The 115,343-nt window shown below is 57.8% G+C and carries 97 protein-coding genes, 5 tRNA genes, 3 rRNA genes and 2 pseudogenes (2 of these 107 cut by a window edge); 47 read left to right on the top strand and 60 right to left on the bottom strand.

Features of this window, described 5'->3' with window-relative positions; translation table 11 throughout:
* Window positions 1–486, top strand: a pseudogene (locus OGM67_00810) (acetate kinase); it begins 722 nt to the left of the window's first position.
* A 169-nt stretch (window positions 487–655) separates the two neighbouring features.
* Window positions 656–835, top strand: a complete 180-nt coding sequence (locus tag OGM67_00805) for a hypothetical protein (protein UYJ34920.1) — start codon at window positions 656–658, stop codon at window positions 833–835.
* 204 nt (window positions 836–1,039) lie between these two features.
* Here OGM67_00805 and OGM67_00800 read toward each other — a convergent pair.
* From OGM67_00800 to OGM67_00720, 17 genes and pseudogenes are all read right to left on the bottom strand, one after another.
* Window positions 1,040–3,198 (bottom strand): annotated as a pseudogene (locus OGM67_00800) (polyribonucleotide nucleotidyltransferase).
* 289 nt (window positions 3,199–3,487) lie between these two features.
* Window positions 3,488–3,760, bottom strand: coding sequence for a 30S ribosomal protein S15 (gene rpsO / locus OGM67_00795; protein ID UYJ34919.1), 273 nt, complete (start codon window positions 3,758–3,760; stop codon window positions 3,488–3,490).
* Between the two features lie 156 nt (window positions 3,761–3,916).
* Window positions 3,917–4,852 carry a riboflavin biosynthesis protein RibF gene (locus OGM67_00790; protein ID UYJ34918.1) on the bottom strand — a complete coding sequence of 312 codons (936 nt, stop codon included), beginning with the start codon at window positions 4,850–4,852 and terminating at the stop codon, window positions 3,917–3,919.
* 6 nt (window positions 4,853–4,858) lie between these two features.
* Complete coding sequence (locus OGM67_00785) at window positions 4,859–5,014, bottom strand: tRNA pseudouridine(55) synthase TruB (GenBank protein UYJ34917.1); 156 nt, start codon at window positions 5,012–5,014, stop codon at window positions 4,859–4,861.
* Window positions 4,971–5,726 carry a tRNA pseudouridine(55) synthase TruB gene (gene truB / locus OGM67_00780; GenBank protein ID UYJ34916.1) on the bottom strand — a complete coding sequence of 252 codons (756 nt, stop codon included), beginning with the start codon at window positions 5,724–5,726 and terminating at the stop codon, window positions 4,971–4,973. Before truB ends, OGM67_00785 begins: the two co-directional genes overlap by 44 nt.
* 202 nt (window positions 5,727–5,928) lie before the next feature.
* Window positions 5,929–6,915, bottom strand: a complete 987-nt coding sequence (locus OGM67_00775) for a bifunctional oligoribonuclease/PAP phosphatase NrnA (protein ID UYJ34915.1) — start codon at window positions 6,913–6,915, stop codon at window positions 5,929–5,931.
* Between the two features lie 30 nt (window positions 6,916–6,945).
* On the bottom strand, window positions 6,946–7,311 hold the full coding sequence (gene rbfA, locus OGM67_00770; GenBank protein ID UYJ34914.1) for a 30S ribosome-binding factor RbfA: 366 nt from the start codon (window positions 7,309–7,311) through the stop codon (window positions 6,946–6,948).
* 17 nt (window positions 7,312–7,328) lie between these two features.
* Window positions 7,329–9,782: a translation initiation factor IF-2 gene (gene infB, locus OGM67_00765; protein UYJ34913.1), complete on the bottom strand. Its 2,454-nt coding sequence runs from the start codon at window positions 9,780–9,782 to the stop codon at window positions 7,329–7,331.
* Window positions 9,783–9,801: 19 nt separating this feature from the next.
* Window positions 9,802–10,104, bottom strand: a complete 303-nt coding sequence (locus OGM67_00760) for a 50S ribosomal protein L7ae (protein UYJ34912.1) — start codon at window positions 10,102–10,104, stop codon at window positions 9,802–9,804.
* The gene (locus tag OGM67_00755) at window positions 10,097–10,405 is read right to left on the bottom strand and encodes a YlxR family protein (protein ID UYJ34911.1); all 309 of its coding nucleotides are present in this window, start codon (window positions 10,403–10,405) and stop codon (window positions 10,097–10,099) included. The genes OGM67_00760 and OGM67_00755 overlap by 8 nt, the downstream gene beginning before the upstream one ends.
* A 151-nt stretch (window positions 10,406–10,556) precedes the next feature.
* Window positions 10,557–11,630, bottom strand: coding sequence for a transcription termination factor NusA (nusA, locus tag OGM67_00750; protein UYJ34910.1), 1,074 nt, complete (start codon window positions 11,628–11,630; stop codon window positions 10,557–10,559).
* A 258-nt stretch (window positions 11,631–11,888) separates the two neighbouring features.
* The gene (locus OGM67_00745; GenBank protein UYJ34909.1) at window positions 11,889–12,386 is read right to left on the bottom strand and encodes a ribosome maturation factor RimP; all 498 of its coding nucleotides are present in this window, start codon (window positions 12,384–12,386) and stop codon (window positions 11,889–11,891) included.
* 126 nt (window positions 12,387–12,512) lie between these two features.
* Complete coding sequence (locus tag OGM67_00740; protein UYJ34908.1) at window positions 12,513–13,691, bottom strand: acyltransferase; 1,179 nt, start codon at window positions 13,689–13,691, stop codon at window positions 12,513–12,515.
* Complete coding sequence (locus tag OGM67_00735) at window positions 13,679–14,914, bottom strand: aminopeptidase (GenBank protein ID UYJ34907.1); 1,236 nt, start codon at window positions 14,912–14,914, stop codon at window positions 13,679–13,681. Before OGM67_00735 ends, OGM67_00740 begins: the two co-directional genes overlap by 13 nt.
* Before the next feature lie 275 nt (window positions 14,915–15,189).
* Window positions 15,190–16,563 (bottom strand): UDP-N-acetylmuramate--L-alanine ligase, encoded by a 1,374-nt coding sequence (gene murC / locus OGM67_00730; protein ID UYJ34906.1) that lies wholly within the window; start codon window positions 16,561–16,563, stop codon window positions 15,190–15,192.
* A gap of 262 nt (window positions 16,564–16,825) precedes the next feature.
* Window positions 16,826–17,812, bottom strand: a complete 987-nt coding sequence (locus OGM67_00725) for a hypothetical protein (protein ID UYJ34905.1) — start codon at window positions 17,810–17,812, stop codon at window positions 16,826–16,828.
* Between the two features lie 68 nt (window positions 17,813–17,880).
* Window positions 17,881–18,207 carry a hypothetical protein gene (locus tag OGM67_00720; GenBank protein ID UYJ34904.1) on the bottom strand — a complete coding sequence of 109 codons (327 nt, stop codon included), beginning with the start codon at window positions 18,205–18,207 and terminating at the stop codon, window positions 17,881–17,883.
* A 128-nt stretch (window positions 18,208–18,335) separates the two neighbouring features.
* Between OGM67_00720 and OGM67_00715 the strand changes: the two genes are divergently transcribed.
* Window positions 18,336–18,557 carry a hypothetical protein gene (locus OGM67_00715; protein UYJ34903.1) on the top strand — a complete coding sequence of 74 codons (222 nt, stop codon included), beginning with the start codon at window positions 18,336–18,338 and terminating at the stop codon, window positions 18,555–18,557.
* A gap of 196 nt (window positions 18,558–18,753) precedes the next feature.
* Window positions 18,754–20,175 carry a glycine--tRNA ligase gene (locus tag OGM67_00710; protein UYJ34902.1) on the top strand — a complete coding sequence of 474 codons (1,422 nt, stop codon included), beginning with the start codon at window positions 18,754–18,756 and terminating at the stop codon, window positions 20,173–20,175.
* A 55-nt stretch (window positions 20,176–20,230) separates the two neighbouring features.
* Here OGM67_00710 and OGM67_00705 read toward each other — a convergent pair whose 3' ends face one another.
* The 6 genes from OGM67_00705 to rlmB all read right to left on the bottom strand — a co-directional run bounded on the left by OGM67_00705 (window position 20,231) and on the right by rlmB (window position 29,245).
* Window positions 20,231–22,294, bottom strand: coding sequence for a DUF6311 domain-containing protein (locus tag OGM67_00705; protein ID UYJ34901.1), 2,064 nt, complete (start codon window positions 22,292–22,294; stop codon window positions 20,231–20,233).
* Window positions 22,295–23,176 carry an aldose 1-epimerase family protein gene (locus OGM67_00700; protein ID UYJ34900.1) on the bottom strand — a complete coding sequence of 294 codons (882 nt, stop codon included), beginning with the start codon at window positions 23,174–23,176 and terminating at the stop codon, window positions 22,295–22,297. It abuts the gene before it with no gap.
* A 172-nt stretch (window positions 23,177–23,348) separates the two neighbouring features.
* A complete protein-coding gene (locus OGM67_00695; GenBank protein UYJ34899.1) occupies window positions 23,349–24,215 on the bottom strand; it encodes an arsenic efflux protein in 867 nt (288 codons plus the stop codon).
* Window positions 24,216–24,244: 29 nt separating this feature from the next.
* Window positions 24,245–24,640: a transposase gene (locus tag OGM67_00690; GenBank protein UYJ34898.1), complete on the bottom strand. Its 396-nt coding sequence runs from the start codon at window positions 24,638–24,640 to the stop codon at window positions 24,245–24,247.
* A gap of 63 nt (window positions 24,641–24,703) precedes the next feature.
* Window positions 24,704–28,372, bottom strand: coding sequence for a hypothetical protein (locus OGM67_00685; protein UYJ34897.1), 3,669 nt, complete (start codon window positions 28,370–28,372; stop codon window positions 24,704–24,706).
* Between the two features lie 72 nt (window positions 28,373–28,444).
* The gene (rlmB, locus tag OGM67_00680; protein ID UYJ34896.1) at window positions 28,445–29,245 is read right to left on the bottom strand and encodes a 23S rRNA (guanosine(2251)-2'-O)-methyltransferase RlmB; all 801 of its coding nucleotides are present in this window, start codon (window positions 29,243–29,245) and stop codon (window positions 28,445–28,447) included.
* A gap of 585 nt (window positions 29,246–29,830) precedes the next feature.
* Here rlmB and fba point away from each other — a divergent pair.
* Entirely contained in the window at window positions 29,831–30,694 is an 864-nt protein-coding gene (fba, locus tag OGM67_00675; protein UYJ34895.1) for a class II fructose-1,6-bisphosphate aldolase, read from the top strand.
* A gap of 75 nt (window positions 30,695–30,769) precedes the next feature.
* On the opposite strand, the gene OGM67_00670 is transcribed toward fba, so the two are convergent.
* The 8 genes from OGM67_00670 to OGM67_00635 all read right to left on the bottom strand — a co-directional run bounded on the left by OGM67_00670 (window position 30,770) and on the right by OGM67_00635 (window position 39,961).
* A complete protein-coding gene (locus OGM67_00670; GenBank protein ID UYJ34894.1) occupies window positions 30,770–31,636 on the bottom strand; it encodes an AAA family ATPase in 867 nt (288 codons plus the stop codon).
* Between the two features lie 633 nt (window positions 31,637–32,269).
* On the bottom strand, window positions 32,270–33,535 hold the full coding sequence (locus OGM67_00665; protein ID UYJ34893.1) for a recombinase family protein: 1,266 nt from the start codon (window positions 33,533–33,535) through the stop codon (window positions 32,270–32,272).
* 87 nt (window positions 33,536–33,622) lie between these two features.
* Window positions 33,623–34,609, bottom strand: coding sequence for an alpha/beta hydrolase (locus OGM67_00660; GenBank protein UYJ34892.1), 987 nt, complete (start codon window positions 34,607–34,609; stop codon window positions 33,623–33,625).
* A gap of 244 nt (window positions 34,610–34,853) precedes the next feature.
* A 5S ribosomal RNA gene (gene rrf / locus OGM67_00655) occupies window positions 34,854–34,970 on the bottom strand.
* A 97-nt stretch (window positions 34,971–35,067) separates the two neighbouring features.
* Window positions 35,068–37,899, bottom strand: a 23S ribosomal RNA gene (locus OGM67_00650).
* A 245-nt stretch (window positions 37,900–38,144) separates the two neighbouring features.
* A tRNA-Ile gene (locus tag OGM67_00645) sits at window positions 38,145–38,221 on the bottom strand.
* Window positions 38,222–38,224: 3 nt separating this feature from the next.
* A tRNA-Ala gene (locus OGM67_00640) sits at window positions 38,225–38,300 on the bottom strand.
* A 147-nt stretch (window positions 38,301–38,447) separates the two neighbouring features.
* Window positions 38,448–39,961: ribosomal RNA gene (locus OGM67_00635) — 16S ribosomal RNA — on the bottom strand.
* Together the 16S, 23S and 5S rRNA genes with 2 tRNA genes alongside form the textbook arrangement of a ribosomal RNA operon.
* A 353-nt stretch (window positions 39,962–40,314) precedes the next feature.
* Here OGM67_00635 and OGM67_00630 point away from each other — a divergent pair.
* The 5 genes from OGM67_00630 (at window position 40,315) to OGM67_00610 (ending at window position 42,190) form a co-directional block, all read left to right on the top strand.
* Window positions 40,315–40,611, top strand: a complete 297-nt coding sequence (locus OGM67_00630; protein ID UYJ34891.1) for a hypothetical protein — start codon at window positions 40,315–40,317, stop codon at window positions 40,609–40,611.
* A gap of 136 nt (window positions 40,612–40,747) precedes the next feature.
* On the top strand, window positions 40,748–41,374 hold the full coding sequence (locus tag OGM67_00625) for a replication protein (GenBank protein ID UYJ34890.1): 627 nt from the start codon (window positions 40,748–40,750) through the stop codon (window positions 41,372–41,374).
* Between the two features lie 103 nt (window positions 41,375–41,477).
* A complete protein-coding gene (locus tag OGM67_00620; GenBank protein UYJ34889.1) occupies window positions 41,478–41,687 on the top strand; it encodes a hypothetical protein in 210 nt (69 codons plus the stop codon).
* Between the two features lie 8 nt (window positions 41,688–41,695).
* Entirely contained in the window at window positions 41,696–41,920 is a 225-nt protein-coding gene (locus OGM67_00615) for a hypothetical protein (GenBank protein ID UYJ34888.1), read from the top strand.
* Window positions 41,921–41,977: 57 nt separating this feature from the next.
* Window positions 41,978–42,190 (top strand): hypothetical protein, encoded by a 213-nt coding sequence (locus OGM67_00610; GenBank protein UYJ34887.1) that lies wholly within the window; start codon window positions 41,978–41,980, stop codon window positions 42,188–42,190.
* 198 nt (window positions 42,191–42,388) lie between these two features.
* Here the strand turns inward: OGM67_00610 and OGM67_00605 are convergent, their stop codons facing one another.
* Window positions 42,389–42,529 carry a hypothetical protein gene (locus tag OGM67_00605; GenBank protein UYJ34886.1) on the bottom strand — a complete coding sequence of 47 codons (141 nt, stop codon included), beginning with the start codon at window positions 42,527–42,529 and terminating at the stop codon, window positions 42,389–42,391.
* A 27-nt stretch (window positions 42,530–42,556) separates the two neighbouring features.
* Here OGM67_00605 and OGM67_00600 point away from each other — a divergent pair, with 27 nt between their 5' ends.
* The 6 genes from OGM67_00600 to OGM67_00575 all read left to right on the top strand — a co-directional run bounded on the left by OGM67_00600 (window position 42,557) and on the right by OGM67_00575 (window position 48,301).
* Complete coding sequence (locus tag OGM67_00600) at window positions 42,557–44,545, top strand: hypothetical protein (protein UYJ34885.1); 1,989 nt, start codon at window positions 42,557–42,559, stop codon at window positions 44,543–44,545.
* 4 nt (window positions 44,546–44,549) lie between these two features.
* Window positions 44,550–44,927, top strand: coding sequence for a hypothetical protein (locus OGM67_00595; protein ID UYJ34884.1), 378 nt, complete (start codon window positions 44,550–44,552; stop codon window positions 44,925–44,927).
* Between the two features lie 162 nt (window positions 44,928–45,089).
* The gene (locus OGM67_00590; GenBank protein ID UYJ34883.1) at window positions 45,090–45,602 is read left to right on the top strand and encodes a hypothetical protein; all 513 of its coding nucleotides are present in this window, start codon (window positions 45,090–45,092) and stop codon (window positions 45,600–45,602) included.
* 9 nt (window positions 45,603–45,611) lie between these two features.
* The gene (locus OGM67_00585) at window positions 45,612–45,788 is read left to right on the top strand and encodes a hypothetical protein (GenBank protein ID UYJ34882.1); all 177 of its coding nucleotides are present in this window, start codon (window positions 45,612–45,614) and stop codon (window positions 45,786–45,788) included.
* On the top strand, window positions 45,788–46,693 hold the full coding sequence (locus OGM67_00580; GenBank protein ID UYJ34881.1) for a hypothetical protein: 906 nt from the start codon (window positions 45,788–45,790) through the stop codon (window positions 46,691–46,693). The genes OGM67_00585 and OGM67_00580 overlap by 1 nt, the downstream gene beginning before the upstream one ends.
* A gap of 540 nt (window positions 46,694–47,233) precedes the next feature.
* On the top strand, window positions 47,234–48,301 hold the full coding sequence (locus OGM67_00575; GenBank protein UYJ34880.1) for an IS30 family transposase: 1,068 nt from the start codon (window positions 47,234–47,236) through the stop codon (window positions 48,299–48,301).
* 940 nt (window positions 48,302–49,241) lie between these two features.
* Here the strand turns inward: OGM67_00575 and OGM67_00570 are convergent.
* A complete protein-coding gene (locus OGM67_00570) occupies window positions 49,242–50,732 on the bottom strand; it encodes a DUF1846 domain-containing protein (GenBank protein UYJ34879.1) in 1,491 nt (496 codons plus the stop codon).
* Window positions 50,733–50,798: 66 nt separating this feature from the next.
* Window positions 50,799–50,942 (bottom strand): hypothetical protein, encoded by a 144-nt coding sequence (locus OGM67_00565; protein UYJ34878.1) that lies wholly within the window; start codon window positions 50,940–50,942, stop codon window positions 50,799–50,801.
* A gap of 58 nt (window positions 50,943–51,000) precedes the next feature.
* Here OGM67_00565 and OGM67_00560 point away from each other — a divergent pair, with 58 nt between their 5' ends.
* The 3 genes from OGM67_00560 to OGM67_00550 all read left to right on the top strand — a co-directional run bounded on the left by OGM67_00560 (window position 51,001) and on the right by OGM67_00550 (window position 54,253).
* On the top strand, window positions 51,001–52,896 hold the full coding sequence (locus tag OGM67_00560) for a peptidoglycan-binding protein (GenBank protein UYJ34877.1): 1,896 nt from the start codon (window positions 51,001–51,003) through the stop codon (window positions 52,894–52,896).
* Between the two features lie 3 nt (window positions 52,897–52,899).
* Entirely contained in the window at window positions 52,900–53,589 is a 690-nt protein-coding gene (locus tag OGM67_00555) for a peptidoglycan-binding protein (GenBank protein ID UYJ34876.1), read from the top strand.
* 88 nt (window positions 53,590–53,677) lie between these two features.
* Window positions 53,678–54,253: a nitroreductase family protein gene (locus OGM67_00550; GenBank protein UYJ34875.1), complete on the top strand. Its 576-nt coding sequence runs from the start codon at window positions 53,678–53,680 to the stop codon at window positions 54,251–54,253.
* A gap of 76 nt (window positions 54,254–54,329) precedes the next feature.
* On the opposite strand, the gene OGM67_00545 is transcribed toward OGM67_00550, so the two are convergent.
* A complete protein-coding gene (locus tag OGM67_00545; GenBank protein ID UYJ34874.1) occupies window positions 54,330–55,898 on the bottom strand; it encodes an alpha-amylase family glycosyl hydrolase in 1,569 nt (522 codons plus the stop codon).
* A gap of 379 nt (window positions 55,899–56,277) precedes the next feature.
* Between OGM67_00545 and OGM67_00540 the strand changes: the two genes are divergently transcribed.
* The 4 genes from OGM67_00540 to OGM67_00525 all read left to right on the top strand — a co-directional run bounded on the left by OGM67_00540 (window position 56,278) and on the right by OGM67_00525 (window position 60,736).
* Window positions 56,278–58,008, top strand: coding sequence for a carbon starvation protein A (locus tag OGM67_00540; GenBank protein ID UYJ34873.1), 1,731 nt, complete (start codon window positions 56,278–56,280; stop codon window positions 58,006–58,008).
* A gap of 184 nt (window positions 58,009–58,192) precedes the next feature.
* Window positions 58,193–59,098 carry a transporter substrate-binding domain-containing protein gene (locus OGM67_00535; protein ID UYJ34872.1) on the top strand — a complete coding sequence of 302 codons (906 nt, stop codon included), beginning with the start codon at window positions 58,193–58,195 and terminating at the stop codon, window positions 59,096–59,098.
* A gap of 80 nt (window positions 59,099–59,178) precedes the next feature.
* Window positions 59,179–60,003, top strand: a complete 825-nt coding sequence (locus tag OGM67_00530) for an amino acid ABC transporter permease (protein UYJ34871.1) — start codon at window positions 59,179–59,181, stop codon at window positions 60,001–60,003.
* A complete protein-coding gene (locus OGM67_00525) occupies window positions 59,996–60,736 on the top strand; it encodes an amino acid ABC transporter ATP-binding protein (protein UYJ34870.1) in 741 nt (246 codons plus the stop codon). Before OGM67_00530 ends, OGM67_00525 begins: the two co-directional genes overlap by 8 nt.
* Window positions 60,737–61,228: 492 nt before the next feature.
* Here the strand turns inward: OGM67_00525 and OGM67_00520 are convergent, their stop codons facing one another.
* The 10 genes from OGM67_00520 to rfbA all read right to left on the bottom strand — a co-directional run bounded on the left by OGM67_00520 (window position 61,229) and on the right by rfbA (window position 75,544).
* Complete coding sequence (locus OGM67_00520; GenBank protein UYJ34869.1) at window positions 61,229–64,717, bottom strand: UvrD-helicase domain-containing protein; 3,489 nt, start codon at window positions 64,715–64,717, stop codon at window positions 61,229–61,231.
* A gap of 52 nt (window positions 64,718–64,769) precedes the next feature.
* Window positions 64,770–68,102, bottom strand: coding sequence for a PD-(D/E)XK nuclease family protein (locus OGM67_00515; GenBank protein UYJ34868.1), 3,333 nt, complete (start codon window positions 68,100–68,102; stop codon window positions 64,770–64,772).
* A gap of 115 nt (window positions 68,103–68,217) precedes the next feature.
* Window positions 68,218–68,841, bottom strand: a complete 624-nt coding sequence (locus OGM67_00510; protein UYJ34867.1) for a stage II sporulation protein R — start codon at window positions 68,839–68,841, stop codon at window positions 68,218–68,220.
* Window positions 68,842–68,919: 78 nt separating this feature from the next.
* On the bottom strand, window positions 68,920–69,816 hold the full coding sequence (ispE, locus tag OGM67_00505; protein UYJ34866.1) for a 4-(cytidine 5'-diphospho)-2-C-methyl-D-erythritol kinase: 897 nt from the start codon (window positions 69,814–69,816) through the stop codon (window positions 68,920–68,922).
* Between the two features lie 40 nt (window positions 69,817–69,856).
* Complete coding sequence (locus OGM67_00500; protein ID UYJ34865.1) at window positions 69,857–71,032, bottom strand: aminotransferase class I/II-fold pyridoxal phosphate-dependent enzyme; 1,176 nt, start codon at window positions 71,030–71,032, stop codon at window positions 69,857–69,859.
* Window positions 71,032–71,511 carry an Lrp/AsnC family transcriptional regulator gene (locus tag OGM67_00495; GenBank protein UYJ34864.1) on the bottom strand — a complete coding sequence of 160 codons (480 nt, stop codon included), beginning with the start codon at window positions 71,509–71,511 and terminating at the stop codon, window positions 71,032–71,034. The genes OGM67_00500 and OGM67_00495 overlap by 1 nt, the downstream gene beginning before the upstream one ends.
* A 144-nt stretch (window positions 71,512–71,655) precedes the next feature.
* Window positions 71,656–72,537 (bottom strand): hypothetical protein, encoded by an 882-nt coding sequence (locus OGM67_00490; protein UYJ34863.1) that lies wholly within the window; start codon window positions 72,535–72,537, stop codon window positions 71,656–71,658.
* A gap of 127 nt (window positions 72,538–72,664) precedes the next feature.
* Window positions 72,665–73,729 carry a dTDP-glucose 4,6-dehydratase gene (gene rfbB / locus OGM67_00485; GenBank protein UYJ34862.1) on the bottom strand — a complete coding sequence of 355 codons (1,065 nt, stop codon included), beginning with the start codon at window positions 73,727–73,729 and terminating at the stop codon, window positions 72,665–72,667.
* Between the two features lie 3 nt (window positions 73,730–73,732).
* A complete protein-coding gene (gene rfbD, locus OGM67_00480) occupies window positions 73,733–74,638 on the bottom strand; it encodes a dTDP-4-dehydrorhamnose reductase (GenBank protein ID UYJ34861.1) in 906 nt (301 codons plus the stop codon).
* Between the two features lie 21 nt (window positions 74,639–74,659).
* A complete protein-coding gene (gene rfbA, locus OGM67_00475; GenBank protein ID UYJ34860.1) occupies window positions 74,660–75,544 on the bottom strand; it encodes a glucose-1-phosphate thymidylyltransferase RfbA in 885 nt (294 codons plus the stop codon).
* Window positions 75,545–75,921: 377 nt separating this feature from the next.
* Here rfbA and OGM67_00470 point away from each other — a divergent pair, with 377 nt between their 5' ends.
* From OGM67_00470 to OGM67_00455, 4 genes are all read left to right on the top strand, one after another.
* Window positions 75,922–76,257 carry a hypothetical protein gene (locus OGM67_00470; protein UYJ34859.1) on the top strand — a complete coding sequence of 112 codons (336 nt, stop codon included), beginning with the start codon at window positions 75,922–75,924 and terminating at the stop codon, window positions 76,255–76,257.
* A gap of 104 nt (window positions 76,258–76,361) precedes the next feature.
* A complete protein-coding gene (locus OGM67_00465; GenBank protein ID UYJ34858.1) occupies window positions 76,362–77,306 on the top strand; it encodes a sortase in 945 nt (314 codons plus the stop codon).
* Window positions 77,307–77,389: 83 nt separating this feature from the next.
* On the top strand, window positions 77,390–77,611 hold the full coding sequence (locus OGM67_00460; GenBank protein ID UYJ34857.1) for a PC4/YdbC family ssDNA-binding protein: 222 nt from the start codon (window positions 77,390–77,392) through the stop codon (window positions 77,609–77,611).
* A gap of 7 nt (window positions 77,612–77,618) precedes the next feature.
* Window positions 77,619–78,221 carry a hydrolase gene (locus OGM67_00455; GenBank protein UYJ34856.1) on the top strand — a complete coding sequence of 201 codons (603 nt, stop codon included), beginning with the start codon at window positions 77,619–77,621 and terminating at the stop codon, window positions 78,219–78,221.
* A gap of 55 nt (window positions 78,222–78,276) precedes the next feature.
* On the opposite strand, the gene OGM67_00450 is transcribed toward OGM67_00455, so the two are convergent.
* Window positions 78,277–78,360: transfer RNA gene (locus tag OGM67_00450), tRNA-Leu, on the bottom strand.
* Window positions 78,361–78,527: 167 nt separating this feature from the next.
* Between OGM67_00450 and OGM67_00445 the strand changes: the two genes are divergently transcribed.
* The 3 genes from OGM67_00445 (at window position 78,528) to OGM67_00435 (ending at window position 79,826) form a co-directional block, all read left to right on the top strand.
* A tRNA-Asn gene (locus tag OGM67_00445) sits at window positions 78,528–78,604 on the top strand.
* A 30-nt stretch (window positions 78,605–78,634) separates the two neighbouring features.
* A tRNA-Asn gene (locus OGM67_00440) sits at window positions 78,635–78,711 on the top strand.
* 467 nt (window positions 78,712–79,178) lie between these two features.
* Window positions 79,179–79,826 (top strand): SprT-like family protein, encoded by a 648-nt coding sequence (locus OGM67_00435; GenBank protein ID UYJ34855.1) that lies wholly within the window; start codon window positions 79,179–79,181, stop codon window positions 79,824–79,826.
* 341 nt (window positions 79,827–80,167) lie between these two features.
* Here the strand turns inward: OGM67_00435 and OGM67_00430 are convergent, their stop codons facing one another.
* Both OGM67_00430 and OGM67_00425 read right to left on the bottom strand, forming a co-directional pair.
* Window positions 80,168–81,364 carry a replication initiation protein gene (locus OGM67_00430; protein ID UYJ34854.1) on the bottom strand — a complete coding sequence of 399 codons (1,197 nt, stop codon included), beginning with the start codon at window positions 81,362–81,364 and terminating at the stop codon, window positions 80,168–80,170.
* Between the two features lie 1,289 nt (window positions 81,365–82,653).
* The gene (locus tag OGM67_00425; GenBank protein ID UYJ34853.1) at window positions 82,654–83,973 is read right to left on the bottom strand and encodes an Ig-like domain-containing protein; all 1,320 of its coding nucleotides are present in this window, start codon (window positions 83,971–83,973) and stop codon (window positions 82,654–82,656) included.
* A 259-nt stretch (window positions 83,974–84,232) separates the two neighbouring features.
* On the opposite strand from OGM67_00425, the gene OGM67_00420 reads away from it, so the two are divergent.
* On the top strand, window positions 84,233–84,484 hold the full coding sequence (locus OGM67_00420) for a helix-turn-helix domain-containing protein (GenBank protein UYJ34852.1): 252 nt from the start codon (window positions 84,233–84,235) through the stop codon (window positions 84,482–84,484).
* A gap of 568 nt (window positions 84,485–85,052) precedes the next feature.
* Here OGM67_00420 and OGM67_00415 read toward each other — a convergent pair.
* The 7 genes from OGM67_00415 to OGM67_00385 all read right to left on the bottom strand — a co-directional run bounded on the left by OGM67_00415 (window position 85,053) and on the right by OGM67_00385 (window position 92,610).
* Complete coding sequence (locus OGM67_00415) at window positions 85,053–85,835, bottom strand: hypothetical protein (protein ID UYJ34851.1); 783 nt, start codon at window positions 85,833–85,835, stop codon at window positions 85,053–85,055.
* On the bottom strand, window positions 85,832–86,575 hold the full coding sequence (locus tag OGM67_00410) for a transposase (GenBank protein UYJ36243.1): 744 nt from the start codon (window positions 86,573–86,575) through the stop codon (window positions 85,832–85,834). Before OGM67_00410 ends, OGM67_00415 begins: the two co-directional genes overlap by 4 nt.
* A 40-nt stretch (window positions 86,576–86,615) precedes the next feature.
* Window positions 86,616–88,232 (bottom strand): DEAD/DEAH box helicase, encoded by a 1,617-nt coding sequence (locus OGM67_00405; GenBank protein UYJ34850.1) that lies wholly within the window; start codon window positions 88,230–88,232, stop codon window positions 86,616–86,618.
* Window positions 88,233–88,251: 19 nt separating this feature from the next.
* A complete protein-coding gene (locus OGM67_00400; GenBank protein UYJ34849.1) occupies window positions 88,252–88,623 on the bottom strand; it encodes a hypothetical protein in 372 nt (123 codons plus the stop codon).
* Window positions 88,610–89,341 (bottom strand): hypothetical protein, encoded by a 732-nt coding sequence (locus OGM67_00395; GenBank protein UYJ34848.1) that lies wholly within the window; start codon window positions 89,339–89,341, stop codon window positions 88,610–88,612. Before OGM67_00395 ends, OGM67_00400 begins: the two co-directional genes overlap by 14 nt.
* 407 nt (window positions 89,342–89,748) lie before the next feature.
* Window positions 89,749–91,107, bottom strand: coding sequence for a site-specific integrase (locus tag OGM67_00390; protein UYJ34847.1), 1,359 nt, complete (start codon window positions 91,105–91,107; stop codon window positions 89,749–89,751).
* A 135-nt stretch (window positions 91,108–91,242) separates the two neighbouring features.
* Window positions 91,243–92,610, bottom strand: a complete 1,368-nt coding sequence (locus OGM67_00385) for a hypothetical protein (GenBank protein ID UYJ34846.1) — start codon at window positions 92,608–92,610, stop codon at window positions 91,243–91,245.
* A gap of 500 nt (window positions 92,611–93,110) precedes the next feature.
* Between OGM67_00385 and sufC the strand changes: the two genes are divergently transcribed.
* The 8 genes from sufC to OGM67_00345 all read left to right on the top strand — a co-directional run bounded on the left by sufC (window position 93,111) and on the right by OGM67_00345 (window position 103,469).
* Window positions 93,111–93,869 (top strand): Fe-S cluster assembly ATPase SufC, encoded by a 759-nt coding sequence (gene sufC / locus OGM67_00380; GenBank protein ID UYJ34845.1) that lies wholly within the window; start codon window positions 93,111–93,113, stop codon window positions 93,867–93,869.
* Window positions 93,866–95,284: a Fe-S cluster assembly protein SufB gene (gene sufB / locus OGM67_00375; GenBank protein UYJ34844.1), complete on the top strand. Its 1,419-nt coding sequence runs from the start codon at window positions 93,866–93,868 to the stop codon at window positions 95,282–95,284. Before sufC ends, sufB begins: the two co-directional genes overlap by 4 nt.
* Before the next feature lie 156 nt (window positions 95,285–95,440).
* Window positions 95,441–96,523: a SufD family Fe-S cluster assembly protein gene (locus tag OGM67_00370; GenBank protein UYJ34843.1), complete on the top strand. Its 1,083-nt coding sequence runs from the start codon at window positions 95,441–95,443 to the stop codon at window positions 96,521–96,523.
* On the top strand, window positions 96,507–97,718 hold the full coding sequence (locus OGM67_00365; GenBank protein UYJ34842.1) for a cysteine desulfurase: 1,212 nt from the start codon (window positions 96,507–96,509) through the stop codon (window positions 97,716–97,718). The genes OGM67_00370 and OGM67_00365 overlap by 17 nt, the downstream gene beginning before the upstream one ends.
* Window positions 97,715–98,176 (top strand): SUF system NifU family Fe-S cluster assembly protein, encoded by a 462-nt coding sequence (locus OGM67_00360; protein ID UYJ34841.1) that lies wholly within the window; start codon window positions 97,715–97,717, stop codon window positions 98,174–98,176. The genes OGM67_00365 and OGM67_00360 overlap by 4 nt, the downstream gene beginning before the upstream one ends.
* Window positions 98,177–98,519: 343 nt before the next feature.
* Window positions 98,520–100,370: an asparagine synthase (glutamine-hydrolyzing) gene (gene asnB, locus OGM67_00355; GenBank protein UYJ34840.1), complete on the top strand. Its 1,851-nt coding sequence runs from the start codon at window positions 98,520–98,522 to the stop codon at window positions 100,368–100,370.
* Window positions 100,371–100,605: 235 nt separating this feature from the next.
* Entirely contained in the window at window positions 100,606–101,832 is a 1,227-nt protein-coding gene (locus tag OGM67_00350; protein ID UYJ34839.1) for an ATP-grasp domain-containing protein, read from the top strand.
* Between the two features lie 176 nt (window positions 101,833–102,008).
* Complete coding sequence (locus OGM67_00345; GenBank protein UYJ34838.1) at window positions 102,009–103,469, top strand: UDP-N-acetylmuramoyl-L-alanyl-D-glutamate--2,6-diaminopimelate ligase; 1,461 nt, start codon at window positions 102,009–102,011, stop codon at window positions 103,467–103,469.
* Window positions 103,470–103,648: 179 nt separating this feature from the next.
* Here the strand turns inward: OGM67_00345 and OGM67_00340 are convergent, their stop codons facing one another.
* The 3 genes from OGM67_00340 to acpP all read right to left on the bottom strand — a co-directional run bounded on the left by OGM67_00340 (window position 103,649) and on the right by acpP (window position 106,580).
* Window positions 103,649–104,743 carry a hypothetical protein gene (locus tag OGM67_00340; GenBank protein UYJ34837.1) on the bottom strand — a complete coding sequence of 365 codons (1,095 nt, stop codon included), beginning with the start codon at window positions 104,741–104,743 and terminating at the stop codon, window positions 103,649–103,651.
* A 116-nt stretch (window positions 104,744–104,859) separates the two neighbouring features.
* On the bottom strand, window positions 104,860–106,299 hold the full coding sequence (gene proS, locus OGM67_00335; GenBank protein ID UYJ34836.1) for a proline--tRNA ligase: 1,440 nt from the start codon (window positions 106,297–106,299) through the stop codon (window positions 104,860–104,862).
* A gap of 44 nt (window positions 106,300–106,343) precedes the next feature.
* Complete coding sequence (acpP, locus tag OGM67_00330) at window positions 106,344–106,580, bottom strand: acyl carrier protein (GenBank protein UYJ34835.1); 237 nt, start codon at window positions 106,578–106,580, stop codon at window positions 106,344–106,346.
* Between the two features lie 121 nt (window positions 106,581–106,701).
* On the opposite strand from acpP, the gene dapF reads away from it, so the two are divergent.
* The 6 genes from dapF (at window position 106,702) to OGM67_00300 (ending at window position 112,366) form a co-directional block, all read left to right on the top strand.
* The gene (dapF, locus tag OGM67_00325) at window positions 106,702–107,580 is read left to right on the top strand and encodes a diaminopimelate epimerase (protein UYJ34834.1); all 879 of its coding nucleotides are present in this window, start codon (window positions 106,702–106,704) and stop codon (window positions 107,578–107,580) included.
* Window positions 107,581–107,619: 39 nt separating this feature from the next.
* On the top strand, window positions 107,620–107,997 hold the full coding sequence (locus OGM67_00320) for a metal-dependent transcriptional regulator (protein ID UYJ34833.1): 378 nt from the start codon (window positions 107,620–107,622) through the stop codon (window positions 107,995–107,997).
* 195 nt (window positions 107,998–108,192) lie between these two features.
* Window positions 108,193–108,882 (top strand): response regulator transcription factor, encoded by a 690-nt coding sequence (locus OGM67_00315; protein UYJ34832.1) that lies wholly within the window; start codon window positions 108,193–108,195, stop codon window positions 108,880–108,882.
* Window positions 108,879–110,315 (top strand): HAMP domain-containing histidine kinase, encoded by a 1,437-nt coding sequence (locus OGM67_00310; GenBank protein ID UYJ34831.1) that lies wholly within the window; start codon window positions 108,879–108,881, stop codon window positions 110,313–110,315. The genes OGM67_00315 and OGM67_00310 overlap by 4 nt, the downstream gene beginning before the upstream one ends.
* 334 nt (window positions 110,316–110,649) lie before the next feature.
* The gene (locus OGM67_00305) at window positions 110,650–111,204 is read left to right on the top strand and encodes a sigma-70 family RNA polymerase sigma factor (GenBank protein ID UYJ34830.1); all 555 of its coding nucleotides are present in this window, start codon (window positions 110,650–110,652) and stop codon (window positions 111,202–111,204) included.
* A complete protein-coding gene (locus OGM67_00300; protein UYJ34829.1) occupies window positions 111,197–112,366 on the top strand; it encodes a DUF4179 domain-containing protein in 1,170 nt (389 codons plus the stop codon). The genes OGM67_00305 and OGM67_00300 overlap by 8 nt, the downstream gene beginning before the upstream one ends.
* Before the next feature lie 37 nt (window positions 112,367–112,403).
* Here the strand turns inward: OGM67_00300 and OGM67_00295 are convergent, their stop codons facing one another.
* The gene (locus tag OGM67_00295; GenBank protein UYJ34828.1) at window positions 112,404–113,402 is read right to left on the bottom strand and encodes a SpoIID/LytB domain-containing protein; all 999 of its coding nucleotides are present in this window, start codon (window positions 113,400–113,402) and stop codon (window positions 112,404–112,406) included.
* Window positions 113,403–113,514: 112 nt separating this feature from the next.
* On the opposite strand from OGM67_00295, the gene OGM67_00290 reads away from it, so the two are divergent.
* A complete protein-coding gene (locus OGM67_00290; protein UYJ34827.1) occupies window positions 113,515–114,339 on the top strand; it encodes a hypothetical protein in 825 nt (274 codons plus the stop codon).
* 48 nt (window positions 114,340–114,387) lie between these two features.
* Here OGM67_00290 and OGM67_00285 read toward each other — a convergent pair whose 3' ends face one another.
* The gene (locus tag OGM67_00285) at window positions 114,388–114,966 is read right to left on the bottom strand and encodes a hypothetical protein (protein ID UYJ34826.1); all 579 of its coding nucleotides are present in this window, start codon (window positions 114,964–114,966) and stop codon (window positions 114,388–114,390) included.
* 231 nt (window positions 114,967–115,197) lie between these two features.
* Between OGM67_00285 and gap the strand changes: the two genes are divergently transcribed.
* On the top strand, window positions 115,198–115,343 hold the 5' end (the start) of the coding sequence (gene gap, locus OGM67_00280; GenBank protein ID UYJ34825.1) for a type I glyceraldehyde-3-phosphate dehydrogenase. Its footprint extends 883 nt past the window's final position; the window shows 146 of its 1,029 coding nt (coding positions 1–146); the start codon lies at window positions 115,198–115,200; the stop codon falls past the right edge of the window.

Below are 115,343 nucleotides of genomic sequence, written 5' to 3'. Positions count from 1 at the left end.
CTGCGGCGATCTGGATCCCTCTGTGGTCAACTACCTGAAGTACAACCTCGAGATCACCGGCCACGAGCTGGACGAGATCCTGAACAAGAAGTCCGGCTGCTGGGTGTTTCCGGCGTGTCCAGCGACAAGCGCGATGTCGAGGAAGCCGCCATGAACGGCAACAAACGCGCACAGCTGGCCAGCGACATGCTGAACTACCAGATCAAAAAGACCATCGGCAGCTACATTGCCGCTATGGGCGGCGTGGACGCCATCGTCTTTACCGGCGGCATCGGCGAGCATGACGCCGACTCCCGCGCCAAGATCTGCCACCACATGGATTGGCTGGGCATCCGCATCGACACTGACAAGAACCGCGATGCACACAAGCAGAAGGAAGATGTCGTTGAGGTTACTGCCTGGGGTGCCCGTGTCCGCACCCTGATCATCGAGACCAACGAGGAGCTTATGATCGCCCGCGACACGAAGGAAGTCATTGAGAAGTAAGTCTTACTTTTCTTGAAAGAAAAGTAAGCAAAAGAACTTCAATATTTGTTCCCGGGAACGGGTTATGGCGAGAGGCTGTGGCATGGGGTTTGACCTTGTGCGACAGCCTCTTTTGTGGTATAATCGGCTTAATGAGGTCGTATATTTGAATTTCAGGAGGGTTGTCCGTATGAGCAGCAAGGTTTCAAAAGGCATTGCACTGCTTCTCTTTGGCATCCTGCTCTGCGCAGGCAGTGAGGAAATCAACGCCACGATTCTGTACAATTTCGGTGATTTCCCGTTTGCCGCGATAGGCGTCATTGTAGGGGCCGTGGGGCTGTATATGGTGTTCTCTGATAAAGCGGAGTAAGCGGCGCGGGCGGCATGTATGCCGCCCCTACAATGCTTTGCCGGGCGTTTGCGGCTATGCTGCGGGCCGGGCATGCCCGGCCCCTACAGTGCAAGCAAATTAAAAAGGGAGCCTGCCGATTCACGGCAGACTCCCTTTTCTTGTTTTATTTGTTTGGAATTTCTTCGGTTCCTTCTTTGCAAAGAAGGAACAAAACCCCCGTAATCACTGCTGGGCGGCCTCGGCGCGCTTCTTGGCGATGGCGGCGATGGCGTCCTTGCGGGACAGGTTGATGCGGCCCTGCTGGTCGATGTCGGTCACCATGACAAAGATGGGATCGCCAACGGCAACGACATCCTCAACATGCTCAACGCGGTGATCGTCCAGCTTGGAGATGTGGACCAGACCCTCCTTGCCGGGGGCAATCTCAACAAAGGCACCGAAGTTCATCAGACGGGTCACGCGGCCTTTGTAGATAGCACCGATCTCGGGGTCCTCGACAATGGTCTTGATGGTCGCAATAGCGCGCTTGGCATCGTCCTGATCGACAGCGGAGATAAAGACATGGCCGTCCTCCTCAATGTCAATCTTGCAGTTGAAGTTCGCGCACATTTCCTGAATGACCTTGCCGCCCTTGCCGATGACATCCTTGATCTTGTCAACGGGGATCATCATGCTGAACATCTTGGGCGCATACTTGGACAGCTCGGCGCGCGGCTCGGCAATGACCGGCTTGATGATCTGGTCAAGGATGTACAGGCGGCCCTTGCGGCACTTCTCGAGGGCTTCCTCAACGATCTCATAGGTCAGACCGTCGACCTTAATATCCATCTGGATGGCCGTGATGCCGCGGCGGGTGCCGCCGACCTAAAGTCCATATCGCCGTGGAAGTCCTCCACACCCTGAATGTCGAGCATCGTCATCCAACGGCCGCCGTGCAGCGGGTCACCATCGGTGATAAGGCCGCAGGAGATACCGGCAACGGGTGCCTTGATGGGCACGCCGGCATCCATCAGTGCCAGCGTGGAGCCGCAGATGGAGGCCTGAGAGGTGGAGCCGTTGGAGGACAGAACCTCGGAGACGCAGCGGATCGTGTAGGGGAACTCGGCCTGATCGGGCAGTACGGGGATCAGGGCGCGCTCGGCAAGGTTGCCGTGGCCGATCTCGCGGCGGCCGGGGCTGCGGGGTGCGCGGGCCTCGCCGACAGAGTACGGCGGGAAGTTGTAGTGGTGGATATAGCGCTTGTACGGCGTGTCGGACAGGTCATCCATCAGCTGGGCGTCCTTGGTGGAGCCAAGGGTGCAGATGGTCAGCACCTGCGTCTGGCCGCGGGTGAACATGCCGGAGCCGTGGACGCGGGGCAGCAGGCCGACTTCAGCGGCCAGCGGGCGGATCTCATTGATGCCGCGGCCGTCCACGCGCTTGCCGTCCTCGAGCAGCCAAGTGCGGACGACCTTCTTCTGCAGCTTGTAGCTGATCAGGTCAAGGTCGGCGGCGGTCAGCTCGGGGTGCTCGGCAGCGATGGCGTCCATGATGGGCAGCATAGCGGCATCGCGGACATTCTTGTCATCGGTGTTTCATGCATTCTTGACTTCATCAAGGTGCTTGGCATAGACATCGGCCAGCAGGGCATGATCCAGCTCCACGGGGGTAAAGCTCTTCTTCGGCTTGCCGATCTCGGCCACAATGCCGTTGATGAAGGCGAGCATCTTCTTGATTTCCTCATGACCGGCACGGATGGCGCGCATCATGGTCTCCTCATCGACCTCGTTGGCACCGGCCTCGATCATGACGATCTTTTCCTCGCTGGCAGCAAGGGTCAGGGAGAGGTCGCTGTGCTCGCGCTGCTCCTTGGTGGGGTTCAGCACGATCTCACCGTCCACCAGACCGACAAAGACACCTGCAATGGGGCCGTTCCACGGAATGTCAGACATGGCGATGGCCAGAGAGGCGCCGTTCATGCCGGAGATCTCTGCGGAGCAGTCGGGGTCAAGGCTCATGACAGTCATCGTGACGCAGACATCGTTGCGCATGTCCTTCGGGAACAGCGGGCGGATCGGACGATCGACCACGCGGGAGGAGAGGATGGCATGCTCGCCGGGGCGGCCTTCGCGGCGCATAAAGCTGCCGGGGATGCGGCCTGCGGCGTAGAGCTTTTCCTCAAACTCAACGCTCAGTGGGAAGAAATCAACGCCGTCACGCGGCTTGTCACTCATCGTGACATTGCACAGCACGCAGGTCTCGCCGTAGCGGATCATCGCGCTGCCGTTGGACAGACCGCACATTTTGCCGGTCTCGACCACAAAGGGGCGGCCCGCAAAGGTCGTCTCGAACTTGCGGTACTTGGGGAAGGTTTCCAGTCTGGATGCGAATTCGTAAGCCATAGGGATTCTCCTTCTTTGGTAGATTTTTACTTTCAGCCTCTCCCCTGCCCCAATCTTGTACAATAAAGCCAGCAGCCAGACCGTATTGTCTGGGTGCTCGATTTACTGCACAAAATGGCGGCGGGGCGGCTGTAAAATACAGGTGCAGTGGGGTTTCAGGTGTGCATTGCCGGAAACAGGCACAGGCGGATATGGAATCCGCCCCTACAACCGTCCGCGAAATGGGCGGCTGCGCACTTATAAAAAAAGCAGGCAGAGTGCAAATGCACCCTGCCCGTTTTTGCGAAAATTACTTACGCAGACCCAGCTCAGCGATCAGGGCACGGTAACGGTTGATGTCCTTCTTCTGCAGATAGGCCAGCAGATTGCGGCGGCGGCCGACCATCTTGAACAGGCCGCGGCGGCTGTGGTTGTCATGCTTGTTGGTCTTCAGATGCTCGGTCAGGTGGTTGATACGAGCGGTCAGCAGAGCAACCTGGACCTCCGGAGAACCGGTGTCACCCTCATGGATGGCTGCCTTAGCGATGATGGGCTGCTTGTCGATAGCGGATTTCTGGCTCATTGGTAAATACCTCTTTCTGAAAAATATATCGGCCGTTGGCGCAGTAAGGGGTAGTTGGAACCGTTGAGGCATACGCCCCATACCGGGCCGCGGTAACATTGATTAGTATAGCACAGCTCCGGCAGAAATACAAGGGCTGTGCCGCTCATTTTGCAATTATTTTGTTGCTTTTTCCCCGGCAAAGTAGGCTTTGCTCTCGTCGGCGGCGCGGTGGATGAGGGCCGCCAGCTCCTCAAGGGAGTTGAACTTGCGGACCGGGCAGTAATACTTGTGAAATTCCAGCACCGGTGCCCGGCCGTAGATGTCCCCCGCATAATCCGGCACGAATGTCTCACAGGTCACAGCGGCGTCCGCGCTGCTGTCCACCGTGGGGCGCTTGCCGATGCCGGTTGCCGCAGGCCGCCACTGCCCGTCCAGAAAGATGCGGGTCAGATAGACGCCCGCGCAGGGCTGCAGCGCCGCAGCGGGGTAATTCTGGTTCAGCGTCGGCGTACCCAGCAGGCCGCCGCCGATGCCCTTGCCGTGAACAACAGGCCAGTCGATGGCATAGGGCTCGCCGAGCATCGCGTTGGCGTCCGCCAGACGGCCCTCCTCCAACGCGGCGCGGATACGGGTCGAGGATACTGTCTGACCGTTGTACTGCGCCATCGGTACAATGTGGACGCCGATGCCCAACGGCTTGCAGAGTTCCCGCAGCCGCTCGACATTGCCGGCCGCCCGCGCGCCGAAGGTAAAGTTATCGCCGCAGAAAAGCTCTCTCGCCGCAAAGCAGTCAACAAGCACCTTCTGCACAAAATCCTCCGGCGACAGGCTGCGGAACGCATCAAAGGGTGCCTCCTGATATTCCTCGATGCCCAGCCCCGCGATGCGGGCGTGCTTTTGCGCCAGCGAGAGGATGCGCCCGCCCTTCAGGGTGCTGCTGTCGGGCAGCTCAAAGGTAAACGCGGCGGCAGTCAGGCCCTTTTCTGCGGCACAGGCCGCAGCCGCGCCCAGCACGGCGCGGTGGCCGCAGTGGACGCCGTCAAAATAGCCGAGCGCCACGGCACTGCCCTGCGGGGCGTGGATGGGCGTCAGGCTCTGGTAGATCTGCATTGGCTGTCAGCCCCTTTCGCAAAATAGTTTTTCGACCTTCAGCACACCGCCTTCAACGCTGGCCAGCCCCAGAAAAGCGCCGCTTTCCTCATAGACGCGGTAGCGGCCGTCAGCAGCCTTATAGTGGCTGGTAGGGCAGCCGTTGAGCAGGTGTGCCTTCACGCCCTCGTTGACATGCAGCGCGGGCAGCGGCGCAAAGACGGTCTCGATCGGCAGTACCCAGCCGTTGGTTTCGAGTTCCCCGCTCTCGGCGGCGGCTAAAAATTTGCGGCAGCGTGTGGCACTGCTTCAGCGAAAACACACCCGCCTGTGTGCGGCGCAGCGCCGACAGGGTCGCAGGTACGCCGAGGGCGGCGCCGATCTCCTCAGCCAGCACACGGATGTAGGTGCCCTTGGAGCAGGCTACCCGGATCGTGTACTCATCCTGTGCGGGGCTGCCGAGATATTCAATGTCGTAAATCGTGATGGGGCGGGGCGTGCGCTCCACAGTCTGGCCCTTGCGGGCAGCCTTATACAGCGGCTGGCCGTTGATTTTCACCGCGCTGTACATCGGCGGCAGCTGCATCCGGTCCCCGCGGAACTGCGGCAGCACAGCGCACAGCTCCTGCGCGCCGACCGTGACAGGGGCTGTTTCCAGCGTTTCGCCGGTCACATCGCCGGTATCGGTGCGCAGTCCCAGACGCAGCGTTGCTTCGTAGGTTTTATCATGGTCAAGCTGGCGGTCGGCGGCCGCAGTCGCCTTGCCGATAAACACCGCGAGCACACCGGTGGCCATGGGGTCCAGTGTGCCCGAGTGTCCCAGCTTGCGTGTGCCCAGTGCGCCGCGCAGCTTGGCCAGCACATCAAAGCTGGTCCAGCCTGCGGGCTTATTCACGGGCAGAATGCCGTTTGGCGTTTGCATAGCAGGGTTCCTTTTCTGTTGTCAGGTTTTAAAAGGCTTCCCCTCAGGGATGGGGAGCCGTCACCAAAGGTGACTGGGGAGGGGCAAGTCTGCCGTTGCAGACCGTTTACGGGTTGTTGCGGGCAGGTTTGCCCCTCATCCGACCTTGCTTTTTCTCCCCCAATGTGGGAAGGCTTTATTGCGGTTCTTTTTCCGCGTCGGCGCGGTCCAGTTCCTTTTTAACTTCCTCGAGGATCGCGTGCTTGGCATTGTCCGGGTTGCCGCTGATCTCGCAGCCTGCAGCGCGGGGATGCCCGCCGCCGCCCAGACGGCGTGCGATGTTGCAGGCGTTGGTGTTATGGCCGGTGCGCACGCTGATCTTGAAGCTGCCGTCCTTCTGCTGGCGCAGGGTCAGGCCGACCTCGACACCCTCGATGGAGCGGGGCAGGCTGGTCATATCCTCCAGCTCGGCACCGGCCACGCCGGCCGCCTGGATCTGATCCCATGTCAGGCAGATCAGGGCGCAGCGGTCATCGTAGTAGAACTCCAGACTTTCCAGCGCCATGCGCTCCGCGATAACGCGGGCGTGGGAGCGGCTCTCGAACAGTCGTTCGTTGAGCATCTCCACATCGGCACCGGCCTCGATCAGGTCGGCCGCCGCGCGGTGGGTCGCCGCCGTTGTGTTGCTGAACCGGAAGCACCCGGTATCGGTCGCCACGCCCGTGTACAGGCAGGAGGCGATCTCCGGCGTGATCTTAGCGCCCATCTCGGGAATGAGCGTTGTAAGCAGTTCGGCCGCAGCCGCTGCGCCATCGTCCACCAGTGTCTCGTAGGCGTAGCCGCTGTTGGAGCCATGGTGGTCGATGCACAGATCGACATGCTCTGCATATTCCTGAATGTTGTTGCGTTCCCCGAAGAGCTGGATGCCGGCCACATCCACCGCCACCACAAAGGCAGGGCGGAAGCTGCCGTCAAACACCGTGATGGGCATGTAGCTGTACATGGCAGGGATCGGGTCGCTGCACAGCACAGCTGCATTTTTGCCCAACTGCTGCAGGGCAAGGCAGAGCGCCGTGCCCGAGCCGATAGTGTCACCGTCAGGGTTTTTGTGGCAAAGGATCAGGATGTCATCTGCAGCAAGCAGACGCGAAACCACGGTCCCGCGATCCACATTCTGAGTCATAGGTTCCTCTTTTCTAACCGGGTACAGGGTTTACTCTGCGTCAGAGTCGGACTCGATGTCCAGCTCACCCAGCAGTTGGTTGATGTGCGCGGCGTAGGCTGCGCCCTCATCTTTAACGAACACAAAGCGCGGTGCTTTGCGGATGTGCATCCGGCGGCTCACCTCGGTGCGGACATGGCCGGAGGCCTTGTTCAGCGCCTTGACGACCGGCTCCGGGCCGCCCTCACGGCCCATGACGCTGATGTAGACCTTGGCCTGATCGAGGTCAGGGGTCACATCCAGACGGGTCACGGTCAAAAGACCGCCCGTCACGCGGGGATCCTTCATCTCGCCGATGATGGCGATGATTTCACGCTTCATATCCTGGGCCATACGGCCGTGGTTTTTGGTTGGCATTTACTTTACCTCTGCAATCAATCGCGGTACTCTTCCATCTTGAAGCACTCAAAGACATCGCCTTCCTTGATGTCCTGGAACTTGGCCAGGGTGATGCCGCACTCAAAGCCCGCGGCAACCTCCTTGGCATCGTCCTTGAAGCGCTTCAGGCTGGCGATGGAATCCTCGCAGATGACGATGCCGTCACGCACCAGACGCAGCTGGGCATCGCGGGTGATCTTGCCATCGGTGACACGGCAGCCGGCAACGGTGCCGACGCTGGAGATCTTGTAGACCTGACGGACCTGTGCCTCGCCCAGTGCGACCTCACGGACCTTCGGGGCCAGCATACCCTTCATAGCGTCGGAGACATCGTTGATGGCATCGTAGATGACGCGGTACATACGCATCTCAACGCCGGTCTGCTCGGCCTCGGCCTTGGCGACGGCGTCGGGACGGACATTGAAGCCGATGATGATGGCGTTGGACGCATCGGCCAGAGAGACGTCAGACTTGGAGATGGCACCGACACCCGCATGGATGACGCGGACGCGGACCTCGTCGTTGGAGATCTTCTCGAGGCTCTGCTTGACAGCCTCGGCGGAGCCCTGCACATCAGCCTTGACGATGATGGGCAGCTCCTTCATATCGTTGGCGGCCATCTGGTCGAACAGGTTATCCAGCGTGACCTTGGTGTAGGCAGCAAACTGCTTCTCCTTGGCCTCGGTGGTACGCTTATCGGCCAGCTCGCGGGCCAGACGCTCGTCCTCGACAGCCTCGAACAGCTCGCCGGCCTCGGGGACCTCGGTCAGGCCGGTGATCTCCACGGGGGTGGAGGGGCCGGCCTCTGTGATTTCCTGACCCTTATCGTTGCGCATGGTACGCACGCGGCCGACAGCAGTGCCGGCGATCAGGCAGTCGCCCTTATGCAGGGTACCGTTCTGGACCAGCAGCGTTGCGATGGGGCCCTGTCCTTTGTCCAGACGGGCCTCGACAACAGCGCCCTTGCCGCGGCGGCTCGGGTTGGCCTTCAGCTCCATGACCTCGGCCTCGAGAGCGATACGCTCGAGCAGGTCGGAAATGCCCATGCCGGTGACGGCGGACACAGGGATGCAGGCGACGTCGCCGCCCCAGTCCTCGGGCACGATCTCGTACTTGGTCAGCTGCTCCTTGACGCGCTCGGGGTTGGCGGTGGGCTTATCCATCTTGTTGATGGCAACGATCAGCTTGACATTGGCAGCCTTGGCATGGTTGATGGACTCGATGGTCTGGGGCATGATGCCGTCATCAGCGGCAACGACCAGCACAGCAATGTCGGTCATGTTCGCGCCGCGGGCACGCATCGAGGTGAACGCCTCGTGGCCGGGGGTGTCGAGGAAGGTAATGACGCTGTCATTGCTCTTGACCTGATACGCACCGATGGCCTGCGTGATGCCGCCGGCCTCACCCTTGGTGACATTGGTCTTGCGGATGGCGTCCAGAATGGAGGTCTTGCCGTGGTCAACATGGCCCATGACAACGACAACGGGGGGACGCTCGACCAGATCGGCGGCGTTGTCCTCCTCCTGCACAAACAGGCGCTCCTCGATGGAGACATGGACCTCATGCTCGACCTTGGCGTGGAACTCCTCGGCAATCAGGGCGGCGGTGTCGAAGTCAACGACATCAGAGATGGCGTGCATCTCGCCCATCTGCATGAATTTGGCCACGACCTTGGCAGCGCTCTGCTTCAGGCGGGTAGCCAGCTCACCGACGGTGATCTCATCGGGGATGGAGATCTTGAGCTGGGCATTGCGGGCCTTCTCCAGCTGGATGCGCTGCAGGCGCTCGGCCTCGGTCTCACGGCGGCGGCCGAACTGCTGGCCGCGGCGGTTGTTGCGGTTGTTGAACTTTTCCTTCTTGCCGGTGGGCTGGTTCTTGCGCTTGCTGGGCATGTTGCGGCTGTCGGCCAGATCGTCATAGCGGGCGTTGAACTTATCCACATTGACATCCACGGTGCGGGTATCCACAGAGACCTGCGCGCGGTTGACCTGCACCTGCTCCGTCTTGACAGGCTCCTTGATGCCGGTATCGGCGGCCAGCTCCTGCAGGGTGACGCGCTTTTCATTGCGCTTCTCGGCCTGCTTTTCGGGCTTGCGGATTTCCTTCTTCGGCTCCTGCTTGGCTTCGGGCTTGGCAGCTGCCTTGGGCTGCTCCGCCTTAACGGCGGGCTTGTCGGCCTTCTTGGGCTCGGCCTTCTTGGGCTCAGGCTTCTTCTGCTCGGGCTTCGGGGCGGGCTTAGCCTCCTCCTTGCCGCTGGCAAGGTAGGCGTCCAAGCTTGCCTCGGCATTCTCGCGGGTCAGGGTCTCCAGCAGGACATTCAGCTCTTTTTCCTCAAAAGTGCCGCCGGTCTTATAGGCTTCGCCGGTCACGCCGGTCACGGTCTCGATGACCTTTTTGGCGGGCACGCCGAACTCCTTGGCAACATCAGCGATCTTATATTTAAAGTCCATATAGTGTGGTCCTCCTCTATCAAAGGTATTTTGCGCACAGCTGTGCAAGGTGTTCGTCAGTCACGCCGAACACGGCGGCGGGCTTGGGGGTAAGCATGGCCAGATCTGCGCTGGTCAGGGGCATCTGCTCGCAGGCAACAATGTCCTCGCAGGCGTCCTTCATGTGGCTGACGGTGCGTTCGCTGGCGTCTGAGGTCAGCAGCACAAGGGCCACCTTGCCGCGCAGTGCATTTTCCTGTACGCGGTCATACCCGTGCAGCAGCTTGCCGGCCTTGCGGCACAGCCCCAGCGCACCCAGCAGCGGGTGCTGATCGTTATTCATCGCTCGCCGCCTCCTTTGCGCTTTGCTCCGCACAGGCGATCTCCTCCGTCAGGCGCTCATAAATGCCGTCCGGGATGGGGACCTCAAATGTGCGTTCCAGCCGCTTTGCCTTGCGTGCTTTGGCAAGGCATGCGGCCGAGGGGCACAGATACGCACCGCGCCCCGGTGCTTTGCCGCGCAGATCAATGCTGATCTCGCCCTCCGGGCTGCGCACCACGCGCACCAGTTCACGCTTGGGGCGCTGGGCATTACAGCCCACACAACGGCGCACGGGGATTTTTTTCTGCTTTTGCTGCTGCAACTAGCCGACCTCATTTCTAGATAATAGATAAAAGATAAGAAATATGGTGTTCCGCGGCGCTGCGCACCGCTCAAAATTTTGTTTTTGCCCTGCGGGCAAAACCTCCACACTTTTTATTATCTATTATCTTTTATCTCTTATCTCTTTGTATTTATTCCTCATCCTCGCCGTAGTAGCCGGACTCGGGGCGGATATCAATATTGTAGCCGGTCAGGTGGGCGCACAGACGCACATTCTGACCCTTGTTGCCGATGGCAAGGCTCAGCTGCTGGTCGGGAACCGTAACACGGCAGCTCTTGGTCTCGCCGGGCAGCAGCTCGACCTTGACGACCTTGGCCGGGCTCAGGGCGGCGGAGATGAACTCGGCAATATCCTCGCTCCAGCGGATGACATCGATCTTCTCGCCGTTCAGCTCCTGCACGATCTTCTCCACGCGGACGCCGCGGGCACCGATGCAGGCGCCGACGGGATCGACATCGGGGTTCTTGCTCCAGACGGCCAGCTTGGTGCGGGCACCGGCCTCGCGGGCGATGGCCTTGACCTCAACGGTACCGTCATAGATCTCGGGGACCTCCAGCTCAAACATCCGCTTGACAAGGCCGGGATGGGTGCGGCTGATGGTGACGCGGGGGCCGCGGTCCGTTGCCAGAACATCCACGACATAGACCTGCACGGTCTGCCCCTCGGTGAAGGTCTCGCCGGGGACCTGCTCATTGCGGGGCAGCACGGCGGAGCCGCCCTTGCCCAGATCCAGCACAATGTTGCCGCGTTCGGGGTCAATGGAGACAACAGTGGCGGCGATCAGCTCATGTGCGCGGGACTGCATCTCGCTGCACTGCAGGTTGCGCTCGCCCTCGCGCAGACCCTGACGGATGACATGCTTTGCCGTCTGGGCGGCAATGCGGCCGAACTCCTTGGTCTTGAGGGGGGTGACCATGCGCTGGCCGACCTTGTAGCTCTTGCGGACCTTCTGGGCATCCTCCAGACTGACCTGCGTGTGGGGGTTCTCGACCTCCTCCACGATGTCGCGCAGCAGGCTTGCGCGGAAGGCGCCTACCTCGGGGTCAATGTCAACGACAACATTGTCATCCTCGACCTCATAGTCCTTCTTGACGGCGATGACGATGGCTGCCTTGATCTTGTCGATCAGGTAGTCCTCAGGCAGGCCGCGCTCCTTTTCCAGTGCGGAAAGAGCCTCAAAGAATTCGTTGTTCGCAGTAGCCATGTTTCTGGTTTCCTCCCAATTATATTTCAAGTACACACAATACAGTATTATTCTTGCCTTCCCCTGCGGGGCTGCGCCCGCAGGCGCGTGTCGGAGCGCAACCGCCGTAGGCGGCTCTTAGCGCGTAGACTGAAGGTGGCGCGCAGCGCCGGATGAGGGGCGATGCTACCGCTATTACCCGTTCATGGGTAGCTGCGGCAAGTCTGCCCCTCATCAGTCCGCTTCGCGGACAGCTTCCCCCTCAGGGGAAGCCTTTTATCAGTCGAACAGATCCTCGTCATCGCAGAGCTTGACATAGCCCGCGCTCTTGAGCGGGAAGGTAAAGCTTTCTTCCCCGTCCGTCAGGGTCACATTGCCATCGGCGTCCAGTCCCTGCAGCAGGCCCGCATAGTCGCGGCGGCCCTGCGCGTCAGGGCGGATCAGGCGGACAGCGCACTTCTGCCCCTTGAGCTGCTCATAATGCTCGGGGCGGGTCAGGCGGCGGCCCATGCCCGGGCTGCCGACCTCAAGGTAGTAGCTCTGGTCAATGGGGTCGGCCTCGTCCAGCAGCGGATCGATGGCGTGGGAGACCTCCGCGCAGGTGTCGGTATCCATCGGCTCATCGCGGTCGATCAGCACGCGCAGGAACCAGTCCGGGCCTTCCTTCTCAAAGCGGACATCCCACAGGCGCAGGCCCATAGCCTCGACCACGGGGCGGACCAGCGCCTCCACGACCTTGACCGCACTGCCCTGCTGCGGTTTACCGGGTTTTGCCATATAAATGCTCCTATCATAAAAAGAAAGCGGACCTTGCGGCCCACTTTCAGTAAAATCATCATCGAACAATATGACTATACCACATCCCCGCGCAAAAAGCAAGCCCCCGCCGGGCAGAATTACCTTTCAGCGGGCTTTTTCAGCGCGCATTTTTTGCGCAGTTTGGTGCAGTGCGCTCGCAGCGGGCTTTTCGAGCAGGAAATACGCCGCCGCGCCAACGGTCAGGGCGGCGGCCCAGTACAACATATCGGCACGGTGCATCCAGACCTTATCCCCCAGCTGGTTGGGCGGGGTCACACCCTGCCAGGCGGGCAGATGCAGGTCATACTTCAAAAATACCGCCAGCATCTGATGCCAGAGGTAAAAGCTGTAGGTCAGCGCCGCCAGCCCGCGCAGCAGCCGCCGTGCCGGGGCGGGCAGCGTCAGCCCCAAACCGAAACCGACCACGACCGCTGCAGCCGCAATGACCAGCGGCATACGGTTCACAAGCTGAAAGCGCTGATACTCTGCTGCCGCAGCCTGCGCGTGCATCAGGGCATTGAGCCGGACAAGCGCCGCCGCGCCCAGCACCGTGCAGCCCGCGCGCAGCAGAAAATGCTGTGTCCAGCCGCCGCGCGCCAGCCTTGCAAAGACGAGCGCCGCCGCCATGCCGACCGCCAGCACCCCGCAGAACGCCGGGAACTGGTTGAAAAGCCTTGGGTACGCATAGCCACCGTACTGGGGCAATGTCCAGAGCGAGTAGACGAGCTGTACGCCGCAGAGCGCCCCCAGCACCGGCAGCGGATGCCGTGCGCAGAGCGGTGCAAGCAGCGGGAACACCAGATAAAACAGTGCAAACACCGTCAGCGTCCAGCTGACCGCATTGAGCTGCGTACCAATGTAGCACGCCGGGAAAAGCTGCTGGGTCAGCGTCAGATGTGTGAATAGGTCAACTGCCAGTGCCCTGCTCCACCCGCTGCGATACACTGCCAGCGCCAGACTGAACAGCAGGCTGGCATAGTAGGCCGGCAGCAGCCGCGCGGCGCGGCGGCGGTAAAACTCCGCCGGGCGGGTCTGCGGCAGCGGTCTGCCCTGCGCTGCCGCGTTGGCCCACGGCAGGAACAGGCAGAACGCCGACAGCATAACGAGGAAGTCCACCCCAACGCTGCCCGCCCGCAGCCAATGCTCCGCAGCGGGGCGGCTGTACCAGCTTTGCTGCCATATGTGGAACGCCCCCACGGCCCACGCCGCCAGCACCCGCAAAAAATCGGCAGATGCCGGGCGGTCACAGTCGATCGGTGCCGGGGTGCGGCTTAGAACGCCCATTCGCCGTTTTCAAAAATCGTGATCTCCTCGCCGCTCTTGGTCACGCCAACGACATGGGTGTCGGGCGCGCCGACCATGACATCCTCATGGATGGCGGAGCTGTTCAGGCCCTTTGCCAGCAGCTCGTCCCGGCTCATGGCGGAGCCGCCCTTGATGTTGGTCGGGTAGCCATCGCCGAAGGCAATGTGGCAGGCGGCGTTTTCGTCGAACAGGGTGTTATAGAACAGAACACCGCTGCGGTTGATGGGGCTGGACGCGGGCACCAGTGCAATCTCGCCGATGCGGTTGGCGTTTTCATCGGTGGTAAGCAGCTCGGCCAGCAGCTCGGCGTTCTTCTCAGCGCCATGCTCCACGACCTTGCCGTTTTGGAAGGTGACATGCCAGCCCTCGATCAGCTGGCCGTTGTAAGCGTAGGGCTTGGTGCCGTAGACGCGGCCGTCAACGCGGTCGCGGTGGGGTGCGCAGAACACCTCCTCGGTGGGGACATTGGCGATGAACTCGATGCCGCCCTCCGTCTTGCTGGACGCGCCCTCCCAGATGGCGTTCTCGGCCAGACCCACGGTCAGATCTGTGCCGTTAGCGCTCGTCATGCGAATACGGTCGAGGTTCAGCTCATTCATCCGGTCGCGGCGAGCCTTGGTGCGGGCAACATGCTCCTTCCATGCGGTTACGGGGTCACCGGTCGATACGCGGCAGACATCAAAAATCAGCGCCCACAGCTTCTCAACAGCCTCCTCAAGCGGCAGGTCCGGGAACACCTTGGCAGCCCAGCCCGGGGCGGGCACGGCGGCCACACACCACTGCACGCGGTCATTCATCGTGTAGGCCTGCCAGGGCTTCATAAAGGTGCGGCGGGCGAGGTTGACGCGGTTCAGCTTGCCCGCATCCAGCCCGGCCAGTGCCTCGGGGTCTGCGGCATGGATGGCCAGCGTGCAGCAGCCGTCCGGGTCCTCGGCATAGTCGAGGTAGCTGCGCAGCTCGTAGGGCTTCATGGCGCACAGGTCGCTCTCAGCGGCCATTTCCATCTGCAGGCGGGTCAGCTTGTCGTCCTCCCAGCGGACCACAACGGTCTTGGCACCGGCCTCGTAGCCTGCGCGGACACAGGCGTGGGCAAAGTCCGGCATCGTGACCGGGCAGCGAACAATGAAATTCTGGCGCGGGCGCACATTGACGCCCACCTTGACGATAAAATCAGCGTAGAGCTGGAGATAGTGTTGGTTCATTGCGAGTGGCTCCTTTTATAATGTATTTGGTTGTATTGTACCATAAAGTGGGCGGTAATGGCAAGGCTGCGTGCCTTCCCCCGAGGGGGAAGGTGGCCGAGGCCCCGCCCGAGGTCGGATGAGGGGCGGCCCTCCGGGGGTTGCCCGTTCACTGACTGCCGCAGCGGACCTTGCCCTCATCAGTCAGCGAGCGGGGTCACTGACAGCTTCCCCCGAGGGGGGAAGCCACTCTACCAAAAAACAGGCTGCCCTGTCGGACAGCCTGTCATCAGATTTTATTTCTCTACCATCATGTCGGCAGCCTTGTACAGATCGCCGCAGCTCATGCAGATGACAAGGTCACCCTTCTTGGCGTTTTTCTTTACCCAGTCGGCGGCACCCTCCAGCCCGCTGACCACAACGCTGCCGGGCAGCTTGGCGGCAAGGTCCTCGCTCTTGACGCTGCCGTCATCCTTCTCGCGGCCGCCCATGATGGGCAGCAGCACGACCTGATCGGCGGCGCGCAGCACCTTGGCAAATTCGTCCATCAGCATCTTGGTGCGGCTGTAGGTAAACGGCTGATGCACCGCGATCACACGGTCATAGCCCATCTCCTTAGCCGTGGCCAGCGTGGCGGCCAGCTCGGTGGGATGGTGGGCGTAGTCATCCACAATGACCGCGCCGTTGCACTCGCCCTTGATCTCAAACCGGCGGCCGGTGCCGTGGAATTCTTCCGCTGCGCGGACGGCATCCTCGGGCTTGAGGCCCAGCGGACGCACGCAGCAGCACATGGCCAGCGCATTGTAAATGTTGTGGTAGCCGGGCACACCAAGCCTGATGTGGGCAAAGAACTCGCCCAGCTCAAGCACATCAAACTCAAAGAAGCCGGGCTTATACTCGCCGATGTTGACGGCGTGGAAGCGGGCCTCCTCCTCTTTGATGCCGAAACTCAGCACCGGGCGGTCGATGGAGTTGACGACATCCATCGTGTTTTTATCGTCCATGTTGAACACAACGGTGCGGGACAGCAGCGCAAACTTCTGGAACGCAAGCTTGAGCTGACCCATCGTGCCGTAATATTCCAGATGGTCATTGTCGATGTTCAGGATGACGCCCACCGTGCTGGTCAGCTGCAGGAAGGTCTCATGGTACTCGCAGGCCTCAATGACCACGCTCTGGCCGCTGCCGGCCTTGCCGTAGCCGCCGATGAGGGGCAGCTTGCCGCCGATGACGGCGGCGGGGTCCTTGCCGGCCAGCTCCAGCATGGTTGTGATCATGCCGGTCGTGGTCGTTTTACCGTGGGTACCAGCCACGCCGATGCTCTGGCTATGGGTGCGGCTGATATAGCCCAGCATGACGCTGCGCTCCACCGCCTTGATGCCGCGGGCGTGAGCCGCCTGCAGCTCAGGATTGTCATTATGGATGGCGGCGCTGTAGACGACCAGATCCGGATTGCCCAGATTGGCCGCATCATGTCCGATGGCCACACGGACGCCGAGCGCACGCTCCGCCTCGGTGTTTTTGGTTTCCTCGACATCGGAGCCGGTGATGGCGAAGCCGCGGCTGTGCAGGATCTGGATCAGCGGATAGGTGCCGGAGCCGCCGCAGCCGATAAAATGGATCGTGCGGACCCCCTCCAGCAGCTTGGGGTCATACATACTAAAAGCCATAACAGTGGTCACCTCAAAATTTATCCGCTGCCTTAGAGGATACGGCATACGGCATTTTTTTACTAATACTATGAAAGTATTATACTATTTTTCTGCAATAAAAGAAACACTTTTTTTGAAATCCCCGCCTGTACAGGTAATTTTTGGGCAAATGGCACAAATTTGGACCCGCAGTTTCTGGCAATACATCGAGGGTGCAGCCGCAGCCGCACCCTCGATGTGTGAAAAGATTTTTTATAGTACGATAAATGTGCCCTGTATTTCAGGTCGCTTGGGGCGTGACTTCCTGCGGCAGATAGTCTTGCGGCAAGCAATCCTGCGGCAGGCAATCCTGATAGAGGGCATCGAAGCCGCTTTCCCGCAGAATATCCTCCGCAGCCTCTCTGGGCTTGATGTTTTCTCGGGTATAGCTGGGGCAGCACAAAAGCGCTTCTTCAACAGCCTTCAAGCGTTCCGCCACACTCAGTATCATTTTTTCAAGCGCCGCCGTTGCCTTCTTGTCATTTTCCTTTGTCAGGAAAAGATAGCGGAACAGGTAACTCAACCGCTGCCCATAGCTGCGGCGCAGCGCCAGCAATTCCAGCTCGATCTGTGCAGCCAGCACAGCCGCTTTCTTTTTGTTCGGCGTCACCACAAACGAATAAACGCCAAACAATGCCCACAGCCCGCCAAAGTCGCAGAGTATCTCCGGCACATACTTTACATACGGGAAAACTGTGTTGAGCGTCAGCAGCACGGCAACCGCCGCAAAGCCCGCTGCAAAACTGCGTACATTGAGACCGCCTATCACGAAAAAAAGGAAAAAAACAGCCGTTACCAGCAATACAAACACCGCCTGCTCTATGTCGAAATAGCTTACCGCTGCGCCGCACGCGACAGAAATCAATGCCAGCAGAAACATACCGATCAGCCCGGCGACACGCGTAGAGCTTGCTTTTACACTTTTAGCGTCGTCATCCACCTTTTTCCACCTTTGGGCAAGCTCCGGGAACGCGGTATCCGCCTCACGGTCTGCGGGCAGCGCATCGTAAGCAAGTGCCGCCAACTGCACTTCATTTTTGTTCTGCACGCAGACGGACGGCAGGGTGGTAAGGACTTCAAGCGTCAGCTTTCCCAATTTGTCCGGTTTCGCAAAGCGTTCCGCCTCGCCGTTATCCTCTGCCCTGATGCAGTTTATGGTATCTTCCAGAATCGCCTGCCGCAGCTCATCCGAATAGTCCCAATAATCCTCTTCCGTTGCAGTAGGCACTTCGCTTACAGAGGTCGCCACTGCCGTGTACGCACTTGTTTCCGTAGAAATCTTATCCGGCCATTCCCTTATTTTTGAGTTAAATTCCAGTTCAACGGTGTATACTTTTTTTCCATCTTCATCCTTGTCAAAAAAAGCGTTTCTTCGCCTTTTTCCTCTCTTTCCCGGTCCATTTCTTCCGCCGTTTCCATGACGAAGTTATACACTCTGCGGAAGCGTTTTTCTGCCTTATCAATATACTCCCGCGCGGCGTTTTCCCCGTGCTTTCGGGCAACCTCCCGTGTTTTGATATAATCATCATATAAAGCCCAGTTCCAGACCGCGCGCTGCACCGCCAGTTCCTTGCTGATTGCGTCCTTTATTCTCAACCGTTTCAATTCGCGCAATGTAGTCATATCGCAACCTCTTTTCCTCTTTTGCTGCCTTTATCATAGCATATTTCTTTGACGAATCCAACGATTTTTGTGGCATTTTGTCTGCTTTTTTGATACAATAAGAAAAACGCTGTGGAGGTGCCGACCGTATGGCAAAGCTGATTTGGAGCCTAGACCCTTTGGCCGTGTCGCGGCTGGGGCGGGCGGCGAAAAAGCCGCCGTTCAGCAAAGAGGAATTGGCCCGCATCGGCATTCCGGCGCGCAAAATTCCCCGTGTGCAGGAGGAGCTGGCACGGCTGAGCGGGGATAAAACGCTGAAACGCGAGGAGCTGGGGATGCTGGCGTGGGAGATTGCGGACTTGCTTTTATAAGATAAAATCATGGTGCTGCGCGCTGCTTTAGTTTTTGTTTTTGCCCCGAAGAGCAAAAACTCCACATTTTTTATTATCTTTTATCTTTTATCTTTTATCTTTTTATGGTATACTGAATTTATCGTGCCAAATTTATCCGGGCGCGGTGGGAAAATCGCTTTGTGTGGCAGCCAGCCATGCGGAAGGAGTAACACAAATGAAGAACAGTGAAAAAACCCTTGACATGATCGTAAACCTGTGCAAAAACCGCGGGTTTATCTATCCGGGCAGCGAGATCTACGGCGGCCTGGCAAACAGCTGGGACTACGGTCCTCTGGGTGTTGAGTTCAAGAACAATGTCAAAAAGGCATGGATGAAGAAGTTCGTGCAGGAAAGCCCCTACAATGTCGGTCTGGACGCCGCCATCCTGATGAACCCGCAGACCTGGGTGACTACTGGCCATGTGTCCAGCTTCTCGGACCCACTGCTGGACTGCCGCGCCTGCAAGAGCCGCCACCGCGCCGACAAGCTGATTTCCGAGTGCGAGCAGGGCAAGGGCGTGGATGTCGATGCCATGACCTTTGATGAGATGGACGCTTTTATCGCCAGCCATGATGAAGTCGTCTGCCCCGTCTGCGGCAAGCATGACTTTACTCCCATCCGTAAGTTCAACCTGATGTTCAAGACCGCCATCGGCGTTACCGAGGATTCCTCCTCCACCTGCTATCTGCGCCCCGAGACCGCACAGGGCATCTTTGTCAACTTTGCGAACATCCAGCGCACGACCCGCCGCAAGCTGCCCTTCGGCGTCTGCCAGGTCGGCAAGGCGTTCCGCAACGAGATCACGCCGGGCAACTTCACCTTCCGCACCCGTGAGTTTGAGCAGATGGAGTGCGAGTTCTTCTGCAAGCCCGACACCGATCTGGAGTGGTTTGCCTACTGGAAGGACTACTGCAAGAACTGGCTGCTGAGCCTCGGCATTCAGGAGGAAAACCTGCGCCTGCGCGACCACGAGCCTGCCGAGCTTGCCTTCTACAGCCGCGCCACCACCGACATCGAGTACGCCTTCCCGTTCACCGACTGGGGCGAGCTGTGGGGCATTGCCGACCGCACCAACTATGACCTGAGCCGCCATCAGGAGGCCTCCGGCAAGAGCCTTGAGTACTTTGACCCCGAGACGAACGAGCATTACATCCCCTATGTTATCGAGCCGTCTCTGGGCTGTGACCGCGTGGCGCTGGCCTTCCTGTGCGAGGCCTACGATGAGCAGCACCTTGTCGATGCCAAGGGCAAGGAGGATGTGCGCACCGTGCTGCACCTGCACCCCTATCTGGCACCGTTCAAGTGCGCCGTGCTGCCCCTGTCCAAGAAGCTGGGCGATAAGGCGATGGAGATCCGCAACGAGCTGGCCAAGGACTTTATGGTCGACTATGACGATGCCGGCTCCATCGGCAAACGCTACCGCCGTCAGGACGAGATCGGCACCCCGCTGTGCATCACCGTGGACTTCCAGACTGTCGGCGACGACAAGGTCGAGGCCGATGGCTGCGTGACCGTCCGCGACCGCGACACGATGGAGCAGGTCCGCATGCCGATTTCCGAGCTGCGCGACTATGTTGCCAAAAAGGTTGCGTTCTAAGTAAATACCGTATAAAAAACTGCCTGCAAATGGAATCGCATTTGCAGGCAGTTTTTTATACGATTTTTTCTACCGTCACACTGTTGACAGTGACATTGGCATCGTCCAGAGTATGGACAGCAACACGCCAGTAGTGGAGCATCTCGGTGGCCGTGAACTCAAAGGTCATTTCGTTGGGGTCGATGCCGGTGAAGTCGATGTCCAGCTTGTAGGTTTCTTCGTTGATGAGGCCGTACCGCGCGTAGATGTAGCTGTGGTCAAAGCCGCTGCCGGTCAGCGTCACACGGTAGCGCCCGGGGAACAGCGTCCACTCCTCGGTCATCATCTCACCGTTCATGCCCAGAACAATGCCGTCCGCCGCCAGAAAGAGCGGGTCAACATCCGACTTCGTCAAATCCATCGTGTGGGCGGGCACTTCGGGCGCAGGCTCCTCCTCGATGCCGTCGATGGGCTCGACGCTGCCGATCAGGATGCCATCCAGCCGGTAATAGTGCAGGTCGTAACTGTTCCGCGTCAGCTCGTCCTCGTCGATGAAGGCATAGAGCGTGTCAGCGGAAAGCTCGTTCAGCTCGCCCGGCAGCGTGACCGCCGCAAGGTTGCCGTCCATATGCGCCATGTAGAAGCTATTGGAGGTCCAGCCGTGGTCGGCGGCAAAGTCGACCAGATCCCAGAACTCGTCATGCTCAAAGTCAAATGTGGCAAAGGCCAGATGGCTGTACCTGCCGCTGGCAGCGATCTGCTCCCACACGGGGTCGGTCAGCAGGGTCTTATTCTCGTAGCGGAAGCCGTAGTAGTGGTAGTCCGTCCAGCGGTTGAACAGCTCCGACCGCTGGCCCCAGCCCTGCGCCACGGCGCAGACAGCCAGCATCAGGGCGGGCGCGACACCGTTATCCCAAAAGCGCAGCACCAACCCGCAGCCAACAGCAGCCAGCAGCATACCTGCCAGCCACGCCAGCCGCGCGCAGGAGGAGAACATCGCCCAGAAGTTCATCAGAAACTGCGGGATGGGCACGGTGAACAGCGTTTTTCCGTTCACCGTGATGGCATTTCCGCCCGCGGCAATCAAATCCAGCACCAGCACCACAGAGCCGGCAATGAGCCAGTCGCGGTGGGCGGCAAAGAATTTTTCCGCCTTGCGGGCGTTGCAGACTATGCCGAACACCGCCAGCACCACGGCCAGCGATGTTCCGATGCCTGCATAAACATTCTGCTCCCAGCTTTGCGCCAGCCACGGCACAAACAGGCCGAGGTAGTCCGCCCCGCTGAGGTAGCCGTTGGAGTAGCCCGCAAAGTTGACAGCGAACGCCCCCAGCAGCACCAACTCCGCCAGCGCCGCAGCGCAGAACGCTGCTATCGGTGTCAGCACAGCCGCCGGGCCGCGTTTTTGCAGGGCGCGGCGCACCGCGTAGCCCACAAGCACAAGACCGACCATCGGCAGGTAGTACAGATGGATGCCCGCACAGAGCAGACCCATGCCCGCCCAGACAAGGCAGGCGCGGCGGGTCGTGGGCATAAGCTCGTCACTGCGCAGCCAAAGGTAGAGGGCCAGCAGCACCAGCCAGTTGGCGGCGAGTGCCGTGTGGGCAAACATGCGCATTGTCAGCGCCGGGAACAGCACAAGTAATCCTGCACCCGCCACGCTGCCCCACAGTTTCGCCGTCTGCTGTGGACTCATGATAACACCGATGGCCGTCTTACTACCGCTACGGTCAACCGTGGGCTGCACACCGGCAATGCGGGCAATGACCGCCTGCGCCAAGCCGCCCTGCAGCATGTAGCAGGCCAGACCCCACCAGCCGAAATACTGGAACCGCGCGGGCAGAACCCCGCCCAGCAGCTTGAAGAACAGCGCCGCCAGCGGCAGTGAATCCGTGAACAGCACACTGGTCCGGAACGGGTAGACCGCATTATAATTCGCGCCGATGTACGGCAGATGCACCGGGCTGCGGCGGAACAGCTCCCACCCCAGATAGTGCTGGGCTGGGTCGGGGCTGGGGTTATTCAGGATCCAGTCAACGCTGGTCGGGTCCAGCACACGAACGCCGTACACAGCCAGAAAGACCAGCGCCCCGAGCAGGGCGCCGGTCAGCGGCCAGCGATATTTTCTCAGCGCCTTCATTTAGCGCACAAAGGTTGTGGACAGAGTGGTGGACCAGCTCTCTCCGCGCTTGAGGGAGGCAGCGCAGGGGCGCTGCTCCCAGTCGATGGGGCCGTTTTCCTCACCGGGCAGGCTGTGCCACGGCTCAATGCAGATAAAGTGCAGCGGCTTTTTGGCGGCAGACCAGATCAGCGTGTAGGGGAAGTCCGACACATCACAGATGACGCTGCGGCCGGTATCCTTCTCAATGACAGAAACATGCTGGCTGCGCAGGTTGACCATGGCATGGCTGTCGCTGTCAAACAGGTCATCGGTCAAGGGGATGGCCTCGACATTGCGGGCGAGGTAGTAGCTCTGGCCGTTCAGCAGGCCGGTGGGCTGGGCACTGACACAGAGCGGGGACTCGATGCCGTCAAAGCGGATCTCGTAATCCTCGGTGACATGGCGGTCATCGAAGGGAAGCGCAAAGGCCGGGTGGTAGCCGATGCCGAAGCGCAGCTCCTCCTCAACGGGGTTCTCGACCGTCAGCGTGTGGTGGACGGTCTCCCCTTCCAGCGTAAAGGTCGAGCGCAGCACAAACGCATAGGGCCACTTGGGCAGCGTTTCGGCGTTGGCGTGCAGCTCAAATTCCAGCAGGTTGTCGGCGTGGCGGGTCATGGCATGCTCCACATCGCGGGCAAAGCCGTGCTGGCCGCCGGCGTACTCTACCCCCTTGGCGATCATCTTGCCGCCGGTCAGCTTGCCGGTGTAGGGAAAGAGGATCGGTGCGTGGCGGCCCCAGACTGCGGGATCACCCTGCCAGAGCAGCTCGGCCCCGGTCGGCTTGTGAAGAACGCTGACAGGCTCGGCACCGTGGGTATCCACCGTCAGGCGCAGGATCTCATTTTCAATACTGTATTGCATGGGGATTCCTCCTTCTAAGTAAAAGCCTTCCCCTGCGGGGGAAGGTGCTGAACGAAGTGAAGCGGATGAGGGCCGACCTTCCGCAATCGTCCGGAAACAGGTTTGACAGAAGCTCTGCCCTCATCAGCCGCCTGCGGGCGGCAGCTTCCCCCACGGGGAAAGCCAAGGTTTTTTACAGCGGCAGTATCTGCAGCAGCATGCCTGCCGCCGCACCGACCGCCCAGAGCAGGCCCGTCATAAAAAGGTTCTGCTTCCAGCTGGGGTTTACCCGCCACAGCACGGCCAGACCGACACCCGCACCGGCCGTAAGGCCCGCAAACAGGCTGCCGAAGGTGATGGCCCCCTGCACATAGAGCTGGGCCAGCAGTACGCTGACCGCGCAGTTGGGCACAAGGCCGACCAGCGCCGTCAGCATCGGCTGGAACACACCCATGCCGGACAGCGCCGCCGCGATGGGTTCCTCGCCGAAGGCTTCAAACACAAGGCCAATGATAAAGCTGAACAGCAGGATAAAGACGAAAATTTCCAGCGTGTGGCGCAGCGCGGCCAAAAAGATGCTGCTCGTCTCCTCATGCTCCTCATGGCAGTCCACCTCATCGGCGTGGCCTTCATAGCCGCCGTAGAGGGAATGCGGCAGGATATGGCGCAGCGGAATGTCGAGCAGCCAGCCGCCCACGATGGCAAACGCCACCTTGCAGGCCAGCAGCAGGACCAGCGTGACCCACTGGGACGGCTCGGCCGCCAGCAGCGGGATCGCCTCATCGCTGGTGGCGATAAAGACCGCCAGCACCGTGCCGGGTGTAATGACCCGGCTTGCATACAGGTTGGAGGCTACGGCGCTGAAGCCGCACTGCGGCACACAGCCCAGCAGCGCACCGGGGATGAACCCCCAGCGGCCGCCGCCGGCAAGCGCCTCCTCAATACTTTCCCCATGGTGGCGCTCCAGCCATTCGATCAGCAGGTAGGCCAGATATAAAAACGGCAGCATCTTCACGCCGTCAATCAAGGCGTCCAGCAGGGCGTCTAAAAACAATTCCATGAATACCTCTCTATATTATAAGCTAAAATTCATCGGTAGCTGCGCAGCAGGCGGACCGCCGGGCGCACAGCCTTATCCGGGATACGGGCGCGGAACCGCGCCACCGTGCGGGCTGAGAACGGAACGCTGTCGCTGAACTTCTCAAATCCCAAAAAATACTGCAGATAGGGGCTTTCCTGCACCAGCGACACCACCTCGCGGTCGATGACGCCGTAATGCAGCTGGATCACACGGCAGCCCAGCGCCACGCGGGCGGGCAGTGCCACCGCACCGCCGGGGGCAAACTGTTCACTGTAGGCCTTTTCAAAGGCGTCCCAGTCGATCTCGGCAGCCAGCCGCACCCAGCGGTTGGCGCCGCACAGCTCGCCATGGTAGGGCGGCAGATAATCGTAGATCGACATCTGTTTTTCGCGTGTGCGGTACACGGGTTTTTCCCCCTTCCTGTGGCAGCACCGTCCCTTTTCAGCGGGCGGCCCTGCCTTTTTTTATCAGTAGTAGTGCTGCATAAGCGGGAACACCAGCGCCAGCACGCACCACGCCGCCTGATACAGCACGATGCCGGCCAGCGGCAGGGTGACAAGGCCGCCCGTCAGGGTCAGCAGCACACCGACCGCACAGCTGAACAGCACAGAGACCGTCAGCACGATAGCAGCCTTATGCTCGCCCTCGGCAGCACCGGCTGCGGCCTGCAGACCGCCCACAAAGCTGGCAAAGCTGCCCAGATGGAGCATGTTGCCCTCGCTTTCGGGCAGCCACGCCACCGCCGGGGCAACGGCCTGATGCTCACCGCTCGTCAGCACCTTGACCGAACCGGCGGGCAGACTGTAGGCTGTCTCCAGCAAGCGGACATCGCAGTTGAAATCATCGCAGTCCACAACGAGGGAAAGCCCCGCATGGTGCAGCGTTTCCAGCACGGCCGCCGTGTCGGGGTCGCGCTGGTAGGCCACCTGAAACATAGCGAACAGCTTGCCGGACACCGCCAGATAGATGACCCGGCGCTGGTTCACGGTATGGTGCTGCTCATATTCCAAGCTGGGGATCTTGATGCCGTACTCCTGCATCAGGGCGCGGTTGCCCACCAGAACACGGCGCTTGTTGATCCAGCCGACATAGCCCTTGCCGTAGATCGTCTGGCGGTCATCGACCTTGGCCAGCAGGCTGCGGTTCTCACCCAGCATGTTCATAAAGACATCGCGCAGCGTGGGGCCTGCCTCCGACAGAATGGAGGCCGCGTAGACGATGGCGGTGTCGATATGCTCTGGCTTGACGGGCTTGATGCCGGCCAGCGAAACGCACCCGACCGGGAAGAGGTCACGCGCTGTGACCTGAATGACATTGATGCGCCCAAGCTGGCGAATGTCGCGCCAGCCGGGGATGACCGCGCCCACCTGCGCGGCACTGCGCTGCATCATGCGGGCAGGCAGAGCCGACAGCAGCGTACCGGCCAGCGGTGCGGCCAGACAGCCGACCCCCGCCATGACCGTGGCGGCCAAAACCGGGTCCTTGCTGCGGATGACGGTAAAGAGGAAGGCAGCCAGACAGCAGCCGCCCAGCAGCCACGCAAACTGCTGCTGGTTTTTGTCGCTGGTGCCGCGTGCGGCACTGTTGGCCAAAAAGCTGCGGAAGATCTGGGTCGGGCGGCTTACCAGCACGCTGGGGTGCGGCTCGGCCAGACCCTGAGACACAGCCCTGAGCGCCCCTGCGTCCTTGAGGCGGTAGGCAACGGCATGCTCGACCTTGGCGCTGACCAGCTGGAAGTTGTCACTGACGGTCGCAGCGTTCAAACGGCGGCCGGCGGCGTTCAGGCACAGTACCAGCGCCGCAGGGCCTGCCAGCATGGGGAGATTGGCCGTGTAGCCGCCGTTGGCCAGCATCAGGATGCACTGCAGCGCCGCGCCGATCGCTGGCAGAATGGACAGACTGTCCGGGGAGGGGGTCTTGACCAGCCCCCGGATGCCGCTGAGAAACGCCTCCCAATTGGCGGCGCAGGCTGCCAGCAGCAGCACAAGCATGACTGCCGGGTAGACCATGGCATCGCCCAGCGCAGCCGGGCGCACCGGCAGCACCGCCAGCACGATCATGACCGCAGCGGCCACGCCCGACACAAGGCAGGCCACCGTGGCCTGTGTCAGCTTTTTGGCCAACTCAGCGCGCACCGCAGGGGCATCCTCGGCGCGCTCATACTCACGGCTGTGGGGCACGGGGATCTCCGCCGTTTCAAACGGAGAGACCGCATTGTCCTCGCTCTCATCCTCGGCACGGCCGGCAAAGCGGGCGGCAGCCTGCCTGACCTCGGCGGCAGTCGGGATATGGGTGTGGGTGCGGGCAGCCGCAGCGTCCTCGGCCAGCGAGGCCGTCAGCCGGGCGGCGGCATCTTCATAGCGCAGGGTGTCCCCTGCCGGCTCACCGCTGTTGATGGCATTGGCAATGTCACTGACAAAGGCAGAGGTGTTCGGCTCCGCCGGGGCGGCACCGAGGTTCTGCGTGTAGCCGCTGTGGGCAGACTGTGCCGGGGCAGGCGCACCGCCCAGCTGCTGGGTAAAGCCCGTGCGGGCAGGTGCCGCAGCAACGCTGCTGAGATTCTGGGTAAAGCCGCTGTGCGCCGGTACCGGGGCGCTCAGGCTTTGGGTAAAGCCGGTATGGGCCGGGGCAGCAGGCGGCTGCGGCGTCAGGCTGATGCGGCCGGTCAGAGTATCGACCAGCTGATCCACATCATCGCGCTGGCGGTGGGGCAGCAGCCGTTCTCCGGTCTGGCGATTCTCCTCCTGCGTGGCATCCCCCACAACAACGGTGTTTTCGTAAGGGTCCTCCCCGGCAGCGTCCGGCTGGGGCGCAGGGTCCTGCGCGGCGGGCTGGGGCGTGGGGCCAAGTTGGGCTGCAGCCTGTCTGCGCCGGGGGCGCACGGCGTTGTAGGCGCTCATGAACTCCTGCGTGCTGTCCGTCGGGACAGTGTCCAGACCGCCGATCTGCATCGTAAAGCCGCTTGGGACCGGCTGGCTGCGGGGCACCTCGATCGGCTCACCTACAGGCTCTCCGCTGCGCTGCGGCACAGGCTGCGGCGGCGGGGCGGTCTGGGGCTTCTTGCCGGGGGTGAACTCGACCGTATTGCGCTTTTTGCGGTAGATCGTGCCGGTCATGCCGCCGGTCAGCGTATCGGACGGGTGCTTCTGGGCCTGATCGACCGTGCTGCGGATAAAGTCCATCGTCTGGCCGCCCTGCTCCTCCGCGCTACGGCGGGCCGGGCGGGTGTATTTGCTGCGCCAGACCTCCTGCGTCGGATCCTCGTGCTCGGTCTCCGGCTCAGCCGGGCGTACCGTCTGGGGGGCCGGGGCGGTGCGGGCAGGCTCTTCCGCCCGCTCCTCGGGGATCATCAGCTCCTCGGTCTCCTCCTCCGGGGCGAAAAAACCGCCCAGAAAGCCCTGTTTTCTGCGCGGCTCTGCACTGCGCTGGGGCGGCTGTTCCGGCTCCTGATCGGGATAATACTCCTGCTGCATGGCAGGGTCATCCTCATACTCCGCATTTTTACCGCTGAGCGAGACATTGATGGGCACAAACGCCCCCGTATCCTCGGCATGCTTGAGGCCGAGAAAGCCGCGCTTTTTCTTTTCGGGCTTCGGCATCCGGCCCTTTTCATCGGGCACGACCGCGACTGAGTTCTTGAAGAACTTCTGAAACTGGTTTTTGCCCTGATTCAGGGCATCGGTGTCCGCAGCGCTGCCGTCCGGCGCCATTTTAAGCAGAAAATCCTTGATGATGCCGGTGCGGGTCGTATCGCCGTCATAGCCCAGACTGCCGGTCGCGTTTTCCGCAGCTGCCGGGGTCGGCATTGTCTGCTGCGGCGGCCGGGTGCTCTGCACGGGCTGCGCAGACTGACGCGCGGGCGTGTAGGGGGCTGGTTGTGTCGGGCGCGCCGGGCGGGGTGCAGGCTGCACGGCCGCAGCGGGCTGCTGCAGCAGGGCGTCCAGCCCGCCATCCGCACCAGAGGCCGGGCTGCGGTCGGGCACAGGCTGTGCGGGCGCGGTGGTGATGCCTACACTGCGCAGGATCTCATCGACCTGACGGTCGGTGACACTGTCCCGCAGGCCGGCCTGCGCCTGCTGTATATTCAGGTCTTCCAGAATACGGTCAACCGAATCATTGGTACGTTTGCTTGGCATGGTGATTCCTCTTTGTAAAAGGATGAACTTCGTTTTTAGCGGGAGGCAGCCCTGCCTCCCCCTGTATTATGTTTACTTCTTCGCAATCCGTCTGCGCATCACATCATAGCAGAGGATGCCTGCTGCCACGCTGACATTGTAGCTGTCAACGCCGGTTGCCTGACCGGGCGCCATCTCCAGCGTGACCGCCGCATCGCAGAGCTTGCGGGTCAGCGCGCCGGGGCCGCCGCCCTCACTGCCCAGCACCAGCGCGACCGGGCCGGACAGGTCGGTTTTGGCCAACGGGGCACCGCCGAGGTCAGCACAGTAGACAAAGATATTATGCTCCTTGATCGTGCGGATCGCCTGCGCCAGATTGGGCACCCGGGCAATGGGCAGCCGTGCGGCCGCCCCGGCGCTGGCTTTCATGACCGTACCGGTCACGCCGACACCGCCGCGCTTGGGGATGACAACACCGTGGGCCCCGCACAGATACGCAGAGCGCACGATGGCCCCCAGATTGTGGGGATCCTCGACTCCATCGCAGAGGACGAGGAAGGGCGGCTCGCCCTTGGCCTGCGCCGCCTTGAACAGATCGTCCAGACTCGCATACGCCACCTCGGCCGCGCGGGCGGCCACGCCCTGATGATCCGGCGTGCCGCACATCTTCTGCAGCTTGTTGGCGGGCACACGCTTGACCACCGCGCCGCTCTCCTTGGACAGGGCCGTATAGTAACCCGCCACCGCCTGAGGCATTGCATCGGTCAGGTAGACCGTATCCACCGCGCCGCCGCTTTTCAGCAGCTCGGTCACGGCATTCTTGCCCCATACCAGGGTATCGGTACGCTCGGCACGGTCGGGCGTCTGTTCGCGTTCGCGGGCAAATTTTTCCATAGTGTCCTCCATTGTATCGTAAAAAGCCGACAGTAATCGACTATGCTTCATAATCAGTAAACAGTATACCACATTTCGGTGTGCTTTGTCACCTTTTTTTGCGCCGTCCGGGTCCGCGCAGCCGCTTTTTTACAACTTTGCCGGTCAAAATGCGTCAAAAATGCAAACGCTCTTATTGCCTTATCGCAGCATCGTTGTTTATACAGAGCGTAGACCACGGCGCACTTTTCCACCTGTTGAAAACTCTGTGGAAAGTGTTAAAAAGATGCTTTATAATGGGCTTTTCCACCGTTTCAACCAAGTTTTCAACAATCATGGTGGACAAATTTTCCACATAACAGCCCGGATAAACCCTTTTGTCAACCCGGAATAACGCCGATTTTCCCAGCGAATCCGTTCGGTTTCCCCACATTTTCACCAAATCGCGCCGCAAATCCGGGCCTTCTCGCTCTTGTGACAAAAGTACATCTGCCGCAATGAAAAAACCTGTTGATTTTTTGTCAAAGTCGGGTTATAATAAACTTAATGGTGCGCCGGGTGTCGGTGTACCACCTATTGTAACTGTTATATGTGGAGGTATGAACTATGCTGGTAAATGCTACCAATATGCTGCTGAAAGCGCGCGATGGCCACTACGCAGTCGGCCAGTTCAACATCAACAATCTGGAGTGGACCAAGAGCATCCTGCTCACCGCACAGGAGATGAACTCTCCTGTCATCCTCGGTGTCTCTGAGGGTGCCGGCAAATACATGACCGGCTTCAAGACCGTGGCCGCCATGGTCAAGGCGATGGACGAGAGCCTGGGCATCACCGTTCCCGTTGCGCTGCATCTGGATCACGGCACCTACGAGGGCGCTAAGGCCTGCGTCGCTGCCGGTTTCACCTCCATCATGTTCGATGGCAGCCACTACGCCATCGACGAGAACGTTGCCAAGACCACCGAGCTGGTCGCGCTGGCACATGACCACGGCCTGTCCATTGAGGCTGAGGTTGGCTCCATCGGCGGCGAGGAGGACGGCGTCATCGGCATGGGTGAGGTCGCCGACCCCGCCGAGTGCGCGAAGATCGCTTCTCTGGGCATCGACTTCCTAGCTGCCGGCATCGGCAACATCCATGGCAAGTACCCCGCCAACTGGAAGGGTCTGGACTTCGAGGCTCTGGACAAGATCCACAACGCCACCGACAACATTCCTCTGGTTCTGCACGGCGGCACGGGCATCCCTGACGAGATGATCAAGAAGGCCATCTCTCTGGGCGTCTCCAAGATCAATGTCAACACCGAGTGCCAGCTGAGCTTTGCCGATGCTACCCGCAAGTACATCGAGGCCGGCAAGGATCTCGAGGGCAAGGGCTTTGACCCCCGCAAGCTGCTCGCTCCCGGCGCCGAGGCCATCAAGGCCACCGTCCGTGAGAAGATCGAGCTGTTCGGCTCCGCCAACAAGGCTTGATTTTTCAGCTGCCTAAACAAAAATAAACATCGCCCGCAGACTGTGGCTGACTGCCACCGCCTGCGGGCGTTTGTTTTACTCAAATTCGTTCCTATGCCGCTGGAAAAACTCCCATGTCGCCCTTACATTCTCCAATTCCGTCCACTTCCGTGTTGTGACGGGCTCGGCATCCAGATCATACACCCGCGCCCCCGGCATGGCCAGCAAAAACGGCGAGTGTGTCGCTATGATAAATTGGCAGTTGTAAAACCGCGCAGAATCATGCAAAAATTGCGCCAGCTCCAGCTGCCGTTCGGGCGAAAGGCTGTTTTCAGGTTCATCCAGCAAATACAGTGCATCCTCACGGATGCGCTCGCTGAACACAGCCAATGCGCTCTCCCCGTTGGAGCGGGTGCGCACATTGGCAGGCAATGTGCGGCGCGCCATCTGGGACTGGCTGTATCGCCGCGCGGCGCTTACCTGCTTGAGCCGGTCGTAGTCCTTCATGCCGTGCATCTGGAATTTTTCCCGCCGAAGTTCGTTGTAATCCGCAAACATCTGCTCACGGCGCGTGTCCACGCCATCGTTCAGCGCCCGCAGATCGAGCATATAGTCAAACACATCATCACTTGTCAAGATCATGCTGCCCGTGGGTATGGGGCGCGCAGTCCGCGGCTCACACAAGCGCGCATAATCGTCAAAAAAAGGCGTCCGATTATACTCTGCGCGGCGGTAAAGCCGCAGGGCATCGGCCATTACATTTAATAACGTTGTTTTGCCGCTGCCATTGCCGCCGTACAGAATCGTGATTTCAAGAAAGTCCAGCTCGGGCAGCGTGCGGCCTTCGAACAATCCAAACGGATAGTACGAATCATAACAGGTCTGCCTCGCGCGCGGGCTGAACGCCATGTATTTCGCTTCCTGTGCCCGATCTGGGAACCGAAAACCGGAAAGATATATCATAATTGTCCCTCCTGCCCCCTATTGTAGCACAGTTGTGCGCGTTTGCATAGCGTGGGTCAGGAGGTGTTTTTATATGTCCAAAGGCAGTATACTGATCTATACCTCTGCCGCAGGGCAGGCCGCGCCCCTGGCAGGGGCAGCTCTGACCGTGCTGGATGAAAGCGGTACCGCCCTTGCCCACCTGACCGCCGATGCGGACGGCCGCGCAGAGGCTGCTGACCTGCCCGCACCCGATGCAGCCTACAGTCTGGACGCCGCCAACACGATGGTGCGCCCCTACGCACTCTACCGCATAGAGGCCGCACTGGAAGGTTGGCAGTCCCTTGTGCTGGACGGTGTGCAGGTCTTTGACGGGCAGCAGACGGTCGCACGGCTTGCGCTTTTACCGCGCGGTACAGTCCCTGACGCTGCACGCAGCAGCGAAGCGGAGGTCATTGCAATACCGCCCCATACGCTGTTTTCCGGGAACGGCGGCAGCGGCCCTGCACCGGAGGAGGTCCTGCCCGGCAGTGTACTGAGCCGGGTCGTTATCCCCAAAAAGATCACCGTGCATCTGGGCAAGCCCACAGCGAACACCGGCAATGTGACGGTGAGCTTTCAGTCCTACATTGCGAATGTCGCATCCAGTGAGGTCTACCCCACATGGGCGGGCGTTCCCTGCCCCACCACGCCGGGGCGCGCGTACACCCGGATCGCTCGCATACCGTTCTGCGGTGGGTCGACGACGAGCTTATTCACCGCCGCGCAGACCTCCGCGCGGGTCAGCGGCGCAGTATCGCTACACAACAGCTTCTGCATCAGCGCCTCGGCGTCGGCCATTGGCAGGTAGCGCTGACCGGGGCAGGCCGCGCGGCTTCGCTGCGCCGTGCGGCAGCGGAAATACCGCCGCGCCGCCGTACCGGTCAGCTCCATCTTCCCGCCGCAGATGCCGCAGTAGACAAGCCCTGCCAGCAGGTGTGTCTGTCCACACGCACAGGCGCGGCCGCGCGCGGCGAGCATCCGCTGCACAGCGTCGAAATCTGCGCGGTCGACGATGGCCTCCTGTGTTCCCGGCACGACGATCCAATCCTGCGGCGGCAGGCGCACCGTCTTCGTGGATTTGTAATTCAGCTTACGCACCCGTCCCTGCTCCATGTCGCCCGCGTAGGTACGGGTGGCAAGGATGCGCCGCACAGTCGCCTTGCTCCACAGCGCGCGGGACGGCACGGGGTGGCCAAGCTGCCGGGTGCGGTAGGCAGCGGGCGGCGGAATGCTTTCCTTATTTAAAAGCGCGGCAATTTTCGCCGTGCCGTGCCCTGCCAGATACAGCGCAAAAATTTTCCGCACGACCGCCGCCGCAGGCGGGTCAATGACGAGCCGGTTGTGATCGGCGGGGTGCTTGCGGTAGCCGTACAGTGCGAAGCTGGCAATGTAGCACCCGCTGTGCCGCTTGTGGTCGAGCACTGCCCGCACATTCGCGGACAGATCCTCCAGATACCACTCGTTGATCAGGCCGTTGATCTGACGCGCCTTTTTCCCGGCCGGGTCTTGCGTGTCGACATGATCCAGCACCGCGATGAACCGCACACCCCACTCCGGGAACAGCCCGTGCAGGTAGCGCTCGACCAGCTCCATATCGCGGGTGAAGCGCGACTGGGTTTTCGCCAGAATGACCTCGAATTTTCCAGCCTGCGCGTCGGCCAACATGGCGTTGAAGCCGGGGCGCCCCCGATCAATGCCGGAGTAATCCTCATCGATGTAGACGCGGTAGACCCGGTAGCCGTGCGCCTGCGCCCAGTTCAGCAGCAGCTCGCGCTGGTTGCGGATGCTCTCGGACTCGCGCGCGGTTTTGTCCTCGTCCTCGCGGCTCAGGCGGCAGTAGACCGCCGCCCAGCCCTTGCACGGCAAAATTTGTTCCATACTCTCCCATCCCCCCTGCTGCATCATACGCCGCGCGGCGGGCGGGCAGCACAAAAGCGGCGCAGGTTCCCCCGCGCCGCTCTGCGTTCAGTTCATATAAGGCTCGATGAAGTCAAACACCGTGTCCCAGTAGGTGTCCCCCAGCGCGTACATGGCCTCGCCGTGGCCTGCGCCGTCGGCGGTCAGCTCGGCCTTATTATCGCCGGGCTTCGCGTTATACAGTTCGTCCATCATCTCATAGGGGATAAAGTCATCCGCCGTGCCATGAATGAAAAGCATCGGTTTTTCGCAGTTTTCCACCTGCCGCAGGGCGCTGGCCTCGCCGAATGTGTAGCCAGCCCGCAGTTTAGCGACGCCGCTGGCCGTGTAAAGGATGGGGAATTCCGGCAGGCCGAACCGCAGCTGCAGCTCGCTGGAAAAGACGTCCCAGACGCTCGTGTAGCCGCAGTCCTCGATGAAGACTTTCACGTTTTCGGGCGTGTCCTCACCCGCTGTCATCATCGTGGTGGCCGCCCCCATCGAGATGCCATGGACGACAATCTCCGCCTGCGGGTCATCCGCGAGGATGAAATCGATCCAACGCAGAATATCCTCGCGGTCAAGCCAGCCCATGCCTACGTAATCTCCGTCGCTGTCGCCGCAGGCGCGCAGGTCGGGCGCGATCACCTGATAGCCGGCCTCGTAATAGGGCATCGCCAGATTCAGCACGCCGGTGTGGTCGCCGCGGTAGCCGTGCAGAACAATCGCCCAGCGGTGTGTGTCGGCGGTCTCGGCGTTGGCATAGCGGACGCCATGCAGGGTCAGGCCATCGGCGGCGGTGAGTGTCACGTTTTCTCCCGGATGGGCAGCTGCGAAGGCGTCGATGTCCGCGCTGTACTGTGCGCGGTTCGTCTCAATGATTGCCTCGACGCTGTCCGGCGAGGCTTCGACCTCCAGCGCGACTTCACGATCGCCGCCGTCTCCGCTGCGGCCGATGGCATAGTTTACAAGGTAGTTGCTGACAAACAGCAGCGCTGCCGTCAGCACCACGACCACCGCACCGACTGCGATGACGATTTTCTTTTTCGGACTCATTTTTGCTTTTGTTTTCAAGGTGTATTTCCTTTCTGTCCCTCTATGACTTATCAACAATAGTTGATAGTATACCGCAATGTTATTGATTTGTCAACATTTTCCTTTTGGAAATGCCCTTGTTCCCTTACCACTCCGTAGGGGCAGCTTCCATATCCGCCCGCGCAGCCTTGCCTATACTTCCCCGCTCCCCTTTACAAAACAAACAAAAAAGCCCTACCCCTTTCGGGATAGAGCTTGTAAGAGAAGCCGGCATCTACCTATTTTCACAGGCCGTTTCCAGCCAACTATCTTCGGCACAAGTGAGCTTAACTTCTGTGTTCGGAATGGGAACAGGTGGAACCTCACCGTCATCGACACCGGCCAACGCGTGACCTTCGTCATGCTTCTCTTTTTGTTGAGGATGTACCCTCAAAACTGAATATCGAACCGCTTTTGCAAATAGAGTATCTGATCAAGATGGGGTCAAGCCCTCGACCTATTAGTACACGCTAGCTGAACGGATCACTCCGCTTACACTGTGTGCCTATCAACCTTGTAGTCTTCAAGGGGTCTTACCTGATTGACTCAGTGGGATATCTTATCTTAAGGCCGGCTTCACGCTTAGATGCTTTCAGCGTTTATCCGATCCGAACATAGCTGCCCAGCTGTGCCACTGGCGTGACAACTGGTGCACCAGAGGTTCGTCCATCCCGGTCCTCTCGTACTAGGGACAGCGCCTTTCAAATATCCTGCGCCCACGACAGATAGGGACCGAACTGTCTCACGACGTTCTGAACCCAGCTCGCGTACCGCTTTAATTGGCGAACAGCCAAACCCTTGGGACCGAATTCAGCCCCAGGATGCGATGAGCCGACATCGAGGTGCCAAACCTCCCCGTCGATGTGGACTCTTGGGGGAGATCAGCCTGTTATCCCCAGGGTAACTTTTATCCGTTGAGCGATGGCATTTCCACTCACATACCACCGGATCACTAACTCCGACTTTCGTCTCTGCTCGACCCGTCAGTCTCGCAGTCAGGCTCGTTTATGCGTTTGCACTCATTCATCTGGTTTCCGTCCAGATCGAACGAACCTTTGAACGCCTCCGCTACTTTTTAGGAGGCGACCGCCCCAGTCAAACTGCCCACCTGACAATGTCCCCCGCCTCGATTCAGAGGCGCAGGTTAGAATTCCAATGTCGCAAGGATGGTATCCCAACGTCCGCTCCAGAAACGCCAAAGCGCTTCTTTCCCAGCGTCCCATCTATCCTGTGCATGCAACACCGAAACCCAATATCAGGCTACAGTAAAGCTCCATGGGGTCTTTCCGTCTTGTCGCGGGTAACCGGCATCTTCACCGGTACTACAATTTCGCCGGGCGGGCTGTTGAGACAGTGCCCAGATCATTACGCCTTTCATGCGGGTCAGAACTTACCTGACAAGGAATTTCGCTACCTTAGGACCGTTATAGTTACGGCCGCCGTTCACTGGGGCTTCAATTCAATGCTTGCACATCTCCTTTTAACCTTCCAGCACCGGGCAGGCGTCAGCTCGTATACGTCATCTTTCGATTTAGCACAAACCTGTGTTTTTGGTAAACAGTTGCCTGGGCCTATTCTCTGCGGCTCACTCTCGTGAGCACCCCTTATTCCGAAGTTACGGGGTCAACTTGCCGAGTTCCTTAACAACCCTTCTCCCGTTGGCCTTAGAATCTTCTTCCTACCTACCTGTGTCGGTTTGCGGTACGGGCACCTTAGATATACACACAGCTTTTCTCGCCTCTCATCCAGCCGGACTTCGGTACTATATTTCCCTCGATCACTACCAGAACCAACACCTGGCTCCGACCTTCTAAAAGTGTCCCTGTGCTTAAATCTTTCGGTGGGGACGGAATCTCTACCGTCTGTGCATCGGCTACGCCTTGCGGCCTGACCTTAGCTCCCGCCTAACTTGGAGCGGACGAACCTTCCTCCAAAAACCTGAGGTTTCCGGCCATGTGGATTCTCACCACATTCGCGCTACTCATTCCGGCATTCTCACTTCTGTAAACTCCACAGCCGCTTACGCTACTGTTTCTCCGCTTACACAACGCTCCCCTACCCCGCATCTTACGATGCAGCCTAAGCTTCGGTTTGTATCTTAGCCCCGTTAAATTTTCCGCGCAGAGACGCTCGACCAGTGAGCTATTACGCACTCTTTAAATGAGTGGCTGCTTCTGAGCCAACATCCTGGTTGTCTGCGTATTTCCACATCGTTTTCCACTTAGATACAATTTGGGACCTTAGCTGTAGATCTGGGCTGTTTCCCTTTTGACAATGAGATTTATCTCACACTGTCTGACTCCCATACATCAATACTCCGGCATTCTTAGTTTGATAGGCTTCGCTACCCTCTCGGGCGCTAGGCCATTCAGTGCTTTACCTCCGGGTATCTAATATGAGGCTAGCCCTAAAGCTATTTCGGGGAGAACCAGCTATCTCCGAGTTCGATTGGAATTTCTCCGCTACCCACAATTCATCCGCCGCCTTTTCAACGGAGGTCGGTTCGGCCCTCCATGAAATTTTACTTTCACTTCAGCCTGATCATGGGTAGGTCACCCGGTTTCGGGCCCATTGCATGCTACTGAACGCCCTATTCAGACTCGCTCTCGCTACGCCTCCAGTCCTTAAGACCTTAAGCTCGCAACATACAATCGCTCGCCGGACCGTTCTACAAAAAGTACCATATCACACGTTGATGTGCTCTATGTGCTTGTAGGCACAAGGTTTCAGGTTCTATTTCACTCCCCTCCCGGGGTCCTTTTCACCTTTCCTTCACAGTACTATACACTATCGGTCACTGGGTAGTATTTAGGGTTGGAGGGTGGTCCCCCCATCTTCCGACCAGGTTTCACGTGTCTGGCCGTACTCTGGAACTCGCGCAGCTCTCGTCGTTTTCACCTACGGGATTCTCACCCTCTTTGATTGGCCTTCCCATGCCATTCGGTTAACAACTCAAGTCCTAAAAGCGGTCCATACCCCGGAAGGATTTCTCCTCCCGGTTTGCCCTCTTCCGCGTTCGCTCGCCACTACTAACGGAATCTCGTTTGATGTCTCTTCCTCGCCCTACTTAGATGTTTCAGTTCAGGCGGTTCCCTTCCTGCACCTATGGATTCAGTACAGGATACCGGAGTATGAACTCCGGTGAGTTTCCTCATTCAGAAATCTCCGGATCAAAGGATGTTTGCTCCTCCCCGAAGCTTATCGCAGCTTACCACGTCTTTCATCGGCTCCCAGTGCCAAGGCATTCTCCTTGCGCCCTTTGTAGCTTGACCGTTGTTTATCTCTCGATAAACATATCTTATTTCAGATTCTCCATTTGCCAACGAGATTTTACCATTTACTGTCGAACTTACGTTCTTCAGTTCCGCTTGGTGAAATTATAGATTTTAATTTAAAATCAGGAATTTTACATAGCTAATAAAATCTCATTTCGCAGTTCTATATTCAGTTTTCAAGGTACATCAGCTACTTGCGTAGCTCCATAAGGGATTTGTGGGTTGCCCTCACAGGCAACCTGTGGTGGGCTGAAATGGACTCGAACCATCGACCTCTCGGTTATCAGCCGAGTGCTCTAACCAGCTGAGCTATCAGCCCAAATGGTGGAGATAAAGGGATTCGAACCCTTGACCCCCTGCTTGCAAAGCAGGTGCTCTCCCAACTGAGCTATACCCCCGCGTTATTCACGTTTCGGGTTTCGCTGTCCCTTATGCTTTTTGAAGATCTTGCTTTACGCAAGGCCTTCAAAATTGAACAATACTGAAACTTGCTTTCCTGTCCATTCAACCAAAGACCAGCTTTAGCTGAATGTCTGACTCCCTAGAAAGGAGGTGATCCAGCCGCACCTTCCGATACGGCTACCTTGTTACGACTTCACCCCAATCACCAGTTTTACCTTCGGCGGCGTCCTCCTTGCGGTTAGACTACCGACTTCGGGTCCCCCCGGCTCTCATGGTGTGACGGGCGGTGTGTACAAGGCCCGGGAACGTATTCACCGCGGCATGCTGATCCGCGATTACTAGCAATTCCGACTTCATGCAGGCGAGTTGCAGCCTGCAATCTGAACTGAGACGTTGTTTTTGAGTTTTGCTCCACCTCGCGGTCTTGCTTCTCTTTGTTAAACGCCATTGTAGTACGTGTGTAGCCCAGGTCATAAAGGGCATGATGATTTGACGTCATCCCCACCTTCCTCCGTTTTGTCAACGGCAGTCTCGCCAGAGTCCTCTTTCGTAGTAACTGGCAATAAGGGTTGCGCTCGTTGCGGGACTTAACCCAACATCTCACGACACGAGCTGACGACAACCATGCACCACCTGTCTCGATGTCCCGAAGGACTTCACGCATCTCTGCGCTATGCATCGGATGTCAAGACCTGGTAAGGTTCTTCGCGTTGCTTCGAATTAAACCACATACTCCACTGCTTGTGCGGGCCCCCGTCAATTCCTTTGAGTTTCAACCTTGCGGTCGTACTCCCCAGGTGGATTACTTATTGTGTTAACTGCGGCACTGAAGGGGTCAATCCTCCAACACCTAGTAATCATCGTTTACGGCATGGACTACCAGGGTATCTAATCCTGTTTGCTACCCATGCTTTCGAGCCTCAGCGTCAGTTGGTGCCCAGTAGGTCGCCTTCGCCACTGGTGTTCCTCCCGATATCTACGCATTCCACCGCTACACCGGGAATTCCACCTACCTCTGCACTACTCAAGGCCAGCAGTTTTGAAAGCAATTTATGGGTTGAGCCCATAGTTTTCACTTCCAACTTGCCGGTCCGCCTGCGCTCCCTTTACACCCAGTAATTCCGGACAACGCTTGCACCCTACGTTTTACCGCGGCTGCTGGCACGTAGTTAGCCGGTGCTTTCTTGTTAGGTACCGTCATTATCGTCCCTAACGACAGGAGTTTACAATCCGAAAACCTTCTTCCTCCACGCGGCGTCGCTGCATCAGGGTTTCCCCCATTGTGCAATATCCCCCACTGCTGCCTCCCGTAGGAGTCTGGGCCGTGTCTCAGTCCCAATGTGGCCGTTCAACCTCTCAGTCCGGCTACCAATCGTCGCCTTGGTGGGCCGTTACCTCACCAACTAGCTAATTGGACGCGAGTCCATCCTGAAGCGAATAAATCCTTTTCCCGCAGATCCATGCGGATCCGTGGGCTTATGCGGTATTAGCAGTCGTTTCCAACTGTTGTCCCCCACTCCAGGGCAGGTTACTCACGCGTTACTCACCCGTTCGCCACTAAGTCAAGAAAAGCAAGCTCCTCTTAACTCCGTTCGACTTGCATGTGTTAGGCGCGCCGCCAGCGTTCGTCCTGAGCCAGGATCAAACTCTTTATAAATGGTATTTAATCGCCATTTAAAAGCGTTAAATCTCTGTAATCACTCAGACACAATCGCTTGCGTCCTGTATGAATTACTTGTAAATTTGGAATTGATTAACGTGGGTTTCCAAACCCACGATCAAGGTTCCACAAGTTTCAGTTTTGTTCAATTTTCAAGGTCCTGCTGTGCTGTCGCGTCTCCGTGACAGCTTGTATATTATATATCAATTCCTCAAGATTGTCAAGAGGTTTTCTGAAAGTTTTTTGAAGAAGTTCCGTTGTAGACTAAACGCATCACCTAACCGAGGTGATTTAAATACACAGAGACATAAGAAAAGCAGTCTCTAAAGTAAAAAAGGGAGGTCTACAAAATGAAGTACACTGTATTGGCAACCGAACACCGCGAAGGTTCTTTTACCGCTAAGTCTGGCAAAGATGCCGGACAGGTCAAAAATTACAATTTTTTCCGTCTGCATTGCGTGAAGAAAAACCGTGAGAACGTCGGCGGCGTTGAGGTGTTGCAGGTTCGTGCCACTCCCGACATTTACGCCCAGCTGGTCGCCGAGTGCGGCGGCAAGGAAACTGACATTCTGAACCGCAAACTTGATTTTGAGGTTCTGAAAGTCTACGAGAATTACATCCTCAAGGATTTCGAGGTCGTGGAGTAACGAGGTACAGCCCTATGGAGATGCACCCGCCACCACCACGACCCCCACCATAACCGCCAAACTGTGAACGTCGGTTTGGCTCTCCACGGCGCTACGTCCGTGGAGAGCCAAAAGCCAAGCCAAAACGAAAACAGAGGTGGTTAAAGTGGCAGACTCCCCAAAAGCTTATCAATTCATTTTCACGCTATACCCCGAAAGCCAGCAATATGCAATCGACTATGTAAAAGAACACTGGTCGTGCGCATGGGCTTTGCACGATAAAGATACCTACGATGCCGATGACTTGAAAGAGTACGCAAAAGACCACGGCGGCGATTGCCCGCCGTGGAATGTGGGAGACCTCAAAAAGCCCCACGTTCATTTTGTGGTACGCTTCAAAAATCAACGCTATGCAAGCGGCGTTGCGAAGGAACTGCGAAACAAAGCCTTTTGTAGTGTGAGCAACACGGCAATTCGCAGATGCTTCAATCTCTATAAATCCTATGTGTATCTCTGGCATGAAAACGAAGATGATAAATACAAGTACGACCCCGACATAGTAGGCTTGCACGACTTCGACCCGCCCGCACAAAATGAGGGCGTGAGCGAGGAAGAGCAGGTTGCCACTATGTTCGATATGCCGAAGTGCCACTCCGTCAAGGAGTTGGCACGCTGGGCATATGATAACGGCTGTTGGTCTACATTCCGCAAAAACTACAACCTCTGGAAAGACATTTGGCAGGAAACCGTGAAAGGTCGTGCGGATTATGTCGATTTGGATTGACGCTTGCCATCAGCCTTTCGAGGTTATAGACGGCGTTACCCACGTCCGCCCTTGCCCCTGCTATTACTGCAACGACTGTCCGAACGCAACACTAGATTGCAAGATGGGCAAACAGTATTGTGTGTACGACAGCTACAAAAAGAAGAACATTCCTACACCGTTCCGCTTTGAACTGCTGGATATCGTACATTACCTACATATACCGCAGGTCTACACGCGCTGTGCAGGGTGCCTCTTTCGCCTAAAGCATGAATACTACAATATCTGCGAGGTTCGCCCCTTTAAAGAAGTTGTAGAAGATTTACCCTTTTGAGGTGCAATATGCGTATCACGCAAAAATCACTTATCGACTATAACCAGATTGACGGCTATATTCAAGTTCAAAAGTTTGTCGGAGAACGCAATACCGCTGCACAGCTTTTCAACATGAAGCAAGATATGAATATGCTGTTTGGCCGTCTCGCTGCCAACTATTCTTTGCTCGTTTCTGTTTTTGAGGACAAGTCAATTAAAGTCGAAATTGTTCCTCATGATTACAAGTTGTAACGCAAGCCCCTCAAGCTGCGATTACATATAATTTTTGAAGAAAGGAGTAGCAACTTTATGAACACTGTTCTTCTCGCTGGTGATGGTGTTGAGGTTGCAAAGACCGCTGTGGACGCTGTTATCACTGCTATGAGTGATGTGTTTACCCTGTCCGGTAACATCATCACCCAGATTACCGGTCAGCCCATCCTGCTGTTCTGTCTGGCGGCAAGTCTGGTGCCTGTTGGCATCGGCATTTTCCGTTCTCTCATGAATGTCGCTCGCGGCTAATGGCCCTGCGGGGGCGGGTTTTACCCGCTCCCGCATTTTTTTGTTTCTACCCTCCGAGGTTTTATATATGATTAAAAACTATCGTCTTATTGCAATTCGCCGTTTCTGTTCCCGGATTGCTTGCGGTAGACTTTCGCAACTGTACGCGCAAGCGTTCTACATTCCCAGAAAATAAAAAAGCCGCCAGCGGCGGCGGGTTTAGTGGAAGATTTTAAATAGTAGCCATGCAATCAGGCTTATGTTGGCGATAAGTCCAACAGGCCAGAAAATCATTGTTCCCAACATTCCCAAAACTACCCATATTACAATCTTTAGCCGTTCTCTGTTCTGTTCCGTCATTCACAACTTCTCCTTTCGGTGGTGTCTATGAAAAAGCGTCTTGTATCTATAATTTTAACTGTATTTTTGGTTTTGTCAATGATGCCTTTTGCGGCTTTCGCTGATAACGCCATCGTTTGCCCTGCCTGTGGTGGCTCTGTTACAAAACAGGAGCGCAGACTTCTTGCTGCACATTCGGATTTTTATAAATGCAGTAAATGCGGAAAATGGGCATATTTAAATGCTCCGGGTGGATTAAAACTCTTTTCGGTTGGTGACCAGCAAATTCTTGATGCAGCTGATGCAAACGCAATTCTGAATTTTTCGTTCAATAACGGTCACTTAATTCCAGCCGAAAAAGCCCCCTCCGGCATTGGCCGCAAAGACCTGCCGGGTTACGCCGATGATAACGGTACACCTTCAATAAACACATCTGGCGTTCTCCAAATGGTTGTAGAGCCTTACTGCATAACTAATCTTGCTAACTACAGTTCTGGTGGCTCTTCAGGAAGTTCCTTTGAATCCAATTTAGGGGAAATCGTATATGGCAAGTCCGTTCTTTTTGGCTCCACTGGCTCCGGAGATGAGCTAAAATCCACTGTATTAACCTATCAAGGGCTTGGCAAATATAATTGCCCGTTTTCTGTGTATAAGGCGGTTGCGCCTGTTGCTGGAAATTACTATCTTGCAGCAGGTACTTATTTGCATACATCTGTAAAAATTATTGAGACAGCTTGGAAAACATACGAGCAAACGGCCGAGCTTAGCAGCACACGTAACTATCAAATCGGTGCGAATACTAATCAAACATTTTATTTTTATTTCAAATTTATTAACCAATTTAGTGGCGGGCCGTACCGTTATCAGATGTATCCCATCACCGTTTATTGCGACCCTCTGGATGCTTCCAGCATTACCACCATTAATAATATCACCATCAATAATAACAATTACTCCCAGACATGGAACGGCAATATCTACGTAGACAACTCTAACAATCTAACCTACATCTACCCCCAGTACACCACCATCAACGAAAAGAACGAAACTGTAACCAATATCAGCACCAATCCCATTATCTACAATAACGAGACCAAGCAATACTATACCTACGACCAGACCACGAAGAATTACTACTACATAACCTATAACGCACCGTCACCCTCTCCCACTCCTGCACCTACATGGACACCGGGCGGCGGTGCTACTCGTGGCGGTGGCGTTGGTCGTCATCCGTCCGACACTGACGCGGCAGACTGGACGCTTCATTACTACGTTCTGAATAACCGCCGCTATGATGCCTACTACGCTCTCAAAAAGACCGAGGTAGACACCGATACTAAATTGCCGTGGGTAGACAACAAAAAGTACATTTCCACTACACAGATACCCATAGCCAACGGACAGTATACCGTATCTGTGCCGGATGGTGTATACTGGCGCGTATGGTCGTGGGATGAAGCAAGCCAAACCCTAACAGGTGTGAATAGTTCCAACTGGCACAGCACTATAAACAACTTCCTGTTTAACGCAACAGGTGAGTACATTTTCGAGTTCTGCAAGGCAGATGGTAGCGACTTCGATACCGCCAAGGATGTAACCTTAAAACTGAAAAACGACAAAATTACCAAGTACGAGGACGGCGGTACAATCGTTGAAGAACCTACACCCTCGCCCAGTCCTGAACCTACGGAAACACCCTCGCCTACAGAACCGCCCACGCATACCGCAACACCTAACCCCGGTGGTGGTACAGTACCTACGCCGGGCGGTGATTCTGGCGGCGGTAACTCTGGTAGTAGTGATTCCGGCTGGAATCCTTTTAAGTGGCTAACCGACCTTTTAAAAGATATTGTCGAAACCATCCTTAAAGGTCTGTGGAAACTTCTAACCAGCATTTTCGGCTTTATCCTCTGGCTGTTGTCCCTGCTGTTCAAGCTGTTCCCGTGGATGCCTAATAGCGGTATTCTCGCGCTGTGTGCTGGCGTGGTTGTCGTTACTGTTATTCGCATAATCAAATTTATTACAGGTAGGTGATACCATGAAAAAAGTAATAGTCCTGCTGGCTCTGCTCTGCTGTATGGTATGCTCTGCCGTGCCTGTGTTCGCGGATGCCGCCCCCGGTGGCGTTGGTCGTGACGATGTACTCAACGGAGATTTCAGCACCGCCGAAACTGCACAATCTGGCGATGATCTAAAAGACGCTTTTAACGAGTACGGCGGCAAACTGCCCAGCATTATAGACGAGGTAAAACAAGGATGGGAAGAAGTATTTTCTGGTTTGGCAGGCGTGTTAAAATTTCTCGCCGACACCATCGGCGGCATTTTCGCTATCTTGCCCGCAAGCTATTCCGTGTATATCGTGATGCTGTGTTTGTGTATCGCTGTTTCGGCTATTATTAAAGTTCTTACGGAGTGACGCCCTATGTTTATGGAATTTATGCAGAAAATTGGAGAATTGCTCTCCTTAAAAATCAACTTCTATGGTGCTTCGTTTAGCATCTTCGACTTTGCAATCTGGTATCTGTTCGCAACGCTGGTTATCTGGATTGTAAAACAACTGCTGTTTTGAGGTGCGCTCATGTTAAAGGATAATTTCAACAAATTCTGCTTGGCCGTTATCGCGCTGCTCGTGCTGCTCTCGCTGCTCTTTACCATCCGGGCCAGTGCAGAAGAATACACTGCTCCCGAGGATGCAGCAGGATCATCGCAAGATGTTCCTGCTGCGGAAGAACACCCGGTAACACAGGTGCAAGGCGTTCAGACCTACGATCCTACTCTTTATGACAAGCTGGATAAGCTGCAAGAATCTGTGGACGCTCTGACGGCGGCTGTCGCGCCCTCTGACGACTCCAATGGTGTAGACGATGAAGTACCTGCACAAGACCCTACTCCCGACTACACTACCCAGATTTCGGGCATTTCCAATCAGCTTGAAATACTTACACAACAGGCTACCGCTGAAACTGCCGGGCCTAGCGCATTTGAAAAGCCGTTTGAGGAGTATTCCACTATTGAAGCAATCGGCCTTTTAGCCTTTGTTGCCTTTAGTTTGGCGTTCTTTGTAGCGGCTATCAAAATCTTCATTTTTTGAGGTGAAAACATGGCATCTTTATTTTACGACCTGCTGACGTTCTTCGGCATCAGTACCACCGCCCCGCAAAACCTCGGTGAATTGTTTCCGTGGTTGCTTTCTATCCTTGTCGCTCTGACCTTATTTCTGTTCGTTTTCGGCATGATTAAGGATTTTGTACATACGTTTGGACGAGGTAAATTCTAATGGTGTACTTGCTCATTATCGCGTTCTGCTTCGCGCTGGCACTTTCCCGCATTGTGCGTTGCATCGTGTTCCACCCTGTTAAAAATATCTATTACTGCATTAAAGATTTGTACTGGTATATTCTGCATAAGGGCTGGAATAAGTGCCCTGTTGGTGCGCTCGATATTTACTGCGGTTACTTCGGCTCCGGTAAAACCTTGTCTCTCGTTCATAAGGTGATTGGCCTGTATAATCGGTATGATGATAAAATCGTATGGTGTGAACGCCGTAAAAAGTTTGTCACACAGAAAATTAAGGTGCTGTCAAATGTAGACCTGTCGATTCCCTACGAACACCTAGACAGTCTCGCGCAAGTAGTCAACGCGGCAAAAATCAATCGCAGTATTGACGATGCAAACGACACTCTCACAGTAACGATTGTCGCAATGGATGAACTGTCGGTGCAGATGAACAGCCGCAGTTTTAAAGATAACTTTAACGCCTATTTCCTCAACACCCTGCTAACGTGCCGGCATAGCTATATTAGCATTTACGGTTCAGCCCAACGTTTCCAGCACGTCGATAAACTTATGCGCGACGTTACCCACACTGTCATACAGTGCAAAAAAGTCTGGCGTTTCCAGCTTTGGTCTAGCTACGATGCGTGGGAAATGGAGAACGCAACCAACGCCGAAATGATTAAACCGCTTCGCCGTGGTCTGTGGTTCGTCCATGATGAAGATTACCACGCCTACGATACCCTCGCAATCGTGGACAATCTCAAGAAAAAATTTGAGGATGGCGACATTCTGACGGATGCCGAAATCATCAATAACCAAGCCCCTGCCGGTCCTCTCGGTCTGGAAGTGACTACTAATCCTACCGCAAAAGCTAAACGCCGTATGCAAACCGCGGTGAAAAAGTAAAAAGCGGCAAGCGCAAAAGCGGGGCGCGGGGCTATTGCCCCCGCCCTGCTTGCGCTTGCCCGTTTGCTTTATCTTATAGATTTGTAAAAACTGTGCAGACCTTGTATCTTGTGAGAACGACGGCCCCGACCGAGTTAATTGCAGCGCCTGCGCGGGTGCAACTTTTCCATAGTAGAAACTTTTATCGCGCAAAGGCAAGAGTAGAGCTTTACGGCAGCTGCTATTTTTCTCTCTATTTGCTTTAGCGCCGTCCGCACTACTTTGCCTTGTTACCAACATTGCATGGCAAGAGAGTGCGAGAAGTTCCCCTAGTTGCGGTTATCGCTATATCTTGTTTGCCCTTTAGTTGCATATCGTTCCTTGCGCCGTGCTAGCACGGCGCTTTTTTGGTGTAAAAGTCAAGGGTAGGGGTGGAGATTTTTTTGCGGATCAGGCGCAGCGGAGCAAGCCTGTTCCGCGAAAAAATACTACCCCGACCTTTACTTTTATACCAAAAAAAATAAAATTTTAGTAGAACCAACCGAGAGGAGAACAAAAAGGATGTATGTAGAACCACGACCAAAAGGACGACATTTTAGACCAGATGATAGAATAGCAATACAAGCCCTGTATAAAGCTGGACATTCTCAAAGAGAAATTGCAAAAGAAATAGGTTGTTCTCAATCTTCCATCAGTAGAGAATTGAAAAAGGGAAAAGTACAGCAATTAGACGGTGCAACATATATTTTCTATTATACCTACGATGCTAGCACCGCCCAAAGATATGCAGAATACCAGTATACTGCGCACAGTAACGGTCTGAAAATCGGCAATAACCACAACTATGTAAATGCAATAGCCGAGTGTATATCAATGGGATATAGCCCCTACGCCGCAATAGAAAAAGTCGGCAACACCTACGGTGTAAAGGTCACCAAGCAAACCATGTACCGCTACATTGCCGAGGGTCTTATCCCACATACAACCTATAAAAATCTTCCAGTAGGACACCGCAAAAAGCGCAAAAAACAAGTACAATCAACTATGCGTTCAAAGAGTTTAAACCATCGCAGCATTGACCGCCGCTCAAAAGTTATATTGACCCGCGACAGCTTTGGACATTGGGAAATAGATAGCATTATAGGAACATCCGAGGGTAGAAACGAATCTTGCCTAGTAATGACAGAACGCCAGACTAGAGAAGAAATAGTAATCAAGGTAGAAGATAAAACTGCCGATGCTACTACAAAAGCAATGCAACATCTAAAGCAAACATTCGGAGATGACTTTAACAAAATTTTCTTCACCATCACCCTAGACAACGGTTCAGAATTTGCAAATCAAAACGCCTTTGACGCGCTGGGCGTTCCCGCGTTCTACTGCCATCCCGGACACCCATACGAGCGCGGCAGTAACGAAAACAACAACAAACTCTTGCGCCGCCACTTTCCCAAGGGTCAGAGCATGAAACACAAAACACAGTACCACGCCACACAAGCGCAACACTTCGTAAACGGCTACCCGCGCGAAATGTTTGACGGAAGATGTAGTAACGACCTGTTCAGAGAACAGCTAGAACTAATAAACTTGAGCGACAAACAAAGAATTTATAATTTCTTTAATATTTAAAAAAGACAGCGGTTTACCGCTGTCCTCCTTAATCGTAAGTTCCGCGAACGCGGACGCATTGCGCATGGCATTAGGCGCGTTTAAATCCGTCGGAGACACCTTTATAGTTTTTCTGGTGGAGAGCAACCAAAAAGACAGAGTATCACCGCGCTGGCGCGGCGATACCCAAAAGACGCTCACCAACAGAAAAACAAACTTTGCCTAGTCGCAATGTGAGCGAAAGAGACTGATAGAACAGATGCCCAGTTTTTCAAGCGTCTGTTTTATCGGTCTATTCGCGTTGTGCAAGTTGCACAGTTTTCCCCGCCACTTTGCCCGATTTCCGCTACCGTCCTTGTGTACTTTGCTGAATTATCCGTTTGGGTATTGACTTTAGGAAAGTTTTTTGAAGAAGTTTTCTTCAAAAAACGCGTACAAGCTGTTGATAGAAGGGCTTGCCGCGGCTCCCGCCGCGGGACAGTTTGCTTATTATAGCAAGTGGTCATACTTTTGTCAATGGGGTTTTTCGGTTTTTTTGACAAATTTTGAGAGGGATTTTTGGGCAAGGTGCATGTTGGGGATTTGCTGTGCGATGGCCACAAGCTGTAGTATCGGGTAGGTTGCGGGCCGGGCATGCCCGGCCCCTACAGGGTGGCGGTGGGTTAGGTTGGTGGTATTGGCGTGGTGCGCGGGCGGCATGTATGCCGCCCCTACAGGTGAACCGTTGGGTGAGTGATGGCGTTGGGTGCGCGGGCGGCATGTATGCCGCCCCTACGGTTTTATGTTGAACGGGATGTAATGGCAAGCCTGCGGGCCGGGCATGCCCGGCCCCTACAGGGTGCTGGGTTAGGTTGGTGGTATGGGTGAGGTGGGCGGGTTGATTCCCTTATAACATGTAACAGCAAAGGGAGAGGTTTTCCCTCTCCCTTTGGCTTACTATATATGTATATAAAACTATCGCTTATCTTTTATGGTACATGCGGTCATCCTCTTCGTAGGTGGGGTCGCAGGTCAGATACATGCCCAACTTTTTCAGGGTATCGGCATCGACGCTGGAGAGGATGACGGTGGAATGGATATCGCAGCCCTTCAGATTGGGGATCTGCTCCATCGCCTTGGCGGCGTACTCGTTTTCCGAGGCAGAGCTGGAGAGTGCGATCAGGATCTCGTCAGTATGCAGGCGGGGGTTTTTGCTGCCGAGGTAGGTCGTTTTCAGCGTCTGGATCGGTTCGATCGCATGGGCAGACACTAGATCGATCTCCTGATCGATGCCCGCAAGCTTTTTCAGTGCGTTCAGCAGCGCGGAGGAGGCCGCACCAAGCAGCGGGCCGTTTTTGCCTACCACGATCGTGCCGTCCGCCAGCTCGATGGCGGCGGCAGGCTGGCCGCCGGTCGCATCGGAGCAGGCATGGGCGCGCTTCTCGACTGCGCGCTCCCCGAGCGCAATGCCGGCCTGATTCATCAGCAGTTCCAGCTTGAAGCGCTCCTGCTTCACCACACCGCTCGCCTTCTGGTCGCACAGGCACTTGAAATAGCGGCGGACAATCTCGTTCAGCGATGCCTCGCGGCAGACATCATCATCAATAATGCAGTTGCCCGCCATATTGACGCCCATATCCGTGGGTGAGCGATAAGGGCTTTTACCGGCGATCAGCTCAAACATGGCATTGACCACCGGGAAGATCTCGACATCGCGGTTATAATTAACGGTCGTTTTTCCGTAAGCCTCAAGATGGAACGGGTCGATCATATTGACATCGTTCAGATCGGCGGTGGCGGCCTCGTAGGCAAGGTTGACCGGGTGCTTGAGCGGCAGGTTCCAGATGGGGAAGGTCTCAAACTTGGCATATCCTGCCTTGACACCGCGCTTATACTCATGGTACAGCTGAGACAGACAGACCGCCATCTTACCGCTGCCGGGGCCGGGGGCCGTGATGACCACCAGCGGGCGTTCGGTCTCGATATAATCATTCTTGCCGTAGCCATCGTCACTGACAATGTGGTTCACATCGTTGGGGTAGCCGGGGATCTTATAGTGGCGGAAGGTGCGGATGCCCAGACCGTTGAGCTTCTGCTCAAAGGCCGTGACCTCGGGCGCATCGGTAAACTTTGTCACGCAGACGCTGCCCACAAACAGGCCGACCCCCTGAAAGGCATCAATCAGGCGCAGCACATCAACATCATAGGTAATGCCGTAGTCGCCGCGCATCTTGTTGGCCACGATATCCTCGGCGCTGATGACAATGACGACCTCCGCCTGATCCTTGAGCTGCAGCAGCATCTGCAGCTTGGAGTCGGGCTGGAAACCCGGCAGCACGCGGGACGCATGGTAGTCATCGAACAGCTTGCCGCCAAATTCCAGATAGAGCTTATTGTCAAACTGAGCGATACGCTCCCGGATATGGGCAGACTGCATCGCAAGATATTTATCGTTGTCAAATCCGATCCTCATCTATATTCCCCTTTTTCCTATGCTTTAACCAATGTCCTACATGGATTTAGTATAGCATTTTTTTCGTCAGCTTGCAACGGTCTTTTGCAGCAGGGGCACACCTTCCTGGCCGGAGGAGGCCCTGCGCGCCAACATACTGGCCCAGATCAGTCTGGCGCTGAACCGCATCTGGACTGAGTGGTACCCCAGCCGCGGGTACAGCTTCAACATAACAGGCTCGCCGGGGTACGATCAGGCCTATGTCAAGGGGCGCACCGTGTTCGCCGTCATGGAGCGCCTTACCGCCGAATTATTCAACACCTATGTGCAGCGCAGCGGTGATGCCGAACCCTACTACACCGAATACTGCGATGGGCGTACCGTCACCTGCCCCGGCATGAAGCAGTGGGGCACGGTCGAGCGGGCCAAGGAGGGCAAGAACGCCCTGCAGATCCTGCGGTATTACTACGGCAAGCGGGTACAGCTGGTCACAACGGACCACATTGCATCCATACCGTCCAGCTATCCGGGCAGTCCGCTGCGCCGCGGCAGCAGCGGGACCAATGTGCGCATCCTGCAAAAGCAGCTGTCCCGCATTGCGAAGGACTACCCCTCCTTCGGCAAGCCGGTGGTGAACGGCGTCTTTGACGAGGCCACCGAGCGCAGCGTCAAGCGCTTTCAGAAGCAGTTCGGTCTGACCGCCGATGGCGTGGTGGGCCGTGCCACCTGGTATAAAATCAGCTTTATCTATGTGAGCGTCAAGGATCTTGCCGAGCTGACCAGCGAGGGCGAGACCGCCGAGGGCACGCAGACCACCGGCGGTTGGCCGGGCACAGTCCTGCGGCGCGGGTCGAGCGGCAGCGCCGTGGAGCAGGTGCAGTTCTGGCTTTCCGATCTTGCACAGTTTGATTCCGCGCTGCCGCGCGTCACGGTGGACGGCCGCTACGGGGCAGCGACCGAGCGCGCCGTGCAGGCGTTCCAGAAAAAACAGGGCCTGACGGCGGACGGCGCAGTCGGGCAGCGCACCTGGAATGCACTTTACGCCGCTTGGGTGGACGCGCAGAGCGACCTTGGCGGCACCGCATGGCCCGGCACAGTGCTGCGGCGGGGCGACAAGGGCATGGAGGTGCGGCTGGTGCAGTTCTGGCTGCGGCTGGCTGCGGACAACTACCGCGCACTGCACACCATAGCGGTGGACGGCAGCTTCGGCGCCGCCACCGTCAGCGCTGTGCAGGCGTTTCAGAGTGTTTTCGGGCTGACGGCCGATGGCACAGTGGGCCGTGCGACATGGAACAAGCTGAAGGAGGTCGGCTTGGCGGTCGCAAACAGGCTCGTGGACGCAGACATTGCCCCGGGGCAGTTCACGGTCACCACGCGGGAGGGCAGCAGCGGGACCGCCGTGCGGGCTGTGCAGTATTATCTGCGCCGGCTCGCTGCCTACTACAGCGATATTCCAACCGTGACAGTGGATGGGCGCTTCGGCGCAGCAACAGCGCGGGCCGTCAGGGCATGGCAAGCGCGGGCCGGGCTGCCTGTGGACGGTGTGGTGGGGCGGCTGACATGGCAAAGCCTGTATGATGCCGCCGCAGCACTGGACAGCAGCGGCCCCGTGGTGCGCATGATCCGGCTGCCTGCCCCTGCCGCTGCGCTGCGCCCCGGTGACAGCGGCGCAGAGGTGCTGCGACTGAGCCGGATGCTGCTATTTCTGGGCCAGTGGATTCCCGAGATCAACCTGCCTGAGAGCGACACGCCGACCAGCACCTTTGACCCTGCGCTGGAGACCGCCGTGCGCAGTGCCCAACGGTATTTCGGGCTGACCGAGACAGGCATTGTGACCGCCGCGGACTGGACGGTGCTGCGCGAGGCCGCCGAGCGGCTGCTGGCTGCCAACCCCGCCGGAGCCAGCCCCAAGCCCGGTGGCGTATGGCCCGCCGGGGCGTTGGCGCTGGGCAGTGCTGCACCTGCCGTACTGCAGGTGCAGCGTTGGTTGAACATCATTGCCGCCGCCAACCAGACCGCCGATTTTGTACCCGAGACAGGCATCCTTGGGCCGGAAACTGCGTCCGCGCTGGAAAGCTACCAGCTGACCGCCGGGCTGCAGACGCTTGGCATCGTGGACGCCGACACATGGGAAAGCCTGCGTCTGGCTGCGCAGGGGCTTTGCCGCGAATGTAAGGAGGCATAAGCCATGGCAAGAGTTTACATCTATGATTCCTACGATAACAAGTTCTTCCGCTACAATTTGAGCGAAAACGACCCGATGCCCTACAGCACCGGCACGACCCTGCGGGTGCGGGAATTCCGCGGCTCAAGCAAATCCAATGTGCTGTGGACCACCACCGCTGCCATGGAGGCATGGAACCTGACACGCCGTACCTACGGCAGCGGCATTCCGGTGGGGTACGCCTTCAAGCGGATCTGGGAGGGCGGCCACGGCACCACCAGCCAGCACTACGCGGGTGTCGCCTTTGATGTCGGGCAGCGCAGCACCGCCGCCGAGCGCCGCAAGATCTACCGGGCCGCTGTTCGCAGCGGAGCGTGGGGCTATGTGGAGCCTACATCGATGACGCCGACCTGGGTACACTTTGACCGGCGGTACGGCAAGCCCGCCTGCGCGGGCACCACGGCCGGTTACCCCACTTTGCGGCGCGGAAGCCGCAGCACCTATGTACTGATCCTGCAGGATGCCCTGAACGCACTGGGCTATTCGACCAACACGCTGGACGGCATCTTCGGCCATGCGACAGAAAGCGCACTGAAGGCCTGCCAGCGGCGGTTCGGTCTGCGGGCGGACGGCATCTGCGGCTGTGCAACATGGAAAAAGATCGCCGGTGCCACGGTGGGTATCGGCCGCACGGCAACCGTCATTGACAAATAAGGCATTGCACTGCGGCAGCCGCGGTTGTATACTGTAGGCAGAACTCTGCCCGCTGCCGGGCCTTTATAAAGTAAGGAAGTGCTCTGAAATGGATATGATGGAATTTTTGCGCACCCGCCGCACCTACCGCCGCTTTGACCAACGCCCCATTGCACCGGAGATCCTGACCGAGGCCATTGATGCCGCCCGGCTGGCAAGCTGTGGTGCCAACCGCCAGACTGTGCGGTATATCCTTGTGCAGAGCGCCCGCGCCGTGTCCGCCGTGCAGCCGCTGGTCCATTGGGCCGCCTACCTGCCGCCCGAACAGGGCGTGCCGAAGCCCGATGAGCAGCCGACTGCCTTCATCGCCGTTTTGCAGGACACCCGCCTGCCGGGCTGCAGCGATGTGGATGTAGGGCTGGCACTGGGCAGCCTGACCGCCGCTGCCTGGGCCCACGGCGTGGGCAGCTGCATCATGGGGGCCATCGACCGCCCGGCGCTGACCGAGCTGCTGGCCCTGCCCGAGGGGCTGCGCCTGTGCTATATGGTGGCGCTGGGATACCCCGCCCACAAAAGCCGCGTGGTAACGATGCAGGACAGCAGCGTGAAATATTATCTGGACGAAAACCGTGACTACTGCGTGCCGAAGCGCAGCATGGCCGAGGTGCTGCTGAAAACGATGTAAAAGTAAAAATCGCAGTCCCGATGATGAAATCGGGGCTGCGATTTTTTGTATCCGTCAGAAGCGGCGTCTTTCAGCCTTATCCCAAAATAGCAAAGCTCTGTGCGCCCAGGGACAGCGTGTCGTTGACGATTTCCGCCTTGCCGATCGTGTACTGAATTTTCAGATCCTCGGCCAGCTCCAGCGGCAGCTCGATGGAGACACCCGCCGGGTTGACGGCGCAGATCAGATCGCCGCGCTGCCAGACGAACGGGCGGTAGTCGCCCTTCGCCTTGGGTGCGTACAGCACCTTGAACGGCGCGTCTGCGTTCAGGTCAGCGTGTGCATGACGGAAAGCCAGCAGCGACTTCACGCTGTTCAGCAGGCTGTCGGGGTCGTCCGCCTGAGCGGCCACGGTGGGCGCATCGGCGGCAGTGTCCACAGGCAGATAGATATCCTGTGCGTCGGCGGTGGAGAAGCCGTGGTTGGCCGTGTCGTCCCACTGCATCGGCGTGCGGGAGCCCGTGCGGAAGTAGCCGCCCTCCTTGGTGGGCAGCGGCAGATAGCGCATACCGATCTCGTCACCGTAGTAGACGAACGGCGCACCGGGCAGCGTGAAAATTGTCGCGTAGGCCAGCCGCAGCTCGTCAGTCGTCAGGCCCGCCGAGGGGCGGATCGTGTCATGGTTGCAGGTGATGAAGCACCACAGACCATCCTTGTGGGTGGCCTTGTAGGCCGGCAGATACTCGTCCAGGAATTTGTCAATGCCGGTGCCGGAGTTCTTGCAGAAGTACGCCTTGCCGATGTTGTGCGGGTTCGAGTCCATCGCACCGTCATAGTTGCGCATGAGCCAGTTGTAGCCGTTGCCCTGCCAATTGAGATAAAAGTCCATATCAAAGCCGTTTTTCAGCGACATGCGCGGGCCGTTCCACTCGGCGATGAGCGCGGCCTCGGGGTACTCGACATCCAGCATATCCCGGATATTGCGCCAGATTTTGCAGGTGTACTTTTTGTTCTTAGTGTCATTCTTTACAAGGCTCGACGCCATATCGACGCGGAAGCCGTCGCAGCCCATGTCCAGCCAGAATCGCATGACGTCCTTCATGGCCTCCACCGTTGCCACGCAGGCGGGGTCGTTGGTGGGCTTCTGCCACTTCTGGTTGATCTTTCCATAGCCGTAGTTCAGCGCGGGCTGGCACTTGAAGAAGTTCAGGATATACGTGCCGTTGCGTTCGGTCTCGCCGCCGATGAACGGCATACCGTCGCCGGAGGCAAAGCAGGAATCCGTCCAGATAAAGCGGTCCGAGTATTCGTTGTGCCCGGGCTTGCAGCTGGCCTTGAACCACGGGTGCTCTTCGCTCGTGTGGCCGGGCACCAGGTCGAACAGCACACGGATGCCCTTCTCATGCGCGGCCCTGAACAGCGCGGCGGCGTCCTCGTTCGTGCCGTAGCGCGGGGCGATCTTTTTGTAGTCGCGCACATCATAGCCCGCATCCTTGAACGGCGAATCAAAGCAGGGGTTGATCCAGAGGGCATTGCAGCCCAGGTCCCTGATATAGTCGAGCTTGGCAATAATGCCTTGCAAATCACCGATGCCATCGCCGTTGGTATCGTAGAAGCTCTGGGGGTAGATTTCATAGAACACTGCGTCTTTCAGCCACTGTTTCATGAGATGTCTCCTTTACTATAATAGACAGATAGAATATCCACGGCAGCCCGCAGGGCGCATTTCCTGTGCGCTCGGGAGGTTTTCCCCGCCGCGCACGGCCACGGGCGGATATGGAATCCGCCCCTACGGCGCTCCCTGTCAGTTTGCCGCTTCACGAGCATGGAAATGTTTCATCCGTTTCTACCCCTATACTATCCCCTCCTTCTCCCTTTGTCAACGCAGCAAAGCAGACAAAACAAACCACAAATTTTCTACATTTTGCACCGAAAATCAGCATATTGCTATTTTGTGAACAATGTGTTGACAAACAAAGAACATCGCAGTAAAGTAAAGTGCACAAGCGATTGTAAAATCTATTAGGAAAGAGGGATTCATTCAAATGAATACGCTTGTAATCGTTCTGATTGCCGCGGTCGTTCTGGTATGTGCGTACGCCGGATACGGTCGTTGGCTCGCCAAGACCTGGGGTGTTGACCCCGACGCCAAGACTCCTGCTGTGCGGCTGGAGGATGGCAAGGATTATGTTCCCACCAACGGCTGGACGGTGTTTGCACACCAGTTCTCCTCCATTGCCGGTGCCGGCCCTGTTACCGGTGCCATTCAGGCTGCGGCCTTCGGCTGGCTGCCTGTGCTGCTCTGGGTGCTGATCGGCGGCGTCTTCTTCGGCGCTGTCACTGACTTCGGCGCTCTGTATGCTTCCGTCAAGAACGACGGCAAATCCATGGGGCTGCTGATCGAGAAGTACATCGGCAAGACCGGCCGCAAGCTGTTCCTGCTGTTCTGCTGGCTGTTCTGCGGCATCGTCATTGCTGCCTTTGCAGACATGGTTGCCGGCACCTTCAACGCCTTTGACGCTGACGGCGCACAGGTCGAGGCCGCCTTCACCAACGGTGCGGCCGGCATGGTCTCCATCATGTTCATGGTGTTCGCCGTTGTGTTCGGTTTCATCCAGAAGAAGTTCAACTTCTCCGGCTGGCGCGAGGCCGTCATCGGCATCGTCTTTATCGTCCTGTCCTTTGCCATCGGCATGAACTGCCCGCTGGTGTTCGGCAAGGCCGCATGGAGCTATATCACCTTCGTTTACATCTTCTTTGCCGCGGTTCTGCCGATGTGGATGCTCAAGCAGCCCCGCGACTATATGACCACTTTTATGTTCGGCGCAATGATCGCCGGTGCTGTCATCGGCCTGCTGGTTGCCCACCCCACGATGAACCTGCCCGTCTTTACCGGCTTCAACAATGCCAAACTGGGCACCATGTTCCCCATCCTCTTTGTCACGGTTGCCTGCGGTGCTGTTTCCGGCTTCCACAGCCTGGTTTCCTCCGGCACCTCCTCCAAGACCGTTGAGAATGAGAAGGATATGCTCAAGGTCGGCTACGGCGCCATGGTTCTTGAGAGCCTGCTGGCTGTCCTCGCCCTGTGTGTTGCCGGTGCTGCCGCCGCTGCAGACGGCACCCCCGCCACCGGTACCCCGTTCCAGATCTTCAGCCGCGGCGTTGCCGGTTTCTTTGAGATGTTCGGCGTGCCCGTTTCGATTGCCACTGTCTTTATGACGATGTGCGTTTCCGCGCTGGCACTGACCAGTCTGGACGCCGTGGCCCGCATCGGCCGCATGAGCTTTCAGGAGCTGTTCAGTGTCGATGATATGGAGCATGCAGAGGGCTGGCGCAAGCTGTGCTGCAATGTCTACTTCTCCACCTTCATCACGCTGGTGTTCGGCTTTATCCTGACTCAGATCGGCTATGCCAACATCTGGCCGCTGTTCGGCTCCGCCAACCAGCTGCTCAGTGCGCTGGTTCTGGCTACCCTGTGCGTCTTCCTCAAGGTCACGGGCCGCAACAACAAGATGCTCTTCCCGCCGCTGGTCATCATGCTCTGCGTCACCTTCACCGCACTGGTGCAGCGCCTGATTGCGATGGTCAAGGCTATCTCCGCCGCTGCGTCCACCGCCATCCCTGCCGGTGAGACCACATGGGGCGCTGTCTTTATCGCCAACGGCCTGCAGCTGATCCTTGCGGTGCTGCTGATCGTGCTGGGCCTGAACATCGTGTTCCACAGCGTCAAGAGCTACACCACCTGCGATGCGCCCGAAGCAAAAGCCACTGTTTGAGTGTAATCGGCACTTGACAAACCGGCTCCTATAGAGTAATATTTATACATAGCCGCAAGGGCGCGGCCGCACGCTGCGCTATCCGGCAAAATCATGCTTCAAGCTCCGGTATCCGCAATCAGGACGCCGGGGCTTTTTGCATGAATATGAGGGAAACACTTATAAAGGTAAAGGAGAGTTCAAGATGAAGCTCAAGAAAATGCTTGCCCTGACCATGGCCGCTGTGCTGGCCGCCGGTCTGACCGCCTGCGGCTCCAGCGCCGACACCTCCGCCGCCCCTGCTGCTGAGAGCACTGCGGCCACTGCGGATGCTGCCGGTGCCCCGGACGGCGACGGCGACCCCACCACCCTGACCGTTGCGATGGAGTGCGCTTACGCCCCCTACAACTGGACCCAAAGCGACGATTCCAACGGTGCCGTTGCGATTCGCGGCTCCAGCGACTACGCCTACGGCTACGATGTCATGATGGCCAAGAAGATCGGCGAGGCACTGGGCCAGCAGGTCCAGATCGTCAAGCTGGACTGGGACAGCCTGATTCCCGCCGTCATGAGCGGCGATGTGGACTGCGTCATCGCTGGTCAGTCCATCACGGCTGAGCGCGCTGCACAGGTCGATTTCAGCAACCCTTACTACTACGCCTCGATCGTCACCCTGACGAAGAAGGACAGCGCCTACGCCAATGCGGCGAGCGTGGCCGATCTGGCCGGTGCGACCGCTACCAGCCAGCTGGGCACCATCTGGTATGACACCTGCCTGCCCCAGATCGAGAACGCCAACATCCTGCCCGCGCAGGAGACCGCGCCCGCCATGCTGGTGGCCCTGAACAGCGGTGCCTGCGACATCGTTGTCACCGACCGCCCCACCGCGCAGGCCGCGCTGGTCGCCTACCCCGACTTCACGCTGCTGGATTTCGGCGGCGGCGACAATGACTTCAAGGTCAGCGAGGAGGACATCAACATCGGCATCTCGATGAAGAAGGGCAACACCGCCCTGCAGAGTGCCATCAACGAGGTCCTGTCCACAATGACCGCTGATGATTACAACGCCATGATGGACGACGCCATCAGCGTTCAGCCCCTGAGCGAGTAATTTTGCCCGCCTGCCCCTGCCGTTTTGTGCGGCAGGGGCTTCGGTGTTGGTAAAGTGAAGAAATCACAAAGGAGAATTTCATGCAAGACTTTTTCACAAACTGTGCCACAGTGCTGCAGAAGTACGGCTTTTCGTATCTGCGCGGCGCGGGCACGACCCTGCTGCTGGCGCTGGTCGGCACATTTTTCGGCTGCCTGATCGGCTTTGCGGTCGGCGCACTGCAGACCATCCCCATCGACAAGCAGCGCGACCCGGCGTGGAAGCGTGTGCTGCTGAAAATCCTGCACATCTTCCTGCGCTGCTATGTGGAACTGTTCCGCGGTACGCCGATGATCGTGCAGGCCGTGTTCATCTACTACGGTCTTTTGCAGGTGTTCGGCATCAAGATGGGCATGTGGCAGGCAGGCTTCTTCATCGTTTCCATCAACACCGGTGCCTATATGGCGGAGACAGTCCGCGGCGGCATCGTGTCCATTGACCCGGGCCAGACCGAGGGTGCCAAGGCCATCGGCATGAACCACTGGCAGACGATGCTCCATGTCATTCTGCCGCAGGCGCTGCGCAACATCATCCCGCAGATCGGCAACAACTTCATCATCAACATCAAGGACACCTCGGTGCTGTCGGTCATCTCGATCACCGATTTGTTCTTTGTCCACAAGAGCGTGGTCGGCGCGCTGTACACCTACTTTGAGAGCGCTGCCATCGTCATGGTCATCTACCTGACGATGACCCTGTTCGCCAGCTACCTGCTGCGCCTGTGGGAGAAAGCGCTGGACGGCCCGCAGAACTATGACCTGAACACGACCGACTCGCTGGCCTACACCAGCGGCATGTACAACGCCCCGGACCCGAACCATGAGTCCCAGAATCTGGATATGAAGGGAGGCGCAGCCCATGTCTGAGCCTGTTATTGAGGTACGCCACCTTTCCAAGAGCTTCGGCACCCATGTCGTTCTGCGCGATGTGGATTTCACCGTCAACCCCGGCGATGTCACCTGCATCATCGGTGCGTCCGGCAGCGGCAAATCGACCCTGCTGCGCTGCATCAACCTGCTGGAGACCCCCACGAACGGCAAGGTGCTGTTCCACGGCAACGACATCACGGCCAAGGGCAGCGACCCGTGCGCCTACCGCGCCAAGGTGGGCATGGTGTTCCAGAGCTTCAACCTTTTCAACAATATGACGGTGCTGGACAACTGCACGGCGGGTCTGCGCTATGTGCTGCACATGGACAAGGAGGCCGCCGAGCGCACCGCACTGGACAATCTGGAGAAGGTCGGCATGGCGCCCTATATCCATGCCAAGCCGCGCCAGCTTTCCGGCGGGCAGAAGCAGCGTGTGGCGATTGCCCGCGCGCTGGCCATGCAGCCCGAGGTACTGCTGTTTGACGAGCCGACCTCCGCGCTGGACCCCCAGATGGTGGGCGAGGTGCTGGCCGTCATGCGCCAGCTGGCCAAGGAGGGGCTGACAATGCTTGTCGTCACCCATGAGATGGCCTTTGCCCGCGATGTATCTACCCATGTAGTCTACATGGCGGACGGCGTCATCTGTGAGGAGGGCACCCCCGCCGACATCTTTGAGCGCCCGCAGAACCCCAAGACCGTTGAGTTCCTGAGCCGGTTCCGGCAGGCGTAACAGCATAAAAAACGACCGATGGTGCAAAAGCCATCGGTCGTTTTTTTGTTATGGAGCAGTAAAAATATGGTTGCGGGGCGTCGAGGACGCCGCCCCTATAACTAAAGGATAAAGGAGTTCTAAAGGCACAGTGCGGCGGCCTGAGGACAGGCCGCCCTACAACTGTAGGCATACGGGGGCAAGGGAGGGCTGCAGCCTTCCCCTGACGGCGCGGGCGGAGCAGAGCCCCGCCCCTACGCACATCCCATTCCCACTGCGGGGGTTCGGGGGAACACCCGAATTTAAGGTGGAGGAAGGCTCGGCGGCGTTAAGAACGGACAGTAATACTGCGTCCGTTTAGCCGCCGAGACTTCCGACTTCCGCTTTGGGGTTCCTAGGGGCGTGCAGCCCCTAGGTCGCGGGTCCGCTCCGTCGAAAGAGCGGCAATTTTCTTTGGTTCTTTCTTTTGTTGGCAAAAGAAAGAACACCTCTCGGGAGGATGCCGTTCATCCTTTAGCCAAGCGGCACATCAATCTCATCTCCGATGGCAAAGCTGTAGATCGTCAGCTTCGTCACCGGCACGCTCAGCCGCTGGGCAAACGCCCGGCGGTAAAGCCGCAGCTGGGCGGCGTATTCGTCAATATAATACTGCGCATCGCGGCTGCGGTCGGTCTTATAGTCAAGGATCTCGGCATGCTCGTCAAACACCAGCACCAAGTCGGCAATGCCCTGCACCAGCACCTCGGCCCCGGCGGCGCTCCCCTGCCCTGCGGCGGGGGTGATGTCGGCGGCGGGCAGCGCCGTGATGAACGGCTCCTCGCGCAGGATGCGGCGGGCCAGCCGGATTCGCCGCCAGACCGCGCTGTCAAAGAAGGGGCGCACGGCGTCCAGATCCAGCTTGTCTGCCAGTGCAGCGTCCAGCAGCTGCAGCCTAGTCTGCCGCTGCACCTCGGCCGCAAGATCGGGGGCCGGGCCGTCAAAGGGCACACTCTGCATAAAGGCGTGGATGGCGGTGCCGCGCTCGGCGCCGGTCATGCCGCTTTTTTGCAGAAAGGCCGGGCGTTCCAGGGCAACCGGGCGGGCGGCGTGGGCCACCGCGCTGACGCTGACCTTGGCGGGGACCTTTTCGAGCGCGGCGCGGGGGCTTTGCCACGCAAAGCTGGCCTGCAGCTGCGCCACCAGCGCGGGATCTGCCGCAGCGGCGGGCGGCGCAGACGGCTGCTCCGTCTGCTCGGGCAGGGGCAGCAGCCGAATGTCCAGCGGCACACCGGTTTTGCGGTGGTGCGGCAGAAAGTTCGTGCGCGCCCAAAGCGCATCGCTGCCCGGGTGCAGCATTGCAGCGGTCAGCAGCCACCCGGCCCAGCTGCCCATGCCGCGCATCGACTCCGGGCCGGTGGCCTCGGCTGCGGCGCAGAGGGCGGGCAGCTTCAGCGCGCTGTCGGTTCGTTTGAGCGGCACCGTGATGATCAGCGCATCCTGCGCGCGGGTCAGCGCAACATACAGCACACGCATCTCCTCGCTCAAGGTCTCGGTGCGGATGGCCTGCGCCAGCGCCGCATAGGGCAGCGTTTTAAACCGCTTGGCCGCCCGCGGCGCACGCAGCATGACGCCCACGCCAAGGCGGCTGTGGGTCAGCACCGGCCGCACAGCGTCGCTCTGGTTGAACTGGTGGGCCGTGTCTGCCACAAAAACGACCGGAAATTCCAGCCCCTTGGAGCGGTGTACCGTCATGATGGAAACACAGCCGGGGCGGGTCTGTCCGCCTGCGCTCTGGTTCAGTCCGCCGTTGTGGGCGGCAGCGTCCATCGCGCGTATCAGCGCGGGCAGCCCCGCGCGCCCTGCCCCGGCAGCCCACGCTGTAAAGCTGAGCAGATCCTCGCGGCAGCGCAGGCCGTCAGGCAGCGCACCCACGGCGGCAAGATAGCCGGTGCGGGCCAGCAGCTCCCCGAGCAGTTCCTCCACCGGCAGAGTGCGGGCGAGACGGCGGTACTCGGCCAGCGCCTCGGTAAAGGGGGCAAACCGCGCCTGCTCCCCGCCAAGGACCGCCCCGTACAGACTGCCGTTGGGCCTTGCACGGCGCAGCGCAACAAGGTCGTCCGCCGTGTAGGGGAACATCGGACTCAGCAGCACAGCTGCCAGCGGAATATCCTGCGCCGGGTTGTCGATAACACGCAGCAGCGCCGCAAAGGGTCGGATATGCGGCTCATCAAGCAGATCGGCGGCGGAATCCGCAAAGACCGGGATGCCCGCCGTGCGCAGCGCACCCTCATAATCGGCAAAGCCCTTGCGGCCGCGCAGCAGGATGCAGAAGTCCTCATACCGGCAGGGGCGCACCCCCTCCTTGCCGCGCACGGCAAAGCCGGTTTTGACCATCTCGGCGATGCGCCCGGCAATGACAGCGGCATCGCCCGCGGTATCGGCCCCGTCAATGACATTGATCTCGCACAGGCCCTGATAGGCGGCGCTTTTATCCCCGCCCACGACAAGCCGCTGGCCGTCCCCATAGGGTACACCGCCCAGCCCCTGCGTGAAAAACACCTCAAACAGATAGTTGATGCCTGCGATCACGCCGGGTGCACTGCGGAAGTTCGCATCCAGCGCCAGCGTGGCAGGGCTTGGGGCCGGCTGCGGGTGGGGCTTCCACTGCTGCTGCTTGCCCACAAAGATACCGGGGTCCGCCAGACGGAACCGGTAGATGCTCTGCTTGATGTCGCCCACGAAGAAAAGGTTGTCCGCTTCGGGGCGGGCCAGCGCAAAGTAGATAGCGTCCTGCAGGGCGTTTGTATCCTGATACTCGTCCACCAGCACCGCCGTGTAGCGGCTGCTGACCGTGCGGCACAGCGGTGTGCGCTCGTTGCGCTCATTGACGAGCAGATCGAGCGTCAGATGCTCATAATCCGCGTAGTCCAGCACCTTTTCAGCACATTTCGCAGCAAAGCAGTTGTCGGCAAAGGTCTGCGTTACCCGCACAAGAGCTGCCACCAGCGGCGCAGCGCGGCGGCGGTCGGCGGCAAATTCCTCAGCCGTGCAGAGCAGTGCATCCCGGCGCAGGCTTTCAAGCTGCTTTTTTGCACGGTCGCGCAGCTCGGACGCAGCGGCAGCGGACTGGTTTGCGTCCTTGCCGCCCTTGATGCGCCCCGCCGCACGCCAGCCCGACAGAACCAGCTCAAGCGCCGACAGGCATTTGTCCCAATCGCCCTGCTCCAGATGGTAGCAGAGGTTCTCGACCCGGGCGGCATCATCAAGCATGACGGCCGTGTAGGCGGCATCGGCCTTTTCGTCCCGCGCTGCAATGGCTGCGCCGCTGTCCAGCAGCGCCTTGACGCCCTGCGCCCGGGCCAGCGCGATGCCCAACAGCTCACGGCCCCATTCGGTCTGCTGCGGCGGGGCCTCCTGCTGCCACATTTCGGCAAACGCAGTCAGCGATGCCGCCGGGTGGGGCAATGCCCGGGTAAAGTGATAGAGGTCGAGGACTGCATCCCCGGCCGTGCTGTCGGTACGGCCCCGGTCGTACAGGTCGGCAAAGGCGCGGAAGTCGGCGTCCTGATAGGCGGTCTCCAGCGTGGCGGCCAATGTTTCCTGCTCAATGCGGGCAAGGTCGGCCTCCTCGGCGGTCGTAAAGTCAGGGGGTACATCGAGCATGGCAAAATGCTGCTGCACAAAATGCAGGCAAAAGGCATCCACCGTGCCGATGGACGCGCGCTGCAAAAGCAGCTGCTGGCGGCGCAGGTTGGTATTGCCGGGGTGGGCGCGCACCTCCTGCGCAAGGCGGGCCGTGATGTCAGCCCGCAGCTTGGCCGCCGCCGCATTGGTGAAGGTCATGATCAGCAGCGAATCGGCATCCGCCGGGTGCTCAGGGTCTGTGATAAGCCCCACCACGCGCTCGACCAGCACACGGGTCTTGCCCGAGCCGGCAGCCGCCGACACCAGCAGGCTGCCGCCCCGTGCCCTGATGGCAGCCGCCTGCGCCGGGGTGAATTGTATCTTGGGTTGTTCTGGCATGGGGTGTCTCCTTTATGTAGAAAAGCTTCCCCTTTTTGGGGGGAAGGCGTTCTCATTCCGCAAACGGGTCGTCCTTGATCGAAATCGTCCGTTCGTGTTCCCCGTCGCGGTGGGTGCAGGCGCAGCGGAAGTCGCAGTAGGTGCAGGGGCTTTTGCCGCCGCCGGGGCAGAGCGGCTCGGCATCAATGCGGCCGCTGTACAGGTTTTCCGCCATATCGATGAGCAGGCCGTCCAGATGATCCCGGATGCGGCCCAGCTTCGCCTCATCGGCCAGCGTGCTTTTGCTGTTCAGCACCTTGCCGGTCTTGGTGCTGAAGCTCAGCGGCACAAACTCACCGGTGCCTTTGGTATCCATGGCACGGTAGATGCTCTCGTCATCAAGCAGCAGGCCGTTCATCGGGTAGGTCGGCGCGGGGTCGGCCTCCTCGGTCAGTTCGCGGCGGTCAACGCTCTCGGGTGCAGGGTCGGCCAGCAGGTACTCTACCCCCGCCGCCGTAGCACCGGGGAAGGCCGTCTGCGCGTTGCGCTCCAGCGTAAAGAGGTACAGCAGCATCTGGCAATCCAGACCGTAGTAGACCTCCTTCAGCTTGAACTCCTTGCCGCCGGTCTTGTAGTCCACGACCCGCAGATAGGTCTTGCCGCGTTTTTCCAGCGGCATCGCATCGACACGGTCCACCGTGCCGACAATGCGCACCGTATGCCCCGCCCCATCGGCAAGCTGCACCGGGTCGATGCGGGGGGCGTCCGGGTTTTCGGCATCGGGGCGGTCATCAATGCGCAGCTCAAACGCAACGGGGCGAAAGCCCGACTGCCGCAGATCGCGCTGGATAAAGCCCAGCAGCCCCACCAGATTGCGCCGGATCCGGCCGATCAGGTAGTCCATCCGCACCGTCATGCCGGGCAGGTTTTCGGCCACATATTCGTCCACCAGCGCATCGACAAGGGCCTCCACCTCCTCCGGCGTCAGCGTCTTGAACGCCTCGCCGCGGCGGCGCAGGGCGTTTTCCAGCACCCAGTGGGTCAGCGTGCCGCTTATATTGGGGGCAAGCTCGGCCTTTTTGCGGGGCGCGGCCTTGATGATGTACTGCAGAAAATAGCCAAAGGGGCAGCTCTGGTATTTTTCAAACCGGGTGGGGCTTATGCGCAGCCCCCGCCCAAGCAAGGCTTCAAGCGCGGCGGTGTCCGCGACCCGCTGCTCTGCCCCGGCGGTGTCCACCGCACGGCGCACAGCGGCGTAGGCGGGGGCCAGCGCAGGGTCAGCGTCCAGCACGGCGCGCACTGCCGCACCGGCACACTGCCGGTCCGGGTCCTGACTGAGCATACCCAGCACATCAAGCGCAGCGGCCGGGGCGGCAGCCAGCTGCACCGCCGTGGGGGTGCAGGGCGGCACCTGCAGATACTGCAAAATCGGTGCCAGCGCAGCGCTGGCGGGGGCGGCATCCTCGGCATGGGCCGCTGCGGGCCAGCTGAGCCACAGATAGCTGCGTGCCACAGTCAGCGCCTTGTAAAAGCAGATCCCCTCGCGCAGGACCTTGTTGGCAAAGCAGTCGGGCAGCTCGGCGCCCTGCTCCATCATAATGTCACGGTCGGCGTGGGTCAGCAGGCCCTGATCGCCGGGCGTCTGGGGGAACTCCCCCTCCAGCAGGCCGACCACAAAGACGGCATCGGTCTCGGGCAGGCGCATACGGCCCGCCGTTGTCACGATCACACTGTCAAGGCTCTGGGGGATATGCCCCATGTCTGTCGTGCGCAGCAGAAGCGTAAAAAGCTCGGCGTACTCAGCAGGGGGCAGCTTTTCACTGCCCAGCAGCCGGGCAAGCTGGTCAAGCAGCCCCATAACGACATTCCATTCGCGCAGGATCTCATCCGCCTCGGGCAGGCGGCCCTCTGCGCGCAGCTTCTCGGCAAGGCTCTCAAGCGCCTTCTCAGCCCCGAGGGACTGCAAAAACAGGAAGATCTGCTTGGTCAGTGCCGCTGCGGGGGCGCCGGCCGCCTTGGGTACAAAGTCCGCCAGCCGCTCCATAAGGAAGGCGCGGGCGCACTCGGCATCGGCCAGCACCTGCCGGTCCTGCTCGGAGTCATGGCCGTCATACCCCGCCGCACTGCGGGTAAAGGGCTCCCGCCAATCGGCGGCGGTCAGCTGCCATGTGTAAGCGTAGTTTTCAAGGGCACACTGCTGGCTTTCCGGCAGATCGACCAGCCCGGTCTTGAGCAGGCGCAGCACACTGCGGCTCGACACGCCGCGCAAAAGCTCCAGCGCGGCATGGACCGCCCGCGCCGGGGCAGTGTTTTCGGGGGTAGTGGCCTCATCGCAGAAAAGCGGTATGCCCTGCAGACGGAACTCATACCGCAGCGGGGCAAGGTACTGCTCCGCATTGCGGCATATGACCGCCATGCGGCTGTAGGGGGTGCCCTGCCGCGCGCGGGCCGCGATCTCGGCGGCCACCGCCTTGGCCTCGGCCTGACGGGACGCCGCCGCGTGGTAGGTAATGGCCGGATGCGCCGGATCGACCACGGCCTCCGGCGTATAGGCAGGGTCCGCCAGCAGCAGGCCCAGCTCGGCCAACGCCGGGGCATCGGCATGGCGGCGGTCCTCGGTCAGCAGCTCGGTATGGGTGGGCACACCAGCCTCTGCGGCCATCCGCTTGAGGGTATTGACCACATTTTTGGCACCGCTGAACAGCCCCATGCCGCCGTCCCGGTCCTGCTCGCCGTCACAGCAAAGGCAGACCGTTACATCGGCCACCGGCAGCATGGCCGCCAGCAGGGCGCGCTTCGGCGCATTAAAGGTATCAAACTCGTCAATGTACACGGCGCGCCCCGCAAAGAAGGCTGCGTCCAGCCGCTCCGCCGCGCGCTGCTGGCGGTCGCCGGGGTCCATGGCGCTCTGGGCCAGCAGCCCCTCATACGCGGCATAGATCAGGGCCAGTTCATCCAGCTTTTCGCGGTCGGCCCCGGGGGCCTTTGCATACTCTGCCAGCATTTCCGGCGTGACACCGGCGCTTTTCAGCTCGCTGACGGTCTGGGCCGCCTTCTCGCAGAAGGCGGCGCTGCGCCGCTGGCGGCTGTAGTACACGACCTTGTCCAGCAGCGAATCCGCCGCCCGGCGCAGCAGCAGGGCACGGCCCGCCTCGGTCAGGGTGGGCACGGCCGCCCCGCCGTAGCGGCGCAGCAGGGCCTCCGCCAGCGAGGTGAAGGAGTAGCTTTCGACATAGGCGGAAAGGCTGTCCCCCAGCGTGCGGTAGAGCTGCCCCTCGGTGGAGGAGGTAAACTGCTCCGGCACGATAAGGATGCTGCGCTCCCCCCGCGCCGCGCGTGCGCGCAGGGCGGCCAGCATGGTATGCGATTTGCCCGAGCCGGAGGGGCCCAAGATGAAGTTTAGCATGGTGGTGTCCTTTCTGATAGCCTTCTCCTTGGGAGAAGGTGGCCCAAAGGGCCGGATGAGGGGCGCGTGTGCGCAGCGACCCATTTGCGGGCGGCAGCGGCAAGGCCTCCCCTCATCAGTCAGCGGGCAAGCCGCTGACAGCTTCCCCCGCGGGGGAAGCCAATCTGCCTATAAAGTCCGCAACCGCCAGTCTTACCTCAAACCGGCCGAACACCAGCGCGTTTTCATCGGCGCCGGGGTAGGCGGCGGTGCTGCCGGAAATGCAGAGCGAGGGATAAAGCACGCAGAACCAGTTGCGGCCCTGCGCGGTGCCCAGCTCTATGCGCAGGGCGGTGTACTCCCCGCCGGGCAGAGAAAAGCTGCCGTAATCGCGGGCAGAAAAGTCGTGGCTCTCCAGCCGCAGGGCGGCCGTTTGCGGGCTGTGGGCGCGGTGCAGGGCGCTGTCGGCTGCAGCCTGCAAAGCGGGCAGCGCCGTCTGCAGCGCCCGGACAGCCTGCTGCGGGCTTTGCGCCTGCGTCACGGCGGGCGGCAGGGCAGCCAGCACGGCATCCCGCACCTGTAATTTCAACAACTGGTCATCCCATGTATCGCTGTTGGCCAGGATGTGCAGCCGCACGGTGTCGGCCCGCACCCGGGCGGCGGTGCGTTGGTGCCAATCGGCATAGGCGGTAAGTACAACAGTCAGTGCCAGCGCCAGACCGGCGCCCAGCTCCAGCACGCGGCGGGTATGCTTCGTCATAACAGTTCTCCCCTTTCCAACCGGAGTATGGGCAGAAAGGGGAGAAAATAATCATAAGATTGTCCGCACGGCGCGGGATCACTTTTTTGCGCCGAACAGGCGGCGGGCCGTCACGAAGGGGCCGCCGCGGGTCGGCTTGCAGAGATAGACCTGCCGGTAGCTGCTTTTGAGGGCGGCCACGGCCTTGCGGGCGGCGTCCTGCCTGTCAAAGATGCCAAAGACGGCCGCACCGCTGCCTGTCATCTGGGCTGTCACGGCACCATGCGCCCGCAGCGTTTTGCAGATGGCGGGTGTTTCGTCCGCACCGGAGCAATGCTCGAGCGCATTGCCGGCCGCCGCGCAGACGCCGGGCAGGTCGTTTTTGCGGATGGCTTGCTCCTGTGCCTCGCAGTCAGGGTGGACAGGGCTGCCCATCGTGTCATAGCGGGCAAAGGCTTCGGGGGTGGAAACGCCCACGCTGGGCATCGCCACCACAAACCAGCAGTCCGGGCAGGGCGGCAGGGCTTTCATCAGATCGCCCACGCCGCGCACACGGCAGGTGCCGCCCATCAGGGCAAACGGCACGTCCGCGCCGATGCCCGCGCCGATGGCGCAGAGTTCGCTCATCGAAAGCTTTGCGCCGTACAGCTCGTTCAGGCCGACCAGCACCCCGGCGGCATCGGCACTGCCGCCGGCCATGCCGGCCCGCACCGGTACCCGCTTGTAGATCGTCATATCCACGCCCGCCAGCAGGCCGGTATAGGCAAAGAAGGCCAGCGCGGCCTTGACAGCGGTGTTTTTATCGTTGGCCGGCACAAAGCTGCCGGGCAGATTCAGCGTCAGGTCATGGCTGCGGCGCAGCGTGATTTTTTCATACAGGTCAATGGTCTGCATGACCATATCCAGATCATGGTAGCCGTTGGGCAGCGTGCCCACGACATCCAGCGACAGATTCAGCTTGGCCGGGGCCAGCACCGTCACAGAACGGTATTGCATAGGGGTCACTCTCCTGTTATTTGCTCTGCGGATGGCAGGGTTACTTCGTCCAGCCGTTTTCGCTCAAAAATTCGCGGATGCGCTTCATTGCGATCTGCAGATGATCCACGCTGTAGGCATAGCTGATGCGGGCGTACCCCTCGCCGGAGGCACCGAACGCCGAGCCGGGGATAATGGCAACCTCTTTTTCACGCAGCAACCGCTCACAGAATTCACTGCTCGTCAGGCCGCTGATCTGGATCGAGGGGAACACATAGAACGCGCCGCGCGGCTCAAAGCAGGTCAGGCCCATGTCGTTGAGCGCCTTGACCACATAACGGCGGCGGCGGTTGTACTCGTCCCGCATCATCTCGATCTGGTCATCACACTGGCGCAGCGCCGTGACCGCCGCATACTGGCTGGTGGTCGGGGCCGACATGATGCAGCTCTGGTGGATCTTGGTCATGACCTTGATGAGCGGCGCGGGGCCTGCGGCATAGCCAAGACGCCAGCCGGTCATGGCGTAGGATTTGGAGAAGCCGTTGACGACAACGGTGCGCTCGGCCATGCCGGGCAGCGATGCAATGGACACATGGCGGTCGAGCCCGTAGGTCAGTTCGGAGTAAATCTCGTCCGACAGCACCAGCACGTTCGTCTCGCGCAGGACGGCGGCGATCTTCTCCATCTCGTCGGCGCTCATGACGGCACCGGTGGGGTTGTTGGGATACGGGAAGATCAGCAGCTTTGTCCGCGGCGTGATGGCCGCCCGCAGCTGGTCGGCAGTCAGGCGGAACTGATCCTCGGCGCGGGTGGCAATATGCACCGGCACGCCGCCGGTCAGCTGGGTGATCGGCTCATAGCAGACAAAGCAGGGCTCGGGAATGATGACCTCGTCCCCGGGCTGGACCACCGCGCGGATGATCAGGTCGATGGCCTCACTGCCGCCGACCGTGACAAGGACATTTTCCTCTTTATAGTGCAGGTCAAAGCGGCGGCCAAGGTAGCTGCAGATCTCATTGCGCAGCTCCTTCAGGCCGGCGTTGGCTGTGTACTTGGTGCGGCCCAGCTCAAGGCTGCGGATGCCTGCATCGCGGACGCTCCACGGCGTTTTAAAGTCCGGCTCCCCGACGCCCAGCGAGATGCAGTGGGGCATATCGGCTGCCAGATCAAAGAACTTGCGGATGCCGGACGGGCGCATCGCCTTGGCGGCAGGGGCAAGCAGTTCATCGTAGTTCATCACAGGACGGTACACTCTCTTTCATCGGGTTCTTCGGCCAGATACAGCCGGCCGCCGCGCTTGTAGGGGCGCAGCACAAAGCTGGTGGCGGTGGAGAGCACATCGTCCAGCGGGGAGAGGCGCTTGGCCACGAAGATCGCAATTTCCTGAAAGCTGCGGCCCTTGATGATGACCTGCAGGTCGTAGCTGCCGCTCATCAGCAGCACGGTATCCACCTCGTCAAACTGGGCGATGGTCATACCGATGTCGTCAAAGCCGCGGGCCTTGTGGGGGGTCACACGCAGCTCGATGACAGCCTCCACCAGATTGACGCCGGCCTGTTCCCAGTCCACCAGCGTTTCATACCCGCGGATGTAGCCCTTGGCGGCGGCCTCGTCCATCATGGCGGCGATCTCCTCGGGGGTCTTATCCAGCATCGCCGCGATGTCCTCAATCGGCATGCGGGCGTTCTTTTCCAGAATACGGAGCAATTCTTCCATAGTACCACACCTCACTCAAGTATATGCAGCTATTATAGCATATTCGCGGCAGGATTGCACCATTGTTTTTTGCGGCAAAACCCTGCAGCACACAAAAAAAGCAGCACCCCCGTGCCCTACACAGGGATGCTGCTCTGTTTTTTGTCAGCCCTCGGCAGGCTGTTCGTCTGTTGTCTGGGGCTCCTCCGGCTCTGCGGGCTGTTCCGGCTCTGCAGGTTCGGGCGCAGGCTCTTCAGCTGCGCTGGGCGCATCGGCTGTGCCCAGCTCCTCGTTCTGCAATTCCTCCACAAGGGCATCGGTCGGTGCAGGGGTGGGCGTGACCTCCACCTGCATCTCACTCTCCTGCAGGGCGGTCAGATACCACTGGCGGTTTTCCCCGCGGGTAAAGACATAATCCATATACTTCGTCGGCTCGGTGGGGGCCGTCAGCGAAAGCTCACCGGTGGCGTTGTTCGTGGCGGTGGGCACATAGCCGACCGTGACGATGCGCTTGCCGTCCCGGCGGCTGATCTTCTCGACTGTCGGCGTGTACTGCGCTACCGAGCTGGTGACAGGCACCAGATAGGCCTGCTTTTCCTCATCGTACTGGTAGACGAATTCCTCGGTGCTGAAGGTCCCCTCCGGCACCTTATACTCAGGGCCGAGAAGGTTGGCGATGTAGGTATCGACCTCCAGCGCGGGGATCATGGCCGAGCCGGTATCGGGGTCACGCTCATACTGGTCAAGGCTGCCGCCGCTGTTCTGCACCTGATAGACGGTGCCCCAGATGGCGGCCTGCTTGAATACGCCGGGGTCAACGCTGTTCACATCGTCAAACGCCACGGGATCCAGCATGACCATGCCGTACAGGCGGTCACGGTACGCCTTGCGCAGACCGCTGTCGTCCAGCGCCGAGCGCACAAGCCCAACGATCCAGCCCAGCACGGTAAACAGGCCGATGAGCGCAAGCAGCAGCGCCACACTGCCCACGACCTGCCGTGCCAGACGACGGTTATTGCGGATATGTTCTTCTCTGTAATTTGCCATTGTGGATGTGTTGCTCCTTTGGGGGGATTGAAAAGCGGTGCGGCGGGGTGAGGGCACCCCGCCCTACACGCCCATTGAACGGGAGATCGCAGAGCGGCATGCCCCCATGCCGCCGCAGGCAGACCTTTTACTTATTCTTGTACATCTGCTCGTAGTATTTCTGGTAATCGCCGCTGGTGACATGGGCCATCCAGTCGGGGTGGGCCAGATACCAGTCGATGGTCAGCACAATGCCCTTCTCAAACGGGGTCTCGGGGTACCAGCCCAGATCCTCCTTGATCTTGGTCGGGTCGATGCCGTAGCGGCGGTCATGGCCGAGGCGGTCGGCAACATGGGTAATCAGCTCCTCGCTGATACCCTCGTCCTTCAGGCGGTCATGCAGCTGGGCAATGACGGTCTTGACGATGAAGATGTTGGGGCGCTCGTTATGGCCGCCCACATTGTAGACCTCGCCGTCCTTGCCGCCATTGGCGACCATATCGATAGCCTTGCAGTGATCCATGACGTACAGCCAGTCGCGGATCTGCATACCATCGCCGTAGACGGGCAGCGTCTTATGCTGCTTGGCATTGTTGATGAGCAGCGGGATCAGCTTCTCGGGGAACTGATAGGGGCCGTAGTTGTTGGAGCAGCGGGTAATGTTCATCGGCATGCCGTAGGTGTCGTGGAACGCCTTGACGAACATGTCCGCGCTGGCCTTGGAGGCAGAGTAGGGGCTGTGGGGGCACAGCGGGGTGGTCTCCATAAAGTAGCCCTCGGCACCCAGCGCGCCGTAGACCTCATCGGTGGAAACCTGCAGGTACTTCTTGCCCTCTTTCCACGTCTTTGCGGCGGCATCATACCATGCGTCCTTGCAGCACTGCAGCAGGTTCACGGTGCCCAGCACATTGCTCTCGACAAATATCTCGGGGTTTTTGATGCTGCGGTCAACATGGCTTTCGGCTGCAAAGTTGATGACATAATCCGGATCGTACTTAGCAATCAGGTCGGTGACGAGCGCTTTGTCGCAGATGTCGCCCTGCACAAAGATGTGACGGGCGTCATCCTCGATGTCCTGCAGGTTCTCGAGGTTGCCGGCATAGGTCAGCTTGTCGAGGTTGATGAGGCGGATGTCCTCATACTTTCCCAGCATATAGTGGACAAAGTTAGAGCCGATAAAGCCGGCACAGCCGGTTACGAGATAAGTCTTCATATATCAAAGTTCTCCATTCCAGTTTGCAAAAAAGTCCTTGAGGGCGTCCTGCCAGTCGCGCATCTCATCGCCGACCGTGCAGCGCAGCATACGGTTTTCGAGCGCGCTCCATGCCGGGCGGTTGGCGCTGGCCGGGTTGGCAGCCGCGTACTCGGCGCTGGTGACAGGCTCGACCTTGCAGTTGAGCCCCGCCCCCTGCATGATGGCGCAGGCGAAGTCATACCAGCTGCAGATGCCGTTGCCGGTGCAGTGGTAGATGCCGTAATCGTGGCTGACGGCCAGCTTCAAAATATGGTAGGCTAAATCGACGGCGTTCGTCGGGTTGCCCAGCTGGTCGTTGACAACGGTGATTTTATCGTGGGTCTGACCCAGACGGACCATCGTCTTGACGAAGTTTTTGCCGTAGGCACTGTAGAGCCATGCCGTGCGCACGATGAAGTGCCGGCGGCAGAACCGCTCAACATACTGCTCGCCCAGCAGCTTGGTCTGGCCGTAGGCCGAGATGGGTGCAGGCACGGCGCACTCGTCCAGTGCCACACCGCCGTTGGCGGTGCCGGGGAACACATAGTCGGTCGAAACATGGATCAGCCGTGCGCCGATCTTCTCGCAGGCGAGCGCCAGATTGCGCGGGCCGAGGGCGTTGACCCTGAATGCCGCATCGCGGGCGGTTTCGCAGCCGTCCACATTCGTGAAGGCTGCGCAGTTGATGACCGTATCCGGCTGGTGGCGGCGGATATAGTTGATGGTAGCCTCGCGGTCGGTGATGTCCAGCTCATCGACATCCACCGGGATAACGGTGGCCTTGCGCAGACGCTCGGGCAGGGGGCCGATGGTGCAGCCTTCCTCCGCAAGCTGGCGCTGCAGCTCGGTGCCCAGCTGCCCGCGGCAGCCGGTAATCAAAATTTTCATAGATTCTCTCCCCCGCTCCGATCAATACTGCAGCTTGTCGTCTGCGACATTCTTCAGGTGCTGACCGTAGGGGCTCTTGCCGTAGCGGGCTGCGCTCTCAAGCAGCTTTTCCTTGGTGATCCAGCCGTACTTGTAGGCGATCTCCTCGGGGGCCGAGATCTTGATGCCCTGACGCTGCTCGATGGTCTGCACAAAGGTAGCAGCCTCCACAAGGGAGTCCATCGTGCCGGTGTCAAGCCATGCATAGCCGCGGCCGAGCAGCTGGACATCCAGCTTGCCCTGCTCCAGATACATCTGGTTCAGGGTGGTGATCTCCAGCTCACCGCGAGCGCTGGGCTTGACCTGCTTGGCCATCTTCACGACCTCGTTATTATAGAAGTAAAGGCCGGTGACAGCGTAGTTGCTCTTGGGGTTGACGGGCTTTTCCTCAATGTCGGTGGCGTGGCCGTCCTTGTCAAAGGCCACAACGCCGAAGCGCTCGGGGTCGTTGACATAGTAGCCGAAAACGGTGCTGCGCCCTGCTGCGGCGTTGGCAGCAGCGGCCTTCAGCCGCTTGGAGAAGCCGGCGCCGTAGAAGATGTTGTCGCCCAGAACCATCGCGCAGCAGTCATCGCCGATGAACTCCTCGCCCAGAATAAAGGCCTGTGCCAGACCGTCCGGACTGGGCTGGACCTTGTACTGCAGGTGCAGGCCGTACTGGCTGCCGTCCCCCAGCAGCGCCTCAAAGCGCGGGGTGTCCGTGGGGGTGGAAATGATCAGAATGTCCTGGATGCCCGCCAGCATCAGCGTAGACAGCGGATAGTAGATCATCGGCTTGTCATAGACGGGCAGCAGCTGCTTGGATGTGACCATTGTCAGCGGGTAAAGTCGGGTGCCGGCGCCGCCGGCCAGGATAATACCTTTCATCGTTTACAACTCCTTATTTTATTGGTGCAGTGCGCGCCGCCCATCCCATCGGGGCATAATCTCACACAATACGATTAAAGTTATTATACAGCATTTAAGGGCCACACGCAAGGGGGAAAATTCTCTTACCCGCCCAGCTTACCTGCCCGCATTTTTTGACACGCCGGCCGGCATAACCGCACCCGGCGCACCCCTGCAGAAGCGGTTTCCCGCCCTCCTTTCGCCTTAAATTGTTTCCGTTTTGTTACGATTTCTTGGCAGCATCTTGACGTAACGCCCCGGCTGTGCTACAATACAGAAAGTATAAATCACGATGGCACGTTGCTGCATCGTTTCCGATAGAAGCTAAAGACTGAAATTAAGGAGGCGTTTTCTCGATGAAACGCTTTTTTTGTGCGGCCTTTTTTATTGCCGTCATTACGCTGCTGGCCGCCTGCGGCGCTTTGAATACCACCACCGCCGCCGCGCAGGCCACCGCGACCCCGACCAGTTCTACCTCCCGCGCCCAAAAAACGCCGTCCACCGTCAAGGTGAACGAGACCGCCGCCAAGGTGGAGGTCGTCACGGCCCAGAGCAGCGCCACACCGGAGTCCACGACCTCCGCTGCAGCCGAGACCCCGGCCACCGGGGATTTTCCCGTGATGTATCTCGTCGGCGTGGTCGGGCTTATCCTGATTTGCTCCGCCGGTCTTTTGATGCTGCGCAAAATTTGAGTTTTGAACGCCCTGCGGGGCGTTTTTTGTTTTTATTTTCAGGTGTTTCCGCACAGAGGCGGAGTGCCTTTACAAATTGCCAAACCGGAAAGGAGTCCCCCGCTGTGCCCAAACGCTACCGCAAGCTGCGCGGGGAAACCGCGTACTACCCCTTTGCCGCCCGCACCGGGCTGCGGGCGCGCCAGCGCCGCCATGCGCGGGCGCTGCGCACCGCCGGTGCCGCCGCGCTGATTCTGGCCGCCGTGCTGGCCCTGCGGCAGGGTGTTTTCCGCGGCGGCCAGCCTGATGCACCCGCCCCGCTGCCCAGCGCAGTCCCCGCCGTCACCGCTGCACCGGGGGCCGCCCATGTGAGCGTTCAGCCGCTGGCTGCCACGCGGGACGCATTGGCTGAGACCCAGCAGGCCGACACGCAGGCCCACACAACACCGGAAAGCGCCGCCCAGCCCTCTGCCACCCGCACGGCTGAGGTCCTGCCCCGCTACCGCAGCCTTTATGAGCAGAACCCCGACCTCATCGGCTGGCTGCGCATCGACGGCACCGGCATTGACCTGCCCGTGGTGCAGACCCCCGGCGACAACGAATACTACCTGCGGCGCGGCTTTGACCGCTTTTATGCCGTGGGCGGCACGCTGTTCCTCGATGAGCGCTGCTCGGTGGAGCCGGACGCGCCCACCGATAACTGGCTCATCTACGGCCACAATATGCGGGACGGGTCGATGTTCGGCCAGCTGGTGCGCTACCGGGACGAGGCCTTCTGCCAAGCCCACCCGACCTTTACCTTTGACACACTGTACGAGACCGCCACCTGGCAGGTCGCAGCTGTGCTGGACACCGCGCTGGGCGCAGACGAGCTGCCCTACTACACCTTTTTTGACGCCGACAATAAGCTGGACTGGCAGCGCCGTGTGGCCGCCATCACCGAAAAGTCGCTGTATGACACCGGCGTCACCCCGGCATACGGCACCCAGCTGCTGACGCTTTCGACCTGCGGGGACACCCGCATCGGCACCGATGCCCGCTTTGCCCTGCTGGCCGTCCGGGTAGGGTGAGCGGATTTTCCTCTTGCATTTTCGGAGCGAATCCGCTATTATGGTGCTTACACAATTTTATATAAATAAAAGGAGTCTGTATCATGGCAGAATTTACCTATGAAGTTACCGAGCGCATCGCCGTTCTTTCCACCAATGCCCGCGGCTGGGAGCGTCAGCTGAATATGGTCAGCTGGAACGGCAACCCGCCGAAGTACGACATCCGCGACTGGTCCCCCGATGGCAGCCGCATGGCCAAGGGCATCAGCCTGACCGAGGACGAGCTGAAAACGCTGAAGGGCATTCTGGACGACATGGAACTGTGAGGCTTGTATGCAGGACTATCACGCCGAATTTGTGGAGATCTACAACAAGAATATCACCCGCCCCGGCGCTGACCGCCTGCTGAGCTGGCTGGAAACCACGGATTTTTTCACCGCGCCGGCCTCGACCCGGTTCCACGGTGCCTGTGAGTGCGGCCTTGTCATGCACAGCATCAATGTGTACAATGCGATGATGCAGCATTTTTTCACCGAGGGGGAAAGCGCCGAGAGCTACGCCATCTGCGGCCTGCTGCATGACCTGTGCAAGGCAAATTTCTATAAGGTAAGCACCCGCAATGTCAAAAACGATGTGACCGGCCAGTGGGAGAAGGTCCCCTTTTATCAGGTAGCCGACCAGCTGCCCTACGGCCACGGGGAAAAAAGTGTCTATCTGATCGAGCATTTTATGCGGCTGAAAACGGCCGAGGCCATTGCGATCCGGTGGCACATGGGCGGCTTTGACGATGCCGTGCGCGGCGGCAGCTTTGCCGTCAGCGATGCCTACAACACCTATCCCCTCGCCGTCAAGCTGCACATTGCCGACCTGACTGCCACCTACCTGCTGGAGCAGGGCACCAGCGAGGTCGAGAACGGGCACGAGAAGAAAAAATAAAGGGGATAAAAAGAAGCTCCCTGACCGGGACACGGTCAGGGAGCTTCTTTTTTTATGCCGGTGGCGGGGGTCGAACCCGCACGGTGTCACCACCAACGGATTTTGAGTCCGTCTCGTCTGCCAATTCCAACACACCGGCTTGTAAACAGTGATATTATTATAACTGCATTGCGCCGTGTTGTCAAGCCGGGCGGAGGGATTTGTCATTTTTTAAAAAAACAGATTTTTTTGAAAAAATCTGTTGACAAACGCCCTGTGCGCCGCTATAATTATATGCGTCGCCTGATGACAGGCGCAGCGTTATATTGCCCCATAGCTCAGTTGGTTAGAGCACCTGACTGTTAATCAGGGTGTCGTCCGTTCAAGTCGGACTGGGGCAGCCATCGCCTTGAGGATTCCTCAGGGCTTTCTATTGCCCCATAGCTCAGTTGGTTAGAGCACCTGACTGTTAATCAGGGTGTCGTCCGTTCAAGTCGGACTGGGGCAGCCAACAAATACCACGATAGAATGTGTTTCACATGTTCTATCGTGGTTATTTTTTTGCCGTTTTGGGATGTTCTGGCCGTTATTTGGCCGTTCCCTGATTTTTTTCTTATTTCCAGTTCTTCGACAACCAACTTTTTCATTTCAAGGCAAAAGGAACAATTTTCTTTTCAAAAATTTTCAAAGGACTTAACATTCGCTTATAGGCAAACTTTCTGGCCGTTAATTTTGGCCGTTATCCTCACCGCACGAAGGCTTTTTGTTGTTCCCGCAACAATCTTAAACCGTATCAGGGAGGCAGTAAAGGCGCTTTCGCGGCATATCCTCGCTTTAACAAATGGGCTGCGGTATTCCACGATCACCTTGACTGCCTCCCTGCTTCGCTTTCGTCCGCTAACGCGGAACAACCCGCAACCCCTTATCCCTCCGGGATACGGATGCCGAGATTGAAAAAACGAAAGCGAGGATACGAAAATGAAAGAAACCGTCAAAACAAGCCGAACTGCAGGTTATCTCGAGAAAATTTTCCGCGCATTGAACGCGAAGTATTTCAACGGCGAATTAGAGGAACCCATCATCACGATACAGAGTACGCCCAAGGCATACGCACATGTTACCATCGGCAAGGCATGGCAACGTGGAGATACTACCCGCAGGGAGTTAAATATCGGGGCAGGAACTCTTGACAGAAGCATTTTCGAAATTGTTGCATCTGAACTCCACGAGTGCATACACATCTACAATATGCAGCGCGGCATACAGGATTGCAGCAGGGGCGGGCAGTATCACAACAAAAAATTCAAAGCCGCCGCCGAAGCCCGTGACCTGAAAATCAGTTATAACCCGCGCATCGGTTGGAGCATAACAGAGCCAACGGAAGCCCTTTGTGAGTTCGTTCTGGAGCAAGGCTGGGACGACATTCGGATGAACCGCATCGAATGTGCCTATACCTCACGCGGAACAGGGGCAGGAAACGCCGTAGGAGGCGCAGGGAGCCCCGGAAAGGGCGCTAATAGCCACAGCATCAAGTATGTCTGCCCCTGCTGTCACAACAGCGTACGCGCCACCAAAGCCGTCAATATCAAGTGTGCAGACTGCGACATGTTGATGGTTGCGCAATAACAAGGACCGGGAGCCGAAAGGCCCCCGGCTTTTTCGTTTCAAAAATTTTGGCCGCAAGCGGCCTTTCCTACGGTCTCCATTGATAATGCTTGGTGACGCTCTATATGTTGTTTTGATATTTAAAATATGGAATCAATATAATATTAGCACGGGTAACGGTTTGTTAGGTCGCCCCTGCTTTTCAACGTTGCTATGAACAAATGATTTTGCAAAAGTTTTTGCATTTTTGCCAAAAAATCCAAATAACTCGCTCAAAATCGTGGCGCTGAACAGCAGACGCAAACAAAAAGCCTAGTGCAGATCATCGTTGACGACTGCACCGGATTTTTGATGTCAACCTTTCAACAGTACTCTATTTTCAAAGCTATGGCGACGACCCGTTTTCCTTTCTTCTCGCAGATTTCATAGTCGAAAGTCACGTCTGATTTCCCGTTCAGGTCGTCTTTAGCCTTATCCAGCACATAGCGCTTGATGTCCGTCCACGTCACCAGCGGGCAGTCTAGAGCTTTTGTAAGCTGCCTAAGGGTGACAGTATAGGGTTGCCCGTTCTGCTCCCGAATACGGTACTCTGGGCGGTGTTCAAGGCAATACGCATACATTCGGGCGCTGTATTTGCTCTTCGTCTCAAGAGGTTTCTCCGCACTGACAACCGCCTGCGCAAAGGCACTGCCGCGTAGCCACTCATTCAAGGAGAGCACAACGCTGTTCCTTTTGATTTGTGCGCCCTGCAGCCAACGGAAGGAGCAGGACATGCTGTTTTCCTCGGCCGGGAGCCAAACCACATTCTCATTCAGTATTTTTGTGATGTCTCTGCGGATTGCCTTTTCCTCTGCCGGAATGCCTCTTGCCTCTGCATAGGCCGTCTTGCTGATTTCAACTTCTGCGGCAAGCCCCTTTTGGGCTGCTGCACTTTCCAGCAGAACACGAAGCAGTTCCTTGTCTCCTGCCGGGATTTTCTGTATGCAGATTTCTGCCGCCTTTTCCGCTCTGACCGGTGGTGTCGTCCGAGGGGCGGGCGCATATTCGCTGCCCGTGCTCTCCGTGAGCGGAAGTTCACCCCGCAGCTGCAGCGCAGCGCGGCGGCAAGCGGCAAACTGAGTCACAGACATTTTGATTTTGCTATAACGATATGCCGCGTAGCAATTCCTGCACAAGCCCTGCGCATAATATTCCTGCTTTCCGCAGCATAGGCAGCTCCTTTCCGAACCATCCGTCTCCTGCTGATTCAGGTGCATTGGCCGCATCAGCTCCCCCGTGCGCAGTTTCCTATTGCGTAAGCTACTGTAACACGCCTGACAGATGCCCCACGCCGCAATCCTGTTTGACGTGCCACACAAATAGCAGATTCCTTTTTTTGTACATGACTTATACTTATTTGCCAATTCTTGCAGTTGCTTCACCACATCGCCGCTTCTTTTCAAGTCCTCCGGCTGGCATGTTCCCCGGCCGTTGCCACCAAAGTAGACGCAAATCGCATTCCATTCCGCATCTGTAAGGTAACTCTGCGGCGGTCGCGGCGCGTTATCGTATTCAGTCATTGCAAATCTCCTCAAACATTTTCCCCATTGTAGCATATTCCCAGCGAAAAATAAAGAGACGTCTTGCCTTTTAGACGCAATTTATCTTCTTATTTCCTGTGTGCAGCAAAAATAACGAGAAGCATGTTGTTTTTACTTAAACTTCTCCTTTTTAAATAATCAAGATTAACCGCTATTATTTTATGCAATTTCTCTTTTTTCTGTTTTCTCGCAACAAAAAGAGGACGGTGCAGGTCGTCGAAGACGACTGCGCCGTCCCTATTTTTGTGGACAACTTTTATAGCACTTTTGGGGGGATCTGAGTTTTGATGTCAACCTCTCAAAGCATGCCGCTTTCTGTTTTTTTGCGTTTCATCATTAAAAAATCGGGACTGTCCCCATAACTCGTTGAAGTAGCTGTTATAGTGTATTTGCCATTGCTGCAAAGCAACGTTGCCTAGCTTCGCCACGTAGAGGCTACACTAAGAAGCCAACCGCAAAAGCGGTCTTTTTAAATCTACATAGTTGCAACACTCCTAACTATTTATAATTTTTTAGTCTCCCTCTGTTTGGTTTGTTCCACAAGAACTGTATAGTGATAGGTAACAATTCTACGAATAACGCGCGATGTATCGATATCCGATATTTTATCGTTGACTGTTTTCACATAATCATGTAAAATATAAATATCGCCTAACATCTCTCTGTGCCAGATGTTATTCGTACCGCATGGTCATTGTCGGCTATGCGGTTTTCTTTGTTTTCCCCCACTCCGCACCGTGCATGCGACTTTCATCGCACACGGCGCTCCCTCGGTGACTTATCACCGACTTGAGGCCATTGCTCCAACACTCATTACAAGTGCCATCATAACTTCGACCTCTACTTTTCTGCACCGATTCAACTGCTTATTGTTCTTCGTCAGTTTACATCTATTGATGCTCGATACATTTCCCCGTTCCAACAATCCTATCCGTCACATATACCTTTAGGTGCCTGCTATGGGACCGATGACCTTTTTGGCAGCCTTTCGTACGCAAGTCCTTACTTGGCTGCATCATCGACATGCATCGCTGCATGGACTGTATCCCTTTATTTCGCAGGTTCGTCAGACCGAAACGGTCATGCTCACCATGGGTACGGACCACCGGCATATCAGTTGGCTTCATGAGTCAACCTTCTGCCGACTTTACCGAGCTTCACACGATTTGACTTTCGTCATATATCGCATGTCGGAGTTTATGGTAGATATCCCTATCTATCGGATTGTCAGTTCTCCCGCAATTTCTTGCGGTGCGTAATCTTTTCAATTACGAACGAGTCGCACCCTGCGTCCAGTCAATACCGGAGGACTGACCAAAGTTGTCCTCGGGCTTTGCTGTGTCAACATAATTCCCCACTCCCATTCCGCCACCGGAGTTACCACCGCTCGGCTGAGAAGGCTCAGCGGGAGCAGGTGCCGGTGCAGGTGCAGGCTCAGGCACATAAGTGGGCGTGGAAGGAGCGGACGGTGCGGCTGCTGCACCTGCGGAACTGGTAGTTCCACCGTAATTCGTTGCAGGCTTATTCTGCTTAGCTGCAGCCTTATTTACCGTGAGCGCATAATCAGCACTCACATCCCCATCAGACTCGCTGGTTGCCTTGATTGTGGCATTCCCAGCAGCTACTGCAGTTACCTTCCCATTGCTGTCTACCGTGGCAACCTTCTCGTCACTGGATGTCCAGTTGACGGTAGCGTTGGTTGCGTTATCCGGAGTTACAGTAGCGGTAACAGTAACGCTGTTGCCAACGGTCAGGACACCTTCCGTTTTGTTCAAAACAATCTGCTCAACCTTCGTGGTGACGGTAACCTTGGTCTCAGCACTCAGACTATCAGGCACAACACCGAACGAAGAATCGGTAGTGTCTTTCGGCTCAGAGGAAGCTGCGTCGTCAGGGACTTCGGAATCTGCTGCGGAATCAGCAACCTCTGCTTCGGAGGAAGTAACTTCATCTACAACAGGCTTTGCTTCTGCACTCTCTGCAGTAGCGGGGATATCAGCAGTCACATAAGTGGTGATGATGCACTCGCCATCGGCGACTGCGGTTACGACGCCGTTTTCATCGACGGTTGCAACGCTCTCATCACTGGACTCATATGCCAGCTTAACTTCGGTCGCATCCTCGGGCGTCATTTTGGCTCCAAGGGCCTTGCTGTTCTCGCCGTTCGTGACGAGTTCAATGGAATCGGGAGCCTCGACTCCGGTAGGGGTAATCACGACCTTTACGTGGGTCGTAGACGAAATGTTTGCGTCAGAAACGGAAACCGTGATATCAGCCTCACCGGCACCGACTGCAGTTACCAGACCGGTCTCATCAACTGTAGCGACCTCTTCGTCTGAGGAAGTCCAAGTGAGATTCAGTTTGGATGCTGCCTCTGCAATCTTTTCCTGCTCAGCCTTGTCGTCGGTGCCATACTCGATATTGAGCTGCTGAGTTTCACCCTTCTCCATTACAATATCGGTGGGCAGACCAACTGAGGTGATATCAACACCGCAGCCAACCAGACTGACGGCCATCGCGACTGCCATAATCAGGCACGCGATACGGGTGAATGTTCCGGGTGATTTGTGGATTTTTGAAAATTTCATAGGTTTCTTCTCCTTTCGCCGTCGATCTATTGAGGATCGACGGCTTTTTATTTTTAGTGCTCTATGGAGTGCTCTATGGGGACAGGGGATACCGCAAGCGGCATCCCTGTCCCCGATAGCGCAAGGCTCGCGGGAGCATCCTTTATTTAAATTATATCACCCGGAACGTTGCTCTTCAATCCACGGTTTATAAATAGTCGATAATTTTCTGAAAAACCCGCTATCATTATGGTAATTATATAGGCGGGGAGTGATAGAGATGCGCATACAAGAGGCGGTACGGCTGCGCATCCTCCAACTTTGCCGCGAAAAAAACATGACGGTCAATCATCTGGCGGAGGTAAGCGGGGTATCGTCCTCCGCGCTCAAGTTAACCGTTTCTTCTTACGCTCGTGTCAAAAGTACCGGGGTTGTTACGATTAAAAAGCTGTGTCAGGGATTCGGAATTGATTTTGTTGACTTCTTTTCATCAGACCTCTTTGAAAATCTGGACGATGAAGAAGAAGCCTGACGCCTATATTTTGATGTTTACAATTCAAAACCACAACAAAAAAGAGGGTATCACACAAGGTGATGCCCTCTCTTTGCTTGCACACAGGTCGTATAATACCCGCGCGTCTCAATGCTCCACGTCTGGATACGATATCAACCGCGCTTCAGGTATCGGCGCCAACGATCTGTACGCTATTGTGTCTACCTATATATAACCACTAATCGTATAATATGCTGATATTGTCCAAAATCTAATATTCCAATACAGTCTTTGCGGTGAGCTGTGTTTTCCTCCTTTGTCCCTCGGCCATTACGAGTGCAATGCACAATCCTGTACGGGGGCTACTTGCTGTGGATTCTCTAAGTATCCTATTAGTCGCCAATCCCATCTAAGTATCTCCTTTCGGGATGCCCGTGCATCATGGGCGCTAGAACTTATTCACCTTTCAAGGAGCACACAGCATATCGGAGGCTGCTACCCTCCAACACGCCGAGGTCATCGGGAGCTTTCGTTCCCTCTGACCTTATCTATATTATACCCTAACGAGTAGGGATTAAAAATGTAAATGTTTCGATTTCGGCGTCGATTATATTTCGGGACATTCATTGTTTTGAATTGCGTCAAATTCCCGCCAAAAAGCAGGATCGTCTACATCTGCAAAGTCAAACTCGTCGCCATCTGATTCGACCTCTGTCATCGTTTGGCTGTAGGCTGCAATCCTGCGCTGTTCCGCTCTTTCTTTCTCTTCTTTCCGTTTGATTTCCGCTTTGATCTCGCCCTCAATGCATTTTCTGATCGGGTCAGGAATAGCCGAATCCTGCGCTGTAGACAATGGTTTGCCCGCAAAATTGAGGTATACCAATTGCCCGTCACTGTAATAATAGTTGAGGCGCAATGTGTCAATCCGTGCCGTTCCACACCAACCGTTAAAAAGAGGGCGCATATCCCACAGCAAGATTTTGCCGAACCAACTGGCATATCCGTGTGGGCTGTAAGGCTCAAATGCGTCCTGCATCAAGTATCGCAGCTTGGCGAGCATACCCGATTGCGTCGTTGCGCAATAGGTTTCTTTCGCTCCAATTGCAAGGGCATACAACTCGTCAATTGCCTGATCGATGTCGTTTACATAAGCACCGCCCAGCCGAGAACCGCAGATGGGATAATCCCCACTGTATGTCAGGCATGTTTCCGGCGTTTTAATATCCAGCGTATCTGACTTTTCTTTTGCCTCGATGATACCTACCCCATACTCCTTGCCGTCGTAATACAAGCGACCAATAACGCGGAGCGATTTGTCCTCATCACAGTACATTGCGTTGTCAATAATGATACTCGCACGATTGATTTTTTCGCGTGTTTCACTCGTCATAGATCATCCTCCATTTGCAGCAGTAGTCTTTTGATTTCTCCCTTGGAAATTCCTGTAAGTCGGGACAGTTGCGCAAAGCCCAGCCTTTCCTCATTCACAAGGCGACCAAATAGAACGGCCTTGTCCGCGTCCGATAAATTGCGAACTTGGATTGCTGATATGCCGCCTCTATTTTGTATCAGCTGCATTGCGATATCATCGCCCACCTTAACTTTTGAGATGTTAACATCAGAAAAACTTGCAGGATTCAGCTCGCTTTTCTCGTGCCAATTTTTAAGCCATTCCAGTGGGCGGATTTGCAAAGCATATTGTGTCTGCACTTCACACAGACACGTTTGGCGTCCACCAAAATAGTCTCTATAGCTGCTCCACTCATATTGTGCTTGCGTTTTTGTGATTTTTGCAGCAACAGGGTTATTGTGAATATAACGGAGTACCCTCAAGAAGTACCCTGTTGTCACCACAGGTTGACTCGCATATCGATTTTGAAAAAGGCCGCCAACACGATCATATTTGCGATTATAGTACGCCACATAGCGTACAAGCAGCCTTTTCATTGCCAGTTCTAACGCGTCAATGTTGGCTTTGTCTGTTTTAACGAGTAAGTGCACGTGATTGCCCATCAAGCAATAGGCTAAGACTTGAAAGCCCTCGTTTTGTACAAAATTGAGAAAACACAGGAATTGAATACAATCTGCATCATCCAGCATAACCCTTGTTTTATCGATCCCGCGCGTCATAATATGGTACACGCCAGAGGACGAAAGTTTCCGAGCTTTCCTAGGCATCCTGTTTATCCTCCGGCTTCTGCACATGCAGCAGATTTTGAATGATGGACGATGCATCGCCTCGCGTCATCTTCTTAGGATTGATTTTATAATCGGGAGCCAGCCGCTTAATCAGCGATATTTGTTCTGCCGAAACAAGCTGATTGTCCCAACGGCGACGCTCGCTCTTATTCCATAGATAGCTTACGTTTGCATGCTTTTGTTTTAGGTCTTGATATACCCAATCCAGAATAAACTGTGTGGGCATGGGCATTTTGGAGCACGTTTTGTTTTTGTGCAGGTAAACATTGCCGTCAATCAGCGGTTTGCTGATACGATATGTAACGCCCGGAATTTGGAGCAAATAGCCGCCATTCTCCAGCTTAATCCACGCCACATCGTGCAAATCTACACCAACGCCTTTTTCCACAATATCCACCTCCAGTTCCTTTTTAATCCATGTATCCGGGATTTCAGACCCCCGCAGCACTTCAATTTTTTCTTCCTCGTCTTCAATTTTCTCTTGCTTTGCTTTTTCTGGCTTGGGGGTAGGTACATCCTTGCCGATCAGTGATGCGGCAGTGCAAATAGGGTTATCCGATATGCCGACACAATCAATCACCATACAGGACGTTTTACCCGGATAGAGCCGCAATCCACGCCCTACCATCTGAGCATATAGCCCAACATTAGTTGGCGCTACTGGACGAGCAATCAACACCGTCTCTATCATAGGGAGATCAGTCCCCTCGGTAAAAATACCAAAATTGACTAGTATCTTAACTATCCCAAGCCGAAAAGCCTCTAATATCTGCGCACGGTTTGGCGTGTTGGCAGTTACAGCAACAGCAACACCACGCCCATACTTTTTGTTCAGCATAGCAGTAATGTCTTTGACTTCGTCTACGCTTGAGCCAAAAATTATTGTGGGGCCACGTGCATATTTGCTGTACGCCTCCACAACGCCCGCCGCTGTCCCTGACATAACACGGGCAATGTCCGCTTGGTTATAGTCACCGTCTTCCTCAATTTTTACACTGCCCATGTCATATTTTAACGTGACTTGGCGGCACTCCATTGGCAGCAAATAGCCATTATCTATCCCCCACAGAGTATCGCGTTCCGTCAAGATGTCATCAAAAACACAACTCAATCCGACGCCATCACCTCGATGGGCCGTGCCAGTAAAGCCGAAAATCTGTGCAGATGGGAAATATTCCAGCACACGGCGGTATGTTGGGGCCGCCGCATGGTGTGCCTCGTCCACAATGATTGTGTCAATCTCGTACGGATTGTATTTATCCAATCGTCCCACAAGGCTTTGCACTGATGCACTTATTACTGGTTCTCCGTGGGCATGTTTTCCTGCCAAATCAACGCCGCAGGGTAAGTCTTCTAGGTACGTTAGCGGTTGATAAACTAACTCTTCTCTGTGCGAAAGAATCAGGCAGTTGTGGTTGTTATTGAGCACATCCCAACGGATATACTCGGTGTAGATACGTGTTTTTCCAAGCCCCGTTGCCAGGACCATCAACGCCGCTCGACCCTCGTAATTCTGCATTTTTGCGAGATCGACTTGTTGGTAGTCTCGCAGTGGAGGCGGGCTGTCTCTGATATTATTACTTTTCATTTTGCGCCCTCCTTATCAATTAAAACGGGTGACACGGCAAATTTTTGCCATCATCTTGGTCAAGCATCATTCTCGTCTCCATGTATTTTTTGCACATATCCGCTGTCATAACAACATAATGCATGCCAATAACATATTTCCCGTCTTCGCGCTCGTGCCACGCGGTGTGTGGACCACCCATACCCTCAAGCATATAATAGCCATCGTATTGGGTGTTCTTGTATAATGTTTCGACTCGCCAAACACCCGAAAAATTGACGTCTCTGCGGATGTACTTTTCGCTGCACTGCACCCATTGATCGTCATCGAAAACAGATATTCCCTCCGGCGTAATCTGTCTACGACATGCCAACAGGAGCAAATCGAGCTTTGCCCAGTTAGATATTTTCATCTGGTGCGTTCTCCTTTTCTAAATCGGCGATATAGTGATGGATTTTCGACCAGATGTAATCTCGTGCACTGCCGAGGTATTCCTCGAAGTCATCCCAAGCCTCAAACGGATCGTCTTCATACGCGAGTTTTGTGATCTCATACCATTGTTCGTCCTCCTCGTAAACAAAACGAAAATTCACGTCTAGGACAGAAAAACGCCCTTCATACCTAGTACCGATTTTTTTGACATTCGTTATTTCTAACTTAGTATTGTCATAGTAGTAAGTTGCAAAATAGAACTGCACCCACAATAGATGTGTTTCGCGATCATTCTCACCATATTCTATCGCCCTATCGATAATTGCATTGTAGATATAATCCGAGTCATCTACCAACTTGGCGATAAGAGGACTCGTAATATCCGACTCGTTATAGCCCTCGCTTACATTGAGGTACCCGGCCATTTCGTCATCACTAATATATATATCTCTTTTATTCACATCTCTTTCGTTCCCGAATTGGCGAAACCTAAAACTATAACCATCCTCATCAACTGTTATATTGTAAATTCCCTCGAACCAAACATCTTCGATCTCAAGCGTATAATCAACAATTCGATCATCAATAGCTATTGTCCCATCAACATAAATAGAGTCGTCACCTCTGCGAGTGTAAATGCGTTCAACCTTTGTTGCATTCATGTATTTTTCGTATTTTTGCTGCATGTTATCTTCCATTTTTTTGTTCTCCTTTTTAATTGCTTAGTTCTGTTCTTGGTTGCCGATAATAAATACTCCTGCACTGTATCGACATTAACCAGTACACGAGTGCCGTCCATAACGTAGGGGATGGCTCCCTCCTTGACGAGCCGTCTGAGATACGACTCCGTTACGTGTGTGCCGGGGTCATCATTCTTCATTTCTTTCACAGCCCCGGCAATTGTACGGATACGGATGGGTAGTCACCTCCACACGATTACTGTACCGAATCATTTTCTTTATCTTCTCGGTACATCTATATTATACATTTATCCAGCAGGGCATAACACGTAAAATATACCGATTCTTCCTCTATTTCATTTCTTGCCAAAATAAAAGCACCCTCACAAATCCTGTGAAGGTGCTTAAATCACTTAAATCAATTGTTACTGAAGTATGAGGTCCATTGCCTCCGCGGCTTTTGCTGCATTTTGCCGCAACGCATGTGCATAGATCAATGCCGTTGTATGCGGGCTACTATGTCCCAGACTTGCCGTTATCGCGGTTAGAGGGAGACTTTGATCGATTAGCAAAGTTGCCATTGTATGACGTAGGCTGTGCAAATGTACCGGGGGTAAGTCATGTTCTTTTATGATTTTATGGAAACGATGCGTCAGCGTATTAGGACGCATCAATACCCCGTCATAGCCTTCAAAGATGAAGCAATTCGGATTGAACTCCATACCGAGTTGCTTATATTGCTGCATCTGATAATCTCGATACTCGCTTAACGCTTGCATTGCTACATTAGATACCTTAATAATACGCCGGGATGACTTGGTTTTGGGTTCTCCGTAGATTAAGCCTTTATGAGGAATGTACTGGATGCTTGCATGGATATCAATGATATTATGTGCAAAATCAATGTCTTTCCATTTCAACGCCAAAATTTCTTCTCGGCGCATACCTGTATACAGCAAGACCGTTATAGCGGTTCTGTATTTAGGGGGTTCTTCCTGTATTGATGTTAACAATTCAAGAGCTTTTTCTCGTGTTAGACAACAAACATCTTTTTCCTGCATCCGAGGCATTTTAACGCGCTCCATCGGATTTTCTAATATATACTGCTGTTCAACAGCGGTAGACAAAATTGTCGATGTAAGGCGCAAATAATGTTTGACAGTGTTTGCATCTAATGTGTCCGTTTCGTTCTCCAAGAAAATCATTGACACATTAGTATTAAGGGCTTTCGCAATCTGTGTAGCGCTATGCAAGGTGATGTTCTTACCGCTGATCGCGTATTTGATTACGCCTAAATTGAGCTGTGCATCTGCGGCGAAAGCCTTGAGCGTTCTACTTTGCTGTTTGCATTTATCCCTCAGTAATCTGGGATTTCGTGCTCTATATGTAGGGACAATCCGTGTTTGCATGAGGTTGTCACGCATTTTAATCAGATGACTTGGGCGAATTTTATCGAGATACAGATGTCCGATGTTGTCATTAACTCGCGGAAGTAAATCGCGAAAATCAGATACCGTTTTAGGTTTCAAATTTACTTCTGCGTATTCTGCAAACCAAAGTTCGGCATACTCAGAAAATTTCATTCGGCGAACAGAATATAAGCCATTCTTAACATTGATCTCGAAAATTTCCGCTTGTTTTTTTACCTCTTTCTTAATTTTAGCCTCGGACATTCCCGGTTCCGGGGTCCATGTCATACAGCGCTCAATTTGTTTACCATTGCTGTCGTATCCATCATAACACCGAATGCGATAGGAATTTCCTCGTTTAACTATTGTTGCCATTGTAATTGTCGTCCTTTCGCTTTACAGCGGCGGGCGAATCTGTTATACTGATGTTTGAGCCGATATCCGTACGCAGATGCCCGTCTGAGTGTGATTTCGGTTAGCGTCTTGGAGTTGCCGCTCCGGGACGCTTTTTTACTTGCTTTTGCTTGGTCGCCCACGCCTCTTTTTGGGAACGGCCTTATCAATGTTGGTTTGCCAATTCTGATATTCTTCTGGCGAAAGATCTTTCACTTTCTTTTTGCGTTCAAGCTGTAATGCGTCACGCTGATTGTTTATATCTTCTATCGCCTCCTGCAATTGCTGTAATTTTTCCAATTCTTTCGGACTTGAATTTTTCCCCTTTGCCCGTATGATTTCGGCCTTTTCTCGGTACGAATCCCCTTGCGCATCCAATCGCCTCAGCACATTGCGATATTTTCCATTTTCGCCGCTTCGGTTGGCGTCTGATTCTTCTTTTGCAAGTTGCCCGCAAGTCTTACCGTTCGCATGTAAAAAATCGCAATACCTTTTCTTTTTCGTCGATGCAACAAAATATTTTCCGCACTTGGGACATTTTCGCAGAATCAAATCTTTTCGGTATATTATGTAATCTAAAAATGCAAAGCACAATTGGAAGCTATTGCGTATATCGTATGCGCTGGCAATTACTGACCACTGTTCAAGGGTCTTTTCCTTGCTATCTTGACTTGTTGTTTCTCGGAAAACTTCTTTGAGCCATGCAAGGCGGTCAACGGTACCCGCTGTATCTCTGCGGAATAGTGCCTCAATATACTTTTGCGGCATTATTTCATTTGTTGAAAAAGGCAAGAATGGGCTGTACGTCCATAATTCCAAATCCGAAAACACACGCTTGCAGGCAGTGGATGATATCGCATCCGTTAAATACGCATGGTATACATCCCATGTCGGTTTGCAGGATTCTGTGCAACCCTCTTCTAATGTAATCGCATCAAGCAGCAACCTAAGTGTCTCATATGCTTTCTCAATTTCCTGCCACGCAGGGTCTAATTTGCTGTAATCATGCATTCCCAAAAACAATATTAGGCTTTCGAGTTGGTTGTTACCGGCGCTAACGTCTTTGATCGGCATGATTGTAGCCAGCACCTTATCAATAGGAACACCGTGTGAGATACCAAACCGTACCTGTAACCATTCTGCACAGTATTCCAGATCGGTCGGTTCCACTCTATCCCGATAGACTGCGTACCATGATTGTAGACCTCTATCCTTATATTCCTTTATAACGTTTCGCCGATGCTGCATTGCCGCTTGCAGTGAGTTCCGCGCAGCGTTAAATGCCGCCCCTAGTGGCAAAGGGGAAATTTGGTCGTCTCGATACAATGAGCCACGCTCTACATCTATATACTCGTCTTTGCCTGTATTTTTAGATGCCTTTGCGAGCTGGGGCATCCAAGTATCCACATCTGCAATATCTACATCAAAAAAATCATATAATGCCCCTCGTGCTGATTGCGTTACCGCAATATCGTACATATCCATAATAGACCTCCTTTCTTAATTTGAGCAGAAATAAAATTATTTTGATTTCTGTTCCCTTATTATACATCACACATACCGTACTGTCAATATGTTCTCTACGGCAAGCGCCTCTTTTCTGGCCGTTATCTGGCCGTGCAAGTTATTAAAAGGTTTTGCATGATATTCTTCGGGAAAGCAAAACATAGACGATTTAACGGCGAACGTTGACTCATGCGAGACAATGTATCAAGATGTTTCAAAATACATGTATAACTGTTAATCAGGGTGTCGTCCGTTCAAGTCGGACTGGGGCAGCCATCAAGGCTTGAAGCTTCTGCTTCAAGCCTTTTTCTTTTGCCTCGCTGCTGAAAATTGGCCGATTTAGGACTTCTGTGTCAATTTCTTGCGGTTTCCTCTTGCAATCCCTATAAAAATAGTATAGTATAGTTCGGTAGAGCAAAACTATCCGGGGGGCTTCCTGCCCATATCCCGGTTTTATACCACTTGGAGGTGTTTTTTCCATGAGCAGTCCGCTGCTGGAAGTCAAAGATTTACAGGTCATCGTTGGGGAGGAGCAAAAGGTCCTTCTTGATGGGCTGAACCTGACGGTGAACGCCGGTGAGACCCATGTTCTGATGGGCCATAATGGCGCCGGTAAGTCCACCCTTATGAGCGCCCTGATGGGTGATCCCCGCTATACCGTGACCCGCGGCCAGATCCTCTTCCGCGGTCAGGATGTTACCCATGAGACTGCCGATGTCCGCGCGCGCGCTGGCATGTTCCTCTCCTTCCAGACGCCGGAGGAGATCCCCGGCATCACGCTGGAGAGTTTCCTGCGCACGGCAGCCGGTGCCATTGCAGGCAAGCCCGTCAAGGTCATGAAGTTCCGCCATGAGATGGCCGCCCAGATGGAAGCGCTGAACATGGACCCGTCCTACGCCGACCGCTATCTGAATGTCGGCTTCTCCGGCGGCGAGAAGAAGAAGGCCGAGATCTTGCAGCTGCTCATGCTCAAGCCCAGCCTTGCTCTGCTCGATGAGACTGATTCCGGCCTCGATGTGGACGCCGTCAAGACGGTGGCCAGCGGCATCAAGGCCTACCACAACGCCGACAACGCCCTGATCATCATCACCCACAACGCCAAGATTCTTGAGGGCCTGCAGGTCGATTATGTCCATGTGCTGGACGATGCCCGCATCGTGCGCACCGGTGACGGCAGTCTTGTCAATGAGATCATTGAGGAAGGCTTCACCGCCCTGAAGGAGGACGAAGCCAAATGAGAGCCTTCGAGACTGAAAAGACCGAGATTGCCGAGGTCGACCGCAGTGTCTACGACATCAAGGACAAGGTCAACGCAGCGTTCGAGGTCAACTCCGGCCTGACGGCAGAGATCGTGGAAAAGATCTCGGAGGAAAAGCACGATCCCGAGTGGATGCGTGAGTTCCGCCTGAAGGCGCTGGACACCTACAACCGGATGTCCCTGCCCACCTGGGGCCCCTCGCTGGAGGGGCTGGACATGAGCAACATCGTCACCTATGTGCGTCCCAACACCGAGATGCGCGGCAAATGGAGCGAAGTGCCTGACGACATCAAGAACACCTTTGAGCGTCTGGGCATCCCGCAGGCCGAGCGTTCGAGTCTGGCCGGCGTGGGTGCGCAGTACGACTCCGAGGTCGTTTACCACAATGTAAAAGAGGAAGTTGCCGCGCAGGGTGTCATCTACACCGATATAGAGAGCGCGCTGACCGGCCCCTACGCCGATATGGTGAAGGAGCATTTCATGAAGTGCGTGCCCCCCACCGACCACAAGTTTGCGGCGCTGCATGGTGCCGTGTGGAGCGGCGGCTCGTTTGTCTATGTTCCCGCAGGCGTGCATGTGGATATTCCGCTGCAGTCCTATTTCCGGCTGAATGCCCCGGGTGCCGGCCAGTTTGAGCACACCCTTATCATTGTGGACAAGGGTGCCTACCTGCACTTTATCGAGGGCTGCTCTGCCCCGAAGTACAATGTGGCCAACCTGCATGCAGGCTGCGTGGAGATTTTCGTCGGCGAGGGTGCGCGCGTGCGCTACTCCACGATTGAAAACTGGTCCAAAAACATGTACAACCTGAACACCAAGCGCGCCCGCGTGGAAAAAGGCGGCACGATCGAGTGGGTATCCGGTTCCTTCGGCTCCCACACGGGCTGCCTGTACCCGATGAGCGTGCTGCAGGGCGAGGGTGCCCGCATGGAGTTCACCGGCATCACCTTTGCGGGTGCCGGGCAGGATCTGGACACCGGTGCCAAGGTCGTGCATGCGGCCCCCAACACCACCAGCCACATTTCCACCAAGAGCATCGCCCGCGACGGCGGCGTCTCCAACTTCCGCTCCTCCGTTGTGGTGCTGCCCAACGCTGCGGGCAGCAAGTCCAGCGTGAGCTGCGAGTCCCTGATGCTGGATGACCGCAGCCGCTCCGACACGATCCCCGCCATGGACATCCGCTGCGATGCCGTGGATGTCGGCCACGAGGCCAAGATCGGGCGCATCAGCGAGGAGGCCATCTTCTACCTGATGAGCCGCGGCATGACTGAGGAGGACGCCCGCGCCCTGATCGTCGGCGGCTTTGCCGAGCCCATCGCCAAGGAGTTGCCGCTGGAATACGCGGTGGAGATGAATAACCTGATTCATCTGGAGATGAAGGGAAGCATTGGGTAAAGATAATAGATAATAAATAAAAGATAAGAATTATGGTGGAGTTTTTGCCAAAGGCAAAAACAAAATTTTATGTGTGCTTCAGCACACATTCCACATTTTTTATTATCTATTATCTTTTATCTCTTATCTTACAACTGCTAATAAGGTGATATTGCTATGACTACAACCATGAACCGCCTGCCGGTTTCCACTTGGAACCCGCTGGGCGTGAATTATGCGCCGGCATCGGCGGCACTGCCCACTGTGCCCGCTGACGGCTGGGCCAAGGCGGAGATCCTCTCCCCTGCCCTGCCTGCCGGTGTGACCGCCCCTGCCGAGGCTGACTTTACTGATTTTGCCGCCAGCGGCATGGGTGCCGAGACCGATGCCTGGCTGGCCGAGAACGCCAACCTTGTGAACCATCTGGCCGTTTCCGGCACCGCCGATGCGCCCGTTGTGTTTGAGAATACACTGGACGCCGACCACCCCCACGCACTGACCTGCCTGACCATTGATGCTGCCGAGGGCAGCAGCCTGACCGTTGTGCAGGTCGTGCGCGGCGATGCCGTGGACGGCGTTTCCGCCAACCTGACCCGCATCCGCGCTGCTGAGGGTGCGCATGTCGTTCTGGTTCAGGTCCAGCTGCTGGGCAGCCATGCCCGCCGCTGGAACGCCGTTTCCATTGAGCAGGGCACCTCCGCCCGGGTCGAGCAGGTCCGCATTGAGCTGGGCGGCGCAGTCGTTGCCTGCGGCACCCGCACCCTGCTGAACCACAACAAGTGCGAGTATGACCTTGACGCCGTGTATTTCGGCCATGGCAGCGATGTGCTGGACTTCAACGATGTCTCTGTCCACACCGGCAAGGATACACTGTGCGAGATGCACACCGCCGGTGTGCTGACCGGCCACGCCGACAAGATCCTGCGCGGCACGGTGGATTTTCAGCGCGGTGCCAAGCGCGGTGTCGGCCATGAGAGCGAGGATGTGCTGCTGTTCAGCCCCAACGCCCGCAACCGTACCGCCCCCCTCATCCTCTGCGGTGAGGAGGAGGTCGAGGGCCAGCACGCTGCCAGCGTGGGCCGCCTTGACGAGAACAAGCTGTATTATCTGCGCTCCCGCGGGTTGAGCGAGGCACAGGCCCGCCGCCTGATGGTGGATGCCCGCTTTGCCCCCGCCATTGACAAGATCCCGCTGGAGAGCCTGCAGGACGAGGTGCGTGAAAATGTTGCAGGGAGGCTCAACGATGAATTGGACAGCTGATTTCCCCATTCTGGCTGCCGATGAAAACGGCAAGCGCCTTGTCTATCTGGACAGCGCCGCCACCACCCAGCACCCCACGCAGGTTCTGAACGCAGTGGTCAACTACTATACTAAAGAAAACGCAAACCCCCACCGCGGCGTTTACGAGCTGGCGATGCGTGCCACCGATGCCCACGAGGGTGCGCGCCATACCGTGGCGCAGTTCTTCAACGCCGAGGACGATGAGATCGTCTTTACCCAGAACACGACCGAGAGCCTGAACCTGATCGCCTACAGCTACGGCATGAATTTCCTGCATGAGGGCGATGAAATTGTCATCTCTGTGGCAGAGCATCACTCCAACATGGTGCCGTGGCAGCGCGTGGCCAAGGCCACCGGCGCAAAGCTCGTCTATATGTATCCCGGCGAGAACGGCCGCCTGACGACCGAGGAACTGGACAGGAAAATCACCAGCAAAACCAAGGTTGTCGCCGTGGCGATGGTCTCGAATGTTCTGGGCCTGCGCGCCCCCGTGGAGGAGATCGTCAAGCGCGCCCATGCCGTGGGTGCTGTGGTGGTGCTGGACTGCGCACAGAGCGCCCCCCACACCCCCGTGGATGTCAAAAAACTGGATGTGGATTTTGCCGCCTGCTCTGCCCACAAGCTGTACGCCCCCATGGGCGTGGGCGCCCTGTACGCCCGTGCGGAGCTGCTGGAAAAGATGCCCCCCTTCCTGAGCGGCGGCGATATGATCGCCGCTGTGCATGAGAGCGGCGCCACCTGGGCCGATGGCCCCCGCAAGTTTGAGGCCGGCACCCGCAACGTCGGCGGTGAGGTCGGCTTTGCCGCCGCCATCGACTACATGAACGGCATCGGCTGGCAGGCCATGGAGGCGCACGAGCATGCGCTGCTGGACCGTATGCTGGCCGGTATGCGCGCCATGCCGTGGCTGACTGTCTACGGTGAGCCTGTGGCAGACGGCCGCTACGGCGTTGTCAGCTTCAATGTCAACGAGGTCCATCCCCACGATGTAGCCACCATCCTTGATGCAGGCGGCGTGGCTGTCCGCGCCGGGCATCACTGCGCCCAGCCCCTGATGGAGTTTTTGGGCATCGGCAGCTGCTGCCGCGCCAGCGTAGCCATCTACAACACCGCCGAGGATGTGGATGCCCTGCTGGAAAATCTTGAAAATGTCAGAAAGGTGATGGGCCTGTGAACCTGAACGAACTGTATACCCAGATCATTACCGAGAACAGCCGCAGCAAGGAGAACCGCCACCCTGTCGAGGGGGCGACCCACAGTCTGGAGGGTGTCAACCCCAGCTGCGGGGATGACATCACGCTGCAGCTGCGCGTGAAGGACGGCAAGATCGAGGACGCCGGCTTTATCGGCAGCGGCTGTGCGATCTCGCAGGCCTCCGCCTCATTGATGATTGACCTTGTGAAGGGCCGCACCGTGGAGGATGCGCACCGCCTCATCAGCCTGTATTTCCAGATGATCAAGGGCAAGATCACCCCCGAGGAGCTGGACGATCTTGAGGATGTGGCCGCCCTGCAGGGCATTGCCCATGTCCCCGCCCGCGTCAAGTGCGCGGTGCTTGCCTGGCACACGCTGGAGGAAGCGCTGGACGGCGAGGGCAAAACCGATAAGGTTACGACCGAGGATAAAGAGTAAAATTTCATGATAACCCCGCAGCAAGCCACTTGTGCTTTGCTGCGGGGTTTTGTTGTATATCTGTAGGGGCGGGGCTCTGCTCCGCCCGTGCCCGCTTGCGGCAGGGTGAACTTTTCAGGCGCATATGGAATGCGCCCCTGCGGTTGTAGGGGTCGGCGTCCCCGACGACCCGCAAACATAGTGGCTGCGGCAGCTTACCGGGCGGAGCAGAGCCCCGCCCCTACATTTTGCTGAATATTTTACGGGCATACTTTTCTTTTCCCTGCATCTGTGGTACAATATACAAATATATAAGTAAAATTCTGTCTAATTGTTCTATAGATAAAACGAAAGGGAAATTACCATGTGTGGCTTTGTTGGCTTTACCGGCCTGCGTGAACAGCGCGAGGCCATCCTGCACAGAATGGCAGACCGCATCATCCACCGCGGCCCCGATATGGAGGGCTACCATATCAGCGGCAATGACCCCCGCAGCGCCATCGCGCTGGGCTTCCGCCGTCTGAGCATCATCGACCTGGCCGCAGGCAAACAGCCCATGTACAATGAGGACGGCACCGTTGTCTGCGTGTTCAACGGCGAGATCTACAATTTTATGGAGCTGCGCACCGCGCTGCAGGCCAAGGGCCACATCTTCCAGACCCACTGCGACACCGAGGTCATCCTGCACGGCTATGAGGAGTACGGCACAAAGCTGGCCGGTATGCTGCGCGGCATGTTTGCCTTTGTCGTGTGGGATACGAAAACCAACGAGATGTACGGCGCACGCGACATTTTCGGCATCAAGCCGTTCTACTACACCCAGACCGAGGCGGGTGAGCTGCTGTTCGGCAGCGAAATCAAGAGCCTGCTGGAGCACCCCGGCTTCCGCCGGGAGGTCAACGCCGAGGCGCTGCGCCCCTACCTGACCTTCCAGTACAGCGCCATGAACGAGACCTTCTTCAAGGGCACCTACAAGCTGCCCCCTGCCCACTGGTTCACCTACAAGGACGGCAAAATGCAGATCGAGCGGTACTGGGACGCCGATTTCCGCCACCCCACGACGCTTTCTTATGAGCAGTGCGCCGATCAGATCGACGCCCGCGTGCGGGAGAGCGTGGCCGCCCACCGCATCAGCGATGTCAAGGTCGGCTCCTTCCTGTCCGGCGGCGTGGATTCCAGCTATATCACGGCCTGCCTGATGCCCGATGAGACCTTCTCGGTCGGCTTTGCCAGCCCGGACGGCACCCACAAATTTGACGAAACGACCGAGGCCGGGGAGCTTTCCGACAAGCTCGGCATCAAGAACTACCGCGAGATGCTGACCAAGGAGCAGTGCCTTGACGCCTTTGCGGATATTCAGTATCACATGGACGAGCCGCAGTCCAACCCGTCCAGCGTGCCGCTCTACTTCCTGTGCCAGCTGGCGCGCCAGCATGTCACGGTCGTGCTCTCCGGCGAGGGCGCTGATGAGATCTACGCCGGTTACGAGTGGTACGCCGACACCCCGCTGATGCAGAAGTACAAGCGCCTGCCCGCACCGCTGCGCCATCTGGCCAGCGATGTGAGCCAGCAGCTGCCCTACTTTAAGGGGCACGACTTTATCATCAAGGGCAGCGGCCGCCCGGAGGACTGGTTCATTGGGCAAGCCCATGTCTTTGAGGAAAAGGACGCCTATGACATCCTGAAGCCGAAGTATCGTGTCGGCCCCACCGCCCGCGAGGTCGCCGCGCCGATCTATGACCGCGTGAAGGATCTGAGCGAGTTGGAAAAGAAGCAGTACCTCGATCTGAACCTCTGGCTGCCCGGCGATATTCTTTTGAAGGCCGACAAGATGAGCATGGCGCACAGTCTGGAGCTGCGCGTGCCCTATCTGGACCGTGAGGTCCTGCGCGAGGCCGAGTGCTACCCCGACAGCTACAAGCTGCGCGGCGATACCAAGGCCGTGCTGCGCATCGCCGCCAACAAGACCCTGCCTGATGCCTGGGCCAACCGCACGAAGAAGGGTTTCCCGGTGCCGATTGCCAAGTGGCTGGAAGACCCGGAATTTTCCGCCAAGGTGCGCAAGAGCTTTACCAGCGATGTAGCGGCCGAGTATTTCGATCAGGACAAGCTAGTCGCCATGCTGGCCGACCCCAAGCACGAGCGCCGCAAGATCTGGACTGCCTACACGTTCTTAACGTGGCATGAGCAGTTCTTTGAGAAGTTTGATGCGTGATTTATAAAGCCTTCCCCTGCGGGGCTGCGCCCGCAGGCGCGTGTCGGAGCGCAACCGCCGTAGGCGGCTCTTGGCGCGTAGACTGAAGGTGGCCCGTAAGGGCCGGATGAGGGGCAGCGTTCCCCCGCCCCCCTGTAACGGGCAGCCACGACAGGTCGCCCCTCATCAGTCCGCTTCGCGGACAGCTTCCCCCGAGGGGGAAGCCTATTTTAGAAAATTGGAGATGTACTTTCCCATGTCCGACATTATCCCTGTATTCCTTGGTGCAGACCTGAACTGCTACAACTTTGCCCGCGCATTCCATGAGGCCTACGGCGTGGAGAGCTACGCCTACGGCCGCTACCCGATGGCACCGACAAAGTATTCCAAGCTCATACACTTTACCACCGTGCCCGATATGGACAACGAGGATACCATGCTGCGTATTCTGCATGACTTTGCCGCACAGCATAAGGGTAAGCGCCTTTACCTGTTTGGCTGCACCGATGACTACGCCGCCATGATCATCCGCCGCAAGGCCGAGCTGACCGAGTATATTGCCCCCGGCCCTGCCGCCGACCTGTACGGCTCGATCCAGAAAAAGGCCGAGTTCTACGAGGTCTGCGACAAGTTCGGCATCCCCTACCCGGACACCAAGATCCTGACTGCCCCGGTGGCCGCCGCCGAGCTGACCGAGGATAAGCTGGGCTTTGCCTATCCCATCATCGTAAAGCCGTCCTCCAGCGTTGACTACTGGAAGCACCCCTTTGACACGATGAAGAAGGTCTACACCGCAGCCACCCCCGCCGAGGCCGCCGAGATCGTGAAAACCATTTACGCCAGCGGCTACCCGGACCGCATGGTCCTGCAGAAGATGGTGCCGGGCGGCGATGACCACATGCGGGTGCTGACCGCCTTCTCGGACGAGAACGGCAAGGTCCGCGCGATGTGCTTAGGGCACACGATGGTCGAGGAGCACACCCCCCACGGCTTGGGCAACCACGCCGCCATCGTCAGCGAGGATACGACCTCCCTGCCGCTGGTCGAGAATATCTGCAAAATGCTGGAGGCCTGCCACTACACCGGTTTTTCCAACTTTGACATCAAGTACAGCGGCACCCCCGGCGACTACCGCGTGTTTGAGATCAACCTGCGTCAGGGCCGCAGCAACTACTATGTCACGGCCACCGGCATGAACATTGCCAAGCTGGTCGTGGAAAAGTGGAGCGACGGCGGCACAGACTGTGTGCTGAACAAGAACGAGGTGTTCTGGCATCATGTGCCGGCGCAGGTAGCCTTCACCTACACCGAGGATAAGGATCTCGTTGCCCGCGCCAAGGCGCTGAAGGCACAGGGCAAGGAGGCCTGCTCGCTGCTCTACAAGCCGGACCTTATGTGGAACCCGGTGCGCTACGCCTGCGTGCTGGAGCAGCTGAGAAGGCAGTTTAAGAAGTTTAAGACATATTACCCGGTACAGAAGTAAGGGAGAAGGCTTCTCCCTTTAGGGAGAAGCTGTCCGCGAAGCGGACTGATGAGGGGCATGTCTGCCGATGCACCCCGTAAGCGGGCGGCCACGATACCCCGCCCCTCATCCGGCCTCGCAGGCTCGGCCACCTTCCCCCTCAGGGGAAGGCTTTTTAATAAAAAGGAAGTTTTTATATGAAGTTAAACGACCTTGTCAACCGCATCCCCCACACCGGCGCATCGGACACCGACATCACCGCGATCACCTATGATTCCCGCAAGGCCTGCGCCGGTTCGCTGTTCGTCTGTCTGGTGGGTGCGTGGCTGGACGGCCACACCTACGCCGCCAGTGCCTATCAAAACGGCTGCCGTGCCTTTTTGGTGGAGCACACACTCGACCTGCCCGCCGATGCTGTGCAAATCGTCACTGACGACACCCGCGCTGCGCTGGCCGTCATCGGGGCGGATTTCTACGGCAACCCTGCCGATAAGCTGCACCTGATCGGCATTACCGGTACAAAGGGCAAGACCACGACCGCGCTGCTGACCGCCGCGATCATGACCGAGGCCGGCCTGCCCTGCGCCTACATTGGCTCAAACGGTGTGGATATTGCCGGCAGCCACGAGGCCACCGCCAACACCACCCCCGAAAGCCTTGAGCTGCACCGCCTGTTCCGGAAGATGCTGGACGCCGGTGTGCATCACTGTGTATTGGAGGTCAGCAGTCAGGCCCTGCGCCACCATCGCGTGGACGGCGTTCCGTTTGAGGTCGTGGCCTTTACGAATCTGTCGGAGGATCACATCGGCCCCGGCGAGCACCCGGATTTTGAGGACTACAAATGCGCAAAACACCGCCTGTTTGCCGAGTACAACGCCCGCACGATGGTTTACAATGCAGATGACCCTTACAGCAATTTCATGCGCGATGGCTTTCGTGGTGAGCAGGTCAGCTTTGGCATTAAGGCCGAGGCTGACTACCGCGGCGTGATGCTGGCACAGTATCGCAGCAGCACCGCGCTGGGCATTGATTTTGTCTGCCGCCATGCCGGGCAGAGCACCCATGTTGAGGTCATGTCACCCGGCGCGTTCAGCGCGTCCGATGCGCTGTGCGCCATCGCACTGTGCGGGGCATTCGGCGTAATGCCCGCGCAGGCTGCCGCCACATTGGCCCACACCCCTGTGCAGGGCCGGTTTGAGGTTGTGGAGGGGCTGCCCGGCCGCACCTTTATCGTGGACTACAGCCACAACGGTCTCTCGCTGACCAGCGCTCTGCAGACGCTGCGCGCCTACAATCCGCACCGCCTGATCTGCGTGTTCGGCTCGGTCGGCGGCCGCACGCAGGTCCGCCGCCGCGAGCTGGCCGAGGCCTCCGGCAGATATGCCGACTACACCGTCATCACAAGCGACAATCCGGACAACGAGCCGCCGGAGGATGTCATCCGCGACATTGCCAGCTATATGCCCCCGGACGCCCCCTATACCTGCATCACCGACCGCCGCGAGGCGATCTATGCGGCCGTAAAGATGGCACAGCCCGGCGACATCGTTCTGTTTGCAGGTAAAGGTCACGAGGATTACCAGATCATCCACGGCAAAAAGGAGCATTTTGTGGAGCGGGAGATCATCAAAGAAGCCTGCGCAGCGTTAAAAAAGTAAGCCTGAAAAGCAACAGCGGCCCACACTTCGGGATACGAAGCGTGGACCGCTGTTGCTTTGTAGGGGCCGGGCATGCCCGGCCCGCATGTATACGGCAGACGAGCAATAATGGGACAGTTGCGGGCCGCACATGTGCGGCCCCTACAACTCTACGAAAATGCAATCGTGCAATTTTTCAATTACGCGCCCGCCAGCGGCAGCAGCAGCACGGCGGCCAGATAGAGAATATACAGCACCAGACATGCGCCGCCCTGCCAGCGCTTGAGCTTGTGTTTGCACAGCGGCGGCAGCAGCAGCACCAGCGCCATGGCCGCGCAGACCGGGACCTCATAGCTGCGGAACTGGGCGCCCACCGGCAGTCTGTGGCGGTACATCAGGCTGGAAAGCGGCAGCGCCAGCGTCAGGTTTAAAATTGCGCTGTTCAGCAGCTGAACAGGCAGCGAATCCGGCGGGTAGTACCGGCAGCGGATCGAGAACCGCTTCCAGACCGAGCCGAGCGGGTGGTCAAGCGCCTCGACCAGCAGCGGGATGCAGAACCCCAGACTGATGAGCGTTGCCGCCCATAGGGCCTGGATCGTGCCGGTCAGGTTTGCCAGCGTTGTGGCGCTGTAGACCAGCGCCCGCGCCCCGGAAAAGAGCAGCGCCAGCCCGCCTAGCACACCGGCCAGATTTTTCAGCGCGTTCCAGATGCTCATGACCGGGAAGGCCATCGTATGGGCGGTATAGCCGTACCTCTGCGCATCCAGCCGCCGGCGGGGCGTTTCCTCCGAGGTGGAGAGCACCTCGATCGTCTCACCGTAGGTGAATCTGTGCTGAAAGACGATGCTTGTCAGCACGAACAGCACAAGCAGCCCCATCAGCAGGCCGGTGCCGGTGTAGCTAAGCTCACCGTCCCGCACAAAGACCGCCAGCACACCGCAGGCGGCCAGCAGCAGCACGGCCTTGCGGCAAAGCTCATCGCGGTCAGCCACAGCATACCGGCGGCGGCTGAGCAGGCAGACAGCCAGCGCCAGCCCCAAATTGGTGACGGCACCGGCCAGTGCTGTGCCGACCGCCAGCGCCGTGACCGACATGCCTGCAGCGAGGAACGCCAGCACCAGTTGCGGCAGTGCCAGACAAAGGGGCGTAACTGTGCCCCCCACGACCCACATAGGCAGACCAAGCAGCGCACAGCACCAAGTAGTGCAGCGCCCCGCCAACCGGCTGCCCACCGCCGTGAGAACCAGACTGAGGGCGTAAATCAGAAGTGTTGCAAGTAAGATTTTCATCATCATATCGTAGGGGCGGATTTCCTATCCGCCCGTCAGGTGGCTGCACGGTTCGGGCGGATAGGGAATCCGCTCCTACAGGATATACAAGAAAAGGGATGCCTTGCAGCATCCCCTTTTTCTTAGTACGCTACGCCCCAGACGACCATCTTCTGGGCGGGCTTGCCGCAGACCGGGCAGACATCGCTCAGCTGCTCCTGCGCAAAGGGCATGCAGCGGCTGGACAGACCAGCCTCGCTCTTCATGGCCTCCTCGCAGGCCAGATCACCGCACCACATCGTCTTGATAAAGCCGGTGTGCTCCTTGGCGATCTGCTTGACCTCCTCCATCGTGGTGGCGCTGTAGGTGCGGCGCTCGCGGTTCTGCAGTGCGCGCTCATACAGGTCCTTTGCCAGGGCCTCCATGGCAGCGGGGATGGCCGTGGCCAGATCCTCAAACTTGACAAACTGCTTCTCGCGGGTGTCGCGGCGGACCAGCACGCACTGGCCGTTCTCGATGTCGCGGGGGCCGATCTCAAGGCGGACGGGCACGCCCTTCATCTCCCACTGGGCAAACTTCCAGCCGGGCTGCTTGTCGCTGTCATCCAGCTTGACGCGGGCATACTGGCCGATCTCGGCAGCCAGCTCGCGGCACTTGTCCAGCACGCCGGGCTTGTGGGCGGCGACCGGCACGATCACGACCTGAATGGGCGCGATGGCCGGGGGCAGGATCAGGCCGTCATCATCGCCGTGGGTCATGATGATGGCGCCGATCAGGCGGGTGGAGGCACCCCAAGAGGTCTGGAACGGATACTGCAGCGTGTTATCGCGGCCGGTAAAGGTCACATCGTAGGCGCGGCTGAACTTGTCGCCGAAGTAGTGGCTCGTGCCGCTCTGCAGGGCCTTGCCGTCCTTCATCATAGCCTCGATGGTGTAGGTCGCCTCCGCACCGGCAAACTTTTCCTTGTCGGTCTTGCGGCCCTTCAGCACGGGGATGCACAGGTCATGCTCGGCAAAGTCAGCGTAGCAGTTCAGCTGCTGCTCGGTCTCGGCCTTGGCCTCCTCGGCGGTCTCATGGATGGTATGACCCTCCTGCCACCAGAACTCACGGGTGCGCAGGAACGGGCGGGTGGACTTCTCCCAGCGGACAACGCTGCACCACTGGTTGTACAGCATCGGCAGATCACGGTAGGAGTGCAGCACATGGCTGAAATGGTCGCAGAACATCGTCTCGCTGGTGGGGCGCACCGCAAGGCGTTCCTCCAGCGGGTCGCTGCCGCCGGCCGTGACCCACGCAACCTCGGGGGCAAAGCCGTTGACCAGCTCACCCTCCTTCTTGAGCAGGCTCTCGGGGATCAGCACAGGCATCGCCACATTCTCATGGCCGGTCGCCTTGAAGCGGGCGTCCAGATCCTTCTGGATATTCTCCCAGATGGCGTAGCCATAGGGGCGCAGCACCACAAAGCCCTTGACGCTGGAATACTCTACCAGCTCCGCCTTGGTGCAGATGTCGGTATACCACTGGGCAAAGTCGACCTCCTGTGCGGTGATCGCCTCAACCATCTTTTTCTTATCGTTCGCCATTTTTCTTATCCTCACACTCTCTTGAACAAAAGCGGGGCTGTTGTTCAGATTCTTTCTTCCAGATAGTTGACCACATCGCCGACGGTGTGGAAATTCTCGATGTCCTCGTCGGGGATCTCAACGCCGAACTCATCGGACAGGGTGGTGATCATATCAATAACATCCAGACTGTCAGCGCCGAAATCGTTGACGATGTCGCTGTCGGCAGTGATTTTTTCAGGCTCGACCTCGAGCTGCTCTGCCAAATAATCACGGATGCGGCTGAAAACTTCGGAATCCATAATTTAACTCCTTTTTATACACAGATATACATTTAATATATATCGTATCTTTCTGCGAATGTCAAGGGGGTAAGTGGTAATTTTTCCCCCGCCCGCATAGGATTTGCGGGGAGGTGGGCCTATGGAGCTGAATTTTACAAAAATGCAGGGCGCAGGCAACGATTACCTGTATCTGGACTGCCGCAGAACGGGGCTGCCGCCCGATGCCGCCGCGCTGGCGGTGCAGCTTTCGCGGCGGCATTATTCTGTGGGGGCAGATGGGGTGATCTACCTCTGCCCGCCGCTGCTTGCGGACGGTGACGCCACAATGCGGATGTTCAACGCCGATGGCAGCGAGGGGGCGATGTGCGGCAACGGCGTGCGCTGTGCGGCGGAATTTTTATACACCCACGGTGTACGGCGGGACTGCCTGCGCATCGACACACCGCGCGCCGGGCGGCGCATCCTGCGCCGTGTGGGCGCAGGGCTGTGGCAGGCCGAGATGGGCCGCTTTACCGCTGCCGGGGATACCGTGGGCGCACAAACGCTCGGCCGCGGGCCGCTGCTGGAGCAGCCCCTGTGCGCGGGCGGGCGCAGCTGGCGGGTCAGCTGCGTGGCTGTGGGCAACCCCCACTGTGTCATCTTTACCCGGGAGACCCCGCCCGCCGGGGAGGCACTGGCCCGGTACGGCCGCGCGCTGGAGCATCACCCGGCCTTTACCGGCGGCATCAATGTTGAGTTTGTGCAGCAGCTCAGCCCGCTGGCTTTGACCGCTTCCGTGTGGGAGCGCGGCAGCGGGGCCACGCTGGCCTGCGGCACCGGGGCCTGCGCCGCAGCGGCCGCCGCCGTGCTGACCGGCCGCTGCCCGCGCGGCGCGCCCATTTTGGTGCAGATGCCGGGCGGTACATTGGAGGTGCAGGTGTGCCGGGATGACACCATACTGCTGACCGGTGATGCCGTCACGGTGTTCTGCGGCACGGTGCAGCTTGAGCCTTGCAAAGCGCCGCCGGGTGTGGTATGATAAGAATACTATTATTCTGTTTGGAAGGAGGCTGTGGCCATGAATATTCACGAATCCGCAGAGGATTATCTTGAAAAGATCCTGATGCTGCAGGAAAAGAAGGGCTCCGTGCGCTCGATCGATATTGCGGTGGCCATGGGGTTTTCCAAGCCCAGCGTCAGCGTGGCGATGAAAAACCTGCGCGAGAACGGCTATATTTCGATGGATCCGGATGGCTTTATCAAGCTGGAGGCCCCCGGCATGGAGATTGCGCAGCGCATCTACGGCCGCCACCGCGCGCTTACGGCGTTCTTTGTGGCGCTGGGTGTTGACCCTGACATCGCTGCCAAGGACGCCTGCAAGGTGGAGCATGACCTGAGCGAGGAAACCTACCGCAAGATGATCGACTTTGCCGAGAAAGCTACGCAAAACCAGTGACCCCGATGCCTGAAGCACAGAGGGCAGTGCGCGCCGCCGCGCCGCTGCCGCCTGTGCTTTTTTGCTTATCCGGGGGTGCCGTATGCTGCGCCCAACATTTTTTCACAATCCACCGTTTCTGTTCTTTTTTTGTACACAATTATGCGGTATAATAAGAATATTAACCGCTCTGTGCGGCTGTGGGAGGAAACCAAGATGGCAAACGAAAAAATTCTGGTCGTCGATGACGATAAAAATATCTGTGAGCTGCTCCGCCTCTACCTTGTCAAGGAGGGCTACAATGTGACGATGGTCCATGACGGCTCGGCCGCACTGACCGAGTTTGACAAGCTGCACCCCGATCTGGTGCTGCTCGATGTCATGATGCCTGTCATGGACGGCTGGGAGGTCTGCCGCAAGATCCGCGCCAAGGACAACACCCCCATCATCATGCTGACCGCCAAGGGCGAGACCTATGACAAGGTGCTGGGCCTTGAGCTGGGCGCCGATGACTACATTGTCAAGCCCTTTGACGCCAAGGAGGTCACGGCCCGCATCAAGGCCGTGCTGCGCCGCTCCTCCGCCAAGGAGGAGGAGAACAAGGGCGTCTACGACTTTGACAACCTGCACCTCGACATGAACCGCTATGAGCTGAAGGTCAAGGGCAAGGTCGTCGAGGCCCCGCCCAAGGAGCTGGAGCTGCTGGCCTGTCTGGCGGGCCACCCCAACCGTGTCTATACCCGCGACCAGCTGCTGGACGAGGTGTGGGGCTTTGAGTACTACGGCGATTCCCGCACGATCGATGTTCATGTCAAGCGCCTGCGCGAAAAGCTGGAGGGTGCCTCCGAGCAGTGGAGCCTGAAAACCGTCTGGGGCGTTGGCTATAAGTTCGAGGTCAGGGAATGAGCCGCCGCAACACGATCAGCCGCGAGTTTTTTGCGACCATCGCCGCCGTGCTGGTGCTGGGCCTGAGCGTTATGTGCGCCATCCAGACCGCGCTGTCGGCGGCCCATTTTATCAGCGAGCGCAAAAGCTCGCTGACCGATGTGCTGAACGGCGCAACCGCGCTGAGCGAGCGGTTTGCCGATGAGGGGGCGATCGTGACCCGCCCCCTGCAGGGTGAGGATCTTGTCGAGCGGGCCCACAGCGGGTTTGAGCTGTTCAACACCACCTCCGGCGCGCTGATCTTCATTGCCGACAAAAACGGCAGCATCCTGCTGCACACCGGGGACGAGGCCTTCACCGGCGCGAATGTGCCGCCCGATTACATTGCACAGCTTGATGAAGGCAGCGATATTTTCGAGACCGGTACGCTGGACGGCGTGTACAACGCAAAATACTACACCGCCGGGCGGCGCATTACAGTCGGCGGGCAGGACGGCTACCTGTTTGCCGCCAGCCCCATGAACGCCTTAGGCAGCTACATGACCGACATGCTGGCCATGTTCGGCATTTCGGCCGCTGCCATCCTGCTGCTGTGCAGCGTACTGTGCTGGGTATTGGCCCGCCGCATCACCGGCCCGATCGAGGACATCAGCGAGGCCGCGCGGCGGCTGGGCAGCGGTGATTTCACCGCCCGCGCCCCGGTGGACGGCTGCGTGGAGCTGGCCGACTTTGCGACCACCTTTAACAATATGGCCGCCCGGCTGCAGACCATCGACAATTCCCGCGGGCAGTTCATGGGCAACATCGCGCATGAGCTGCGCACCCCGATGACGACGATCAAGGGTTTCATCGATGGTATGCTGGACGGCACGATCCCGCCCGAGGAGACAAAGCACTACCTCGGCATCGTCTCGCAGGAGACAGGGCGTCTGGCGCGGCTGGTCCAGAACATGCTGGACATCACCAAGCTGGAGGCGGGCGAGGTGCTTATCCACGCCCAGACCTACGATCTGTGGAAAACTGTCACCGATGTCGTACTCAGCGATGAGCAGCGCATTGAGGACGGCAAAATCGACATACAGGGGCTGGGCGGCGACCCGCTGCCGATCTATGCTGACCCGGATTTTGTACATCAGGTCGTGTATAACATCGTAGACAATGCCATCAAATTCACCCCGGCGGGCGGTGCCATCAGCTTTGCCGCCGAAAAGCACGGGAGCATGGTGGAGGTGCGCATCGAGAACACGGGTGCAGGTATTGCCCCCGAAGCCCTGCCTTTTGTGTTTGAGCGTTTCTATAAGGAGGACCGCTCCCGCGGCATGAACACGCGCGGCAGCGGACTGGGGCTGCATATCTGTAAAATTTTGATCAACCTGTCGGGCGGCCAGATCCACGCCGAGAGCGAGGAGGGCAAATGGTGCCGGTTCGTGTTCACCCTGCCGGCCGGGAAATAAAACAAAAAACAGACGCTGTGAAAACAACGTCTGTTTTTTTGTACGCGGGAAAGGCTTCCCCCTCGGGGGAAGCTGTCAGCGGCCCCGCCCGCTGACTGATGAGGGGCAGGTGTGCCACGGCAACCCGGGAACGGGCAATCGCGGCGAACTCGCCCCTCATCCGGCGCTTCGCGCCACCTTCAGTCTACGCGCTAAGAGCCGCCTTCGGCGGTTGCGCTCCGACACGCGCCTGCGGGCGCAGCCCCAAGGGGGAAGGCATTTTTAGTGAATCTGTAAGATTTCCCCTCCCGCCCGGGTCTATATAGTCAGAACCCACAAAAAGGAGGAACCACCCATGAAGGACCGGGAATTGACCCGATTGCTGCAGACGCACCCGGAGGAGGGTCTGGAGGCAGCCATGCTTGCCTACGCGCCGCTGGTAAAGGCGGTGCTGAACCGCATCCTGCCCCAGAACCCCTGCGACCGGGAGGAATGCATGGCCGATGTCTTTGTTTCGCTCTGGCGCAATGCGGCCAAGCTGGATCACACCGCAACACCACTGCGGCCGTGGCTCATTGTCACGGCGCGCAACAAGGGCATCGACCGCTACAACGCCCTGCGCCGCCGCGAGGCGCTCTCGCTGGATGACGGCCTGGCCGAAACGCTCGGCGAGCTGGCTGAGTTTGACCGCGCCACCGCCGATGCCGCCGACCTTGTCGGGGCGCTGGTAGCCGCCATGGCCCCGCCCGACCGGGACATCTTTCTGCGCAAGTATTATCTGCTGCAATCCAGCAAGGAGATCGCCACCGCGCTGAATATGAGTGTTGAGAGCATCAACACCCGCCTGAGCCGCGGGCGTGACCGTCTGCGCCACCAACTGACCGAGAAGGGAGTGTACACCCATGCGTAACAAAAATTTTGATGCCGATTTGTTGAAAACGCTGAATGAGCAGCCGATGCCCGCCGCCCCGCTGACCGATGATGAATTTGCCCGCGTGCTGGACGCGGCCTGCGCCAAGCTGCCGCAGGCAAAAAAGACTGTCATGCGCCGTTTTCCATGGGGGCGGGTGGCCGCAGCAGCCGCAGCCTGCATGGCCGTGGGACTGGGCAGTGTCAACTTTGCCGCGCCCGCTGTGGCCGAGCAGCTGCCTGTGGTGGGCAGCCTGTTCAGCTGGCTGAACCGCGGCGGGCAGGACGACTATGTTTCGCTGCAAAGTGAGCAGCTGAACAAATACGCCGAGACGGTGGAATCCACTGCCGAGACCGCCGACAGTCCCTACACCCTGACATTGGGGCAGGTCTTCAACGACGGCGATTGGCTGCGCATCAGCCTGATGCTGACCGCCGAGGACGATAGTCTGGCCGGGTTCAACGCCATCGGCCCCAGCGAGGACGCCGTAGAAAAGGCGCTGCAGAACGGCGGCGGGCAGTACGGCACACTGGTGCTGGATAACGGCACGGAACTGAACGGCGGTGTTACCTTTGAAAAACGCGATGACCGCACCTTTGTCACGGGCATCAATTATGAGCTGTTCCTTGCACCCGATGATTTGGCCGGGCACACGGCAACGCTGACGCTGTCCGACCTCGTGGCCTGCAACAAGAGTATTCTCGAAACCGATGGCCAAAGTTATTGGCACTATGACTACGCAGACCAGACCCCGCTGCCCGGCAGCTACACACTGACCTTTACCATTCCCGAGGTCAGCGATGCGGGCGTGCGCACGATGGATACACCCATGGAACAAAACGGCATCACCCTGCAAAGCGTCACGGCCACGCCCGCCGCGACCAAAGTGCTGCTGAGCTTCCCGGCGGAACAGCATTGGGTGAATGTGAGGCTGTTCACCGAGGATGGCACGGAGCTGGGGCACGAGCGCGGCGAGGGCGGCTGGTGGACGGACGGCGCATGGACGGCCGACCCGGCGGACTTCGACCACCCGGAACAATGCACCAAGGCCAGCTATGACTACTTTGCTGCCGTGCCGGAAAACTGCCGCAGCCTGACGGTAAAGGTCTACGATTTTGACACCGATGCAGAGCTGACGACCTTTACCGTGGAGCTGCCGTAAATGGTGAGCGGCTTCCCCCTCGGGGGAAGGCAGGTGTTTACTCCACCACCTCACACCCCGGGAAGTACCATTCCAAAATTTCCCGCCAGCTCTTGCCCTGCTCGGCCATGGCTTTCGCGCCGTACTGGCTCAGGCCCACGCCGTGGCCGTAGCCGCGGGTCGTAAAGGCAAATGCGTTCTCCCCCGCGTCATAGTCCACGGTGAACGCTGCAGACCGCAGACTGAGCGCACTGCGCAGCCTTGTCCCGGCAAACATCTGCCCGCAGACCGACATCTGCGCCAGATACCCCGCTTCGTCCCGCACACCCTCGCCGAACCAGTCGGCGGGGGTGTTTTGTATCTCCTCCGCCGCAAGGCCAAGGCCAAGCAGGGCGGTATAGACCTGCTCGGCGCTGTAGGTGACGGTCATTTCATACCCCGGCACGTCGGCGTCCCACGGTGAGTCGACCCCCTGTAAGTACGGCACCGCCTGCGTCCAGACATTTTGGCTTGCCTCGGTCCTTCCTGTGCTGATGCTGTGGTAGCAGGCTGCAGCGGGCGCACCGTCCCAGCACAGCACCGCCCCCGCTGCAGTCTGTGCCAGTGCGGCAAGTCTGCCATAGCTGCTGTCGAACGCATCGCCCCAGCGCGCCTGCAGCACCTCAGCATCGGTCCAGCCTGCACAGCGGGCGCTGCTGCAGCTAAACGCTGCGCCGTTCAGGCTCAGGGCGTAGCTGTGGGCGGCCACCATCTGGGCCAGAATTGCATCCTCGGGCCAGTCGGGCGGCATCTCACTGGCGGCTGTGCCGATGAGAAACGCCTGCACGCTGACGGTACGCGCCTCGCCGTCATCCTCAATAAGTATCGGCGCAGCCGCATCAAAGCTGCACTCTGCCGGCACAGCGGTGGGCTGCGGCTGCGGTGTAGCGGCGGGCTGTGCAGTTGCGGGCGGCAGCTCACTGCTAACAGCCATCGGCCTTGCCAGCGGCAGCGCCGCAAAGGGCGCGGCAAGGGCCAGCAGAGTCAGCAGCGCCGCACGGCGGAATGTTTTTTTCAAGGGGCGTGCCCTCCTTGCAATTTGCGGCGCGGGGCGGTACAATAGGGATATCCCGCGCGGCTTGTCCCATGTATATGCGGCGGCCGCGCCCTGTATGAAACGAGGCACTTTCATGAAAAATAAGCATCCCAACGCCATTGCAGTGCTGGCTTTAGGGCTGGCCATGGCCGGTCTTCATCTGGCCGACCTGCTGCTCTGGACAGACGCCGACACCGGCTTTGCCACGGCGGGTTCGGTCTGGCTGCGGTACATCCCGTGGCTGGCGGCGCTGGCACTGCCCTACCTGCCCGCCCGCCGCGCGGCAGCCCAGCCTGCGGGTCTGCAGGATACCTGCCGGCCGCTCGGCATCTGCATGGCGCTGACCGGCGCTGTGCTGGTCGCCGCCGGTTTTTCCGCCGTCAATGTCGTCATCTACGCCGCGCAGTTCCCCGCGTTCTTCTCCGCCGGTTACCCGGTGTGGGCGGCCTGGGCGGATTTTCTGCTGCCGGTTTTCTGCGGCGGCTGGCTGCTGTATTACGCCGTGCGGGCGTTCAGCGGCTTCGGCATGCAGCGCCAACGGCTGGGCCGCCCGCTGTTGGCCGGGGTCGTGCCGCTGTTCTTCCTCTGGAAGCTGCTCTGGCGCTTTCAGTTCACCCCTGCCTCGCTCCATCGGCTGCCCTGCTCCCTGCGGGTTCTCAGCGCCGCAGCCGCCCTGCTGCTGGCGGTCGTACTGCTGAAGGTGTTCCTTGTGCCGGGGCTGCCCTGCGGCCACACGCTGTTTGCGGCGGGCACCGGGGCGTTCCTTCTTTGCACCGGGCTGGAACTGCCGCAGACCCTGTTTGAGGCAGTGCGCGGCATGCTGGTCCTGCCGGACCTGCTGACCGGCATCGGCATCGGCCTGTTCGGGCTGTGCGGGTTGGTCTGCGCGTGGCAGGCCTGCGGGGAGGAAACCGAATAACACCGCAGGGGGCGAGTCAGACTCGCCCCCTGCATTTTTTATAGCCGGTCATTCCTCCTCCACGCAGAACCCCTGCAGGTAGACCCTTGGCGCGCTGTAGCGGTCCAGCAGCAGCTCTGCCAGTGCGGGGGCCTCCCGCAGCGGCAGCCCATGTGCCGGGGCCATGCGCACCGCCGCTGCGTACCGTCCGCCGTCCCCGGTCGTGACATATGCACCGCAGCGGTGCAGCAGCGCTGGCAGATCCCCGGGCATCCTGTCCGGCCTGCCGCCCTGCAGGGTCAGCACTGCGGCCTCGCCGTGGGGCAGCACGCGGATCACCGCCCGGCCGCCGCTGCGCAGCACCCCGCGCAGAAAGCTCAGCACAACGCCGTGCAGCAGCCCGCGCGGCAGTGCGGCGGGCTGCACATCCCCTGCCGGGCAGAGGTATAGCCAGCCGCTGCGGCAGGCCGCCAGCTCCCGGCAGGCATCGCACAGCACCTCCAATTCGGTGTTCAGCTCCAGCGCCTGCCCCGGAGGCGGGGCCGTCAGCGCCTCGGCCGTCATAACCAGCCGCAGCGAGGATACTATGTCTGCCCCGCGCGCCGCAGCCGCCGCCAGTGCTGCGCGTGTCTGCCCAAAAACCGGCATGGCACTCCCCCACTTTCTCTGCAAAGTCTGCCCTTAGTCTGCCCCGTGTTTACGCCCGGCGCAGTGGTAATAGCTGGAATTTCAAAAAATGTACAGATTTTTTGAAAAAATCGTGTTAAAAGAATAACACCCCTCTTGCAGAAACGCTGCAAATGGGGTACAATAGTACCATACCGACGAGCGGGCTACCGCTCATAAGGTGAAAAAGACAAATCTTGGGAGGATTTCACTATGGCTGTTAAAGTTGCTATCAATGGTTTTGGCCGTATCGGCCGTCTGGCTTTCCGTCAGATGTTTGAGGCTGACGGCTACGAAGTTGTCGCCATCAACGATCTGACCAGCCCCGCTATGCTGGCTCACCTGCTGAAGTACGACAC

The organism is Oscillospiraceae bacterium, from assembly GCA_025757985.1.
Taxonomy (GTDB): domain Bacteria; phylum Bacillota; class Clostridia; order Oscillospirales; family Ruminococcaceae; genus Gemmiger.
This window is presented reverse-complemented; position numbering and strand designations above follow the sequence as displayed.

Coding starts and splice junctions, on each gene's coding strand:
- OGM67_00805 (UYJ34920.1), top strand. CDS start 656: ATGAGCAGCAAGGTTTCAAAAGGCATTGCACTGCTTCTCTTTGGCATC.
- rpsO (UYJ34919.1), bottom strand. CDS start 3,760: ATGAGCCAGAAATCCGCTATCGACAAGCAGCCCATCATCGCTAAGGCA.
- OGM67_00790 (UYJ34918.1), bottom strand. CDS start 4,852: ATGCAGATCTACCAGAGCCTGACGCCCATCCACGCCCCGCAGGGCAGT.
- OGM67_00775 (UYJ34915.1), bottom strand. CDS start 6,915: ATGACTCAGAATGTGGATCGCGGGACCGTGGTTTCGCGTCTGCTTGCT.
- rbfA (UYJ34914.1), bottom strand. CDS start 7,311: ATGCCAACCAAAAACCACGGCCGTATGGCCCAGGATATGAAGCGTGAA.
- infB (UYJ34913.1), bottom strand. CDS start 9,782: ATGGACTTTAAATATAAGATCGCTGATGTTGCCAAGGAGTTCGGCGTG.
- OGM67_00760 (UYJ34912.1), bottom strand. CDS start 10,104: ATGAATAACGATCAGCACCCGCTGCTGGGTGCGCTGGGGCTGTGCCGC.
- nusA (UYJ34910.1), bottom strand. CDS start 11,630: ATGGCTACTGCGAACAACGAATTCTTTGAGGCTCTTTCCGCACTGGAA.
- OGM67_00745 (UYJ34909.1), bottom strand. CDS start 12,386: ATGGCAAAACCCGGTAAACCGCAGCAGGGCAGTGCGGTCAAGGTCGTG.
- OGM67_00740 (UYJ34908.1), bottom strand. CDS start 13,691: ATGGGCGTTCTAAGCCGCACCCCGGCACCGATCGACTGTGACCGCCCG.
- OGM67_00735 (UYJ34907.1), bottom strand. CDS start 14,914: ATGAACCAACACTATCTCCAGCTCTACGCTGATTTTATCGTCAAGGTG.
- murC (UYJ34906.1), bottom strand. CDS start 16,563: ATGGCTTTTAGTATGTATGACCCCAAGCTGCTGGAGGGGGTCCGCACG.
- OGM67_00720 (UYJ34904.1), bottom strand. CDS start 18,207: ATGACTACATTGCGCGAATTGAAACGGTTGAGAATAAAGGACGCAATC.
- OGM67_00715 (UYJ34903.1), top strand. CDS start 18,336: ATGGCAAAGCTGATTTGGAGCCTAGACCCTTTGGCCGTGTCGCGGCTG.
- OGM67_00710 (UYJ34902.1), top strand. CDS start 18,754: ATGAAGAACAGTGAAAAAACCCTTGACATGATCGTAAACCTGTGCAAA.
- OGM67_00705 (UYJ34901.1), bottom strand. CDS start 22,294: ATGAAGGCGCTGAGAAAATATCGCTGGCCGCTGACCGGCGCCCTGCTC.
- OGM67_00700 (UYJ34900.1), bottom strand. CDS start 23,176: ATGCAATACAGTATTGAAAATGAGATCCTGCGCCTGACGGTGGATACC.
- OGM67_00695 (UYJ34899.1), bottom strand. CDS start 24,215: ATGGAATTGTTTTTAGACGCCCTGCTGGACGCCTTGATTGACGGCGTG.
- OGM67_00685 (UYJ34897.1), bottom strand. CDS start 28,372: ATGCCAAGCAAACGTACCAATGATTCGGTTGACCGTATTCTGGAAGAC.
- rlmB (UYJ34896.1), bottom strand. CDS start 29,245: ATGGAAAAATTTGCCCGCGAACGCGAACAGACGCCCGACCGTGCCGAG.
- fba (UYJ34895.1), top strand. CDS start 29,831: ATGCTGGTAAATGCTACCAATATGCTGCTGAAAGCGCGCGATGGCCAC.
- OGM67_00670 (UYJ34894.1), bottom strand. CDS start 31,636: ATGATATATCTTTCCGGTTTTCGGTTCCCAGATCGGGCACAGGAAGCG.
- OGM67_00665 (UYJ34893.1), bottom strand. CDS start 33,535: ATGGAACAAATTTTGCCGTGCAAGGGCTGGGCGGCGGTCTACTGCCGC.
- OGM67_00660 (UYJ34892.1), bottom strand. CDS start 34,609: ATGAGTCCGAAAAAGAAAATCGTCATCGCAGTCGGTGCGGTGGTCGTG.
- OGM67_00630 (UYJ34891.1), top strand. CDS start 40,315: ATGAAGTACACTGTATTGGCAACCGAACACCGCGAAGGTTCTTTTACC.
- OGM67_00620 (UYJ34889.1), top strand. CDS start 41,478: ATGGGCAAACAGTATTGTGTGTACGACAGCTACAAAAAGAAGAACATT.
- OGM67_00615 (UYJ34888.1), top strand. CDS start 41,696: ATGCGTATCACGCAAAAATCACTTATCGACTATAACCAGATTGACGGC.
- OGM67_00610 (UYJ34887.1), top strand. CDS start 41,978: ATGAACACTGTTCTTCTCGCTGGTGATGGTGTTGAGGTTGCAAAGACC.
- OGM67_00605 (UYJ34886.1), bottom strand. CDS start 42,529: ATGACGGAACAGAACAGAGAACGGCTAAAGATTGTAATATGGGTAGTT.
- OGM67_00600 (UYJ34885.1), top strand. CDS start 42,557: ATGAAAAAGCGTCTTGTATCTATAATTTTAACTGTATTTTTGGTTTTG.
- OGM67_00595 (UYJ34884.1), top strand. CDS start 44,550: ATGAAAAAAGTAATAGTCCTGCTGGCTCTGCTCTGCTGTATGGTATGC.
- OGM67_00590 (UYJ34883.1), top strand. CDS start 45,090: ATGTTAAAGGATAATTTCAACAAATTCTGCTTGGCCGTTATCGCGCTG.
- OGM67_00585 (UYJ34882.1), top strand. CDS start 45,612: ATGGCATCTTTATTTTACGACCTGCTGACGTTCTTCGGCATCAGTACC.
- OGM67_00580 (UYJ34881.1), top strand. CDS start 45,788: ATGGTGTACTTGCTCATTATCGCGTTCTGCTTCGCGCTGGCACTTTCC.
- OGM67_00575 (UYJ34880.1), top strand. CDS start 47,234: ATGTATGTAGAACCACGACCAAAAGGACGACATTTTAGACCAGATGAT.
- OGM67_00570 (UYJ34879.1), bottom strand. CDS start 50,732: ATGAGGATCGGATTTGACAACGATAAATATCTTGCGATGCAGTCTGCC.
- OGM67_00565 (UYJ34878.1), bottom strand. CDS start 50,942: ATGTTGAAGCTGTACCCGCGGCTGGGGTACCACTCAGTCCAGATGCGG.
- OGM67_00560 (UYJ34877.1), top strand. CDS start 51,001: ATGGAGCGCCTTACCGCCGAATTATTCAACACCTATGTGCAGCGCAGC.
- OGM67_00555 (UYJ34876.1), top strand. CDS start 52,900: ATGGCAAGAGTTTACATCTATGATTCCTACGATAACAAGTTCTTCCGC.
- OGM67_00550 (UYJ34875.1), top strand. CDS start 53,678: ATGGATATGATGGAATTTTTGCGCACCCGCCGCACCTACCGCCGCTTT.
- OGM67_00545 (UYJ34874.1), bottom strand. CDS start 55,898: ATGAAACAGTGGCTGAAAGACGCAGTGTTCTATGAAATCTACCCCCAG.
- OGM67_00540 (UYJ34873.1), top strand. CDS start 56,278: ATGAATACGCTTGTAATCGTTCTGATTGCCGCGGTCGTTCTGGTATGT.
- OGM67_00535 (UYJ34872.1), top strand. CDS start 58,193: ATGAAGCTCAAGAAAATGCTTGCCCTGACCATGGCCGCTGTGCTGGCC.
- OGM67_00530 (UYJ34871.1), top strand. CDS start 59,179: ATGCAAGACTTTTTCACAAACTGTGCCACAGTGCTGCAGAAGTACGGC.
- OGM67_00525 (UYJ34870.1), top strand. CDS start 59,996: ATGTCTGAGCCTGTTATTGAGGTACGCCACCTTTCCAAGAGCTTCGGC.
- OGM67_00520 (UYJ34869.1), bottom strand. CDS start 64,717: ATGCCAGAACAACCCAAGATACAATTCACCCCGGCGCAGGCGGCTGCC.
- OGM67_00515 (UYJ34868.1), bottom strand. CDS start 68,102: ATGCTAAACTTCATCTTGGGCCCCTCCGGCTCGGGCAAATCGCATACC.
- OGM67_00510 (UYJ34867.1), bottom strand. CDS start 68,841: ATGACGAAGCATACCCGCCGCGTGCTGGAGCTGGGCGCCGGTCTGGCG.
- ispE (UYJ34866.1), bottom strand. CDS start 69,816: ATGCAATACCGTTCTGTGACGGTGCTGGCCCCGGCCAAGCTGAATCTG.
- OGM67_00500 (UYJ34865.1), bottom strand. CDS start 71,032: ATGAACTACGATGAACTGCTTGCCCCTGCCGCCAAGGCGATGCGCCCG.
- OGM67_00495 (UYJ34864.1), bottom strand. CDS start 71,511: ATGGAAGAATTGCTCCGTATTCTGGAAAAGAACGCCCGCATGCCGATT.
- OGM67_00490 (UYJ34863.1), bottom strand. CDS start 72,537: ATGGCAAATTACAGAGAAGAACATATCCGCAATAACCGTCGTCTGGCA.
- rfbB (UYJ34862.1), bottom strand. CDS start 73,729: ATGAAGACTTATCTCGTAACCGGCTGTGCCGGCTTTATCGGCTCTAAC.
- rfbD (UYJ34861.1), bottom strand. CDS start 74,638: ATGAAAATTTTGATTACCGGCTGCCGCGGGCAGCTGGGCACCGAGCTG.
- rfbA (UYJ34860.1), bottom strand. CDS start 75,544: ATGAAAGGTATTATCCTGGCCGGCGGCGCCGGCACCCGACTTTACCCG.
- OGM67_00470 (UYJ34859.1), top strand. CDS start 75,922: ATGAAACGCTTTTTTTGTGCGGCCTTTTTTATTGCCGTCATTACGCTG.
- OGM67_00460 (UYJ34857.1), top strand. CDS start 77,390: ATGGCAGAATTTACCTATGAAGTTACCGAGCGCATCGCCGTTCTTTCC.
- OGM67_00455 (UYJ34856.1), top strand. CDS start 77,619: ATGCAGGACTATCACGCCGAATTTGTGGAGATCTACAACAAGAATATC.
- OGM67_00435 (UYJ34855.1), top strand. CDS start 79,179: ATGAAAGAAACCGTCAAAACAAGCCGAACTGCAGGTTATCTCGAGAAA.
- OGM67_00430 (UYJ34854.1), bottom strand. CDS start 81,364: ATGACTGAATACGATAACGCGCCGCGACCGCCGCAGAGTTACCTTACA.
- OGM67_00425 (UYJ34853.1), bottom strand. CDS start 83,973: ATGAAATTTTCAAAAATCCACAAATCACCCGGAACATTCACCCGTATC.
- OGM67_00420 (UYJ34852.1), top strand. CDS start 84,233: ATGCGCATACAAGAGGCGGTACGGCTGCGCATCCTCCAACTTTGCCGC.
- OGM67_00415 (UYJ34851.1), bottom strand. CDS start 85,835: ATGACGAGTGAAACACGCGAAAAAATCAATCGTGCGAGTATCATTATT.
- OGM67_00410 (UYJ36243.1), bottom strand. CDS start 86,575: ATGACGCGCGGGATCGATAAAACAAGGGTTATGCTGGATGATGCAGAT.
- OGM67_00405 (UYJ34850.1), bottom strand. CDS start 88,232: ATGAAAAGTAATAATATCAGAGACAGCCCGCCTCCACTGCGAGACTAC.
- OGM67_00400 (UYJ34849.1), bottom strand. CDS start 88,623: ATGAAAATATCTAACTGGGCAAAGCTCGATTTGCTCCTGTTGGCATGT.
- OGM67_00395 (UYJ34848.1), bottom strand. CDS start 89,341: ATGGAAGATAACATGCAGCAAAAATACGAAAAATACATGAATGCAACA.
- OGM67_00390 (UYJ34847.1), bottom strand. CDS start 91,107: ATGGCAACAATAGTTAAACGAGGAAATTCCTATCGCATTCGGTGTTAT.
- OGM67_00385 (UYJ34846.1), bottom strand. CDS start 92,610: ATGGATATGTACGATATTGCGGTAACGCAATCAGCACGAGGGGCATTA.
- sufC (UYJ34845.1), top strand. CDS start 93,111: ATGAGCAGTCCGCTGCTGGAAGTCAAAGATTTACAGGTCATCGTTGGG.
- sufB (UYJ34844.1), top strand. CDS start 93,866: ATGAGAGCCTTCGAGACTGAAAAGACCGAGATTGCCGAGGTCGACCGC.
- OGM67_00370 (UYJ34843.1), top strand. CDS start 95,441: ATGACTACAACCATGAACCGCCTGCCGGTTTCCACTTGGAACCCGCTG.
- OGM67_00365 (UYJ34842.1), top strand. CDS start 96,507: ATGAATTGGACAGCTGATTTCCCCATTCTGGCTGCCGATGAAAACGGC.
- asnB (UYJ34840.1), top strand. CDS start 98,520: ATGTGTGGCTTTGTTGGCTTTACCGGCCTGCGTGAACAGCGCGAGGCC.
- OGM67_00350 (UYJ34839.1), top strand. CDS start 100,606: ATGTCCGACATTATCCCTGTATTCCTTGGTGCAGACCTGAACTGCTAC.
- OGM67_00345 (UYJ34838.1), top strand. CDS start 102,009: ATGAAGTTAAACGACCTTGTCAACCGCATCCCCCACACCGGCGCATCG.
- OGM67_00340 (UYJ34837.1), bottom strand. CDS start 104,743: ATGATGATGAAAATCTTACTTGCAACACTTCTGATTTACGCCCTCAGT.
- proS (UYJ34836.1), bottom strand. CDS start 106,299: ATGGCGAACGATAAGAAAAAGATGGTTGAGGCGATCACCGCACAGGAG.
- acpP (UYJ34835.1), bottom strand. CDS start 106,580: ATGGATTCCGAAGTTTTCAGCCGCATCCGTGATTATTTGGCAGAGCAG.
- dapF (UYJ34834.1), top strand. CDS start 106,702: ATGGAGCTGAATTTTACAAAAATGCAGGGCGCAGGCAACGATTACCTG.
- OGM67_00320 (UYJ34833.1), top strand. CDS start 107,620: ATGAATATTCACGAATCCGCAGAGGATTATCTTGAAAAGATCCTGATG.
- OGM67_00315 (UYJ34832.1), top strand. CDS start 108,193: ATGGCAAACGAAAAAATTCTGGTCGTCGATGACGATAAAAATATCTGT.
- OGM67_00310 (UYJ34831.1), top strand. CDS start 108,879: ATGAGCCGCCGCAACACGATCAGCCGCGAGTTTTTTGCGACCATCGCC.
- OGM67_00305 (UYJ34830.1), top strand. CDS start 110,650: ATGAAGGACCGGGAATTGACCCGATTGCTGCAGACGCACCCGGAGGAG.
- OGM67_00300 (UYJ34829.1), top strand. CDS start 111,197: ATGCGTAACAAAAATTTTGATGCCGATTTGTTGAAAACGCTGAATGAG.
- OGM67_00290 (UYJ34827.1), top strand. CDS start 113,515: ATGAAAAATAAGCATCCCAACGCCATTGCAGTGCTGGCTTTAGGGCTG.
- OGM67_00285 (UYJ34826.1), bottom strand. CDS start 114,966: ATGCCGGTTTTTGGGCAGACACGCGCAGCACTGGCGGCGGCTGCGGCG.